Annotated in this window: 111 protein-coding genes and 3 pseudogenes (1 of these 114 only partly in view); 49 read left to right on the top strand and 65 right to left on the bottom strand. The window is 64.5% G+C overall.

Features of this window, described 5'->3' with window-relative positions:
• Both OXQ95_RS10460 and OXQ95_RS10455 read left to right on the top strand, forming a co-directional pair.
• Positions 1 to 918: the 3' portion of an FAD-dependent oxidoreductase gene (locus tag OXQ95_RS10460; protein WP_267381495.1), read on the top strand. It extends 705 nt beyond the left edge of the window; 918 of the gene's 1,623 nt are visible here — the last part of the coding sequence; the start codon falls outside the window, past its left edge; the stop codon is at positions 916 to 918.
• 162 nt (positions 919 to 1,080) lie between these two features.
• On the top strand, positions 1,081 to 1,962 hold the full coding sequence (locus tag OXQ95_RS10455) for a LysR family transcriptional regulator (protein ID WP_267381494.1): 882 nt from the start codon (positions 1,081 to 1,083) through the stop codon (positions 1,960 to 1,962).
• 77 nt (positions 1,963 to 2,039) lie between these two features.
• Here the strand turns inward: OXQ95_RS10455 and ftrA are convergent, their stop codons facing one another.
• Entirely contained in the window at positions 2,040 to 3,104 is a 1,065-nt protein-coding gene (gene ftrA / locus OXQ95_RS10450; protein WP_267381493.1) for a transcriptional regulator FtrA, read from the bottom strand.
• 26 nt (positions 3,105 to 3,130) lie between these two features.
• Between ftrA and OXQ95_RS10445 the strand changes: the two genes are divergently transcribed.
• Together OXQ95_RS10445 and OXQ95_RS10440 are read left to right on the top strand one after the other, a co-directional pair.
• Entirely contained in the window at positions 3,131 to 3,538 is a 408-nt protein-coding gene (locus tag OXQ95_RS10445) for a rhodanese-like domain-containing protein (protein WP_267381492.1), read from the top strand.
• A gap of 73 nt (positions 3,539 to 3,611) precedes the next feature.
• A complete protein-coding gene (locus OXQ95_RS10440) occupies positions 3,612 to 4,064 on the top strand; it encodes a GNAT family N-acetyltransferase (RefSeq protein ID WP_267381491.1) in 453 nt (150 codons plus the stop codon).
• A gap of 36 nt (positions 4,065 to 4,100) precedes the next feature.
• On the opposite strand, the gene OXQ95_RS10435 is transcribed toward OXQ95_RS10440, so the two are convergent.
• The 14 genes from OXQ95_RS10435 to OXQ95_RS10370 form a co-directional block, all read right to left on the bottom strand.
• On the bottom strand, positions 4,101 to 4,406 hold the full coding sequence (locus OXQ95_RS10435) for a hypothetical protein (RefSeq protein WP_267381490.1): 306 nt from the start codon (positions 4,404 to 4,406) through the stop codon (positions 4,101 to 4,103).
• A gap of 16 nt (positions 4,407 to 4,422) precedes the next feature.
• On the bottom strand, positions 4,423 to 5,286 hold the full coding sequence (locus OXQ95_RS10430; RefSeq protein ID WP_267381489.1) for a hypothetical protein: 864 nt from the start codon (positions 5,284 to 5,286) through the stop codon (positions 4,423 to 4,425).
• Between the two features lie 111 nt (positions 5,287 to 5,397).
• Complete coding sequence (locus OXQ95_RS10425) at positions 5,398 to 5,907, bottom strand: hypothetical protein (protein WP_267381488.1); 510 nt, start codon at positions 5,905 to 5,907, stop codon at positions 5,398 to 5,400.
• A 51-nt stretch (positions 5,908 to 5,958) separates the two neighbouring features.
• The gene (locus tag OXQ95_RS10420; RefSeq protein ID WP_267381487.1) at positions 5,959 to 6,279 is read right to left on the bottom strand and encodes a hypothetical protein; all 321 of its coding nucleotides are present in this window, start codon (positions 6,277 to 6,279) and stop codon (positions 5,959 to 5,961) included.
• A 114-nt stretch (positions 6,280 to 6,393) separates the two neighbouring features.
• Positions 6,394 to 7,035 (bottom strand): hypothetical protein, encoded by a 642-nt coding sequence (locus OXQ95_RS10415; protein WP_267381486.1) that lies wholly within the window; start codon positions 7,033 to 7,035, stop codon positions 6,394 to 6,396.
• Positions 7,036 to 7,197: 162 nt separating this feature from the next.
• A complete protein-coding gene (locus OXQ95_RS10410; RefSeq protein ID WP_267381485.1) occupies positions 7,198 to 7,719 on the bottom strand; it encodes a thermonuclease family protein in 522 nt (173 codons plus the stop codon).
• Positions 7,710 to 7,904 (bottom strand): hypothetical protein, encoded by a 195-nt coding sequence (locus tag OXQ95_RS10405; protein WP_267381484.1) that lies wholly within the window; start codon positions 7,902 to 7,904, stop codon positions 7,710 to 7,712. The genes OXQ95_RS10410 and OXQ95_RS10405 overlap by 10 nt, the downstream gene beginning before the upstream one ends.
• 11 nt (positions 7,905 to 7,915) lie before the next feature.
• On the bottom strand, positions 7,916 to 8,548 hold the full coding sequence (locus OXQ95_RS10400; protein ID WP_267381483.1) for a hypothetical protein: 633 nt from the start codon (positions 8,546 to 8,548) through the stop codon (positions 7,916 to 7,918).
• Positions 8,549 to 8,570: 22 nt separating this feature from the next.
• Positions 8,571 to 9,476, bottom strand: coding sequence for a zincin-like metallopeptidase domain-containing protein (locus OXQ95_RS10395; protein WP_267381482.1), 906 nt, complete (start codon positions 9,474 to 9,476; stop codon positions 8,571 to 8,573).
• An 89-nt stretch (positions 9,477 to 9,565) separates the two neighbouring features.
• Positions 9,566 to 11,797, bottom strand: coding sequence for a ParB/RepB/Spo0J family partition protein (locus OXQ95_RS10390; RefSeq protein ID WP_267381481.1), 2,232 nt, complete (start codon positions 11,795 to 11,797; stop codon positions 9,566 to 9,568).
• Positions 11,798 to 11,903: 106 nt separating this feature from the next.
• Complete coding sequence (locus tag OXQ95_RS10385) at positions 11,904 to 12,287, bottom strand: hypothetical protein (protein ID WP_267381480.1); 384 nt, start codon at positions 12,285 to 12,287, stop codon at positions 11,904 to 11,906.
• A gap of 104 nt (positions 12,288 to 12,391) precedes the next feature.
• Positions 12,392 to 16,603, bottom strand: coding sequence for a strawberry notch family protein (locus OXQ95_RS10380; protein WP_267383263.1), 4,212 nt, complete (start codon positions 16,601 to 16,603; stop codon positions 12,392 to 12,394).
• A 37-nt stretch (positions 16,604 to 16,640) separates the two neighbouring features.
• Complete coding sequence (locus OXQ95_RS10375; RefSeq protein WP_267381479.1) at positions 16,641 to 17,498, bottom strand: toprim domain-containing protein; 858 nt, start codon at positions 17,496 to 17,498, stop codon at positions 16,641 to 16,643.
• Entirely contained in the window at positions 17,495 to 17,734 is a 240-nt protein-coding gene (locus OXQ95_RS10370; protein ID WP_267381478.1) for a hypothetical protein, read from the bottom strand. The genes OXQ95_RS10375 and OXQ95_RS10370 overlap by 4 nt, the downstream gene beginning before the upstream one ends.
• 193 nt (positions 17,735 to 17,927) lie before the next feature.
• Here OXQ95_RS10370 and OXQ95_RS10365 point away from each other — a divergent pair, with 193 nt between their 5' ends.
• Positions 17,928 to 18,197 (top strand): hypothetical protein, encoded by a 270-nt coding sequence (locus OXQ95_RS10365; RefSeq protein ID WP_267381477.1) that lies wholly within the window; start codon positions 17,928 to 17,930, stop codon positions 18,195 to 18,197.
• 3 nt (positions 18,198 to 18,200) lie between these two features.
• On the opposite strand, the gene OXQ95_RS10360 is transcribed toward OXQ95_RS10365, so the two are convergent.
• A complete protein-coding gene (locus OXQ95_RS10360) occupies positions 18,201 to 19,493 on the bottom strand; it encodes a hypothetical protein (protein WP_267381476.1) in 1,293 nt (430 codons plus the stop codon).
• A gap of 263 nt (positions 19,494 to 19,756) precedes the next feature.
• Here OXQ95_RS10360 and OXQ95_RS18725 point away from each other — a divergent pair, with 263 nt between their 5' ends.
• A complete protein-coding gene (locus OXQ95_RS18725) occupies positions 19,757 to 20,458 on the top strand; it encodes a lytic transglycosylase domain-containing protein (RefSeq protein ID WP_346731970.1) in 702 nt (233 codons plus the stop codon).
• Between the two features lie 11 nt (positions 20,459 to 20,469).
• Here OXQ95_RS18725 and repC read toward each other — a convergent pair whose 3' ends face one another.
• The 5 genes from repC to OXQ95_RS10330 form a co-directional block, all read right to left on the bottom strand.
• Complete coding sequence (repC, locus tag OXQ95_RS10350) at positions 20,470 to 21,711, bottom strand: plasmid replication protein RepC (RefSeq protein WP_267381475.1); 1,242 nt, start codon at positions 21,709 to 21,711, stop codon at positions 20,470 to 20,472.
• A 441-nt stretch (positions 21,712 to 22,152) separates the two neighbouring features.
• Positions 22,153 to 23,001, bottom strand: coding sequence for a replication initiator protein A (locus OXQ95_RS10345; protein WP_267381474.1), 849 nt, complete (start codon positions 22,999 to 23,001; stop codon positions 22,153 to 22,155).
• Positions 23,002 to 23,116: 115 nt separating this feature from the next.
• A complete protein-coding gene (locus tag OXQ95_RS10340) occupies positions 23,117 to 23,569 on the bottom strand; it encodes a hypothetical protein (RefSeq protein WP_267381473.1) in 453 nt (150 codons plus the stop codon).
• 208 nt (positions 23,570 to 23,777) lie between these two features.
• Complete coding sequence (locus OXQ95_RS10335) at positions 23,778 to 24,281, bottom strand: hypothetical protein (protein WP_267381472.1); 504 nt, start codon at positions 24,279 to 24,281, stop codon at positions 23,778 to 23,780.
• 104 nt (positions 24,282 to 24,385) lie between these two features.
• Positions 24,386 to 24,748, bottom strand: coding sequence for a hypothetical protein (locus OXQ95_RS10330; RefSeq protein ID WP_267381471.1), 363 nt, complete (start codon positions 24,746 to 24,748; stop codon positions 24,386 to 24,388).
• A gap of 471 nt (positions 24,749 to 25,219) precedes the next feature.
• Between OXQ95_RS10330 and OXQ95_RS10325 the strand changes: the two genes are divergently transcribed.
• The 20 genes from OXQ95_RS10325 (at position 25,220) to OXQ95_RS10230 (ending at position 44,575) form a co-directional block, all read left to right on the top strand.
• On the top strand, positions 25,220 to 25,540 hold the full coding sequence (locus OXQ95_RS10325; RefSeq protein WP_267381470.1) for a TrbC/VirB2 family protein: 321 nt from the start codon (positions 25,220 to 25,222) through the stop codon (positions 25,538 to 25,540).
• Positions 25,541 to 25,582: 42 nt separating this feature from the next.
• Entirely contained in the window at positions 25,583 to 25,885 is a 303-nt protein-coding gene (gene traL, locus OXQ95_RS10320; protein ID WP_267381551.1) for a type IV conjugative transfer system protein TraL, read from the top strand.
• 1 nt (position 25,886) lies between these two features.
• Complete coding sequence (locus OXQ95_RS10315; protein WP_267381469.1) at positions 25,887 to 26,462, top strand: type IV conjugative transfer system protein TraE; 576 nt, start codon at positions 25,887 to 25,889, stop codon at positions 26,460 to 26,462.
• Complete coding sequence (locus tag OXQ95_RS10310; RefSeq protein WP_267381468.1) at positions 26,459 to 27,268, top strand: type-F conjugative transfer system secretin TraK; 810 nt, start codon at positions 26,459 to 26,461, stop codon at positions 27,266 to 27,268. The genes OXQ95_RS10315 and OXQ95_RS10310 overlap by 4 nt, the downstream gene beginning before the upstream one ends.
• A 3-nt stretch (positions 27,269 to 27,271) precedes the next feature.
• Positions 27,272 to 28,603 carry a TrbI/VirB10 family protein gene (locus OXQ95_RS10305; RefSeq protein ID WP_267381467.1) on the top strand — a complete coding sequence of 444 codons (1,332 nt, stop codon included), beginning with the start codon at positions 27,272 to 27,274 and terminating at the stop codon, positions 28,601 to 28,603.
• Positions 28,590 to 29,474 carry a DsbC family protein gene (locus OXQ95_RS10300; protein ID WP_267381466.1) on the top strand — a complete coding sequence of 295 codons (885 nt, stop codon included), beginning with the start codon at positions 28,590 to 28,592 and terminating at the stop codon, positions 29,472 to 29,474. Before OXQ95_RS10305 ends, OXQ95_RS10300 begins: the two co-directional genes overlap by 14 nt.
• Positions 29,474 to 30,478 (top strand): conjugal transfer protein TraV, encoded by a 1,005-nt coding sequence (locus OXQ95_RS10295; RefSeq protein WP_267381465.1) that lies wholly within the window; start codon positions 29,474 to 29,476, stop codon positions 30,476 to 30,478. Before OXQ95_RS10300 ends, OXQ95_RS10295 begins: the two co-directional genes overlap by 1 nt.
• Positions 30,475 to 33,051 carry a type IV secretion system protein TraC gene (gene traC / locus OXQ95_RS10290; RefSeq protein WP_267381464.1) on the top strand — a complete coding sequence of 859 codons (2,577 nt, stop codon included), beginning with the start codon at positions 30,475 to 30,477 and terminating at the stop codon, positions 33,049 to 33,051. Before OXQ95_RS10295 ends, traC begins: the two co-directional genes overlap by 4 nt.
• A 5-nt stretch (positions 33,052 to 33,056) precedes the next feature.
• Positions 33,057 to 33,398: a hypothetical protein gene (locus OXQ95_RS10285; RefSeq protein WP_267381463.1), complete on the top strand. Its 342-nt coding sequence runs from the start codon at positions 33,057 to 33,059 to the stop codon at positions 33,396 to 33,398.
• A complete protein-coding gene (locus OXQ95_RS10280; RefSeq protein ID WP_267381462.1) occupies positions 33,391 to 34,020 on the top strand; it encodes a TrbI F-type domain-containing protein in 630 nt (209 codons plus the stop codon). Before OXQ95_RS10285 ends, OXQ95_RS10280 begins: the two co-directional genes overlap by 8 nt.
• Complete coding sequence (locus OXQ95_RS10275; RefSeq protein WP_267381461.1) at positions 34,001 to 34,543, top strand: S26 family signal peptidase; 543 nt, start codon at positions 34,001 to 34,003, stop codon at positions 34,541 to 34,543. Before OXQ95_RS10280 ends, OXQ95_RS10275 begins: the two co-directional genes overlap by 20 nt.
• Before the next feature lie 29 nt (positions 34,544 to 34,572).
• Positions 34,573 to 35,175 (top strand): type-F conjugative transfer system protein TraW, encoded by a 603-nt coding sequence (traW, locus tag OXQ95_RS10270; RefSeq protein WP_267381550.1) that lies wholly within the window; start codon positions 34,573 to 34,575, stop codon positions 35,173 to 35,175.
• Positions 35,175 to 35,447, top strand: a complete 273-nt coding sequence (locus OXQ95_RS10265; RefSeq protein WP_267381460.1) for a hypothetical protein — start codon at positions 35,175 to 35,177, stop codon at positions 35,445 to 35,447. Before traW ends, OXQ95_RS10265 begins: the two co-directional genes overlap by 1 nt.
• Positions 35,448 to 36,464, top strand: a complete 1,017-nt coding sequence (gene traU, locus OXQ95_RS10260) for a conjugal transfer pilus assembly protein TraU (RefSeq protein ID WP_267381459.1) — start codon at positions 35,448 to 35,450, stop codon at positions 36,462 to 36,464.
• Between the two features lie 8 nt (positions 36,465 to 36,472).
• Complete coding sequence (gene trbC / locus OXQ95_RS10255) at positions 36,473 to 37,213, top strand: type-F conjugative transfer system pilin assembly protein TrbC (protein ID WP_267381458.1); 741 nt, start codon at positions 36,473 to 36,475, stop codon at positions 37,211 to 37,213.
• Entirely contained in the window at positions 37,213 to 38,973 is a 1,761-nt protein-coding gene (locus OXQ95_RS10250) for a conjugal transfer protein TraN (protein ID WP_267381457.1), read from the top strand. The genes trbC and OXQ95_RS10250 overlap by 1 nt, the downstream gene beginning before the upstream one ends.
• 40 nt (positions 38,974 to 39,013) lie before the next feature.
• Positions 39,014 to 39,388 (top strand): hypothetical protein, encoded by a 375-nt coding sequence (locus OXQ95_RS10245; protein WP_267381456.1) that lies wholly within the window; start codon positions 39,014 to 39,016, stop codon positions 39,386 to 39,388.
• Entirely contained in the window at positions 39,372 to 40,307 is a 936-nt protein-coding gene (locus tag OXQ95_RS10240) for a conjugal transfer protein TraF (protein WP_267381455.1), read from the top strand. Before OXQ95_RS10245 ends, OXQ95_RS10240 begins: the two co-directional genes overlap by 17 nt.
• 140 nt (positions 40,308 to 40,447) lie before the next feature.
• Positions 40,448 to 41,788, top strand: a complete 1,341-nt coding sequence (locus OXQ95_RS10235; RefSeq protein WP_267381549.1) for a conjugal transfer protein TraH — start codon at positions 40,448 to 40,450, stop codon at positions 41,786 to 41,788.
• A 15-nt stretch (positions 41,789 to 41,803) separates the two neighbouring features.
• Complete coding sequence (locus OXQ95_RS10230; protein ID WP_267381454.1) at positions 41,804 to 44,575, top strand: conjugal transfer protein TraG N-terminal domain-containing protein; 2,772 nt, start codon at positions 41,804 to 41,806, stop codon at positions 44,573 to 44,575.
• Here OXQ95_RS10230 and OXQ95_RS10225 read toward each other — a convergent pair.
• Positions 44,569 to 44,808 (bottom strand): hypothetical protein, encoded by a 240-nt coding sequence (locus OXQ95_RS10225; RefSeq protein WP_267381453.1) that lies wholly within the window; start codon positions 44,806 to 44,808, stop codon positions 44,569 to 44,571. The genes OXQ95_RS10230 and OXQ95_RS10225 overlap by 7 nt on opposite strands.
• 41 nt (positions 44,809 to 44,849) lie before the next feature.
• Here OXQ95_RS10225 and OXQ95_RS10220 point away from each other — a divergent pair, with 41 nt between their 5' ends.
• Positions 44,850 to 45,191 carry a hypothetical protein gene (locus tag OXQ95_RS10220; RefSeq protein WP_267381452.1) on the top strand — a complete coding sequence of 114 codons (342 nt, stop codon included), beginning with the start codon at positions 44,850 to 44,852 and terminating at the stop codon, positions 45,189 to 45,191.
• A complete protein-coding gene (locus tag OXQ95_RS10215) occupies positions 45,188 to 45,694 on the top strand; it encodes a hypothetical protein (protein ID WP_267381451.1) in 507 nt (168 codons plus the stop codon). The genes OXQ95_RS10220 and OXQ95_RS10215 overlap by 4 nt, the downstream gene beginning before the upstream one ends.
• A gap of 26 nt (positions 45,695 to 45,720) precedes the next feature.
• Here OXQ95_RS10215 and OXQ95_RS10210 read toward each other — a convergent pair whose 3' ends face one another.
• From OXQ95_RS10210 to OXQ95_RS10190, 5 genes are all read right to left on the bottom strand, one after another.
• Positions 45,721 to 46,008 (bottom strand): hypothetical protein, encoded by a 288-nt coding sequence (locus tag OXQ95_RS10210; protein WP_267381450.1) that lies wholly within the window; start codon positions 46,006 to 46,008, stop codon positions 45,721 to 45,723.
• Between the two features lie 3 nt (positions 46,009 to 46,011).
• Entirely contained in the window at positions 46,012 to 49,281 is a 3,270-nt protein-coding gene (locus OXQ95_RS10205; protein WP_267381449.1) for an error-prone DNA polymerase, read from the bottom strand.
• Positions 49,278 to 51,071 (bottom strand): DNA polymerase Y family protein, encoded by a 1,794-nt coding sequence (locus OXQ95_RS10200; RefSeq protein WP_267381448.1) that lies wholly within the window; start codon positions 51,069 to 51,071, stop codon positions 49,278 to 49,280. The genes OXQ95_RS10205 and OXQ95_RS10200 overlap by 4 nt, the downstream gene beginning before the upstream one ends.
• Positions 50,986 to 51,747: a protein ImuA gene (locus OXQ95_RS10195; RefSeq protein WP_267381447.1), complete on the bottom strand. Its 762-nt coding sequence runs from the start codon at positions 51,745 to 51,747 to the stop codon at positions 50,986 to 50,988. Before OXQ95_RS10195 ends, OXQ95_RS10200 begins: the two co-directional genes overlap by 86 nt.
• Before the next feature lie 147 nt (positions 51,748 to 51,894).
• A complete protein-coding gene (locus OXQ95_RS10190) occupies positions 51,895 to 52,137 on the bottom strand; it encodes a hypothetical protein (RefSeq protein WP_267381446.1) in 243 nt (80 codons plus the stop codon).
• A 43-nt stretch (positions 52,138 to 52,180) separates the two neighbouring features.
• Here OXQ95_RS10190 and OXQ95_RS10185 point away from each other — a divergent pair, with 43 nt between their 5' ends.
• Positions 52,181 to 52,804 (top strand): hypothetical protein, encoded by a 624-nt coding sequence (locus OXQ95_RS10185; protein WP_267381445.1) that lies wholly within the window; start codon positions 52,181 to 52,183, stop codon positions 52,802 to 52,804.
• Positions 52,805 to 52,965: 161 nt separating this feature from the next.
• Entirely contained in the window at positions 52,966 to 54,582 is a 1,617-nt protein-coding gene (locus tag OXQ95_RS10180) for a GMC family oxidoreductase N-terminal domain-containing protein (protein ID WP_267381444.1), read from the top strand.
• Here OXQ95_RS10180 and OXQ95_RS10175 read toward each other — a convergent pair.
• The 6 genes and pseudogenes from OXQ95_RS10175 to OXQ95_RS10150 form a co-directional block, all read right to left on the bottom strand.
• Positions 54,579 to 54,730 (bottom strand): annotated as a pseudogene (locus OXQ95_RS10175) (acetyl-CoA C-acyltransferase); the annotation flags it as partial. The gene OXQ95_RS10180 and the pseudogene OXQ95_RS10175 overlap by 4 nt on opposite strands.
• Positions 54,731 to 54,825: 95 nt before the next feature.
• Positions 54,826 to 55,227, bottom strand: a complete 402-nt coding sequence (locus OXQ95_RS10170; RefSeq protein WP_267381443.1) for a transposase — start codon at positions 55,225 to 55,227, stop codon at positions 54,826 to 54,828.
• Between the two features lie 97 nt (positions 55,228 to 55,324).
• Positions 55,325 to 55,642 (bottom strand): 2Fe-2S iron-sulfur cluster-binding protein, encoded by a 318-nt coding sequence (locus OXQ95_RS10165; RefSeq protein WP_267381442.1) that lies wholly within the window; start codon positions 55,640 to 55,642, stop codon positions 55,325 to 55,327.
• Positions 55,642 to 56,754: an S-(hydroxymethyl)glutathione dehydrogenase/class III alcohol dehydrogenase gene (locus OXQ95_RS10160; RefSeq protein ID WP_267381441.1), complete on the bottom strand. Its 1,113-nt coding sequence runs from the start codon at positions 56,752 to 56,754 to the stop codon at positions 55,642 to 55,644. Before OXQ95_RS10160 ends, OXQ95_RS10165 begins: the two co-directional genes overlap by 1 nt.
• Before the next feature lie 41 nt (positions 56,755 to 56,795).
• The gene (locus OXQ95_RS10155; RefSeq protein ID WP_267381440.1) at positions 56,796 to 58,034 is read right to left on the bottom strand and encodes an FAD-dependent oxidoreductase; all 1,239 of its coding nucleotides are present in this window, start codon (positions 58,032 to 58,034) and stop codon (positions 56,796 to 56,798) included.
• Between the two features lie 441 nt (positions 58,035 to 58,475).
• Positions 58,476 to 59,579, bottom strand: coding sequence for an aromatic ring-hydroxylating dioxygenase subunit alpha (locus OXQ95_RS10150; protein ID WP_267381439.1), 1,104 nt, complete (start codon positions 59,577 to 59,579; stop codon positions 58,476 to 58,478).
• 871 nt (positions 59,580 to 60,450) lie between these two features.
• Between OXQ95_RS10150 and OXQ95_RS10145 the strand changes: the two genes are divergently transcribed.
• The 3 genes from OXQ95_RS10145 to OXQ95_RS10135 all read left to right on the top strand — a co-directional run bounded on the left by OXQ95_RS10145 (position 60,451) and on the right by OXQ95_RS10135 (position 65,795).
• Positions 60,451 to 61,272 carry an SDR family oxidoreductase gene (locus OXQ95_RS10145; protein WP_267381438.1) on the top strand — a complete coding sequence of 274 codons (822 nt, stop codon included), beginning with the start codon at positions 60,451 to 60,453 and terminating at the stop codon, positions 61,270 to 61,272.
• A gap of 103 nt (positions 61,273 to 61,375) precedes the next feature.
• Complete coding sequence (locus OXQ95_RS10140; protein WP_267381437.1) at positions 61,376 to 63,214, top strand: phosphoenolpyruvate carboxykinase (GTP); 1,839 nt, start codon at positions 61,376 to 61,378, stop codon at positions 63,212 to 63,214.
• A 316-nt stretch (positions 63,215 to 63,530) separates the two neighbouring features.
• Positions 63,531 to 65,795, top strand: coding sequence for an NADP-dependent malic enzyme (locus OXQ95_RS10135; protein ID WP_267381436.1), 2,265 nt, complete (start codon positions 63,531 to 63,533; stop codon positions 65,793 to 65,795).
• Positions 65,796 to 65,865: 70 nt separating this feature from the next.
• Here the strand turns inward: OXQ95_RS10135 and OXQ95_RS10130 are convergent, their stop codons facing one another.
• The 9 genes from OXQ95_RS10130 to OXQ95_RS10090 all read right to left on the bottom strand — a co-directional run bounded on the left by OXQ95_RS10130 (position 65,866) and on the right by OXQ95_RS10090 (position 74,750).
• Entirely contained in the window at positions 65,866 to 66,618 is a 753-nt protein-coding gene (locus OXQ95_RS10130) for a hypothetical protein (RefSeq protein WP_267381435.1), read from the bottom strand.
• A 160-nt stretch (positions 66,619 to 66,778) separates the two neighbouring features.
• Complete coding sequence (locus OXQ95_RS10125) at positions 66,779 to 67,549, bottom strand: SDR family oxidoreductase (protein ID WP_267381434.1); 771 nt, start codon at positions 67,547 to 67,549, stop codon at positions 66,779 to 66,781.
• Entirely contained in the window at positions 67,542 to 68,879 is a 1,338-nt protein-coding gene (gene hisD / locus OXQ95_RS10120) for a histidinol dehydrogenase (protein WP_276589028.1), read from the bottom strand. Before hisD ends, OXQ95_RS10125 begins: the two co-directional genes overlap by 8 nt.
• Positions 68,880 to 68,942: 63 nt before the next feature.
• On the bottom strand, positions 68,943 to 69,971 hold the full coding sequence (locus OXQ95_RS10115) for a VOC family protein (RefSeq protein ID WP_267381432.1): 1,029 nt from the start codon (positions 69,969 to 69,971) through the stop codon (positions 68,943 to 68,945).
• A gap of 237 nt (positions 69,972 to 70,208) precedes the next feature.
• Positions 70,209 to 71,048, bottom strand: coding sequence for an acetoacetate decarboxylase family protein (locus OXQ95_RS10110; protein WP_267381431.1), 840 nt, complete (start codon positions 71,046 to 71,048; stop codon positions 70,209 to 70,211).
• Between the two features lie 10 nt (positions 71,049 to 71,058).
• Complete coding sequence (locus OXQ95_RS10105; RefSeq protein WP_267381430.1) at positions 71,059 to 71,625, bottom strand: cupin domain-containing protein; 567 nt, start codon at positions 71,623 to 71,625, stop codon at positions 71,059 to 71,061.
• A 9-nt stretch (positions 71,626 to 71,634) separates the two neighbouring features.
• Positions 71,635 to 72,504, bottom strand: coding sequence for an amidohydrolase family protein (locus tag OXQ95_RS10100; protein WP_267381429.1), 870 nt, complete (start codon positions 72,502 to 72,504; stop codon positions 71,635 to 71,637).
• A 2-nt stretch (positions 72,505 to 72,506) separates the two neighbouring features.
• Positions 72,507 to 73,280: an SDR family oxidoreductase gene (locus tag OXQ95_RS10095; RefSeq protein ID WP_267381428.1), complete on the bottom strand. Its 774-nt coding sequence runs from the start codon at positions 73,278 to 73,280 to the stop codon at positions 72,507 to 72,509.
• A 24-nt stretch (positions 73,281 to 73,304) separates the two neighbouring features.
• The gene (locus OXQ95_RS10090) at positions 73,305 to 74,750 is read right to left on the bottom strand and encodes an NAD-dependent succinate-semialdehyde dehydrogenase (RefSeq protein ID WP_267381427.1); all 1,446 of its coding nucleotides are present in this window, start codon (positions 74,748 to 74,750) and stop codon (positions 73,305 to 73,307) included.
• 295 nt (positions 74,751 to 75,045) lie between these two features.
• Between OXQ95_RS10090 and OXQ95_RS10085 the strand changes: the two genes are divergently transcribed.
• Positions 75,046 to 75,630 carry a hypothetical protein gene (locus OXQ95_RS10085; protein ID WP_267381426.1) on the top strand — a complete coding sequence of 195 codons (585 nt, stop codon included), beginning with the start codon at positions 75,046 to 75,048 and terminating at the stop codon, positions 75,628 to 75,630.
• Positions 75,631 to 75,680: 50 nt separating this feature from the next.
• Positions 75,681 to 76,226 carry a carboxymuconolactone decarboxylase family protein gene (locus OXQ95_RS10080; protein ID WP_267381425.1) on the top strand — a complete coding sequence of 182 codons (546 nt, stop codon included), beginning with the start codon at positions 75,681 to 75,683 and terminating at the stop codon, positions 76,224 to 76,226.
• On the opposite strand, the gene OXQ95_RS10075 is transcribed toward OXQ95_RS10080, so the two are convergent.
• Both OXQ95_RS10075 and OXQ95_RS10070 read right to left on the bottom strand, forming a co-directional pair.
• Positions 76,214 to 76,648 carry a VOC family protein gene (locus OXQ95_RS10075; RefSeq protein WP_267381424.1) on the bottom strand — a complete coding sequence of 145 codons (435 nt, stop codon included), beginning with the start codon at positions 76,646 to 76,648 and terminating at the stop codon, positions 76,214 to 76,216. The genes OXQ95_RS10080 and OXQ95_RS10075 overlap by 13 nt on opposite strands.
• A 52-nt stretch (positions 76,649 to 76,700) precedes the next feature.
• Positions 76,701 to 77,813: an FAD-dependent monooxygenase gene (locus OXQ95_RS10070; protein ID WP_267381423.1), complete on the bottom strand. Its 1,113-nt coding sequence runs from the start codon at positions 77,811 to 77,813 to the stop codon at positions 76,701 to 76,703.
• A 265-nt stretch (positions 77,814 to 78,078) separates the two neighbouring features.
• Between OXQ95_RS10070 and OXQ95_RS10065 the strand changes: the two genes are divergently transcribed.
• Complete coding sequence (locus OXQ95_RS10065) at positions 78,079 to 79,341, top strand: MFS transporter (protein WP_267381422.1); 1,263 nt, start codon at positions 78,079 to 78,081, stop codon at positions 79,339 to 79,341.
• A gap of 68 nt (positions 79,342 to 79,409) precedes the next feature.
• Positions 79,410 to 80,276: a hypothetical protein gene (locus OXQ95_RS10060; RefSeq protein WP_267381421.1), complete on the top strand. Its 867-nt coding sequence runs from the start codon at positions 79,410 to 79,412 to the stop codon at positions 80,274 to 80,276.
• Between the two features lie 112 nt (positions 80,277 to 80,388).
• Here the strand turns inward: OXQ95_RS10060 and OXQ95_RS10055 are convergent, their stop codons facing one another.
• The 4 genes from OXQ95_RS10055 to OXQ95_RS10040 all read right to left on the bottom strand — a co-directional run bounded on the left by OXQ95_RS10055 (position 80,389) and on the right by OXQ95_RS10040 (position 86,594).
• A complete protein-coding gene (locus OXQ95_RS10055; protein WP_267381420.1) occupies positions 80,389 to 81,852 on the bottom strand; it encodes an NAD-dependent succinate-semialdehyde dehydrogenase in 1,464 nt (487 codons plus the stop codon).
• 97 nt (positions 81,853 to 81,949) lie between these two features.
• A complete protein-coding gene (locus OXQ95_RS10050) occupies positions 81,950 to 84,448 on the bottom strand; it encodes a TonB-dependent receptor (RefSeq protein ID WP_267381419.1) in 2,499 nt (832 codons plus the stop codon).
• Positions 84,449 to 84,561: 113 nt separating this feature from the next.
• Positions 84,562 to 85,572, bottom strand: a complete 1,011-nt coding sequence (locus OXQ95_RS10045; RefSeq protein ID WP_267381418.1) for a dihydrodipicolinate synthase family protein — start codon at positions 85,570 to 85,572, stop codon at positions 84,562 to 84,564.
• Positions 85,573 to 85,580: 8 nt separating this feature from the next.
• The gene (locus OXQ95_RS10040; RefSeq protein ID WP_267381417.1) at positions 85,581 to 86,594 is read right to left on the bottom strand and encodes an ornithine cyclodeaminase family protein; all 1,014 of its coding nucleotides are present in this window, start codon (positions 86,592 to 86,594) and stop codon (positions 85,581 to 85,583) included.
• 125 nt (positions 86,595 to 86,719) lie between these two features.
• On the opposite strand from OXQ95_RS10040, the gene OXQ95_RS10035 reads away from it, so the two are divergent.
• The 5 genes and pseudogenes from OXQ95_RS10035 to OXQ95_RS10015 all read left to right on the top strand — a co-directional run.
• Positions 86,720 to 87,379, top strand: a complete 660-nt coding sequence (locus OXQ95_RS10035; protein ID WP_267381416.1) for an FCD domain-containing protein — start codon at positions 86,720 to 86,722, stop codon at positions 87,377 to 87,379.
• A gap of 147 nt (positions 87,380 to 87,526) precedes the next feature.
• Positions 87,527 to 88,284 (top strand): IS5 family transposase gene (locus tag OXQ95_RS10030; protein ID WP_267381415.1). Its coding sequence is split into 2 segments (ribosomal slippage): positions 87,527 to 87,860 and positions 87,860 to 88,284, totalling 759 coding nucleotides; the frame shifts between segments, so codons are not numbered across the junction.
• Between the two features lie 169 nt (positions 88,285 to 88,453).
• Positions 88,454 to 89,137: a 3-oxoacid CoA-transferase subunit A gene (locus OXQ95_RS10025; protein ID WP_267381414.1), complete on the top strand. Its 684-nt coding sequence runs from the start codon at positions 88,454 to 88,456 to the stop codon at positions 89,135 to 89,137.
• A gap of 14 nt (positions 89,138 to 89,151) precedes the next feature.
• Positions 89,152 to 89,808, top strand: coding sequence for a 3-oxoacid CoA-transferase subunit B (locus OXQ95_RS10020; protein WP_267381413.1), 657 nt, complete (start codon positions 89,152 to 89,154; stop codon positions 89,806 to 89,808).
• A 27-nt stretch (positions 89,809 to 89,835) separates the two neighbouring features.
• Positions 89,836 to 90,063, top strand: a pseudogene (locus tag OXQ95_RS10015) (3-oxoadipyl-CoA thiolase); the annotation flags it as partial.
• A 34-nt stretch (positions 90,064 to 90,097) separates the two neighbouring features.
• On the opposite strand, the gene OXQ95_RS10010 reads toward OXQ95_RS10015, so the two are convergent.
• Positions 90,098 to 91,269, bottom strand: a protein-coding gene (locus OXQ95_RS10010) for an IS3 family transposase (RefSeq protein WP_267381412.1) whose coding sequence is annotated in 2 segments (ribosomal slippage) — positions 90,098 to 91,005 and positions 91,005 to 91,269 — 1,173 coding nt in all. Because the reading frame shifts where the segments join, the coding sequence is not laid out codon by codon here.
• Between OXQ95_RS10010 and OXQ95_RS10005 the strand changes: the two genes are divergently transcribed.
• From OXQ95_RS10005 to OXQ95_RS09990, 4 genes and pseudogenes are all read left to right on the top strand, one after another.
• Positions 91,235 to 92,317, top strand: coding sequence for an acetyl-CoA C-acyltransferase (locus OXQ95_RS10005; RefSeq protein ID WP_267381411.1), 1,083 nt, complete (start codon positions 91,235 to 91,237; stop codon positions 92,315 to 92,317). The genes OXQ95_RS10010 and OXQ95_RS10005 overlap by 35 nt on opposite strands.
• 880 nt (positions 92,318 to 93,197) lie before the next feature.
• Entirely contained in the window at positions 93,198 to 94,421 is a 1,224-nt protein-coding gene (locus OXQ95_RS10000) for a TonB-dependent receptor (RefSeq protein WP_267381410.1), read from the top strand.
• 128 nt (positions 94,422 to 94,549) lie between these two features.
• On the top strand, positions 94,550 to 95,386 hold the full coding sequence (locus OXQ95_RS09995; protein WP_267381409.1) for a TonB-dependent receptor: 837 nt from the start codon (positions 94,550 to 94,552) through the stop codon (positions 95,384 to 95,386).
• Between the two features lie 617 nt (positions 95,387 to 96,003).
• Positions 96,004 to 96,285: pseudogene (locus OXQ95_RS09990) on the top strand (tyrosine-type recombinase/integrase); the annotation flags it as partial.
• Between the two features lie 36 nt (positions 96,286 to 96,321).
• On the opposite strand, the gene OXQ95_RS09985 reads toward OXQ95_RS09990, so the two are convergent.
• Positions 96,322 to 96,936, bottom strand: coding sequence for a recombinase family protein (locus OXQ95_RS09985; protein ID WP_267381408.1), 615 nt, complete (start codon positions 96,934 to 96,936; stop codon positions 96,322 to 96,324).
• A gap of 248 nt (positions 96,937 to 97,184) precedes the next feature.
• Here OXQ95_RS09985 and OXQ95_RS09980 point away from each other — a divergent pair, with 248 nt between their 5' ends.
• Positions 97,185 to 97,463 carry an AbrB/MazE/SpoVT family DNA-binding domain-containing protein gene (locus tag OXQ95_RS09980; RefSeq protein ID WP_267381407.1) on the top strand — a complete coding sequence of 93 codons (279 nt, stop codon included), beginning with the start codon at positions 97,185 to 97,187 and terminating at the stop codon, positions 97,461 to 97,463.
• Positions 97,460 to 97,846 (top strand): type II toxin-antitoxin system VapC family toxin, encoded by a 387-nt coding sequence (locus OXQ95_RS09975; protein ID WP_267381406.1) that lies wholly within the window; start codon positions 97,460 to 97,462, stop codon positions 97,844 to 97,846. Before OXQ95_RS09980 ends, OXQ95_RS09975 begins: the two co-directional genes overlap by 4 nt.
• A 205-nt stretch (positions 97,847 to 98,051) precedes the next feature.
• Here OXQ95_RS09975 and OXQ95_RS09970 read toward each other — a convergent pair whose 3' ends face one another.
• From OXQ95_RS09970 to OXQ95_RS09915, 12 genes are all read right to left on the bottom strand, one after another.
• Complete coding sequence (locus OXQ95_RS09970; RefSeq protein WP_267381405.1) at positions 98,052 to 98,330, bottom strand: hypothetical protein; 279 nt, start codon at positions 98,328 to 98,330, stop codon at positions 98,052 to 98,054.
• Positions 98,327 to 99,016: a ParA family protein gene (locus OXQ95_RS09965; protein WP_267381404.1), complete on the bottom strand. Its 690-nt coding sequence runs from the start codon at positions 99,014 to 99,016 to the stop codon at positions 98,327 to 98,329. Before OXQ95_RS09965 ends, OXQ95_RS09970 begins: the two co-directional genes overlap by 4 nt.
• Before the next feature lie 219 nt (positions 99,017 to 99,235).
• The gene (locus OXQ95_RS09960; protein WP_267381403.1) at positions 99,236 to 99,532 is read right to left on the bottom strand and encodes a hypothetical protein; all 297 of its coding nucleotides are present in this window, start codon (positions 99,530 to 99,532) and stop codon (positions 99,236 to 99,238) included.
• A gap of 71 nt (positions 99,533 to 99,603) precedes the next feature.
• Positions 99,604 to 100,422: a CsgG/HfaB family protein gene (locus OXQ95_RS09955; protein WP_267381402.1), complete on the bottom strand. Its 819-nt coding sequence runs from the start codon at positions 100,420 to 100,422 to the stop codon at positions 99,604 to 99,606.
• 62 nt (positions 100,423 to 100,484) lie between these two features.
• Positions 100,485 to 101,165, bottom strand: a complete 681-nt coding sequence (locus OXQ95_RS09950) for a hypothetical protein (RefSeq protein ID WP_267381401.1) — start codon at positions 101,163 to 101,165, stop codon at positions 100,485 to 100,487.
• Positions 101,152 to 101,430, bottom strand: coding sequence for a hypothetical protein (locus OXQ95_RS09945; RefSeq protein WP_267381400.1), 279 nt, complete (start codon positions 101,428 to 101,430; stop codon positions 101,152 to 101,154). The genes OXQ95_RS09950 and OXQ95_RS09945 overlap by 14 nt, the downstream gene beginning before the upstream one ends.
• Positions 101,431 to 101,690: 260 nt before the next feature.
• Positions 101,691 to 101,942 (bottom strand): hypothetical protein, encoded by a 252-nt coding sequence (locus tag OXQ95_RS09940; RefSeq protein WP_267381399.1) that lies wholly within the window; start codon positions 101,940 to 101,942, stop codon positions 101,691 to 101,693.
• 49 nt (positions 101,943 to 101,991) lie between these two features.
• Positions 101,992 to 102,447, bottom strand: a complete 456-nt coding sequence (locus OXQ95_RS09935) for a hypothetical protein (protein WP_267381398.1) — start codon at positions 102,445 to 102,447, stop codon at positions 101,992 to 101,994.
• 44 nt (positions 102,448 to 102,491) lie between these two features.
• Complete coding sequence (locus tag OXQ95_RS09930) at positions 102,492 to 103,064, bottom strand: DUF2726 domain-containing protein (RefSeq protein WP_267381397.1); 573 nt, start codon at positions 103,062 to 103,064, stop codon at positions 102,492 to 102,494.
• Positions 103,061 to 106,333 carry a MobF family relaxase gene (gene mobF, locus OXQ95_RS09925; protein ID WP_267381396.1) on the bottom strand — a complete coding sequence of 1,091 codons (3,273 nt, stop codon included), beginning with the start codon at positions 106,331 to 106,333 and terminating at the stop codon, positions 103,061 to 103,063. The genes OXQ95_RS09930 and mobF overlap by 4 nt, the downstream gene beginning before the upstream one ends.
• 3 nt (positions 106,334 to 106,336) lie before the next feature.
• Complete coding sequence (locus tag OXQ95_RS09920; RefSeq protein WP_267381395.1) at positions 106,337 to 108,688, bottom strand: type IV secretion system DNA-binding domain-containing protein; 2,352 nt, start codon at positions 108,686 to 108,688, stop codon at positions 106,337 to 106,339.
• Entirely contained in the window at positions 108,675 to 108,962 is a 288-nt protein-coding gene (locus tag OXQ95_RS09915) for a ribbon-helix-helix protein, CopG family (RefSeq protein ID WP_267381394.1), read from the bottom strand. The genes OXQ95_RS09920 and OXQ95_RS09915 overlap by 14 nt, the downstream gene beginning before the upstream one ends.
• A gap of 515 nt (positions 108,963 to 109,477) precedes the next feature.
• Between OXQ95_RS09915 and OXQ95_RS09910 the strand changes: the two genes are divergently transcribed.
• Positions 109,478 to 109,696, top strand: coding sequence for a hypothetical protein (locus OXQ95_RS09910; RefSeq protein WP_267381393.1), 219 nt, complete (start codon positions 109,478 to 109,480; stop codon positions 109,694 to 109,696).
• Between the two features lie 185 nt (positions 109,697 to 109,881).
• Here the strand turns inward: OXQ95_RS09910 and OXQ95_RS09905 are convergent, their stop codons facing one another.
• The 3 genes from OXQ95_RS09905 to OXQ95_RS09895 all read right to left on the bottom strand — a co-directional run bounded on the left by OXQ95_RS09905 (position 109,882) and on the right by OXQ95_RS09895 (position 112,559).
• Entirely contained in the window at positions 109,882 to 110,463 is a 582-nt protein-coding gene (locus OXQ95_RS09905; protein WP_267381392.1) for a hypothetical protein, read from the bottom strand.
• Positions 110,464 to 110,751: 288 nt separating this feature from the next.
• Positions 110,752 to 111,096 (bottom strand): hypothetical protein, encoded by a 345-nt coding sequence (locus tag OXQ95_RS09900; protein WP_267381391.1) that lies wholly within the window; start codon positions 111,094 to 111,096, stop codon positions 110,752 to 110,754.
• A 326-nt stretch (positions 111,097 to 111,422) separates the two neighbouring features.
• Positions 111,423 to 112,559, bottom strand: a complete 1,137-nt coding sequence (locus OXQ95_RS09895; RefSeq protein WP_267381390.1) for a DUF2493 domain-containing protein — start codon at positions 112,557 to 112,559, stop codon at positions 111,423 to 111,425.
• Positions 112,560 to 112,725 lie beyond the last annotated feature (166 nt).

Below are 112,725 nucleotides of genomic sequence, written 5' to 3'. Positions count from 1 at the left end.
GGTGTGTCAGCGACGCGGGGTGGCCACCCGGTCGAGTATCGGGCGCGCCGCGAGGTCATCCTGTGCGCGGGGGCGCTTGCCTCGCCGAAGCTGCTGGAGCTTTCAGGGATCGGCGATGGCGAGGTTCTACGTGCGGCGGGCGTGTCCGTCGTCCACCACAGCCCCAATGTCGGCAAGCAGATGCATGAGCATCTGACGCTGCCGCTCAATTTCCGGCTGAGAGAGTGGCGGGACAGCCAGAACCGCGAGTTCGGCGGCTGGCGCCTGTTCCGCAACATCGCCCGCTACATGGCGAGCGGCACCGGGCCCATGGCGATCGGCGCCGCAGAGGCGATCGCCTTCATCCGCGCCAATCCGGCCTCGAAGCGGGCCGATACGCAGATCATGTTCAACCCCTATACGGTGGAGAAGGGCCCCAAGGGTCAGATCGGCTTTGAGAAGGAGCCAGGCATGCAATGCTATTCCTATCTTCTGCGTCCGACCAGCAAGGGCAGCGTCCACATTACGTCGAACGATCCTGCCGCGCCGCTGTCGATCAATGCCAACTATCTTGGCACTGACGATGACCGGGCCAACGCAATCGCCGGGACCCGAGCAATGCGCGACATCGTGGCGGCGGAGGCGTTCGGTTCCTTGGTTGTAGGAGAGACGGAAGAAACACGCGATGCGAAGAGCGACGATGAGATCCTTGGTCTGTACCGCAAGCACGGACAGTCCGGCTACCACGCAGTCGGCACGGCCGCGATGGGTCCGGGACACGACGCCGTGGTTGATCACCGACTGCGCGTGCGGGGCGTCGAAGGCATGCGTGTGATGGACTGCTCGGTGTTTCCCGAAATTCCATCAGGCAACACCAATGCACCGACCATGGCCGCCTCCTGGCGGGCGTCCGACCTGATCCAGGAAGACAATCGCTGATTGGAGCAGCATCGCTGCCTGCGCAGCGCCGCCGCAGCTCTTTGCATCACCATTCTCGATACGCGGGGGAGGCTGTCTGTTGCGGCCGACTAAGGCGTTTCCTTTGTGTCCATCCCGGCCAAGGCCAGCGTGGTAATGCGTTGACCTGCTACACGGATATGGATGAACGCTAATCCCGACTGGGCGCTATACCGCACGCTGCTCGCGGTGATCGAGGATGGCTCGCTGTCGGGCGCGGCGCGTCGGTTGGGGCTGACCCAGCCGACCGTGGCGCGTCACGTCGATGCACTCGAAGCCGCGCTAGGCGCCGATCTGCTCGTACGCTCGCAACGCGGCCTGGTGCCAACCGACCTCGCTTCCTCGCTGCGCCCGCATGCCGAAACCATGGCGGCCACAGCCGCGGCGCTGCTGCGCACCGCGAGCGGCACAATGGGCGAGGTAGCGGGAACGGTGAGGATCAGCGCCAGCGAGGTGGCGGGCGTCGAGCACCTGCCACCGGTTCTGGCGCGGATGCGACGCGACCACCCCGCGCTCACCATCGAGCTGGCGCTGACCGACCGGGTGGACGACCTGTTGCGCCGCGAGGCCGACATCGCCGTCCGCAACACTGAACCGACACAGGGCGCGCTGGTCGCGCGCCGTCTGCCTCCCATCGACCTCGGCTTCCACGCGCGCCAGGACTATCTAAATCGGCGCGGCACGCCGGCCGATCTGGCCGGGCTTGCCGGGCACGACCTGATCGGGTTTGACACCGAGACGCCGGCCCTGCGCACCATGGTCGCCGCCGTGCCCGGCTTGGAGCGGAGCAGCTTTGCGCTGCGTTCCGACAGCAATCTGACGCAGCTCGCATGCCTGCGCGCGGGGTTCGGTATCGGCTTGTGCCAAGTAGCGGTCGCACAGCGCGATCCGGCGCTGGTGCGGGTGCTGAAGAATGTGACCTTTACGCTACCGCTCTGGATCGCAATGCACGAAGATTTGAGGACGACAGTCCGCTACAAGGTCGTGTTCGACACGCTGGTGAGCGCCCTGCACGCTCCCGTCTGACCAGCAGATTTCGTCAGGCCAGCTTCCTGGCCGAACGGACGGTGAGCATTCTCGAAACTCGATCCTAATCGGAAAAGTCATGACACGCCGCGCAGCGCGAAGTTGGGTGTGGCGTCCGCCCGGCGGAATTGCTTGCGGTAGAGGTTTGGCGGTATGCCGACATTCGCAGTGAAGTGCAGCCGCAGATTGGTCGCGCTTCCCATGCCTGCTTTATCGGCAATATGTTCCATGGGCAGGTTCGTCGTCTCAAGGAGATCACGAGCCAGCGCGATCCGTTGCATAGTCAACCATGCCAAGGGGCTGTCCCCTGTTTCTTCCCGGAAGCGTCGCGCAAGCGTGCGTTCGCTCATGCCCGCAGTGCGGGCCATTCGGTGGATTGTCCACGGCACCGCCGGATCGCTCCGCAGCCGGTCGAGCAAACCCCCGAGCGGGCTATCCGATCGCGCCATCACCGGGCGTTCGATGAACTGAGCTTGCCCCCCGCTGCGATGCGCCGCGACCACCATGCGTCGCGCAACGCTGTTCGCCGCATCCGGGCCGAAGTCCATGCGCACCAAGTGGAGCAGAAGATCGATGCCGGCCGCCGATCCGGCGGAGGTGAAAAGACGATCGTCACCCGCATAGAGGGTGTCGGCATCTACGAGGACCGCTGGGTGAGCAGCTTGCAGGCGTTCGGCGTAGCGCCAGTGCGTTGTTGCGCGACGGCCATCCAGCAGCCCCGTCGCCGCTAGCAGGAAAGCGCCAGAGCAGATCGAGACTAGCCGTGCCCCTCGCGCGTGTGCGGCAAGCAGGGCCTCGCGCAGGCGTCCCGATGGGGGCTCGCCTTCCGATCGCCAGCCGGGAACAACGATCGTCCCGGCTTCGGCCAGCGTATCGAGGCCGTGATCGACCTGGACCGCCAGCCCGGCATTGGTTGCCAATTGGCCGGGGCGTTCAGCGCAGGACACAAACCTGTACCAGTCAGCACCCATCTCCGGGCGCGCAAGACCGAACACCTCCGCCGTGATGCCAAACTCGAACGTGCAAAGCCCGTCATAGGCGAGAGCGACAACGAGGCGGTTAGGAGCTTTGGGGGCCGTTGGCCTAATCCTTTCGATAAACGGCAATCCAGCCGATGGCGAGTGCCGGGAGAGATCGTCCACAAGGCGTCATTAACAGGAGGTGACCCGTGCCCAATGCCGTGATCGACATACCCGCAGCGCCTGCCCCCGAGGCTGAGGCTCATTTCGCTGGCAGCTTCCGGTTTGAGACGGATTGCTGGGACGTGCATGAGGCGCTTTCTCAGCGCGATTCCGGCTTCGTGCTGCTCGACGTGCGTGGTCCCGACCTGTTCGCCAAAGGCCATGTGCCGGGCGCGATCAATCTGCCTCACGGCAAGATCATCGCTTCCAAGTTATCGGCGTGGCCGGCGGACACCATGTTCGTCACTTACTGCGCCGGACCTCATTGCAATGGCGCAGCGCGAGGCGCGCTTCGATTGGCGCGGCTGTCGCGGCCCGTGAAGATCATGACGGGGGGCGTGACGGGTTGGATCGACGAAGGTTTTCCGCTCGAAAGCGGCCAGCCGAGTGCCTGACTCTGTTCCGGCAACCGCTTCCATTAAGCATGGCTTCCATGTCCGTCCCACCAGCGGGGCCGACGCGGAAGCGATGCTCCCGCTGATCCGCAGCCACGCCGCATATGAGCGGGGGGAAACCAGCGTCAGCGTAGCCGCCCTGCGTTCCGCCCTTGAGCCGCCGTTTCTTCTTCTAGGCTGGGTCGCCATGCAGGCAGGCCAGCTTGTCGGCTATGCTACCGCTACGCTGGATTTCTCGACATGGACGGGGCGATCGTTCCTGCACCTCGACTGCCTGTTCGTGCAGGAGGGCTGCCGGGGTGGTGGGATCGGGGCCGCTCTACTGGAAGCTGTACGCGCACATGCGGCGGAACGGGAGATATCCGAAATGCAGTGGCAGACACCCAACTGGAACAAGGACGCGATTCGTTTCTACCTTCGCGAAGGAGCAGTGATGGTGCCGAAAGAGCGCTTCACGCTACGCATCATGCAAGCGCACATTCTCGATCAACGATCCCAATCGAGACCGTTGCCGGCGCTGGCTTGATCTCGTGGAGCAGTCCGGCGATGGCGCAGAGGCCGGCTACCATTCGTAGGCGGGCAACTCCTCGATCTGCGCCTCGTCGCGATCGAACATCACCCAGAAAGCAGCCTTCTCGCGCGCGAGTGCCAGGCAGGCGGTGAGGTCCGGCGGCAGCTCGCTGTCGGCGTCCTCGGGCACGTAGACGAACCAGCCATAGTCGCCCTTGCGCCATGCCGGACCGGCGTAATCGGCCAAGAAAAGGTTGCAGGTCTCCTCGGTGAGGTGAGCCGTGGAAAGAATCAGCATCGGCTCGATCGCGGCAGCTGCGGTGCCGGTCGCAGCCGGTGCGGTGGAGTGAACGTCCATTTGAACCTCCTTCGGGTCAGGCGGCCAGATCGAGGCCTTGGGTGGCAACGGCGAGGCCGGCGTTGAAGCGCTCCAGCCAGTCCGCCATGGTCGGACGCTCCGCGACTGGGATCATGGCGGCGACGTCCTGGAAGCGAATGAGGTCGGCCGGCGCATCGCGCCAGATGCGGTCTACCTCGGCTGATGGCAGCAGCCGGTCGCGGCGGATGAAGTCGGTCATGCGGCCCGGGCGCGCGCGGGTCGTCTTGCGCCATAGGCCTTCGACGGTGTGGAGTCGCGGCGCGGCACGGGCCTCCACCAGCACGATCAGCCGCAGGCACCAGGTCGGCAGTTCGCGGACCTCGTCGGGCGTCATGCCGATGCAGAACCAGCAGCTCGACTTGGGCGGCACCGGCAGGCCCGCGGCCTCGATCCGGCGGGTACAGGCGTCCCGGTCCCATCCCCATCGCCGCAGGGGATAGTCATAGTCGTACAGCGGATCCTCGATCGTGGCGGCATGGGATGCGCGCAGCGTGTCGCGCACGCCGGCGTCGAAGCCGATCAGGCGGGTGACCTTCTGGCCCCTGCCCCACGCCTCGACCGCCGGAGCCCATGTGCGCAGGAAAGCGTCCTGGGGTGCCTTCTTGTATTTGAGGCTGCAGCTGGACCCGTCCATGCTCTTGCTCGGCAGGGTGGCGTTGGTCAGCGCCATCTCCAGCAGCGAGTAGTAGGGCGGCCAATGCTTGAACCGCTTGGGCTGGTAGCGGACCAGTTCGTGGGTGATGCCGCGTTCGTCCAGCGTGTCAAAGCCGGCGGCGAGATCGGCGTCGTCGCCGTTCGTGTCGAGGATGTCGGCCGCTTGCTGCGCGGTGCGGAGTAGGGCGGCATCTTCGCGGCTCATCAGCAGCGTGAACGCCGCCTAGGTGAAGGTGTTGGACATGTGGGTCCCTTCCATGTTCGTGAAGGGCGGTGCCGGGGTCTGCCGATGCACCGTCCCTGTGTGGCTACGGGATCAGGAGGCGGCCGCTGCCGTCATGCGCGCGCGTGCGGTCTCCGCGACCTCGGGAAAGGCGCGCGTGAGGTTCCCGTGGATCACCTCGAAATCGGGCAGAGCGAAGCGGCCATCGGCGTCGGGCCGAGACGTGTGGAGCGCGCCGATCACGAGCTCGACCGGGTCGTTGCGCGGGATGGTCGCGGTCTTGCCCGTGTAGGTCACGGGAGGCGCGAAGCCGGCCTCCAACCAGGTGGCGAGACCCGGTTCGACGGCGTCGGCATAGGCCTGCGCCTCCGGGCCGGCACCGTCGGCGACACGGAGGGTGAGCGTCCGGTAGGTGCCGAAGTCGTGGTCGTTCGCCAGTTCGGCGAGGCGGCATCCCTCGGGCGGGGCGCCGTAACGCGCAATGATAGCGAGGCGATAGATCTCGACCTCGAAGATGTTCACCGCGGCGAAGTTGGCCGTCTGGCCGAGCTGGGCGCATTCGGCTTCAGCGGGCGCACCGCCGAGATCGATGATGTCGGGCATGGGGATCTCCGTCGATCCGGAACGGATCGATCGCCCTCGCCCTCTCCGCTCCTAGCTTCGATTGCCCTCGATCCAGCGCTTGGCCGCGATCTGGGCAACGCCGTCGCCCGTGGCGCTGGTCTTCAGCCGGTCGAGCTCGAGGGTGCGACCGATATCGTCGGGCAAGTCAGCCCATGGGCGTGCGATGTCGATCGCCGCGGCCGGGCTCGGCAGTTCGCCGTTGGTGGTGCCCTGCCAGATGAAGCTCGTCTCCTCGCCCTCGTCGTCGGGGTCGGGGCGGAAAACCTGGACGAAGAATGTGTTGAGGGGCCGGTCCCATCCGAGGGTGACGGAGGTGGCGCCGGTATGGCCTGGAAAGACGTGACGGCTCATTTCAGCTCTCCGAGTTAGACGGTACTGGAGCGTGGCTGGTCCTGTTGATGGGAAGCTACCAGCGAAGGCGGGTCGATGCGATGGTGGACGGCGTTCCCTGGTCGAGCAACCAGTTCAGGCCGTGAGCAGCTTCTGCGCCGGCGTCTCCTCGATCGCAGGCACCATCAGCTCACGCCGTAGGCGGTCGGCGAAGCGTTGCGGGTCGAGCAGGACGCGGACGGCCGCGAAATGGGGTGCTTGCTCCACGCCGCCCTTGATCGCGCGATAGCTCACCTCCCGACCTTCATGGAGACCGCCGACCCGCAGCGTTACCGAAAGCACGCGGCTTACCAGCGTCACGGCACCGGACTGCGAGGCGTCCCCCATCCACGAGGAAACCGTGTGGCTGTCGGGCGCGAGCGTCAGGGCCTGCGCCAACAGGCGCAGTGCCTTGCGGCCATCCTTGTGGAAGCGATCCTTGGCGGCCGCGTCATAGGCGACCCCGCCGATCGCGAGGGCGAGCAGCGCCGGGAAGCGCTCGATGTCGCCCAGGCGGCGCCGGCAGGCGGCCTGCAGCACGGCCTCGCTGGCGCGGTTGCTGGACACCACCGCCAGGTGGCGCGCGAGCAGCACGACGGCCGGATCCGTGTCGGGATCGACCCCGGCGTTGCGGCAGTCGATGATGCCCTGTTCGATCGCGTGCAGCGTCGTGCGGATAGTGGTGAGCGCGCTGGGGTCGAGCGCCTGTTGGTGGCGGTGCGCGGTGTCGAAGTTCATCGGGGGCTCCCGGTCTGTCGAGCGCATCGTCACGCCCGCCAGCCCACTCCCTCTCCCCTCCGCAGCACCGGCTCGGCTCGGAAAGATGTTGCCTGAATCCGGAAAGAAGTTTCCGGTCTCGCGGGCTGCGCCAATCCGTCCGCGAAAGCACGAAGCGAGGCGCTAGTCGTCGGAAGGAGCCCCTTCACAGGCGAGGCGCTTGCCGTGACGCCAGTCGGCCGGGTCGAGAAAGGAGCCGGCATGCGCGCCGGTGTGTGCGGCGACGGCGTGATCGTAGGCGGCCTGGTAGCGCGACGCGCGCGCCGGGTCCGCCTTGAGGAAACTCGGTCGGGGCACGGCGAGGCCGTTCTCGATCAGCGCTTGCCCAAGATCCTCGCCGTCGACGTCGACGGTCGCCACCGGCCGGCCGTAGCTTGCGGTGCCGACCGTCCGAATCGTGATCTCCGAACGCTTGAGCAGACGGGACGTGAAGTCCTGCGCGGCCTTGCCGCAGGGCCAGCACCCGTCGGCACGTCGGCAGAGCTGGTGCTTCTCGAAGGCGTCGGCGCCGAGCAGGCGGTAGTCGACCGCGACCGTGTCGCCATCGATCGCGTGTGCCTTGGCGGTCATCGCGTCGCCGTTTCCGGCCTCGGTGGTCGCGCGGTGGCACGACGAGAGCAGGAGGGCGATGCAGATCAGGCGCATTCGAGGATCCTCGGTTCGGTCGCTTGCTCCACCGGCTCGACGATGCGCCAGGGCTGGAGCGGATCGAGCGTCGACACGATGGCCACGTCCAGGCCGGCGTCCGCCATGGCGCCGGCAACGCGCGCCGCATTGTCGTAGCTGCATAGTTGCCGCCTGAGCGGCGAGAGGGGCAGAATGTCGGGCATGGCGGTTCTCGTCAGGCTGGAGTGGCGGACGACGCGGCGAAGACGGTACGATGTACCTTGAGCTGCGGCACCACCTCATAGGCAAGGGCGCGGAAGTTGCGGATGTGGTAGCGGCCATGACCGCTGGCGGGGCGGAAGCTCAATGAGCCGCCATTCTTCACGACGATAAACTCCGCGCCGACATGGCCGTCGGTGAAGGTCAGTGGCGTTGCAAGCCGGATGTGCATGCCATCCTCGATCTTTCGGGAACGCAAGCGCAGACGATCGCGGCAGCGCTTGCGCCAGTCGAGTGCATGTTCGTTCGTCGTCGGGGTGAGCAGTCCGAGGATACGCTCGGGGCACTCGGCTTCGCACGGCCCCATGGACTCCTCCATGTCCTTGTACGCGAAGACGTAGCCGTCCTTGGCCTGCGGGCTCCAGCGAACCAGGCACACGAGCGCGATGACATAGGGCTCCTGGCCGCTGCGCTCGACGCGGGCGGCCGCGTACCAGACGCGGTTGCCGACGCAGGCGCTGGCGAGGACGCGCATGGCATAGGTGCTGCCGTCCTCACGATCGCGGCTGTAAGTGAATTGCGCATCCAAATAGGCCTTGGGCGTCGCGTGTCCGCCCATGTGGAAGCGTTGCATGCTGAGCCAACCCATGATGGGTCTCCTGGTTGGGGGTTTAGGCCGCGGCCGAAACGGACGCGGCGAAGCTGCGAAGGAAGGTGACCGCCTGCTCGGCCTTGGTGGCGGCGACAAAGATCGCGGACTTGTCGGCCTTCAGGATGCGCAGCCAGTGGTCGATGTAGCTGGCGTGGCTATCGTGGAGTTCGGTCGGTAGGCCGAGCTCGCCGCAGATCATCGCGCTGCCGAGCTCGGCGACCAACTCCTCCATGGCATAGGCCTGGTCACCGAAGCGCTTGCCGAACGTGCGATCGAGCCGGGCGCCGTGCCCCGTCCAGTGAACGGTCTCGTGGCCTCGGGTGGAGGCGTAGGCGTCGGCCGAGCGAAAGGCGCCGGGGCGCGGCAGCTGGATGTGGTCGGTGCCAGGGCAGAAATAGGCCTGGTCGCCTCCGTGGCGGACCACGGCCGGGATCGAGAAAAAGAAGCTGTTGATCGCCTCCTGCCGCTGCGACAGCGCGAGCGGCGTCGGCGGCACGTCTCGGACGTAATAATAGGCGGGCAGGCCTTCGACCTCGTCGGCGTTGAAGACCAGGTATGAGCGCAGGAAGCGGATCAGTGCCGCGGTCGCCTCGCCCGTCAGGGTCGGCCGGCCAGCCTTGCGGAAGGTCGAGGCATAGACCGAGATGGAGGCGCGGGCGGCGCGATGGACCCGGCCGCCGAGCTCCTCGGCCTGCCGGCGCGTCATCCAGTAGCGGCTGCGATATCCGCGCTCTTCGGCGGTCGCCCACAGCCAGAGCGTGTTGATGCCGGTGTAGGGCGTGCCCTCATGGCGGAGCGGTCGCCCGCCCTCGCCGGTCAGCGACCAGCCGCGGCGCCACGGCAGCGTGCCGACATCCAGGCGGGCGATGATGGTGTCGGTGATGGTCGCCGCGATCTCGCGGCTGTTCTGGGGCAGATGGGCCATGGCAGGCATCCCGGCGGGTGACGGAAGAAGGCCGCCGGCGGCCTTGGGAGCGCGCCGGCGGCAACGTGCCCAGCAGATGCGGGGGCGAGTTACTCGGCCGCGAGCAGCTGATGCTCCTCGACGTCCTCGTCGATGCCGGTGCCGGCGCTCTCGTCACCCTCGTCGGGGCTCGGTCGCTCCTCGCCGATCGACAGCTCGCCGTCGTCGTCGGGACCGTCCCCGACCAGCGCAGCGAGGTCGTCGCCGCCCAGGCCGTCCTCGTCGTCAGCGCCGATCAAGCCTTCGAGGTCGCCCCCGTCCTCATCCTTGTCGGCGGACGCGGTGTCGTTGAACCGCATCGCGGCCGGGACCCAGGCTAGCGCCGCGTCCTTAACCTCGGTCTCGACGATCGCGTTGCCGCTGAACAGCTTCTCGCACGAGGCCGAGATCTCGGGCTTCTTGCTGCTGGCGTGGCGGCCGGAGAGCGCGGGACCACCAACATCGTCCAGGAGCGAGAGCAGCGTTCCCTTGGACACGCGGTCGAAGAAGTTCTCCGACGTCGGCCGCCACCAGCTGGCGACGTCGACTTCGAGGATAGTCGCGAGCCGGTTCTGGAGCGGGTTCTGCTTGTGGCTGCCGTAGAGCTCCTTGGCCTCCAGCGACGTCGCCACGATCCAGGCGAGCCAAGCGGCCTTGGCCTCGTCGCCGAGCGCGCGAAACGCCTCGAACCGCTCGACCTTGCCACCGGGCACGCCCCACGAGGCGTCCAGACCGTCATGCACCTCGGCGAGGTAGTCGTGTGCGCGCGAGCCGGGCACGCTGTTCGACATCACCGGGTCCTGCGGCTTGGACGCCGAGATCGTGGTGCCGTCGCCCGAGCCGCCCATGGTGCGGCCGTCAACCATCGCGAACAGCATGTAGTCGAGCGCCAGCGCCGGGTTGGCGATCAGCGCCGCCCCCAGCACGTCGCGCCGCTGGACCGACAACTGGTCGAGCAGCACTTGGCTGAGCGCCTTGCCGCCCGGTGCCGCGGCGTCCGGGTCGACCGGCGCGGTCGCACCGCCACGGGAGGGCGCGCTGCCTTCCTCGATGTAGAAGGTCGGGCTGGCGACCGGCGCCGCCACCTCGCCCTCGCCAGCTTCGCCGTCGGTCTCGCCGCCCTCGATCGTCTCCGGCTCGACCATGGTGATGGTCAGCGGCGTCTCGCTGTAGAAGTTGTCGTCGAGCACCATCTGGCCCTCGCGCGAGAGCGTCAGGAACGTGCCGACGCGCGACGCGATCTCGGGGGGCAGGACCTGCAGGCTCGCCTGCAGCTGGCCGAGCTGCGCCTCGATCGTCTCGACTTCCGCTTCGAGCGCGGCGCCGGCCTCCTCGTCGACGTCGCCCGATTCCATCTCGGTCTCGATCTCGCCGAGCCGCTCCTCGAGGCGCATCTCCGTCGCCTGCTCGTCCTCCGTCATCGGCCTGGTCGGCACGTCGACCTCGTGCAGCGTCCGGGTCGCCTCGTAGCTGCTGGCGCTGGCGATCGGCCGCACCCAGGCCAGGCCGAGTTCCGTGCCGACCCGCTGCGCCTCGGTCTCCATCAGCGCGGCGGCAAGGGCCTGCGCCACCTCCGGCTTCGTCCACTTGTCGCCGGCCTCGGTGAAAAGGTCGCGGTCGATGATGCCGCCCGCGGCCACATAGGCGTCGGCGCCGACCAGGATCGCGACCGGGTCGGACGACTTCATCGACTCGTTCGCGATCAGGCGACGGATGCTGTCGGCGCCGTAGTGGCTCATCCGGCCATAAGCGTTCCAGACGCTGAGCTGGCGATCGTGGCTCTCGGTCGAGGCATAGGCCTTGGCGAGGTCGAGCGTGATCCGGCCTTCGGCCAGCGCCTCGAAAATCGGCTCCGCCAGCTTGGCGAGACGAAGACGACCCTCGACGAAGCGGCGGGTGACGCCGAACTTCTTGGCGACGCCATCGACGTCGCCGCCCTGGGACAGGATCAGGTCGAAGGCGCGGCATTCGTCGGCGGGCGTCATGTCGCGACGCTGGAAGTTTTCGGTCAGCGACACCTCGGAGAGCGACAGGTCGTCGCCGGTCATCAGCTTCACCGGCACGTCGTAGTCGGCAGCGTCGATGTCGCCGCGGGAGGCGAGCAGCATCAGCGCCGCATAGCGGGTGTAGCCGGCAACGATGCCGAACGAGCCGCGAGGCTTCTTGAGCGGGGTGACGATCAGGTTCTGCAGCACGCCCATGGCGAGGATGCTGGCGGCGAACTGCTCGGTATCCTCATCGCGCGTCTTCCGGACATTCAGGTCCGAGGGCACGAGCTTGGCGAGCTTCACGGTCTGGATCATGGGGAAACACCTTCTTGCTGGGATCCGGCATCTTCCGGACACCCCAGCTCCTCCCCCTCCCTCTTGGCCCCGGGTCGCCCCGGCGCTTCGGAACCAATGACCCGGGCTAAGCCGCCAGGTCCGTTGCCGGCAGGGTGGCGAGATCCAAGCCGCGATGGTCGATCCACCATTTGGCGTCCGTTACCGGCGCGAATGCCGCGGTGCGGGCCGGCAGAGTGCGGTGCAGGGCCGCCAGACGCTCCAAACGGATCGTCGCGGCCCAGGCGACCTGCCGGTCGCTACCCGTCAGCGCCGGCAGGTCGACGCCGGAGAGCGTCGTGCGATCGAGGTCGGCTTGGATGTCGGCCTTGGCCTTCTTGCTAGCCTTGAAGCACGGCTTGCATTTCATGCGGGCAAGCTTGCGCGCCTGCGCCTCGGCATCACTGGCGAATGTGCCTCCGACGAAGTGACGCTCGACATGGCCGCAGCTGTGGGTGATCTCGCGTTCCATGGCTGTTCCTTATCCCGGCCGCTAATGACGGCCTAGCGCGGGTGAGTCGGGCCGAGTCCTTTTCGCGCCCGGATGCAGCTGCCGGTTGGGTGACCGGCGACCAGCTATTGCAGCAGCGTCTTGAGGATCGCGTCCGCGGTCGGTGCCGGTACGAAGAGGCGCGTGCGGTAGGCGATGATCTCCGTGAAGCAGCCGATCGACTTCAGCCAAGGCAGCTGGGCCGCCGGGGCTCCGATCAGTTCGAGCCGCTGTGTCCCGTTCACCAGGGACCGCTTGATCGTCAGCGGGAACGGGCGGGTGACGTCGACGACCCGCCCAGCCATCACCGCCTGGGCGATCACGCCCGGGTCAAGCTCGTCGGTCTTGGCGATGCCGAGCCTGGTGTAGAGCTGCGCGACATTGTGGTCGTAGACGATGCGGCCGAGCCAGCTGTTGCCGGCGTCGTCGACGATGCGGTTGACCGCCATCGAGTCCGCCGGCAGCGCCGACCAGATCGGCAGCAGCAACCCGGTCGCGAGCCGCACCGTCTCGGTATCGACTTGGGTTGCGGCCTCGGCCGCCTCCGCGCTCCAGGCGTGCATGAAGTCGTTGCGGTTGATCGGCTCCCAGGCGCTCTCGAAAAGGTCGGTCTCGCCCATATACTCGCGCCGGCAGGGCCGCTGCAGTTCGAGACGCGGGATTGGCTTGCCCTCCTCGTCCATCCACGGCCGCGCCTTGGTGCGGAGCGCTACCTTGCCGGATTTGGCGTTGACGACGAACATCGCATCGTCGTCATAGGCTGCCCGGTCGAGGATACGCTCCAACGAGATGGGCGTCTTGCGACGCGCGATCTCGATGGTGAGCAGGTGCGAGGTCGCGCCCGACAACGGGTCGGTCCGCAGCACGGTGTCGTCGATAAGGGTCGCGGTGTCGGCCGTGATCGTCTCGACGCCCACGTCGAGCGTACCGGCCTGTCGCGCCGCGGCGACGCGGGTCTCGACCAGCGCCAGGAACTCGTCGAAAATCGCGTTCTGGAGCGGGATGCCTAGCGCCAGCAGCCGATTGAGCCAGCGCTGGATGGGCGGCAGCTCGTCCTTGAGCACGCCATCCTTGTCGTGGATCTCCAGGCCGGTGCGCGAGCAGAAATCATCGAGCGTGGTGCTGGTGAGCTTGCCGCTGTTGAGGAGGTGGAACCAGGTGACCAGCGCGTCCTTGGCATACTCGCTTTCGAGGTTGTCGGCGGGATCGAACAGGTTCTGGCCCCCGGTCTGGCGCTGACCGCGGGTGAGCGCGCCCAGACTGTCGAGACGGCGTGCGATGGTGGAGGTGAAGCGCAGCTCGCCCTTGCAGTCGGTGGTTACCGGCCGGAACAGCGGAGTCGACGCCTGATGGGTGCGATGCGTGCGGCCGAGCCCCTGGATCGCGCGATCGGCGCGCCAGCCCGGCTCCAGCAGGAAGTGGACCCGCTGCTCCCGGTTCACCGCATCAAGGCTGGCGTGGTAGGACCGACCGGTGCCACCCGCATCCGAGAACACTAGGATGCGCTTGGTCCCGGCCATGAACGCGGCCGCTTCAGCCTGGCTGGTGCGGCTGCCACGGATTTCGATCTTCTGCCGGCCATCGTCGCCGGCGACGAGCCGCTTCGAGCGGCCCGTCACCTCCGCCACCTGGTCGGTGCCGAAATGCTCGATCAGCGCGTCCAACGCCGACTTGATCGGGGGAAGCGCGCACAGCTGCTCAATCAGCCCGTCGCGGGCGGCGATCGCGTCGGGATTGTGGACCGGCTGACCGCCCTCGTCGACCATCGGACGCGAGTGAACCGCGCCGGTGTCATCGGTGTAGGGCTGCATCTGGCGTGTCGGAAAGGCGCGCATCAGGTAGTCGATCACATACTCGGTCGGGCTGAGGTCGATCACGGGATCGGCGCGCTCTTCGGCTGTCATCTGCGACAGCCGGCGATCGAGGATCGCTTCCGCGGTCGTGACCAGCTGCAGCACCACTGACTGACCGGCGCGGATGTGGCCCTCGACCGCAGGGATGACGGTCGGCAGCTTCATCGCCAGCAACACCTGGCCGAAGAACCGCTGCTTGGTGGACTCCAGACGCGAGCGGGCTGCCGCCTTGGCACCGCTGTTGAGCGTCTCGTTCTTCAGGCGGTCGACCACGCCGGTCATTTCGAGCGCCGCTTCCATGTTCTGGTGGATGATCGCCCATGCCTCGGCGTAGCTGTTGTAGATCTCGATCTGGATCGGGGTCAGGCCGTGGCGCAGCACCTCGTATTCGACACCGGCGAAGCTGAGTGCGCGCGACGTGTAGAGCCCGAGCGCCTTGAGATCCCTTGCGACGAGCTCCATGGCGGCGATGCCGCCCTTGCGGATCTCGGCGATGAAGGCTTCGCGATCGGCGAAGGCGGTTTCCGGCCCCCACAGGCCGAGCCTGACCGCATAGGCCAGATTGTTGACGTCCGAGGCCCCGGTCGCGGAGGCGTACAGCACGCGCGCGTCGGGCAAGTTGTTCTGGAGCAGCACGCCGCAGATGCCCTGCTGCGATCCCTCCTTGGCGCCGAGCGCGCCCTCGCCACCAGCGACGCCGCCCATTTCGTGCGCCTCGTCGAACGCGATCACGCCGTCGAAGTCGGGACCGGCCCAATCGATGATCTGCTGCAGTCGGCTGGCGTCGCCGCGGGCGGAGCGGAGCGTCGGGTAGGTGACGAACAGCACGCCCTCGTCGAGCGCGATCGGCTGGTCGATCTTCCAGTTGGACGCGGGTTGTACGTCGGCCGACAGGCCACCAAGCGCGGTCCAGTCGCGGCGCGCGTCCTCCAGCAGCGGTTCGTTCTTGCTGACCCAGATGTGCCGGCGCCGGCCGGCGAGCCAGCTGTCGAGGATGCAGGCCGCGACCTGACGACCCTTGCCCGCGCCCGTGCCGTCACCCAAAAAGAAGCCCTTCCGGTAGCGGCGCCCGGCGGGATCGATCGTCAGGCCCACCCCTTCTTTGGCGGGCACGAAGCTGCCGGGGATCAGCTGGGTCCAGGCGTGGCCGGCATAGACCACCGTTTCGAGCTGTGAGGAGGACAGCAGCCGCTCGCTGACGGTGCGTTCCGGCAGATGCGGAACATGGGTCGGGATCGGCGCCGGGATCGAACCCATGGCGACCGACTCCACCAGCGCCGTCGGATGGTCGCCTGCGGCATCGAACACGATGCGGCTCGGCCGGTACGGCAGGTAGACGCCGACCTGCTCTGCCAGCGGCGCGGGCGTCGGCAATGTCTGATAGGCAACCGGCAGGACGTTGTTGCGAACGGGCGCATGGAATGGCCGCGGCGCGGCAACCTTGGTCGAGCGTGCCGCACCGAACAGCGCAGGCTTTTGTACCGCAGGTTTGGACCTCGGGGTATCACCCACCAGCGCGGCACGGGCCGGCACCTCCAGCACGTCGAGAAAGGCAGCAACCGAGCTGCGCTGTACGGTGACCGTGGTGTTGGCCCCCGGCAGCTTGTCGATGGCGTAGAGCCGGACGGCGATGTTGGTGCCGTGCTTGCGGTAGCAGTTCTCCAGGCGGAGCGAGGTCCGCACCGTGCAGCCGGTCAGCACCGCGTCATAGGCGGCTTTCACGCGCGCGCTGGGCGTGAACCAGTCGGGCATGATTGCCACGATCCGTCCACCCGTGGCGACACGCCGGATCGCCGCCTGCAGGTGGCGCATCGCGGCGAGGTCGTCGGTGCCGCGCCCCAGGCTGCGCGCGAAAGGCGGGTTCATCAGCACAACAGTCGGCCGAGCCAGGCTGGCATGGAGGCTGACCAGCGCCGCGGCGTCATGCCCGGTGATCGTGGCGATCGGGAAGATGCTGGCGAGACGCGCGCGCCGCTTGGGGTCGAGCTCGTTGAGTTGCAGCGCGGCCGCGCTCGGCGCCTGCGCTACCAGGAGGCCGTTGCCTGCGCTCGGTTCGAGAACAATGTCATCCGCGCCGATCGCCGCGAGCAGGACCGCGATCGCGGCAATGTCGGCCGGCGTCGAGAACTGCTGCAGGTCCAACTGCTCTTCGCTTCGGACGGTCTGCGTCGGCAGGCGCTCCATCAGCGCGCTCGCGGCCGCGACGTCGTCGAAGCCGGTCAGCGGCAGGCCCCCGGATGCGAGATGGAGTGCCAGCGAATGTTCCAGGACCTCGAAGCTGTCGCGCTGCGTCCAGCGGCCGTCCGCGTCTGAGCCGCCATAGGCCGCGATCATCGCGGCGTTCAGGTCCTTGCGGGCGACGGAAGCGCCGGATGCAAGCAGGGTCGCGATGGCGCGGGCGGCGGGCAGCTCGTCGACGGGGACGATGTCGAGCAGGTCGGGCATGATGGCGCTCCTTGGATCTTGCCACCACTGCGGCGGCTCAACCGCCCGCTCCCCCTCCCCTCTCCTGCGCCTCGAGCACTTGAGCCCAATCCTTGTGGCGGTCCGGAACGTCGACCTCGATGGTGCGACCGGGACCGGCATAGGCCTCCAGCGCGCGCGCGATGGCTCGCCGGCCGGCGAGATCATTGTCACCGGCGAGGATCAGGCGCGTGACGCTGGCGGGAACGTCCACGAGGTCGAGTCGTCGGGAGCCGAATGTAGCCCAGCAGGGGTGGCCGCGGATCCGCGACCAGGCGCGGGCGGTCTCGAAGCCCTCGGCGAGACCGATCGTCGACGCGAAGCCTCCGCCCTGCCAAACGGCGTGCCCGAGCGTGCCGAGCGTTGCCTTCTCCGTATATCCGGCCGTCTTCGGATCGAGGAAGATGCGCTGGAACGCGACCAGGTGTCGGCCTTCGCGCGCGCCAACCAGCAGCGCCGGGAGAAACCGCGTGATCGGCCGCGGACCCAACGGACAGCGGGGGTGGAAGCGCACGTCGGTCGGCAACGGAAGAAGATGCCGGTTCGATAGATAGCGCTCGCCGAGCGTGCCCGGGACAGGACGCGCATCGGCCCACAGGCGGTCGATGTTCGCGGTACGGGTGGCCGGCTCGACCGGAGGAGGCACATAGCGGCGGGAGAGCGGGATGCGCCCCAGTTCGCGCAGCACGTCCTCCGCCTCGCATCCGGCAAAGCAAGTGACCAGCAGGCCGCGGTCGCCCTGTCGGATCGAGAGGCTGGCCGTCCGGTCGGAATGTGCCGGACAGCGACACATGGCGGTGTTGCCGTGCCAGGTGCCGCCCAGCGCGCCGACGAGGTCGACCATCTGTTGAGACGGCCGGTTCGCGATCAGGGTCATGAGCTCGGCCCTACCGTTGGCGGGACGGTGACCTTGCCGATGGCATATTTCGCCCGCTGGTCGCCGAACCAAGCTGTGACCGCTTCGCCATCGTCCAGAGGGTGAACGGCGCGACCCCGTGGAGGCTGGCGACGAACATAGGCCGCCAGCTCGGCGCGGGCCTCGGCTTCGTCGTCATGGAAGCTGACATGGTCGGGTGAACCCGGATCTCGGATCGCAAGAATGGTGCGGGGCATGAGAGGTCCTCGCTGACCGGCTGGAACAGCCGGCGGCCGCGGCGTGGACAATCCCACCGCTAATCTCACCCCTCCCCCTCCCCTGTTGAGACCCGTAGACGTTTACGGTCCGCTAAAATCTCATTGTTATCACTAGAACGGAACCGTCACGTCTTCGCGGCGCTTTGCAACCGACGTTAAAATCGAGGTCTCGATGTCGCAGTTCAGCCCGGTCGAAATTGCCAACTGGACCGCGATCTATCTGGCGACCGCCATGTGCTGCGCTATCGCGATGACGCTCTCGGTCAGCGTCACAGTTCATGGCCTTTGGAAAGACCGGGTCTGGAACGAGCTCGGATCTGTTCGTGGCGCCACCCTGTTCCTGCCCAAGGTGTGGTGGCGCTGGCAGAAGCTCTACATCCTCTCGACTCCGGTGACCCTCGGGATCGTTTGCTGGTTCGCGGCCACGCTGCGTTGGAGCTGACGACTAGATATCGAGAGCGGCCAGCACCTTGGCCTGAGCATCGTTTCCGTCGACCTCGGCCGGCGTGAGCGTCAGCAGGTCTCCCAGCAACTGCATTCGCGGATGGGTCACCGCCTTGGCTGCGTGATAATCGTCGGTATCAAAGCCCATCGCCTCGATCACCAGCGTCCGCACCTCGCCGGTCGTGCGTGAGCGGGCCTCCAGCATGAAGTCCGGCCGACACGGGCCTAGCCGCGTCATGGTATCGAACAAGGGCTTGCCGATCGCGACGTCGACGCCGTGGGCATGGAGGATCTTCTGGCAATCCAGCAGGCTGCGGACTGCCTTCCGCTCGAAGTCGCTTTCAACCGGCACGAACAGGCGGCCGTTGAAGATCGGCTGTGCGTAGGCGCGGAGCGGCGCGTAACCCCGGGACTCGGGATATTCGCCGACCACGATGAGCACGAGGTAAGGGCCGGCGATGTGGTTGCCGCGAACCGATGGTGACTGGACGCGGTTGGCGATCGCGATGGTGTCGCCATCCGGCAGCGTGATCTCGTGGCCTTTGAAGTGGGGCACGTAGAGCAGCAGGAAGCCTTGGGGTGCGTGATCCTTCGGCCATTGTACCGCGAGTTCCCTGAGTTGGGCGTAGGCCGCCTTCGATTGCAGCGCTCGGGGATGGGTCCAGAAGGCTCGCGCCAACTCTATGCGCGGCGCGATCTCGATCTTGCCTGCGGCCGCGCCGAGGTTCGCAAAGGCCGTCCTGATCGACCATTCGTCGCCATAACGGAGCGGGGCCACGAGGTTGGAGCCGCCTGCGTCCATCAATCGCCACAGCAGGCGCGCCAGCCGCGGTGTCGACGCATGACGATGGCGATCGTCGTTGGTGTCGTCGTCCGGTGCCTGGGCGAGCCGCTCGGGCGCCGGCCGCAGCACCTCGAAGAAGCCCGAGGGCGGATCCGCTGGCGTCGTCCTGGATCGGGCCTCGGTGATGCGGAGCGTCACCTGGTCACGGAAGAAGGGGCAATCCGCCCGGTGTTCGGGACGCTTGGAACTCGTGAGGCGGCGAAGATAGTAGGTGTCTGCCTCTGACAGGAAAGCCGGAGTGAGAATGGGCGGACGAGCGCCCTGCTCGAGACAATCGCAAGCGATCCATTTGTGGCCGATCCGCGCCTGCTGGACGAGGGTGATCCCAGCCTGCTCGTCATGGTGTGTTCCCTCCCCAACGTACCAGCGCACGAGCGCCTGCTGCAGCGGCGCCGGCAGCGGTATCCGGCTCGCGCCGATCCCGTCAGTGTCACGGTCGATGAGCCACATCGGACAGCTCCTGAGCGACCCTTCCGGCGCTGTTCGAGGCCGGGCCGCCCTATTGACAATGTCGAGCGCGCTGATCTCCAGTCAACCGAAACCAGCATAACAGGGCTGTTCCGATGAAGAAGTCGTCGCTCCTAATCTCAATCGTCGCGGTCGGAGTCTACGCCACAAGCGCCTATGCCCGACCTGTGCGACCGGCCTCACAGCGCTCGGTCGAGCTGATAACGGTCGGGAGCAGTCCGGCGCCAACCGAAGCAGCGCCAAGCGTGCCGGCGAAGGAGCAGCCCTTCGGTGTGAACGAGTTGAGCAGGCGCTCGGTCGAGTTCCGGATGGCGCGAGCTCTTGCCGAAATGGGCACGGAGCCCGCTCTCCCCTCGTCGCCGGTGCCGATTGCGGGACCGGCGAACACGATCGCTCTCACGTCCACGATCGCTGTGCCCGCCTGGATGCGCTCGGTCGCGCCGGTGCCGGCGACGATGACGTTCGTTCCCGGCTGTGGAGCTGCGGCCTATCGTCCGACAGGCTTCCTCACTGGGACAGCCGAGAGGCGGCGCGCTGCCTATTACGGCCTGATGAGCAGCGTCGCCTGCGAGCAGGGCATCCCGGTCGGATTGTTCGACGCTATGATCCTTCGGGAGAGCGGCTACGACCCTGCGGCGGTGTCGTCGAAACAGGCCTTCGGCTTTGCGCAGCTGATGCCCGGTACGGCCAGCGCCCTCGGTGTGAACCGTTACGATCCACTCCAGAATATGCGCGGAGGTGCCCGCTACTTGCGCCAGCAGCTTGATCGGTTCGGACGGGTCGAGCTTGCGCTTGCCGCCTACAACGCCGGTCCAGGGCGCGTCAGGAGCGGCATGGTGCCCGCGATCACCGAGACACAAGCCTATGTCTCTTCGATCATCAGCCACTGGCAGCGGCTCGCCACGCCGGTCGTCCCGCCTCATGCCGAGGTCATAGCCGCCCGGTAACCCGCTGAAGCTCACTGCCGCGTCACCGTTTCGGGGCGAAAGGCCCACAGGCTCTTGGCCAGATCCAGCTCTCCCTTTCGCGCCTTCGACACCATCCCGGCGAAGTAAGCGCCGGCAGTCAGGCGTATCTCGTTCCGGCTTTCGCGTTCCGCGGTCACCATCAGTGCAACCGTAGCGGCATCTGGACCGAGGCAGTCGAGCGCATCGACCCAAGTACCCGTTCTTACACCCAAGGCATGCCGGAGTGTCCCTGCCACGCGGTGGAGGTCCGACCATTTCGGTCGCGGCGCGCTGACGTACATCGCCGTCACCGGAAACATGGCGATCAACTCGTCGGGTCTGGTCTTGAACTGACTGGCCGATGGTGTGGGCCTGATCTCACGCTGGTTGGGCTCAGGAGCGCCCGGCCCCGAACTACAATCTCGCCGAGCATGTACTAAGTTAGAGGAGGGATTGGTTTGTATATGTATATCAGGCCGGTTTTTTGACCCCAACCCGTCTTCATTTTCACAAAACAGGAAAGCATCAACGGTCTCGCCAACCAGACGCTCGAGCCCGGAAAGGGCGCTCAGAGCCTCGCAATAGGCGTCGCTGCTTTTGACGGCGCGCGCTGCTCCCGCGGCGCTCGTGATCGCGGCAAGCTTATCCTGAAGCGCCAACCAGTGATTTCCGGTCAGACGCAGGTCGGCGGCCTGAGCGAGCGCCTGGCCGACCATCCTGCGAACGCGCCCGATCTCAAGCGCGCCCTCTTTGAAAAGGCGCTGCTGAGCCGTGTGGGACTCCGCCATTGCGCTCAGCTCGGCGAACCGGATGCGTAATGGCGTGAGGTCGATGCCGAACGCTGATGTTGCCTCCCCGGCATCGTTGCGGCGGCCTGTGCGGCGCCCATGAGCGCTGTCTCGGGCGCCGATCAACCCGAGCCGGCGTAGCTGGCGCAACCGCTCTTTGATCGCGCCGACAGTGACATCGGCCCGCTCGGCTAGCGTTGCGTTGCTAGGCCACACGCACGGAGACCGAGAGCCCTTCCAGTCATCCGGCCGAGTGTAGCTGATAAGGTGGAGAAGCGTCTCGAGTGCGGCCGTGCCGATCCCTATCGCGCCTTTCGCGGCCGGTAGGACCTCAAACAGCCTTTTGCGCTCGACGTCGGTCGCGGACGCAGCGCGCGCTTCAAGGTCGCGCGCGATCCTGCGAGACCACTCCGTTATAGGGCGTGCGCCGGTACGGCCCGTCGAGGCCGTTTGTACGTGAGTCATCGTTCGTCCCCTCATGCGAGGAGCCGTCAGCAGGCAAAACGGGGGCGTGGCGCGAAGTGCGCTCCCTTGAACCGAGGCTCGGAAACGGCTAGGAGGAAAGTCCACTGTAGGACCGGTCAGCGTTTGGCGACGCTGTCCACTCGAGCGTTTCAGGGTGCCCGGCCTTCGTGCCGGGCATTCGTTTATGTGCTCACGGCTACCCCTTCTTCCTGACCTGCGGGGCCGCTGATCGGCCGCACGGAGCGTTAAGAATTAATGCCATTCGGTCCCGGCTGGCGGAAGCGCCCGCGGCTCGTGCTATTGCGGACGAAATGCGGAAAAATGTCGTGCTCTCGCGGACGGTTTCGCCCTGCTATCGTGCTCTTAAGGACGGTTCTGTCGTGCTTCCGCGGACAGTTTCATTCGCGGCGATTCGGGGAGTGCCCTGAGTCGCCTGTCGGACTATCCCGCGGTTGGCAGCAATGCCTTGGGAGTGATCGTCACCTTCGACGATGCCGCGCCCGGTCCTCGGCGGCCCTTGGGCTTCTCAGCCGGCGTCTCGACCATGTGGATGTAGTAATCGGGGATGGCGTTGCTTTCAGCTATCCCTTTGAGAACATGCCGGAAGTGTCGAAGCGTATTATGGTAGCCGACCTGTAGCCGCAGCTCATCAATATCGACTTCGACCGGACCAGGCCCGCACATCGCGCGTGCTACTTCGTACAGGCGTCGCTCAACGGGACCTATTTGGAAATAGGTCGGCGAGTAGTCGAGGACGGCCTGATCGAGCAGGATCGCGCGGTAAAGCCAATCGCAGAGCCGGACCCGGACGGCCTTGAGGCGCTGCTCGCCGCTCTTGAGCTTGGTGTAGGATAGGCGCGCTTCCGACAGCCACGAGAAATAGCCTCGCTCGCCCTCCCCGCCCGCTTCGATGTTGGTCTTAATCTGAGTACCCTGCAGCCGCTCCAGGGCATCCGCCAAGCGAGCGTATGAGCGGGCTGACGTGTTGGTGCCTGTAATCCTGAATAGATCATAGGCGGTGAAGTAGAAGTCCTGCGATACAGGCTCACCGGCCTCCATTTTCGCCACCAATAGACTGGCAATATAAAGGAGGATTTCCTTGTCGTAGATCGTAGCGACACCGGCTGGTGTTGCTACGATCTCGATCGACACTGACTCCGTCTTGTACGCCAAGGGCTTTTTCCAGACGGTCGACAGCGCGAAGAAGGGATAGGCCATCAACGACCGCTCGCCCCGGACGTCCGCCAGGAGCGGACTGCTGAGGGTGAACAGGTCGCCTTGATCGACCACGGGCTGCTCTGTCACGAGGGCGAACCCCCGCTAACCGTCCGCGAAAGCACGAGGCCACCTATCGTGCTTCCACGGACGGATATGGGCTTGGCCATTCGACAAGGCGCCGGGAGGCTCATGTCGATAGCGCCGGAACTGGCGGATGTTCGCGCTCCACGTCGACAGTCGTGACACGGACCTCGGAGAGGTCTGCGCCGACCCGACCGGCGATCATCTCAAATACTGGCCCGTAGGCCATCCCATGGAAGCGATCTTGGATCAGCCGCACATAGTCCGCCAGCTCCGCCGCCACGATCGGCGATATGCGCCTAATTTCCGTGGGGCGTGTTCTGGCATGCAGGATGAAGGCGTCGGGCGAGGTAGTAGCCATGCACTGCCGGATGACGCGCGCCACCACCGCGTCGCGTGAGCCGAGGCGATAACGCCGCTTCCAGGCATCAATCCGCTCGATCAGGTCGCCGGGCAGCACCATATTCAAGTTTTGGTGGCCGCTGGCATACAGTTCACCGCGCTGCTCGCGAACAAGCTGCTTGACGGTCTTTACGGCGAGGGATCGCGGTCGAGGCATAGCAGCTAGCCTATGGTTCGCGCCCCAGCGCTGTCAACAAACCTGCATCGTCTGCTGTAAATTAACCGGCCCGCGGCGGTTCGACCGGGCCACCTAGGTTGAAGGCTTGGCTTCAAAGCCTATCAATGCCGCGAGGGCGCTGGCTCAAGAAGCCTGGCAATCAAACGCTCAACAGTCTCTCAGCGGTCCGAGCGGCTGCGATGAACTTTCAGAGCATTTCGTTATCCGTAAGCCGCTTCAATCGGCGCACGCCAACGTCACTGTACTCACGCTCAACGAACTTGAGGATTAAGGCTCTCAGCCTGCGTCCGTGTTCGGGGCGGACATCAGTAAAATCGACACCCTCTATCGTCTCGACCAAACGGACGATGTCTCCAGGCAGCCCGTCCAGGAGTTCGCTTAGCATAGTTGCGACTGTACCGGCTGCCGACAGGCTCGCCTCGGGCTTAGACAAGACGTCAGCTGCGAGGCTTGCTTCCAACAATCCGATATCAAGGCACCTGAGGATCGCGCTCTTCTCGTCGAGACGCATCGGGTGTCGTTTGGCGGCGTCTCTATGAAGAATGTTATGTGCGCGACCCCGCTTTATACCTGTCAGCGCTGATATCGACCGGAGGCTGATTTGGCGCTGCGCCATGCGTGCGAGGATCACCTCGATAAGGCCGGCACTCCCATCTGCCGCGTCGTCCGCCTCGGACGTTTCGGCCCGCATCAATGGACTGCTCACCCCAGCCTCCCGATTATGCGTACATTACGTCTTAACCATTCCTCGTTGCAACCAAATCCCAACGGACGCGTTTTCACAACCCCTTTTTGCTAACGTATCGGGACGACGTTGGAGCCCCGGTGCTTGATGAGGTCGCGGTACTGTGCAGCCGCAGCCCCACTGAGACCGAGTTTCTTAGCAACCTGCGAGATCTCCTCCTCCACGATAAAGTCGTAAAGGCAGATAGACACCGCGTCGATGACATCCATGCGCTGCTCCAAAGCATCAGAAAGCATTGCGGCCGCAGTTTCAAAGCTGCTGGCGTTTGTCTCCACTATCTCGATAGATATGGTCCGTGGTCCATCTGTTGGGATTATCCTGAAGTGCTCACGGATCGGGTTTAGTCCGTATTCTTCCACAATGGTCTCAACGCGGCCTGAGCGGCTGTTGATTGTGTCGTTTAAGGAGCTCAACGCCCATATCCTGTTGGAATACAGGCGAACACTCTCCGTCGCGAGACGAAATAGGTAATCCGAGACACCTCGACATATCGTGATCGGCTTCAGTCGCATATTCGAACGCGGCTTTCCTTCAATACTGACCAATTTGGTTACCTGCTCCGAGCCGGGTGACAACTCCGGCGTCCATTAATTCGAATCGTGGCCGTCGCAAAGCGCAGGCGACCCGCCGGTCGGTCAGCCCCGTCCACATATATGGACAGCCGTCCACGGTAGTGGACGGGCGTCCATGAGCGTGGACAGCCGTCCATGCTGGTGGACGCGACTGACTCAATTCCGACATCGCCGACCATTTCAGAGCTTCTTGGCGCAATTATTTCGTCCGTCTGGTGGTCGCGGCGGAACATCGGATTGCGTCGGCGGGGCGTCGCCTCTCACCCTTCACTTGGGCGCATCGAAGCACCCACCTGAAGGAGACCTCGAACCATGAAGAAGCTCATCAAGCTGAGCCGCCGCCATGCCGAGACCGCCGCTCTGGCGGCTGTCGGTATCGGCATCGCGGCGGCCTCGGCCCACCCGGCGTTTGCCGGCGCGGACGGTACGTTCGACACCGCGCTGCAGAAGTTCACCGACTTCCTGCAGGGCTCGGGCGGCAAGATCATCACCGTGCTGTCGCTCGCCGGCGGCGTGGTCGGTCTCGCCTCCGGGCGCTTCAGCCTCGGCCAGGTCGCGATCCCGGTCGGCGTCGGCGTCGGCGCGGGCACGGGCATTCCGATCGTCACCTCCACCGTCACTGCGACGATCTGAGGCCCTGGTGCCGATGGCGTAGCAGCGCCGTCGGCATCGCTTCTGGAAGGTGGCGTAGTGTCGGACAAGTACGTGATCCCGGCTCATCTGGATGATCCCGAGCTGATCGGGTTTTGGACGCTGGATGAGTTCCTCGCGATGGTCATCCCCTTCACCTGGGGGATCCTGTCCCAGCACATCATCATCGGGATCGGTTTTGCGATCCTCGGCTGGTGGGCTTTGAGGAAAGCCAAAGCTGGGCGGGCCGCATCGTGGCTGATCCATCTCGCGTACTGGCACTTGCCGGGCGGGTTCCCGTCGCTCCGCGCCACGCCACCTTCCCACCTCCGGCTGATGGTGGGCTGACATGGAATACGCATACCAGCATACCCAGGGCCAGCGCGTCCTCAAGCAGCGCAACCTCCTCGCCATGGTGTCGCTCGGCCTGGCCGCCGTCATCGTGGTGCTCTTCACCATCTCGGCAAGCCGTGATCGCGAAATCGTGCTGCAGCCGGTGCTTCAGTCGCCGCTCACCATCTCCAGCGCCGGAGTCTCGCGTCAGTATCTTGAGCTGGTCACGCGCGACACGTCGCAGCTGATCCTCAACCGCTCGCCCGACAATCTCGAATATTGGCTGACCTCGATCGTGCAGCTCTGCTCGCCGCAGGCGCGGGGCAAGATCAAGGCCGACATGCTCAAGGTCGTCGACCAGCAGCGCGGCAGCAGCATCAGCCAGTATTTCACCATCGACACGATGGACATCGATCCGAAGCAGCTGCGCTCGACCGTCAGCGGCACGTTGAACACGGTCGCCGGCCAGAAGGTCATCGCCTCCCAGAAGCGAACCTTCCAGTTCGACTGGGAGTATAGCGGGCTCTCCCTGAAGCTCGCCGGCTTCGGGATGCTGCGGCCTGCCGAGAAGAAGATCGGAGCCTCGGAATGATCGCCGCGCCCCTTGCCATCGCCGCGCTGTTCGCCGGCACGCTGCTCGCCAGCCGCATCTCCTGCCTCCTGAGCCGCATGGCCGGGGGCCTGCTCGCCGGGTTCGCGATCTTCGCAATGGCCTCTCCGGCGCATGCGTCCGATCAGAACCTCGTCGCGGCCGATGGTGCGCAGGTCAGCTGCACGGCGTCGGCCAAGGACCTGACCCGGATCAGCCTCGTCGGCGACGAGTTTGCGGCCGTTTCCAAGATCAAGACGGGCAACCCTACCGACGACTTCTCGGTCGTGAGCGAGGCGGTTCGCGGCGACATCTACCTGTCGGTGCCGGACGGGTTCACCCGCACGACGCTGTCGTTCTTCGGCACGAGCAAGCGCGGCTACGTCTACAAGTTCCTGTGCCGCATGGCGGGCAACGACGCCGTCCAGGTGTTCGTGACCAACCCGGCGATCGCCAAGGCCGATCAAGCGGAGAACGCACCCCAGAAGGTGGCTGCGACCCAGGAGGACCAGGCGGTCAGCCTCGTGCAGGCGATGTACGCCAACAAGTCGGTCGACGGCTACGAGCTGACCCAGCACACGTTGCGCCCGGTCTATGTCGGCGACCTCAAGGTCCAGATGATCGCTGAGTATCGCGGCGACGCCATGACCGGCCGCGTGCTGCGCATCGAGAACAAGGGCACGCAACCGCGCACCCTGACCGAGGCTACGGTCGCACCCCCCAACACGCTCGCGGTGTCGATCGCGGACGCGAACCTCGCGCCCGGCAAGGTCACCACCGCCTACCTCGTCTCGAAGAGCGGAAACTGAGCCATGGCCATCAAGGATATCTTCTCGCGCGGCCGGCGGCCGCTGGACGGACCCTCCGCGGGTGACGGCGTTTCCCCGGTCGCGGGCGAACTGGCCGCGAACAATGAGACGCTGAGCCGCCAGAAGCTGATCTTCTACTCGATCTGCGGCGTCATCCTGGCGCTTGCCTGCTTCTGGATCTTCGGCGGCAGTAGCTCGAAAACCGCCGCGACCGACACGGACAAGCCCAACACCGTCAAGGTGTCGGCGGCCGATATGGTCAGCCGCGACATGTCCGAGCAGGAGTGGATGGCGCGCTCGGAGAACCAGCTGCAGAGCCAGGACAACCAGCTCAAGGCGGCGCAGGGCACCGATGCCCGCGTCACTCAACTTGCCGCGCAGGTCGAGCAGCTCAAGACCCAGAACCAGACGATGACCAACGACGGGCAGCGCGTGCTGGCCGCCTATCAGTCCGAAAACGAGACGCTTCGCCGGCAGGTCAACGCCAAGGCGGCCGAGCCGGTGGCCCCTCCCAGCGCGACCGCCATGTACGGCCCCGGTTCGCCCTACGGTGCCGGACCGGGTGCTGCGGGACCGGGCGGCGCGCCCATGGCGCCAATCGGCGTCAAGGAAGTCAGCATGGTGAGCTTCACGGGCGCCGATGCCGGCACCGCGTCCAAGGTCGCCAAGGGCAACACGGTCTACACCGACAGCCCGAACTACCTGCCGCCCAACAGCTTCGCGACCGCCAAGGTCATCGTCGGCGTCGATGCGGCGACCGGCGTCAACAGCCAGACCGATCCGCTCCCGGTTGTCCTCCGCATCACCGGCCCGGCGCGTTCCGTGCTCCAGAACGGCAAGCTCCTCACCACCCGCATCGAGGGCTGCCTCGTCAACGGCGCGGCCCGCGCCGAGCTGTCGAGCGAGAAGGTCTATGTTAAACTGCAGAAGATGACCTGCCCGCAACCGGGCGGTCGCTACGCGGTGTCGGAGGTCAAGGGCTTCATCGCCTTCGGCGGCAAGACCGGCGTGCGTGGTCATGTCGTGAGCCGCGAAGGTGCGCTGGTCAGCCAGGCCTTCATCGCCGGCCTGGTCGGCGGCTTCGGGCGCGGCTTCGCGGCCAACGCGCAGGCCGCGCTCAATCCCTCGTCGGTCGTGCTCGCCAACGGCAAGCGCCAGCAGCTCAGCACCGGTGAGATCGCGCAAGGCGGCTTCGGCGAGGGCATCTCGCAGACCGGCGACATGGTCTCGAAGTACCTGATCGAGCGTGCCGAGCAGTACCAGCCCGTCGTCGAGATGCCGACCGGGGTGGATGTCGAGATCGTCTTCCTGGAGGGCACCTATGTCCGGAATTAACTTCTTGGCGCTCGGGCGTCTGCGCCCCCGCTTCGCCGCCACGCTCGCCGCCATCGCCGGCGTGATCGCCTTCTCGGCTGTCAGCGCGGCCACGGACCTCGCCGGCCCGGCGGCCGACATGAAGGTCGCCTCGCTCCTGAAAGCGCGGCTGCCAAACACCAAGGTCACCAAGATGGACTGCGCCAAGGTGGAGGGCCTGTGCGAGGTCACCGCCGGCACGAACCTCTTCTACATCGACCACTCGGCACGCTACCTCGTGATCGGTCGGGTGTACGACATGCAGACCCGCCAGGACCTGACCGCGACGCGGCTCCTGGAGATGAATCCCGACATGCTGGTCGGCGGTGCGGCCAAGGCGAACGCGTCGGCGGAGAACGATGCCGCGCCGCCTATCTCCCCCAAGCCCGGTGCCGGCGTCCGTACCGTCACCGTCACCAAGCCGGCCCTGCGGCGGCTACCTTTGGAGACGCTGCCGAAGGACGGCGCGATCGTCTGGGGCAATCCGGCCGGCAAGACGGTGACGATCTTCACCGACTTCCACTGCGGCTACTGCAAGGCGCTGTCGGCGACGCTCCGGACCCTGAACGTGCGTGTGGTTGAGCGGCCGATCTCCGTTCTCGGCAGCCGCGACATCGCCAACCAGGTCTATTGCGCGCGCAATCGCGAGGAGGCGCTGCACCGGGCCTACGAGGGTATGCCGCTGAACAGCCCCGGCACCTGCAACACGAGCGGGCTCGATGCCAATGAGCGGTTCGCCCGCAGGTACGGGCTGACCGGCACGCCGGTGATCGTCCGCGCCGACGGTGCGATGATCGAGGGCTACCGCCCCGCCCAGCAGCTTGCCGCATGGCTGGCGGGAGGCAATGCGTGATGCGCCGCCAGCTCCGCATCCTCGCCCCGCTGAGCCTCGCCACCGTGCTCGCCGGGTGCATGACGATGGGCGGCACAGTGAAGGGCAACTTCGCCTGCAAGGCTCCGGAAGGCGTCTGCGCGCCGAGCTCGACCATCGACGATCGCGCGCTCGCCATGATCGTGGACGCGAGCGGCACCACGGGTGACCGGCCGATTGCGCCGGCCGGTCCGTATACGGCGCCTCGCACGGTCGAGCCGCGCTTTCAGCAGACCGCGCTCGATACGACGCGGACCGGCGAGCGCGTACTGCGCATCGTGTTCCCCGCCCAGATCGACGGGGCGGGCCGCCTCCACGAGCAGACCGCGGTCCACGCCGTCGTTGAACAGGGTGACTGGCGCCAAGCCTCGGCCGAGAACCTCGTCGCGACCTCGCGGGAGCAGGTCGCGTCGGTGACGGGCGGCGAGACGCTGTTGGCTGCCGTCGTGCGAGGCGATCCGCCGATCACCGACGACGTCCAGCCGGATGCCAACATGCCGACCCCCGCCGCGGTCGCGGCAGCTCGGGCAAAGGGCACGGCGTCCCGTCAGGCGTCGGCCGATCCGATCGGCGACATCAAGGACCAGGTTGCGCGGCGCGTCTCCGCCCACCCCCGCCCGCAGCGAGTTTCCTATAGCCGGGCGGCGAACCCCGCCCCGACGCAGGTCGCTCCCCCTGCTGCTCTCTCGACCGCCCCGACCGCGGCGTCGGCGACCACTTCCAGCGGCCCCTCCCCCGCCCGCAACACCACCGCGCTCGCCACCCCATCCGCGCCTCCAGCCCGACCCGTCGCGCCCACCGGCGCGGGGACGATCGTGCCGGTTCGTGCGACTGCCGCGGGCCGGGCAGCGATCTCGGCGGTGAACGCCAATCCCGCGATCGCGGCCGGTCTCGCGCGGGCCGAACCCGACGCGCGCCTTGCCGCCAAGGGGGCCGATCCCCTGCCGGTTCTCCACGCCGCCCCTCTCCCGGGAGTTGAGCAATGAGCCGTTTCAAAAGGCTGATGGCCACCCTGCTCGGCGACACGGCCAAGCCCGACGCAGCGCGCCCCAGCACGGCGGTTCCCCGCCTCGTCCATTGGCTTCCCTACCGGAGCTACGACCCCAAAACGCAGATCTTCTTCAACAGCGCGTCACGCGGGTTCGTGCTCGAGGTCACGCCGATGATCGGGGTGAGCGAGAGCCAGTCCGACATCCTGACCCAATTTATCTCGGAGGGCATCCCGACGCCGGGGATGCTCCAGTTCCACGGCTGGATGAGCCCCCGCGTCAGCGAGAAGCTGAGCCAATGGTATCTGCCGCGCTACGCGGCGGCCGGCGTCTACGAGCGCATGGCCAAGCACCGGACCGAGCATCTGCTCGGCGGGGTGTGGGACTCCCTGTCTTCGGCCGCGCCCTTCTGCCTGCGCAACCACCGGCTCGCCATCTCCTACTCGACCCCGGAGTCGAGCCGGGTGTCGAACGACGAGATCAGCGCCGTCATGGAAGGCCTGGTCTCCACGCTGGAGTCGATCGGCGTCCACGCCCGCCCGATGGACCCCAAGGGGCTCATCACCTGGATCGACGATATCACCTCGCCGACGACGGCGCCGGGTGACGATACCATCACCTACAACCCGTTCGATCCGATCGCCGACCAGGCGGTGCGTCACGACCTTGAAATCCAGATCGAGCCCGACCGGCTGCTGCTGCGCACCGAGCGTTTCCGCCCGACCGGCAAGATGGTCCAGGACGCGCCCGAGATCGGCGAGATCTACCCCGACACGTTCGACGTCCGCTCCTTCTCGGTCCGCAACCTGCCGCAGCGCTGGGCGCCGTGGGACATGGCCAAGCTCATCGGTGACATGTTCGCCGACAAGCTGCGCATGCCCTGCCCGGTGTCCACCAACCTGTGCCTGGATTTCCCGGACGCGGAAGCGTCGGGGATGAAGGCTGGCCGCAAGTTCATGCGGACCACCAGCCTGGCCGACAGCAAATCCGCTCGCATGCTCCCGCAGCTGAAGGAGCAGTCGGCCGAGTGGAAGTTCGTCAAGGACCAGCTCAAGCAGGGCCACAAGCTCGTCCAGGCGTTCTACTCGGTGACTGCCTTCAGCCCGAAGGGCAAGGGCGACGCCAACGAGCGCAGCATCAAGTCGGTCTACCGGGCGGCCGGCTGGGACCTGCTCGACGATCGCTACCTGCAGATCCAGGGCCTGCTCGCGGCCATGCCGATGACGATGGCGAACGGCCTGTCCTACGACCTCAAGAACATGAAGCGGCTACGCACCGTCATCACCACGACGGCCGCGAGCCTTGCTCCCATGCAGGGCGAGTATCTCGGCGGCAACAACCCGCACCTGATGCTGATCGGGCGGCGCGGCCAGCCCTTCTTCTGGTCGCCGTTCGAGAACACGGCCGGCAACCACAACGTCGCGGTGTTCGGCAAGTCGGGCTCAGGCAAGTCGGTGGCGTTGCAGGAGCTGTGCGCCGCGCTGTGCGGCGCTGGCGCCAAGGTGGTGGTGATCGACGACGGCCGCTCGTTCGAGCACTCGGCCAAGCTGCAGGGCGGTGCTTTCGTCGAGTTCACGATGGCGTCGGGCTTCTGCCTCAACCCCTTCTCGATGATCGATGCCTCCCAAGCCGAAAGCGATGAGGACTATCTCGTCGACTGTCTCGCCATGCTGAAGTCGATCGTCAGCCAGATGGCGCGCCACATCGACAAGCTCAACGACACCGAGCGTGGCCTGATCGACGGCGCCATCAAGCAGGTCTGGGAGGAGCAGGGCACCGACGGCTCGATCGACGCCGTGATCGCGGCGCTGGATGCGACCGGCAATCCGCTCGGCGTCGATCTCGGCATCGCCATGCGGCCGTTCTCGGCCAGGGGCACCTACGGCAAGTTCTTCGAGGGCCAGGTGTCGTTCGAGCTCACGGCCGACCTGACGGTGTTCGAGCTGTCCGACCTGTCGAGCCGCGAAGAGCTGCGCTCGGTGGTGCTGAGCGCGATCATGTTCATGACCTCGCAGCGCATGCGCCGGGTCGATCGCGCGACACCCAAGGCGCTGCTGCTCGATGAAGCCTGGCAGATGCTCAAGGGCGGCGCGATGGCCGACTTCATCGAGGCCTATGCCCGCACCTGCCGAAAGTACGGCGCCTCGCTGGTGACGGCGACCCAGAGCCTCAACGACTATTACAAGTCGGACGGCAGCCGTGCTGCGCTTGAGAACAGCGACTGGTTCATGATCCTTCAGCAGAAGGCCGAGACCATCGCCGACTTCAAGAAGCACGACCGCTTCGAGATGGACGACTACACCGACGCGCTGCTCCGCTCGTTGAAGCGGCAGGGCATCGAATATTCGGACGTGATGATAAAGGGTCCGGAGACGCTGGCGGTCGGCCGGCTGGTCCTCGACCCCTATTCGGCGACCGTCTTCTCCTCGTCGCCGCGGACCTTCGCATCGATCCAAGAGCTGCTGAACCGCGGCTTGTCGATGGAAGAGGCGATCGAGCGGGTCGCCTTCCCCAACAACCCTGAGAAGTGGAGCGACGCCGAAGACGGCCTCGCCATCGCAGCGGAGTGACGTCCATGGCTACCCTGATCCATTCGCGCCGAGACCCGTCGGCTCCGGACTTTCCGACGATCCTCTATTACGGACTTCGGATCCTCGGATTCACCGTTACCAGCCTGCTAGTCAGCTGGGGCCTGTTCGTGCTCGCCATGTTGATGATCGGCAGCCTGAGCTTCGATCTCATGATGGCGCAGCTCGCCAATCTGTCGAACCGCTACGTGGCGGCCGACGCGCAGCGCGTGGCACAGTTCAAAGGCCTCGTGATCGTCGCTCAGTTCCTGCTGCTGGCGGGGGTCATGTTCTTCCGCCGGCATGCGCTGCTTGGCGCCAAGGTGACCAGGGAGGCCCGCCGTGGTTGAGCCCATGCTTCCGCTCGATCTGCCCGCCGCCTCACCCGCGACCGTAGCGCCGGCACGCCGCACCGTCTTCGCGGGCTTCACGGGGCCACAGCTCGCGCTGGGTGCCGTACTCCTCCTCGCGCTGATCTGGGGCATGTGGGTCACGCGGACGCTGACGACGGCGCCCCAGCAGCACATCGTGAAGGCCAACCTGTCGCGGATCGTGGGCGACTATGTCCAGGCGCAGGCACGCAGTGCCACGCCGCCTGACCAGGTGCGAGCCCAGATGCAGCAGTTCATGGCGTCGCTCGACACCGAGCTGCAGCGCCGCAGTGCGCAGGGGCAGGTGGTGCTGGTGGGCGAGGCGGTGCTCTCCAAGAGCGTGCCCGACATCACCGGCGATGTGGTGACCTCGATCTATGCTGGCGGCGTTGCCCGCCCGCGTCCGGCCGCCCTCCAGGTCGCACCGCCGGCGCTCGTACCGCCCGTCAGCGCTGCGCAGCCGTCCACGGCCATGCCGCCCCGGGGGGTTCTGCCCACGGCGCCCGCGAGCAACCCGTTCGAGGCGAGCGCACCGGCCGCGCAGGCCCCCGTGGCATCCGTCTCCAGCTTCGGAGGGTCCGATGGCAACCCTGGCCAGTAAGCCGGTCGAGGCGCCGGAGCCGTTCCGCTTCCGCAAGCGGCTGTGGGCGATCCTCGGCATCGTCGGGTTGGCGACCATTGTCGGTCAGGGCCTGTCGGACTGGCAGGAGAACCACGCCCTTCTCATCAACGCGACGGAGTCGCTGCCGAACTGGGCGTTCGTGATCCACAAGACCTCGTATCCCGAGCGTGGACAGTACGTGTTCTTCCTGCCGCCGGCCAACCCGCTGGTGATCCGGCACTTCGGCGCCAAGCCGCAGATGTTCGGCAAGATCGTCTACGGCATGCCCGGCGACAGCGTCGTACATCGCGGTCCCTGGGTCATCGTCGCCGGCCATGTGGTGAGCCACATGAAGCCGCTGACTAAGACTGGCGAGGTGCTGCACGCCGGTCCGACCGGCACCGTACCGTCGGGCTGCTACTATGTCGGCACGCCGCACAAGGACGGCTTCGACAGCCGCTATGCCGAGATCGGCTACGCCTGCTCGAAGGACATCGTCGGCGTCGGGACGCCGATCCTGTGAGCCGGTGGGCCGCAATCGGCGCGATCGGCATGTTGTTGGCCGTGGGCTCCTCGGCCGCGATCGCCAAGGACTTCGGCACCGCAGGAGCGGCGTTCCCGGTGATGGAGCCAGATATCCTCGCCACGATCGAGGCGCGGCTGGCCCACCTAGAGGCGACCGGCGGCATCGACCGCGCCAACGCCGCCTTTGCCCGCCGTGCCGAAGCTCGCGTTCGCCGTCCCGAGCCCGTCGCCGGCATCAGTCACGCAACCGAGCCGCGGTCGTGGATCTACGATCCCTCGATCGTGATTGACCACGACGTGCGCGATCCGAAGGGCAACCTGATCGCGCAGCGGGGGCGGTCGGTGAACCCGCTCGACTTCGTGGCGATGCGCCAGGCGCTGGTGTTTGTGGACGGCGACAGCAAGGTCGAGATGGACTGGGCGACCAGCCACTACGATGACCTGCAGGCCAAGATCATCCTCGTCAGCGGCGCGCCGCTCGACGAGATGACCGCGAGGAAGCGGCGCTTCTATTTCGACCAAGAGGGCCGCCTGACGGGACGCCTGGGCGTGCGGCACACGCCGGCGATCGTCGTCCAGCAGGGCCACGTCCTCAAGCTTTCCGAGATCCAGCTGAAGGGAAATGGCTGATGCCGTTGTGGCTTGACCTCCTCAAGACGCCGATGGCAGCGCCCGAAACCCGGGACCTGCGCACGATGCGAAAGACGATGCAGCTGCTCTGCGTCGCCTGCGCGATCGGCGTGCTGGCAATCTCGCCGCTAGTGCGGCTGTTCGGTCCGGCCGCGAGTTTCGTCGTAGCGGTGCTGCTCATCACCACCGCCCTTCATGTCGCGCTCTACGTCTTCCGGAAGAACCGGGCCGACAACGACCACTTGGCGGCGATGACGGGCGGGGAGGGCTGAATGGGCCGCTTCCGCCTGTTCGGCATGGTGCTGGCGATGGTGCTCGGCACGTTCGCCATGAGCGCGCGGGCGGAAGCCGAGACGTCGTGCTCGGGCAAGTTCGTGAACCCGATCACCGATGTGTGCTGGTCCTGCCTGTTCCCGCTCTCGATCGGTTCCATGAAGATTTGGCCGAGCAGCCGCCCCGATCCCAGCAATCCCGGCTCGCCGATCTGCGCCTGCGGCAGCCCTGTGCCCCGCATCGGCATCGCAGCAGGCTTTTGGGAGCCGGCGCGGCTCGCGGACGTATCAACCAAGCCGTGGTGCTTCGTGAACCTGGGCGGCCTCAAGATTTCGCCGGGCTTCGATATCGGTCGCGGACAGATCCAGGGGCCGACCCAGGTGGGAGGGGCCGCGCAGAACACGTCCAAGTGGCACGTCCACTGGTACGTCTATCCCCTGCTCTACTGGATGGAGATCCTGACGGACTTCGTCTGTTTCGAGAACGCCTCGTTCGACATCGCCTACATGACCGAGGTCGATCCACTGTGGCAGGATGACTCGCTGACCGCGATCCTCAACCCGGAAGCGGTCCTGTTCACCAGCCCGATCGCGCAGGCGGCATGCGCGGGCGACTGCGTCGCCGCCACGGCCAAGCTGCCGATCGACGAGGTGTTCTGGTGCGCCGGCTGCCAGGGGCCGATGTACCCCGTCAACGGCAACGTCGACGCGCATATCGGCCATGTCCAGGCGTCGCGGCTGGTGCTGACCCGCTTCGCCTTCAAACTGCACCGGGAAGGCCTCGCCTGGGGCACGATGGGCTCCAAGGGCCTGTGCAACAAGTACCTCATGCCGATGATGCGCAAGCAGCAATATCGGGTGCAGATGGTCAATCCGATCCCGACGGTGAGTGGCAACGCCGCCTGCTCGCCGCTGGGAGCCTCCACCATGCCACCGCAGGCCGGCCGCTCCTATCCCGTGAAGGGGGAGGACATGGGCTACCTCGTCTGGCGCAAACGCAACTGCTGCGTGCTGTGAGACTGCCCATGCGCAAGACACCCCTCATCATCGCCGCGGTCGCCGGGCTCGTCGGCATCCAGGCGATCGCCCAGACCGTCGGCGGTCTCGATCTCGACGCGATCCAGCGGCGCTCGGATGCGATGGCTGACGACGCGAAGACCTTCGCCGACCAGGTGAAGAACCGCGGCGATGCCTTCCGTGAGGACGCTGCGCAGGTCCGCGTGCAGGGCGAGGACAACATGGCGCGGCTGGCCAAGGCGGATCTGCCGGCCAACGGTTCGGGCGCGTTCGATTTCGACGAGATCATCAAGGGTGCCGGCGCCAACGTCGCCGGCAGCAAGAACTCGGCTCCGCAGTTCATCGCGTTCGCCAGCTTGTCGATGCCGCCCGAAGCGCTGCGCCAGCTCATCGCCGACACCACCAAGGCGGGCGGCGTGGTCGTGTTCCGGGGCTTCCCGAACAACTCGATGAAGCAGTTCAGCGAGATGATGACCAAGGTGGTCAAGAGCCAGGACGAGCTCGCCAACGTCGGCATCGACCCCCGCCTCTTCCGGGCCTTCAAAGTCCAGGCGGTGCCGACCTATGTCGCGGTCTCGTCCGACTTCGACCTCTGCTCGGGCTTTTCCTGCCAGAGCCAGGTTCCGCCTTACGACCGCATAGTCGGCAACGTGACCGTGCGTTACGTGCTCGACACCTTCGCGGCCGCCCACGGCCCCGGTGCAGGCGTCGCCTCGGTCGCGCTGCGCAACATGGGCCGGGCTAGCTGATGCGGCGCATCGCCGCCTCGCTGCTGCTGGCGCTGGCGACGATGGGTGTCGGCGGCGTGGTCGCGCAGACCACGGTCGATGAGGCGCGCCAGCAAGGCAAGGACCTCGGCACGCAGATGCGGGCGGACAGCTCGCTCCAGCCGAGCGATGCCAAGGCGGCCGGTGTGCCCGGCTACAATGGCACGAACCTGCCCGAGCAGACCTATTTCGATAACCCGAACGGCCTCACCCCGGCCGGCGCCGCGGCGGCCAGCTCCAATGCTGCCTACGGCGTGGCAACCGACCGCGATCGCACGCGCGCGACCTTCTCCAACAGCGACATCCTCGCCACCACGAACCGGGCGACGACGATCGAGAAGGACCCGGAGAGCTACGTCCAGGGCGAGGCGATGAACGGGTCGAGCGGGAGCTGCAATCCGCTGCCGCCATCGTCGACGGGCACGGACTATTACGAGGCGACCTGCAACTCGGGCACCAAGATCGACCAGGGTACGGCGACCTGCCAGACCCCGCTCATCGTCAATGCGACGGCCGGCACCAGCAAGTACGTCTACACCTGCGAGGACTGGATCGGCCGACCACCCCACTCCTACGACAACAAGGGGCTCGCCTGTCGGCCGGCATTCACCCAGCCGGTCGCGAGCGGCGTCTGCCGCGAACGCTCCCGCCTCGACGTGACCTACCCTGTCTGCCTGCAAGGCACGATGAACAAGTGTTTCGAGCCGGATATCGAGGACGGCGTCGAGATCACGTACGAGTGCGACAGCCCGGCCGTGCCGAACCGGGGCTACACCACCGAGACCACCCCGGCCGTCGTCAACGCCTACCGCGACGAGAGCATGTGCAAGGCCGCTACGGCCGACCAGACCTGCGACATGACCGCTGAGGTCTGCACCGACCCCGATCCGTCGACCCGCACGGTCAACGGCGTCGAGGTGACGCAGGCCTGCTGGAACTGGCAGCGCAGCTACACCTGCTACAAGCAGAGCCAGGCCAGCGACTGCTCGGATCTCGAGGGCAACAAGCAATGCACCTACGTGCGCGACGACTGCCTGGATGACCCCCAGAGTGGTCCCTGCAAGGTGTCGCAGAAGGTCTACAAGTGCCCCACGCCGAGCACCGGCACGGCCCCGCCCAACCAATATGTCTGCGGCGGCGACGTCTACTGCCTCAACGGCGATTGCGAGAAGATCGAGCGGGAGGCCTCGCCCGACTTCAAGGATGCGCTGGTCGCGCTCCACTCGATGGGCGACGCCGGTGCGCAGTTCGACCCCAACAACCTGACCGTCTTCTCGGGCGAGCGCGACACCTGCCACAAGAAGATCTTCGGCGCCTCCAACTGCTGCTCGGGCAAGGGCGTCCCGCTGGTCACGCCGTGGCTATGCGACAGCGCCGAGAAGAAGCTGAAGGAGCGCGAGGACAAGGGGCTGTGCCATAAGGTCGGCAGCTACTGCTCCGACAAGATCCTCGGCATCTGCGTCACCTCGAAGGAGGCCTGGTGTTGCTTCGGGTCGAAGCTCGCCCGCCTCCTTCAGGAGCAGGGCCGGGCGCAGATCAACAAGCCCTGGGCCAGTGCCAAGACGGAAAGCTGCAAGGGCTTCTCCGTCGCCGAGTTCCAGCAGCTCGACCTGTCCAAGATGGATTTCAGCGAGGTCTACGCCGAGTTTCAGGACGCCGCCAAGCTGCCCGACGAGGTCAGCACCATGACCGACATCCAATCCAAGATTCAGGGATATTATGCTCTCCACGGTGGCAAATGACCCCGACGGCGCCGGGGGGCGCCGTCCTTGCACGATCGACATGTCGGTGCTCGATCTGGCCATCTTCCTGCGCGTGCATCGGGCGGGCGGTGGTCAGCAGGCCGGCCCGGTGGCGGCGACCCTGTCGCAATGGTTCGCCTGCGCGATCGACCCGCGAGACGTCGAGCGCGCCTTCCCGCGCATGCAAGAGCTCGGCTGGCTGGCGCCGTCGGGCGTCGGCGTGCGCGCGACGATCGCCGGTCGCAAACACGGGCGCCTTCACCTGCGCGGGATCGTGCGGATGCTCGATCAGGGCACCCGCATGCTCGACGTCGCGGTGATGATGTCGGTGCTGAAGCTCGCGATGACCGAGCTCGATGGCGAACATCCAATCGACGAGAACGAAGACGAGGACAGCGATGATGATGAAGTGTGACCGCCGCGGCCGGGTGGCCGCTTCTCTCCTCGCGCTGGCCGCCACGCTGGCCCCGGCCCTTGTGGTGCCAACGCCGGCGTTTGCGCAGAGCGCTGCGGATCTGCAGGCCCTGGCGACGGCCGACCCGGACGACGCCCCCGACGCTGGAGCGGTGGGCGACACGTCACCGGCGCGTGAGGTGCAGGTCGCGCAAGCGGGCGAGCAGGGCGACGGGTTCTACTGCGGGGAGCGCCGCCTCGGTCAGTGGTTCTATTGCGACAAGCCGAAGCCCGCGCCCAAGGCTGCTCCGGCTCCGGGAGCGCCGGCAACCGGCCAGTCTTACGCGCAGCGGATCGCGGCGATCGGCGAGGCGCTGAAGGAGCTCAAGGCCAAGGCCATCCTCGAACCGTCCGAGGAGAACATCATGGCCTATGTCCGCTTCCAGCGCGAGCAGTTGGACCGGGCCTCGACCTTCTCGGATTATTGGCAGCGCGCCGTCTGGCAGCATCCGGACCTCGACTATACGCTGCAACGGCCGGTCTCGACGGTGGCCAAGCGCGCCTGGTCGGACGGCCGCACGGTCGACCGCGATCGCGTCCTCGACACGATCAGCCAGCGCTACGGTATGTTCTACTTCTTCGCGCAGAGCTGCGCCGCGTGCGAGGTGTTCTCGCCCATCCTGCGCTCGGTCGCTGACAGCCACCACATGGCGGTGATGGCGGTCTCGACCGATGGCGGGCCGAGCAAGACCTTCCCCAACTACGTCGTCGACAGCGGGCAGCGGGCGCGCATGGGCGTGCCGCTGGCGACGCCGGCGCTGGTCCTGTTCGACACCGTCACCCATCGCACCGTTCCGATCGGCTTCGGCATCATGTCGGCCGACGAGGTCATGGACCGGATCTTCACCCTCACCGCCACCAAGGTCGGGAGCGACTACTGATGGGACGCTCAACCCCACCCCCGCGCCAACGCCCCTCCCTCTTCCGCGCAATCGGCCGCTTCGTCGCCCGGGCGATCACGATCGTCGCAGTTGCCAGTCTGGTGCCGCTCAGCCTCGCCGAGGCGGACGTCGGGAGCCAGATGAACAGCTTCTTCCAGGATGCGGGAGGGGCCGCCAACGTCACCGGGCCGACCGCCTATCAGGGCCAGGAGGCGGGCTACTACTCGATGGGCAACGTCTGGTCGCGCTTCCCCCAGAAGAGCATCCAGCCGTTCAACCTTCAGCTTCCGAGCGCCCGCGCCGGCTGCGGCGGCATCGACCTGTTCTCGGGGTCCTTCTCGTTCGTCAACGCCAAGGAGATGGTGGCGATGATGAAGTCGGTCGCCAACAACGCGCTCGGCTTCGCGTTCAAGCTCGCGATCGACAGCGTGAGCCCTGAGATCGGTAAGGTCATGGGCGAGTTCCAGCAGGCCGCCCAGCAGATGAACCAGATGAACATCTCCTCCTGCGAGGCGGCGCAGGGCCTGGTCGGCTCGATCTGGCCCAAGATGGCGGGCGCGCGCTCGACCGTCTGCGCGGCCGTCGGCAACAGCCAGGGCATGTTCTCCGATTGGGCGCGGGCTCGACAGGGCTGCGGTGCGGAGGGCCAGGAGGATTCGACGCTCAACGCCAACAGCGATCCGGCGATGAAGGACAACATCCCCGGCAATCCGCACAACTACACCTGGGAGGCGATCAAGCGGTCGAACAAGTTTGGCGCCTTCGACCAGCAATTCTCCGAGTACCTGATGACGCTGGTGGGTACGATCGTCACCAACCCGCAGGGCACGGACGGCAAGCCCGCGGTGCAGTTCTTTGGCCCGGCCGAAGACGCGGTGGTGACCGCGCTCCTGGACGGCACCGATGGCGGCAACAGCGTCAAGATCCTGCGCTGCGACAACGCCGACACCTGCCTCAGCCCGACCGAGCAGACCCTGACGATCGCGTCGAGCAGCGCGCTACGGCAGCGCGTCCGCACCATGATCGACGACATGAACGACAAGATCCGCACCGACGCGGCGCTGACCAACGATGAGCAAATGTTGCTCAACATGACCTCCGTGCCGGTCTACAAGATGTTGGCGGTCGAGGCGATGGCCCACCAGAGCTTCTCGGCTGGCGAGGTGGACGCCCTCTCCGAGATTGTGTCGGTGAACCTGCTCTCCGCCATGATCCAGAACATGCTCGACCGGCTGGGTCAGGCAGGCTCGACGTTTCAGGCTGCCGACGTCGACATGGCGCAGCATTGGCGCCAGCAGCTGACAGACGCGCGCAGCCGCTACGCGCAGCGCGACGTGAGCCTGAAAGCGGCGCTCAACAACACGATCGCGCTCATCAACCGCTCGGTGCAGCTGGAGTCGACGCTCCAGAACGCGATGTCGCCGGGTATGGCGGCCGCGCTCAACTTCTCCCGTGGGCTCAACGCCCAGGGCCTCAACTGATCGGGGGCGAGTAGGATGGTCGAGGTCTATACGATCGGTGGCGGCGAATACATCGTCAACGTCTTCAACGCGGTGGCGGCATGGACCGGGGGTGGCGGCTACAAGGGCCTCATCCAGGTCGTCATGATCCTCGGCCTGATCTACTCGCTGCTGGTCGTCGCTTTCACGCTCAACGTGCGGGCGTGGCTGAACTGGTTCATCGGCTCGACCGCCATCTATCTCTGCCTGATGGTTCCCACGGTCGACGTGAAGGTCACCGACCGGATAAACCCCTCGCTGGCGCCGGCCACGGTCGCGAACGTGCCGCTCGGGCTCGGCGTCATCGCGAGCTTCACCAGCCAGGTCGGCGACTGGCTGACGCGGACGGCCGAGACCGTGTTCACCATGCCGAGCCAGCTCTCCTACTCCACCAACGGCATGATCTATGGTGCGCGGCTGTTCGACCAGACGCGCAATTTCCAGATCCGCGACGCGGAGTTCGCGACCAACCTTCAGGCCTACCTCAAGAACTGCACGTTCGGGGACATCCTGCTCCACCAGAAGTCGTTGACCGACCTCGCCGCCTCCAAGGACCTCTGGACCGATCTTGGACCGGGCTCACAGGCCCGAGCGCAGCCGTGGGTGCAGCGCGACGGCAGCGGCGTGTCGAGCAGCATCGTCGTATGCCGGAACGCCTACTCGATGTTGTCCGGCCAGTGGTCCTCCATGATCGAGGCCAACACACCCTTCTGGGCGAAGGCTACCTATCCGAAGCTCTCGACGGCCGAAGCGGTGGCCAAGCTGAAGCAGGACCTGCCGATCGCCAACACGGCGTTCACCAGCGCCAGCTCCGAGTATGTCACGACGATGCGTCAGAACACGGCGATCAACGCCTTCATGCAAGCGCGCGACGCCATGGCCGGCAGCGACGGGCAGGCGGCGATCGACACGTTCGCCACGACGCGGGCCGACATCCAATCGCGCAACACCTACAACTCGATCGCGCAGCAGGCGATGAGTTGGGTGCCGATCCTGAACGTGGTGCTGACCGTCGTCTTCTACGCCATGTTCCCGGTGATCTTCCCGCTGTTCCTGATGCCGCAGACAGGCCCGGGAGCGCTGAAGGGCTACATCGCGGGCTTCTTCTACCTGGCTTCGTGGGGGCCGTTGTACGTCATCCTCCACATGATCTGCATGTCGCGGGCTACCGCCGCGGCGCAGGGCGTCGCGTCCGGAGGTGTGACGCTTGGCACGTTCGCCGGCATCGGCGCTGTGAATGCCGAGACCGCGACGATCGCCGGCTTCATGCTCATGAGCGTGCCCTTCATTGCCGGCGGGCTCGCGAAGGGCGCACTGAGCATTTCGGGGCAGGCGACCTCGATCCTGGCACCGGCGCAGAATGCGGCCGAGGCCGCGGCGGTCGAGCAGACAACCGGCAATTATTCCTACGGCAACACGAGCTTCGCCAACTCGACCTCGAATATGCGTCAGAGCAGCCAGTGGTCCGATGCGCCGATCATGACGACCGGCTTCGGTGGCTTGACGCAGTACCAGGACAACGGCGCGGCAGTGTCGAACTTCGGCAACGGGCATAACGTGTTCGACACGTCCCGCGCGATCTCCAACATCCCGTTCAACGCCACCATGTCTCAGGGTGCGATCGCGACTGAGAGCCGGCAGGCTGCCGTCGCGGCGCGGTTGGCCGACGGGTTTGAGGAGGCAAGTCGGCGCGAAGTTTCGAACCTTAATGCGCTCCGGGCAAGCCACGGCTTCAGCAGCGAGGCCTCGCACGGCTCCGATTCCAGCGCGGGTACGCGGGGTGGGTCGAACACTGAGCAGACTGATCGGACGGGCATCGCTGAAACCCGTGGGCTTTTCGATCGCAGCAGCGTCAGTGATGGCACACGGCACGCTGTCGACGGCGGCAAAACCTCAAACTGGTCCGGGCAATTCACTGGCAGTGTTCACGCTGGCGCAGGCGTGGATGGCAGGATTGGGCTTGGTGGCGGGAAGCTGCCTGGGGTTGGAGTCGGCGGAAAGGCGGGTGCGGATGTTGGTTACAACCAGTCACTGACGCATTCCGACGTTACTAGCGATCAGCGGACGCGATCTCAGAGTGGAGATCAATCGATGTCGTCGAGCAACGACATTCACCGCGACCATAGTAACGGGACGGCCACGAGCATCAGTGACGGCACGTACCATCAAGACGGAGCGTTCGCCCGAAATCAGTCGAGCGAGTCCCATAGTCGGGCTGTGGAACAGTCCCAGAGTAGGATTGCCTCCTACAACGAGCAGGCCCGACATTACCGAGAGCTGTCTCGCTCCCTCGAACAGCACGCGAGCTTCGCAGAGAGCCACGGCTTCAGCCTCTCAACTGACCTTCGTCAGGATCTCGCGCGCTGGTATGAGAACGAGGAACGCTCGAAGCCTGGCGCCAACCTCCCCGCGCTTTGGCAGACCGATGTTTCGCAGACGCAAGAGATGGCCAGGAATGTCGCGATCGGGCGCTGGGCGTCGGAGCGGCAGAGCGGGATTGAGCGGGATATCCAGAGCGCCCTCGCGGATCCCGCGCTTGCTGGACTGCAGATCCCCTTGGTTGAGCACCAGGCCTTGGGTGGCGTTAAACGGCCGGCTGTCGGGGGTGAGGCAGCTACGAGTGTTCCGGCGGTTAGCCGCCCGGACGACGGTCCCGCACGGCAACTCGTTGAAGCAGGTGCTGCTGCCCTATCAGGAGAATTACGCGATCACGCACATCGTACTCGGGACGCGCTTCGGCGCGCACCGAAGGGACCTAACGATCAATGATAGCCCATAATCTGGGTGGCGATGCTGCAAATGCCGCCGATCGCCAGTCCGCCCAGGGATCCAGTAAGGATTACCCACTTCGCCACCCGCGCTGCTTTGGTGTTCACCGTTGGAACATCAGTCGCGTAGTCATGACCGCTAAGATGGGGACTGATCTGCCATGTGCCGGCGCCGAGCCCACCATTGGTGTCCCGGTCGAACATGATCGGTTTGGTGACATCGATCGGCATCATCCATCTCAGCCGCAGAACGCTCAGCTAGAGGGTACGTTTCAATGAACCAGAATGCAATGCGCGCGACCTCGGTTCCGAGCTGCGAGCGGCGCACATTGACGTTTCATCCGGGTGGGCCAGGTACGGTCCTGTTTGCCTGCTCGTGGTTCCTGGTCACTGTGTTGGGGCTGATGCCGATCGCGGAGACGAAGCTCCACCGCGTCCCATCGGTGTCGTCGCTGGCGCTTGTCGCTTTCTTCATCGCAGTAGGAAGTGCGGCGGCGCTCCGGCGGCGTTACACATGGCTTGGCCTCGTCCTGCACATCTACAGCCAGATTGCTATTTGGCTTTCGCTCACGTTCTGCTCGATGGCGTTCATCATGTCGGCTATCAGCGGGTCATGATCCCGCTCTGCCTCATCCTGGGCGACAGCACCGGCGTCGGCACCGCCGGCGCACTGGCGGCGCAGGGGATCCGTTGTGAGGTTCATGCCCGCGAGGGCGCTCCGTCGTCGGAAGCGGTCCGTACCTACCAGGGCGGGTCGCCTGTCGAGGTGGCGCTGATCGCGCTCGGCTCCAACGATGCGGACAGCCCTGATCTCGCGCGCAATCTCTTAGCGCTGCGCGAGCGGGTCCCGGCGATGCGCGTTACCTGGCTCGCGCCATACGATGCGTCGGCAGCGGGCGTCGTCGCCCGCATTGCAGGGGCATATGGTGACGCGATCGTCCCCTTGGCTGCCTTCTCGTCCAAAGATGGCGTTCATCCGAAAAGCTATCGTCCGATCGCGAGCGCGCTCCACTGGGGAGCCAACACTACACGGTTCGGACCCATGCCGGCTGCGGTGAGATCGCCGCCTGCTTCTCCGCCTGCACCCGCGTACCGGCAAGCGGTCGTTCTCAGCTTTTAGGCCAGCGGAGGACCTGTCTCGCCTCGCTACAGGGGCGAGACCTCCTCATAGCATCCAGCGCGCCTGAGTTGGCGAATGATGCCGTTAAACGCGGCCGTCACCCCTTGCGACCGGCCGATGTCGTTCGCTTGCGACGCAGCATCCCAGAACTGCTCCAGCGGCCAGCGCTCCGGGCAGTGGTGCAGCAGACACCGGAGTGCGAGGCGTATTTCCACACCGTCGACCCGCATCTCTCCCGAGCGCGCGACACCGGCGCGCAGGATGTGGACCGACAGGGCGATGACAACCCGCTGATGGCGTGGAAGCGATCCCATGCGTCAGCGGAAGTTGCGCGACTGCAGCCGCACCACCGCTTCGGGGTCCATGCCGTCCGCGTGCGGCGGCCAGTAGCAGCTCCGGGGAGAAGGACTCCAACCCTTGTCTCCGCGATCAGGCGAGCCGGCGTGACGAGCGCCGTCGCCCCGCCCCGTCCGGTGAGGGAAGGAGCGATCACCTACGCCTCGCAGCATATCGCCATAGTCGATGATCTTGGCGCAGATGACGTGGATCACCTCGCCTTCCTTCTGGACCTGCCCCTTCATTCCGATCATCGACGCGGACATGACGGTTCGCCGCTGGGCCTCGAAACGGTCGGGCCACAAGATGCCGTTAGCGATTCCAGTCTCGTCCTCGATCGTGATGAACAGCACACCCTTGGCCGAGCCGGGCTTCTGACGGACCAGGATGATGCCCGCGACCTCGACGTTACGGCCGTCGCGGATGCCGGCGAGATCGGCGCAGCGGGTCACGCCCCGCCGGCTGAGATCGTCGCGCAGGAAGGTCAGCGGGTGCGCGCGAAGCGATAGCTGCAGGGTGCGATAGTCTTCGACCACTTCGCGGCCATCTGTGAGCGGGCGCAGCGCGACGTCGGGCTCGATCCCCTCGGCGCTGATCGCCTGTGCCGAGCGATCGGCCGCCACGAACAGGGGCAGCGGAGCCTCGCCGAGCCCCCTCACCTTCCAAAGGCCCTGCCGGCGATCGGCGCCGAAGGCGTGAAAAGCATCGGCGTCCGCCAGCTTTTCGACTGCCGCGCGCTGCACGCCCGACCGGCGCCACACATCTTCGACGGACTCGAACCGGGCCGTCCCGCGGGCTCCGACGATCGCGGCGCCGTCGGCGTTCGACAGCCCGCGCACCTGGCGCAAGCCGAGCCGAACCGCGAGATAGCGTCCCCGGGTCGGCTCCAGCGTGCAGTCCCATCGACTGGCGTTGATGCAAGGCGGGCGGACCTCGACCCCATGATCGCGTGCGTCGCGAACGATCTGCGCGGGCGCATAGAAGCCCATTGGCTGCGCGTTCATCAGGGACGCGCAGAACACGTCGGGATGATGGTGCTTCATCCAGGCCGAGGCGTACGCGATCTTGGCGAACGAGGCGGCGTGGCTCTCGGGAAAGCCGTAGGAGCCGAAGCCCTCAAGCTGGCGGAAGGTGCGCTCGGCGAACTCGCGCGGGTAGCCGCGCTCGACCATGCCCTCGATCAGCTTCTCGCTGAAGTTGCTCACGCTGCCCGTGAACTTGAACGTCGCCATGGCGCGTCGCAGCTGGTCCGCCTCGGCCGCAGTGAAGCCTGCGCCGACGATCGCGACCTTCATCGCCTGCTCTTGGAAGAGCGGCACGCCGAGCGTCTTTTCGAGCACTGCACGCAGCTCGGGGCGGGGGTATTCCGGTTTCTCCAGCCCCTCGCGCCGGCGCAGGTAAGGGTGAACCATGTCGCCCTGGATCGGGCCGGGGCGAACGATCGCGACCTGGATCACGAGATCGTAGAAGCGCTGTGGCTTCATGCGCGGCAGCATCGACATCTGCGCCCGGCTCTCGATCTGAAATGTGCCGAGCGTATCGGCCTTCTGGATCATCCCGAACACAGCCGGGTCGTCGTCCTGCAGGTCGGCTAGACCGACGCGGACGCCCTTGGCTTCCTCCAACAGGTTGAAGGCTCGGTTCATGCAGCCGAGCATGCCAAGCCCCAAAATGTCCACCTTCATGAACTTGAGTGCGTCGATGTCGTCCTTGTCCCACTCGATGATTTGGCGGTCCGTCATGGCCGCTGGCTCGATCGGCACGAGGTCATCGAGGCGATCATGCGTGAGGACGAACCCACCCGGGTGCTGGCTCATGTGCCGGGGCACCCCGATCAGCTTGCGGGCGAGATCGAGTGTCAGGCGCAGCCGGCGATCGGCCATGTCGAGGTTCAGCTCCTCGACCTGCTTCTCGCCGACACCCTCGGCCGACCAGCCCCAGACCACGCCGGCGAGGCTGGACGTGAGGTCTTCGGGCAGCCCTAGCGCCTTGCCGACGTCGCGGACCGCGCCGCGCGCGCGGTAGCGCTGCACGACGGCGGTCAGCGCGGCGCGATCACGGCCGTAGGTCTCGTAGATCCACTGGATGATCTCCTCGCGGCGCTCGTGCTCGAAATCGACGTCGATATCCGGCGGCTCGCGGCGCTCGCCTGACACGAACCGCTCGAACAGCAGCTCGTGCTTGATCGGGTCGATCGAGGTGATTTCCAGCACGAAGCAGACGCAGGAGTTGGCGGCCGACCCCCTGCCCTGACACAGGATGCCGCGCCGGCGTGCTTCGCGAACGATCGAGTGGACGGTCAGGAAGTAGGGCGCGTAGCCAAGCTCGGCGATCAGTCGCAGCTCATGCGCGATCTGGGTCCGGTACGCGGTTGGCACCTCGCCATCGAACATGCGGTCGACGGCGTGCGTAGCGAGCTGCTCCAGCGCCTGTTGCGCGGTCAGGCCCTCGATCACGCGCTCATGCGGATACTGGTAGGCGAGTTCACCGAGGTCGAAGGTGCAGGCTCGCGCGATGTCGACGCTGGCGCGGAGCGCGTCGGGATAGGCCGAGAAGCGCCGCACCATCTCGGCGGGCGCCTTCAGCGCCCGATCGGCATTGACCTCCCGGCGGAGGCCAAGCTCGTCGACGGTGCATTTCTCGCGCACGGCCGTCACCACGTCCTGCAGGAGGCGCGCTTCCGGCGCATGGTAGAGGACATCGCCCGTCACCACGGCACGGATGCCGGCCGAGCCCGCCTGGCGCGCGAGCGCATCGATGCGGACCGCATCGTCCGGCCGGCGCCGCTGCGACAGCGCCATATAGCCGCGGCGACCATAGATGGCCTTCAGGTCGGTTAGCGCCGTGAGGTTCGCCTCATCAGGCTCGCCGGGCACCAGGATGGCGATGACGGCTTCCGACCAAGGCGCGAGATCATGCCAGTGGATCAGGCAACCGCCCTTTCCCGCCCTGCGCTTGCCGACGGTGAGCAGCCGGGTCAGCCGCGACCAGGCGGGCCTGTCCGTCGGGTAGAGGAGCAGCTGGCGACCGCAGCTGGTCTCGATGCGCGTGCCAGCGATCGAGCGCACGCCAGTCGCCTTCTGCGCCTCCCAGGCGCGCACGATGCCCGCGACGGTGCCGAGGTCGGTCACCCCGATCGCGGGATAGCCGAGCAGCGCCGCCGCCGCGAACAGCTCATCCGGGCTAGACGCGCCCCGCAGCAGCGAGAAATGGGTGAGCAGCTGCAGCTCGACATAGGGCACGTCCGTCATGCGAACACGCCGTGCATCCACCAGCTGAGGTCGCCGGTCTCGCTCTCGACGCCATCGCCGCGGCGGAACACCCAATAGCGGCCGCCCGCCTCGTCCTCGACACGGTAATAGTCGCGGACCGCCCACACCTCGGCATCGCGCCGCCACCATTCTCCGTGGATCCGTTCGGGGCCATCGCCGGCGACGATCCTGTGATGGCGTCCTCGCCACTCGAAACGGCGCGGGGGCTGGTCCGGCAGAAGCGCGATGACGCCGGACAGCGGCTCGGGTCGGCCGAGCAGGCGAACCGGCCGCTTCCAAGCTGGCCAGCTGCCGGGCGATGAAACCGGATTGCAGCGAACCACCGCTCGCTCGGGCACATGGCTCGGCACAGGCATTATCCGGTAAACGGAATTATCACCTATCCGGCCGGCGACGACGTCGACCAATCGGGCGGGGTCGCGCACCAGCGTCTCGCCGGCGAGCACGGCGCCAAGATCAGTCGCGTCGAGCTGCTCCGTATGCGGCGCGACCATCCGGAACTGCTCAAGGCCCATGCCGGGGTCGATGCGCTCGATGCGCAGCTTCAGCAGGCGCAGGAGGTGGGAGACCTCCCGCGTCGGTCGCGACGTTCCGATCCCGACGATCTGCTCGGTGCCGTCGACCCGAAGCCCGATCAGGCGAAGCGCGCGCACGCCGAGACGGCGGGCCTGCAGCACCCCGGCGAGATCATCGAGCATGTCGCTCATCACCTGTGCGATCGCCTCGGCGGTGCCGATCGGCTCCAGTAGCCGGCGCTCGACCGCTGGCGCCTCCACGTCCTCGACCCCGGTAATCGGCTCGAAGATGCTCCCCAGCGCCTGGTCGAGCCGCGTGATCGCCGGCAGACCGAGCCGGCGTGCCAAGGGAGCGCGGGCGACGGGCAGCAGGTCGGCGATCGTCTCGAAGCCGAACTTACGGGCAGCGGCGAGTGCGGTCGGCTCCAGCCGTAGCGCCGCGACCGGCAGCGAGGCGATAGCTTGGCCCGTCGCGCCGGTCGGCACGATCGAAAGGGCGGTTCGTCCGAAGCGCGCGAGTGCGTGCGCCCCGCCTGGCGTGTCGGCGATCGCGACCCGGGCCGTGAAGCCGACCCGTTGGCAGAAGGCGTGCAGGCGCCTGCAGAAGCGCTCCTCGCCGCCATGGAGATGGTCGCAGCCCCTCAGGTCCAGCCAAAGACCGTCGGTAGGTGTGACGGCCGCCACGGGCGACCAGCGCCGCACCGCAAACAGGGCGAGGCGGTCCAGCAGGGCGGCGTCGGCGGCCCGGTCCGCAGGCCGGAAATCCAGGTCAGACACCAGTGCGCGCGCATGCGTCGCCGCCATGCCGACATGGATGCCAAGCGCTGCGGCCGCTGCGCACGCGGCAACCACCTCTTCACGCCGGCCGACCTTGTCGATCAGCGCGATCGGCGGGGCGGCGATCGCCGGCGCCAGCGGCGCCGCCGGGGCGGCGCTGGTCCCGTTGTCGGCACGCGTCCGGAATGGATGCTCGACCGCCTCCGATCGCCGGCCGAGCTCACGCATGGGCGGCTGGGCGTGGACGGGCATCGAGGCAATCTGCTTCTCGACTTCGGCGCGCGTCGGCCGGTCCTGTCGTGCCCATCGCGCGCCTGGTCGCCAGCCGCCGCCACGCGGCACCGAGCAGGCGCCGGGATCATCGTCAATCGAAAGCTGGAGTGCGCGCGCATCAGGCCGCGGCGGCGCGTACTGTTCCTGCCGTCTCAGCCGCTCGATGGCCAAGTGCGGCAGGAACAGCGAGACGACCCGTCTCATCGCATCCCTCCACGATCAAGGTGAAGCCCTCGCCTCCACGCTGGCGGGCAAGCTCGACCGACCAGCGCGCCCTCCCCACTCCCGCGACACCCAGCCGCTCGGACGGTGCGCTGGCGATCCGCCAGCGCGTCCAGGCGGCGGACGGCTCGGAGAGTGGATCCTGGTCACGCTGGCGTCGGCGCCGGAGGAGCAGGACGGGGATGTCGGCGTTGGCGGCGACCAGCTGCAGGCGCCGGGTCGCGACCATCGACAGCTTGCCGACCTCACCGACGACGGCCGACGGCGTGCCGTCGCGCACGGCGTCCTCGATCACCGCGAGCAGCGCCGCATCCTCCCGCGCCTGCGCGTAGATGACGTCCGCAGCCGAAAGGCCGGCTTGGGCCAGACCGGGGGCGTAGAGATCCTGCCGCGTGGAGGCCCATAGGACCGGCCCGCCAAGGTGCAGCGCTTCCCGGGCGGCGATGCCGGCAAGGAACAGCGTTGTTGCAGCTTCGTCGACCAGACTGCAGGTGGCAGCCGTTGCTTCGTGGAGCGCGCCGGCTCGCAGCCCCCTGCCACTCAGCCGCGAATCGACCGGGTCGATCCCGAAGGGCGCGACTCGATAATCGCTGGACGTTGTCGCCAAAGAGCGAAGGTGCGTAAGCGAGGAAGGCGCGATAGAAGGGAGGGCAGGCATGATCGTCTAGACTCTACGTGTTCCCTCTATGTTCCGTTAATAGGGCAAGAGCGTCAAGCCGGTTGCGGCCAAGCGAGCGGAGACGAAGTGACAAGCCGCAGGACAGCTTTGCCACCGAAAGCCCCGGAGGCGCCCTCGCCTGACGGTCTACGTGACCTGCTGGCGCATCTTCTCGCCGGCGCTGTGGGTGGATCGGAGGCGAACTGGCGCGGCCTGATCGATGAGGTCGAAGCTCTGCTCATCGTTCTCCACCCGCGATTGAACTGGCGGATCGAGCCTTCGGGGGCCGCGGTCGAGCGCGGGGCGGTCGGAAAGGCGGAGCAACTGGTTCGTGAAGCCCATGCCTATGTAGCGAAACAAAGGCCCGACGAGGCGTGAACGAAGCAGCAATTTACGGCTTCCATTCGGGACCAGGCTGACTCATAGAATCACGATGCCAATCCGCGCTGAAGACCGCTGGCTTTACCCGATCGACTGGCAGCAGATTTCCGAGGCGATCCGCTTCGGCCGAGCCGGCGCCCGTTGCGAGCAGTGCAGCCGTCCTCACATGAGCTACGTCGCGCACCTGGGGGATGGCCGCTGGTGGGACGCCCCTGCCCGCTACTGGCGCAATCACCGTGGCCGACGTGTTGCGGCCAAGGGCTTCACCTTGGCGACCGTGCGAACGACGTACGTCGTGCTCGCCTGTGCCCATCTCAATCATGATCCTAGTGATAGCTCGCCGGGCAACCTTCGCGCGCTGTGCCAGCGATGCCACATCATCCACGACGCGGCCGAGCACCGTTGGCGAAGATGGTGGAACGTGTTCCGTCTATGCGCCCTACGCGATCTCTACGAGGATCCGCGTGACGCTCGCGACCGGCTGCGCCCGGTCTCAAGAGTCAAGATTGCGGGTCGCCATCTGGGCAGCTGCGAGATCGGCAAGCGACCCGAGACCTCCCATCATGTCAAACACCTTGACGACGACCTGGTCGCAAGCCTGTTCGATGATGAGCTGTATGGCATCGAGGCTCGTCTGCTCGAGGAGCATGGTTGTATCCTCGTTCGCCCAGGCTAGGATCCAATCTCCCTTCACGATCTCCCAGAGGACATCGCCGTTGCGCTGGTCGACATCGCGAGGAAGTGGAGCAATGCTCACCCGCAACAATGCGTAACAACCTTCCGCCTCTCAGGAAGCGTTGCCGTGACAAACATCTGCGGAAGCAAGAGTAGAGTACTATGAACGATCGGCAGGGCGACGTGGGCACATTCGATTACATCGTGATTGGCGCGGGCTCGGCCGGGTGCGTGCTGGCGAACCGGCTGTCGGCCTCGGGGCGACATCGGGTCCTGCTGCTCGAAGCGGGCGGCGGCGATCGGCATCCATGGGTTCACATCCCGATCGGCTACGTCCGACTGATTGACGACGCGAAGCGCAACTGGCGCTACCGCACCGAACCTCAGGTGGAGCTCGACGGGCGCCGGCTACCGCAGCCACGCGGCAAGCTCCTGGGCGGATCGAGTTCGATAAACGGACTGCTCTACGTGCGCGGGCAGCATCAGGATTTTGATGATTGGAGCCGCCTCGGAAATATTGGGTGGGGGTGGGAAGACGTGCTTCCATATTTTCGCCGCGCGGAGGATCAGGAGCGAGGTGCCGACCCCTGGCACGGAACAGGCGGCCCGCTGCCGGTCTCGGATGCTGCCGAGCCGAACGTGCTGTGTGACGCCTTCATTGCCGCAGTTGAGGACGCTGGCACGCCACCCAACTCCGACTTCAATGGCGCGCGGCAGGCGGGTGCCGGCTATTTTCAGACTAACACGCGGGCCGGACGGCGGGTCTCGTCGGCGCGCGCCTATCTCGTACCAGCCTTGCGGCGCGCGAACCTTTCGGTTGTCACTGGCGCGCACGTCGAGCGCGTTCTTTTGGCGGGCGGCACAGCCACCGGGGTCGAATGGCGGGGTGGCGGCCGTCGCTTCGCGGCCACGGCGGCGGGCGAGGTAATCCTGTCCGGGGGCGCCATCAACACGCCGCAACTGCTGCAGCTATCGGGGATTGGCCCTGCGGCTCTTCTTGGCGAGCATGGGATCGAGGTGGCGCGGGACCTGCCTGGCGTCGGTGGTGACCTCCAGGACCATCTTCAGGTACGCATGACGTTCCGCGCTCGCCGGCCGGTGACGATGAACGACGCGCTGCGGACCCTTCCAGGTCGTGTCAAAGCCGGCCTGCAATATGCGCTTTACCGGCGCGGGCCACTGATGGTGAGCGCGGGTACCGCCGGCGCCTTCCTCTCGACCGATCGCAGAAGCGACCGGCCCGATGTGCAGTTTCATTTCCTCACCTTCTCCACCGATGCGATGGGACAGGGGCTGCACGAATTCCCGGGCTTCATGATCTCGAGCTGCCAACTCCGGCCGGAGAGTAGGGGAACGGTCCGCATCGCCTCGCCCGACCCGGCGCAATCGCCGGCCATCGACCCTCGTTATCTCTCCTCACCGGTCGATCAGCAGGTGACGGTTGCAGGCCTGGAGCTGCTTCGCCGTGTTGTCGCTCAGCCGGCCATGGTGAGGGAGATCGCGGCTGAGGAGTCGCCCGGCGCGGGGGTAGCCGGGGAGGCGGCGCTGCTGGCCTATGCGCGCGCGAACGCCGGTTCGGTCTATCATCCGACCTCGACGGCGCGGATGGGGAGCGATCCGCTTGCCGTGGTCAATGCGTCGCTACGCGTCCATGGGATCGGGCGGTTGCGCATCGCCGACGCTTCGGTGATGCCGCTCATAGTGTCCGGCAACACGAATGCGGCCGTCGTGATGATCGGCGAGAAGGCGGCTGACTTAATCCTCGCGGACGCGCGCTAGATGCGCTCGAAAATTAGGCCGGTGTCTTGCCTGACGCCGATACACAGGAAGGCGAGCGCGTAGCGCCACTCGTTCGATGGAGCTGCTCGGCAGCGGTCAGCGTGAGCCGCGCGCCCGACATGCCCAGCGGATGGCCGAGCGCGATCGCCGCCGAAGTGTAAGCGTGTCGTCGAGCCGCGTGTTAAGCGGCTTGCGCGATCGGCTGATCTGCTGCGACGAACCAGTTCACGGCATGAGTTCGTTTCAACGGCTGGCAGGCCAGCTGTTGGCGACTTTGGCAATGACGACGGCGATGTAGCCTCCGGCTCGACGCGGTACGCCTTGGGTAGGTCTGGATGACGGTGTAGATCGCGGCGGTACGCTCGCCACCGGCGCTGGAGCCGTCGAACAGCCAATTGCGGCAACCACCGCAATACCGCGTAGCGCGCGTTCGGCGATGTTGCTGTCGATCTCCAGCCGCCCGTCCTCGAGGAAGCGGCACAGCGCCGGCCAGCGCTTCGTGCCATAGGCAATGGCCTTGACCATGTCGGACCTGGACGACAGGCGGCACACCGCGGCGGCGAGCACCTTGCGTAAGCCGTCGACCAACGGCCGACTTCGTGTCCGCCGGGCATGACGTCGCTCATCCGTTGGGCGAGCGCGCACCTCCGCCTCGACGGCCTAGAGGCGCCGATGCTTTAAGGTTGAGACCGCGAGTAAGTAAGAAACCATACCGTTCGTGTAATGCAGTCGTAAAGGGGGATTAGTCTTCTGGTGCGATTACAACCTTGAGCCCGTCTAGCGCCTCTGTAAAAGGTACCTGACAGGACAGGCGAGACTGGCGGGTCCGATGAGACGGGCTATCGAGAAGGTCGTCTTCGTCGGTGCTCATCGACGGTAGAGTGTCTAGCCGTTCGTCATCGATATAGACGTGACACGTGGCACACGAACAACAGCCGCCGCACAGCGCGAGCAGTTCGTCAGAGCCGCTCTTGCGAATTGCCTCCATGAGCGACATTCCGGTTGCACTGGCGACTTGGGTTGTCCGGCCCTCCCGCGTGGTTATGCTTAGCTGCGGCATCAGTATACCACCACAGAGCGGATGCTTTGCCCCGCATGCATCAACGCGAAGCCGCGGTTGATCTCATCAAGGCTGAGTATGTGAGTGATCATCGGGTCGATCTCGATCTTGCCGTTCATGTACCAGTCGACGATTTTGGGCACGTCGGTCCGGCCCTTGGCGCCGCCGAACGCGGTGCCGCGCCAGTTGCGACCGGTGACCAGCTGGAAGGGGCGGGTTCCGATCTCCTTGCCCGCTTCCGCGACTCCGATGACGATGCTGGTGCCCCAGCCGCGGTGGCACGCCTCTAGCGCGGTTCTCATCACCTCGGTGTTGCCGGTGCAATCGAAGCTGTAGTCCGCGCCGCCGTCGGTCAGCTCCAGCACTTTGGCGATCGTCTCCTCGCGCGAAAGGCCGCAGCTGTTGAGGAAGTCGGTCATGCCGAAGCGCCGGCCCCATTCCTCGCGGGTCGCGTTGATGTCCACGCCGATGATCTTCGCCGCACCAGCGAGCCGCGCGCCCTGGATGACGTTCAGCCCGATGCCACCGAGCCCAAAAACCACCACATTCTCACCAACCTGCACCTTGGCGGTGTTCACCACCGCTCCCACACCGGTGGTGACGCCGCAGCCGATGTAGCAGCTCGTCTTGAAGGGTGCGTCCTCGCGGATCTTTGCCACCGCAATCTCCGGCAGCACGGTGAAGTTCGAGAAGGTCGAGCATCCCATATAGTGGAAGATCGGCTGCCCCTTGTGGCTGAAGCGGGTCGTGCCGTCGGGCATGAGCCCCTTGCCCTGCGTCGCACGGATTGCGGTGCACAGGTTAGTCTTGCCGGACAGGCACGACTTACACTGCCGGCACTCGGGGGTGTAGAGCGGGATCACGTGATCGCCGGAGGCGACGGAGGTGACGCCGGCGCCGACCTCGCGCACAATGCCGGCGCCTTCATGGCCGAGCACGCTAGGGAACAGCCCCTCGCTGTCGAGGCCGTCGAGCGTATAGGCGTCGGTGTGGCAGATTCCGGTCGCCATGATCTCCACCAGCACCTCGCCGCGCTTCGGCCCCTCAAGGTCGAGTTCGACGATTTCCAGCGGCTGCTTTGCCGCAAACGCTACAGCGGCACGGGTTTTCATAATCGGCGCTCCTAAGCACGAGCCTAAATGCTATGACCAGCCTAATAAAGCGGACCGGCTAGATCTTTAAGTGGCAAGCTAGCGTTGGCTAATTGTGCCACCTCTATCCGCGCTCCGGCCAGTACAAGCGCTCGACCTTGTACATAGTCCTTCGTCTTATTGACACAGTCCAATGCAATAACCCGCCCCTCTTTGAGGTAAACAATGGAGAAGCTGCGGGTAGCTGTGTCGCCACGCACGACGACTTGGTCGTGCGCCGCTGATAATCCGACAGTCTGCAGCTTAAGGTCATATTGATTAGACCAGAACCACGGTACGGAATGGTAGGCTTCAGCAGCGCCGGTCAGAGCCTTGGCCACAACGGCTGCCTGATCATGAGCATTCTGCACTGATTCAAGCCGGATAGTCGCCCCTGCGGCGAAGTCATTGGCGTGAGCGGCGCAATCTCCAACGGCAAAGATGTCGGGCACAGAGGTGCGGCAAAACTCGTCGACGAGAACGCCGTTGCCGGCGGAGGCGCCCGCAGCAACAAGCGCGTCAACAGAAGGTGCGATACCGATGCCAACGATTACGATTTCACAAGTTACCACCTCGCCCGAAGCCAACCTTACGCCTGAGACGGCTCCATCGGCTTCCTCGATACATTCGACGACAGCGTTTAGCCGCAGATCGACTCCATGTGCACGATGTTCCCGTTCATAAAACCGCGACAAGGGCTCGCCAGCAACGCGAGCTAATACCCGATCCTGCGCCTCCAGTAGTACCACCACCTTTCCAAGCTTGGTCAGCACCGCGGCTGCCTCCAAGCCAATGTAGCCTCCACCGACGACCACGACACGACGACCATCGGCAAGTTCGTCCATCAGCCGGTCCACGTCGGTGCGGGTGCGCACTTCGTGAACGCCTCTTAGGTTGTGTCCAGAGCAGGTCAGACGCCGCGGCTGTCCGCCGGTAGCCCAGACAAGTGAGCCGTAGCCTAGCGATGTACCGCCTTCGAGGAGCACTTCATGGGCAGCCGGGTCTACCGAAGTCACCGCCGTCGCGAGAAGCAGATCAACGTTCCGCTCAGCGTAAAAACTCATCGGGCGGATCAGTATACGTTCGAAAGACTTCTCGCCTGACAGATAGTCCTTAGAGAGCGATGGCCGTTCGTACGGTGCATCCCCTTCGGCGCCAATGAGCCCTATAGAACCCTCAAAACCCCGCTGCCGCAGTGTTATTGCCGTTTGCGCTCCTGCATGCCCGGCACCCGCGATTAGGACGTCGTAATGCTCGATCATACATGTCCTGTAGTTGTTTGCCGACTCTCCCCACTGCGGAGCAACGCAGCATCGCATTGACCTGGTTGAACTTGCGGCGGCTAGGACTTACGCAAGCTGAGGCCGGCGCTACCTGCACGATGACCGATCGTACTGCGCTGACATACGCAGGCGACGAGGCCAGGTGGTTGAGATGCCGTCCCCACCAGCTATGATGATGACGTGCCATCAATGTCCAAGGCGGCATCCCTGACAGATCCGTCCACTCGACTGGAAGCGCAGACCGCAACCTTCCCGATCTCGCCCGACGCCCCGGCCGCGATGCCATTGGACCACGTGCGCAAAAGGTAATTGTTCGATGTCGATTCTCCCGTCGAACTCGGCCTGTCCACCCGCCGAGCGGTAGCGGCGTTCAGGGCCATCATCGGAGAACCGGAGCGGCCGGCTTGGCGCGCCTTACTGTCAAACCGAGGCGTCTCGTAGCGGCCGTTGCCGCTCCTCCTCGATAAGGCCGGCCACTCGGCGACGGGCCTCGATCGCTGCGCGGTCCGCCGACACGCTGAACTCAATCGCCTCGTTCTGATCGGCAGCCCGCTCAACGAGATCCCGCGTCGCCTCGACGACCGCAATATCTTCGCCGAACACGACATTCGCGCGAGCCCTTCGTTCTTCAAGATCGTAGGGCTCGCCATGATCCCGCGCCATCGCCCAATAGTAATGGGTCTTTCCTAGTGAAGCAGGGGTGGTAAGGTGGATGGTCCGCTGTGCAAAGTACTCGAGGCCGCCCGGCTCGGGCGCCGGATCGTGTAGGTCGACGGCCCCGAAATTGACGGCCGGCGACGCGTACATCCCCCATGAATCTCGATTAACGGGTTTACCGACGGCTTTGTTGGCGGGTCCGGCATATGGTGGCGCCAGCGGCGCCATCTCGAAAACTTGCCGGTAGATAACCGTCTTCTCGGTGGTCTCGACCTTGGGTGCCCGGTCCCAGTCGGTGATCCCCAACGAGCTGGCATGAAGAAAAGCGAAGTGGGTCAGGTCGAGCACGTTTTCCTTGAGCTGCATGTAATTGGCGCGCGCATGCTTATAGCCCCAGGCCACATGCCATTCGGGGCGCTCGAGGAAGTACAGGTCAGGAATCTCGGCGGGATCTGCTAGCTCCATCTCGCCGGTCCAGACCCAGACAAACCCATATCGCTCGTGGGTCGGATAAGCGCGGACACGGATCGCCGATGGCGTCTTTGCTTGCGTGGGCACGCTGTTGCACTGGCCGTTCGGCCCAAAGCGCATGCCGTGGTAGATACATACGACATCGTCGCCCTGAACGGTGCCCATTGAGAGAGGGGCCCAGCGGTGCGGGCAGCGATCATGCAGCGCCGCGACCTCGCCATTGGAGGAGCGATAGAAGACCAAAGGATTCCCCAAGATCCACCGTACGGTCGGGGACGGGGTAACCTCGCTTGAATGGGCGGCGACCCACCAGCAGTTATTCGGCCAGTTTCGTTGACGCTCCGCAGCGTCTGATCCCTCGTAAGGATCCGGTCGCAGCAAGGTCGGATCGTCCATTGTTCCTCTCCATCCGACGTCATTCTGTCGCCGGCGGGCGTCGGAGCCGTCCAGCCAAGCGCATTATGGCATCAAGGATGCCCGTCACGCACGCTATCCTAGCGATATTAGCACCGGCGCTAATTGTCAACTGGACAGCTTGGCGCTGACCGAGATCAGAGACGTCTTTCGGCGGCCGTGCCTGGACATCGCTGCATCGTGACGACCGCCCGTTTCTGAGTTCCGCGTTCCGCGCTCGGTTCGCGGGAGGGTTGGACGTTTTGCCCTCTATCGCCGCATGGTCGAAGGTTTGTTTACATCGATCGCGCCTCGAGCGGGGGACTTCATCTATCCCCGCCGGCCCGAACCGTGGTGTGTCTACCCCGCAGCAGCAAGAGATCCTGTAGCTCGTCGGGGGCCGCGACCAGCCATCGTTGACAATTCGCGGTCGCGCTAATATCCATGATCTTGGCAGCGCAAATCCGAGAGGGAGAGGACGACGCGGACCATCGCTATGCAAGCGGCGGATTCCTGCACGGAGCCGCTAGATGGCTCGCCATCATGATGGCCCGTGTGATTCATGGGCAACGCGCTCGAGCAAACGGCGCACTCGGCGGAGCGGAGGCGACTCCTCTCCTCGTCGATCGGGCAGCCGATCAGACCCGGCGCTCGAAGTCGTCGTGTCCGGCCTATCGCGGGGCTGCCAAGTCGCGGCGTTGGTGGGACGCGAAGGCTAATCAGGAGTCGGCACCAGCCTCTGCCGCGCACGATCGCACGTCAGGTCAGCCGATGCTCCGTCCCGTTCGAAGCGGCACCTGTGACACTGACGACATTTTGCCTCCTCCCCTGGGGGTAAGTAGCGGATTGAACCCCCGGATTGGAGACGACGATAATGATCGAAACAGGCGCCGCCCGCAGCATCTCGCTTGCCGGAAAGGTTGCGATCGTCACCGGCGCGGCTGGGGGCATCGGGGCGACAACTGTACGCTTGCTGGTGTCGCGCGGCGCCAGCGTTCTAGCGGCCGATCTGGACCTGCATCGTTGCAGCATGCTTCAGAACGAACATGTCTTTCCCTGGGAGGTGGACCTTAGTTCGGAGCGTTCGGTCGAGGCGATGGTCGATCAAGCCGTCGCACGTTTCGGCCGGCTGGATATCCTGCACAACAATGCTGCAGATCAGTCCGCGGTACAGTCCGCAGGCGATGGCGATATCACTTCGATCACGGGTGATATCTGGGACCGCGCTTTCGCCGTGAACCTTCGTGGTGCGATGTTTGCCTGCCGTGCGGCGATCCCGCACATGCTCCAAAGCGGAGGGGGAGCGATCGTCAACATGGCCTCCAATCGCGGGATGCAAGGCGGACTGCGCGGTGTCGCCTATAGCGCATCCAAAGCCGCCCTGCTCCAACTCACGCGATCCATCGCCGCCAGTCACGGCCATCTCGGAATTCGTGCGAACGCCGTATCCCCAGGCCTCGTCCTGACTCCAGGTGTGGCCGAAAAGGTGCCCGAGGCCGTTCGCACCATCGTCGCGGCTGAAACCCTGGCGCCCGCGCTCGGCACTCCCGACGACATAGCTGAGGTGATTGCCTTCCTGGCATCCGATGCCGCACGATACATGAACGGCACGAACATCGTGGTTGATGGGGGCACTGCATCGCACACCCCTGGCCTTGCCGCGATGCGCGCACTCACCTTGAACGAACAAACCTGAGATCCAGGGCTGCATCTGCCAATGAGATATCGGCCGTGCTGATCATCGAACTTCAGCGGACGCTGCCCGCGCTACGACCCCGAACGCTATCGAGGAATTGATAATGGCGATCAGATCCACTTCCCAGATGAGCGATCCGGCCGAGCTGACGCGGCACCGAGCGCTTCTCGGCTGGGTTGAGGAGATCGCGGCGCTTACCCGCCCCAATGCGATACACTGGTGCTCCGGGTCTGATGCGGAGTGGAGCGCGTTAACCGGGGAACTCGTGGATGCCGGAACGCTGGTAAAGCTCGATCCGGCCAAACGCTCCAACAGTTTCTACGCGCGCTCCGACCCGCGCGATGTTGCCCGCGTCGAGAGCCGCACCTTTATCTGCTCCGCCAGCGAGAAGGATGCAGGCCCGACTAACAACTGGCGCGACCCGGCCGAAACGCGCGCCGCGATGGACGAGCTGTTCGATGGCTGCATGGCCGGCCGCACCATGTACGTGGTGCCATATTGCATGGGGCCGCTCGGCTCCGACAAGAGCGCCATCGGTGTGGAGATCACCGACAGTGCCTATGTGGTGCTGTCCATGCGGCTGATGACGCGCATGGGCACGCCCGCGCTGGCCATGCTGGGCGATGACGGCTTCTTCGTACGCTGCGTCCACTCTGTGGGGATGCCGCTCGGCGACGAGCAGCAGGACGTTCCTTGGCCTTGCAACGAGGAGAAGTGGATCGTCCACTATCCCGAAACGCGCGAGATCTGGTCTTATGGCTCCGGCTATGGCGGCAACGCGCTGCTCGGCAAGAAGTGCTTTGCGCTACGCATCGCCTCGGTAATGGCGCGCGACGAGGGCTGGCTCGCCGAGCACATGCTGATCCTCAAGCTCACCAGCCCGGAAGACCGCGTCCACTTCATCGCCGCCGCCTTCCCCAGCGCGTGTGGCAAGACCAACATGGCGATGCTGGAGCCGACCATTCCGGGCTGGAAGGCGGAGACGATCGGCGACGACATCGCCTGGATGCGCTTCGGCAAGGACGGGAGACTTTACGCGGTGAATCCGGAAGCCGGCTTCTTCGGCGTCGCGCCTGGGACTGGCCCGACCACCAACCGCAATGCAGTGGCAACGCTGCAAGCCAACGCGATCTACACCAACACGGCGCTTACCACCGATGGCGATGTGTGGTGGGAAGGCCTGAGCGAGACGCCGCCCGCGAATCTCCTCGACTGGCAGGGCAATCCCTACGAAGCCACGAGCGGCAAGCCGGCGGCGCATCCCAATGCCCGCTTCACCGTTCCGGCCGAGCAATGCCCGTCGATCGCGCCCGAGTGGGACTCGCCCGATGGCGTGCCGATCTCGGCCTTGCTCTTCGGCGGCCGCCGCGCAAGCGCAGTGCCGCTGGTGACCGAAGCGTATAGCTGGACGCATGGCGTGTACCTCGCCGCCAACATCGCATCCGAAGGCACCGCCGCCGCGGAAGGTAGGATCGGTGCGCTACGTCGCGACCCATTCGCCATGTTGCCTTTTTGCGGCTACGATATTGGCAGCTATATCGAACATTGGCTCCGGCTTGGCGCGGCCGCAGACAGCGACGCGGCTCAACTGCCGCGCATCTACATGGTAAACTGGTTCCGTAAGGGAAGCGATGGGCGCTTCCTGTGGCCTGGCTTCGGGGACAATGCGCGGGTTCTGAAGTGGATTGTGGAACGGTGCGAAGGCACGGCTGACGCCACCGACATGCCGATCGGCCGTTTGCCAGCGGCCGGAGCGTTGGATTTGGTCGGGCTTGATTTGGACGAGCACGCCTCGGGCCGGCTGCTTGCGGTGGATCCAGACGAGTGGCGCGAAGAAGCGCGCGGCAATGCGCAGAACTTGGCGGCCCTCGGGATTGCAGCACCTGCTCTTCTTGCTGAACAGCGCCGACTTGAAGAGCGGCTCAACGCCGCGGCTGCCTGATCGATCCTGATGTCTATTCGATACATCTGCGTGGCTCAGCGACAGACATGACGGCTCGTCGCACCATGCGTTCGCCGTCAATGCGGTCTACCGACGATCACCGAAGCATCAAAATCGGGAGCGGCTTGCGTACGTTGATCAGACGTCGGGCAGCCCACTGACATGGCTCACCTCTACACCGCCCCCCAAATCACTCGGCGGCATAGAGAACGACTTAAGGTGCCGGGGCGGCACGACTAACAAGATCTACTCACTCATCGACCGCATACGTCAGCAATGCTCTGAGTAGCGCTTCTATAGAAAGAACGAGGGCTCAATGTCTGACGTGGATCAAAGGCAGTTCGAAGAACGCGAAGCGCTTCTTTACCATTCAGAGGGCCGCCCTGGTAAACTGGAGGTAATCGCATCGAAGCCGATGGCCACACAACGTGACCTTTCGCTTGCTTACTCACCCGGCGTTGCCGCACCGGTTAAAGCCATCGCCGCGGACCCGGCTGCTGCCTACGACTACACGGCAAAAGGAAACCTGGTCGCCGTTATCTCGAACGGAACTGCCATTCTCGGGCTTGGCAATCTAGGCGCTCTTGCCTCGAAGCCCGTAATGGAGGGGAAAGCGGTCTTGTTCAAGCGCTTCGCCGATATCGACTCAATCGACATCGAGTTAGCAACGGAAGAGATAGACCAGTTCGTCGCCGCGGTCGGGCTTATGGAGCCGAGCTTTGGCGGCATCAACCTTGAGGATATTAAGGCGCCCGAGTGCTTCGTGATCGAACAGGCTCTGCGTGAACGCATGAACATTCCTGTGTTTCATGACGATCAGCACGGCACGGCGATCATTTCGGCCGCAGGTCTGATCAACGCCGCATTTCTCACGGGTCGAAACCTAAGCGACTTGAAGATCGTCGTGAATGGCGCCGGTGCCGCGTCCATTTCCTGCACGGAACTGGTCAAAGCACTCGGCGTCCGCTCGGACAACGTTACCCTCTGCGACTCTAAAGGTGTGATCTACCAGGGCCGCACTGAAGGGATGAACCAATGGAAATCTGCCCACGCCGTCGATACCGACGCTCGAACCCTTGCAGAAGCGCTACACGGGGCCGACGTGTTCCTTGGTCTGTCGGTCGCAGGAGCACTGACCCAAGACATGGTGAAAACCATGGCGGCCCAGCCGATCATCTTCGCGATGGCGAACCCCGACCCGGAAATCACGCCTCATGCAGCACGTGCGGTCGCCCCAGACGCGATCGTGGCTACCGGTCGATCCGACTATGCCAATCAGGTGAACAATGTCCTGGGGTTCCCGTTCATCTTCCGTGGTGCGCTAGATGTCCGAGCTACTACAATCAACGAACCAATGAAAATCGCAGCGGCCCAAGCGCTCGCCGAGCTTGCGCGTAGCAAGGTCCCGAAGGAGGTTGCGGATGCATACGGCGTCTCGCACCAATTTGGCCCCGATTACATCATCCCCGCACCGTTCGACCCACGCCTGATCGAAGTAGTTCCGGCGGCCGTCGCCGTTGCAGCCATGGCATCGGGCGTTGCGCGTAAGCCGATCGCAGACATGACTGCGTATCGTCGCCAACTAAGGGAACGCATGAATAGAACTGTGACAGTTCTTTCGTCAGTCTACGATACTGCGCGTGAGACGCCCAAACGGGTGATCTTTGCGGGAGCGGAAGACGTATCGGTGCTTCGCGCGGCAGTGGCCTTTTGTGAAGGCGGGTATGGCACGCCGGTGCTGGTTGGCCGCTCAAACGTGGTAGTAGAGCATCTGCGGTCTCTCGGGATAGTCGACACTACAGGACTAGAGATACACGACAGAGAGAACTCGCCGTTGATGGGGGAGATGAGGGAATACCAGCACGCACGCGCGCAAACTCGAGCCTGGCTCCAAGACGATAACGGAGCCTCGGTCGCTCAGGACAGCAACATCTTTGCAGCTTTGCTGCTTGCTTTAGGCAAAGGCGATGGGATTGTTTTCGGTCCCACTACCGACACCGATTCAATTTTGGGCCAAATACGTGATGTACTCGACTCCGCAGGAGACAAGGAACCGTTCGGGGTACACATGATTATCCATGGCACCCGCACAACTTTCCTCGCTGACACGCTGGTGTCGGCGAAACCGGACGCCGAAAGGCTGGCCACCATCGCCGAGCAGGCCGCAACCTTTGCCCGGCAAATGGGACATGAACCTCGGGCTGCTTTCCTCTCTCAATCGATGACGGGCAGCATGGCGGATCGACAGCTCGCGACGATCCGCGGTGCAGTCAGCCTGCTTCGAATGCGTCACGCCGATTTCGAGTTCGAAGGAGAGCTGACCTTGAACGCTGCACTTAATCCGAGTTCCTCAAGAGGCAAAGAAGTCACCGGGCTGACTGAGCCCGCCAATATCTTGGTGATCCCTGATCTGCACTCGGCGCAATTGGCGGCGGAGCTGTACCGAGAATTCAACCCCGAGACAGTTTTCGGGCCGATGCTGATCGGCATGCAGAAGCCAGTCCAGATCGCCACAGCGGCGACCACTACGTCAGAGCTGCTGACGCTGGCCATCTTGGCAGGGTCGACCATCGAGACCTGACATCGCGAGTGCTTGTGCTTTAGGTTCCGCGAACATCGAGTGGTGGTTAGCCAAAGGCTTCAAAAGTTCATCAGTTTGCGTTTCCGCACCCATTGGCTCTTTCGGTGCCTGGCGTTGCTTCGCGATTCGCGGGCCTGACGGCGAGACCGCCGAGAACTAGCTCACACACGAAGTTCGTGTAGGTCTCTCGGAGCTGTTGTTTGCTCTCCGTTCGCCCGTAGGCCAGTTCAAGCTGGCGTCTCACGGCAGGGAGGAATTCAGCCATGCCGATTACGGCTGCGTAGAGCATCGAAGGATCAACCTCTCGGAAACTGCCGTCCTCGACGCCCTCAGCGAGAATTTCGCTATACGCACTGGTCCCAGACCTGGTCGCCTGCGCGATCAGCGCCTGAGCGAGCGGATCCTTGGATCCGGCGATTTCAGACACCATCAGCTGGTGAAAGTTCGGAAAGCTGTCGTTCAGCTCTATGATGGCGGCAATGCGCGCCAGCAGGCGGTCCCTGGGGCTACCGTTGCTTGTTCCAGCTGCCTTCTCCACGCGCGCAGCAACCTTGCTCATCATGCGCTCCGCGACGGCCACCAGAAGCCCTGCGCGGGTGCCAAAATAATAGCGCATCAGGGAGGGATGGACGCTTGTCGCCCTTGCCACTGCCATTGGCGTTATGTCTTTAGGCTCGATGGTTCTCAGCAGCTTGATCGTGGTGTCAATCAGGGCGTCACGGCCGACGGCCTGGCCGTTTCCTGCACTTTCGCCCCGCGGGCGTCCGCGATTGCGCGCGCCCACGCGTTCGCTTGATGCGTCATCTGAGGCCGCCTTGTCCATCTTGCCGGACCCTTACGCGGTCCTCGCGCTCCTGCAACGACTATCCAGCTCTACGGACCTGTCGGCCTCTGCCGAAACGCGCCGTGTCGCCGGACAGCATCAAGGCGCAACACGCGTACAAGCATTGCTATTCAGGGTCCGCCCCGATCCAGCTCAGAGGTCAGTCCGCTGTCCAGCCGCCGTCAATCACGATGCTGGTCCCCGTGACCAGAGCAGACGCATCGGATGCCAGGAACAACGCCGCTCCCATCAGGTCCTCGACTTGTCCGATTCGGCCTAGCTTGATTTTAGCAAGGACGTTGGCCTTGAATGCCTGATCAGCGAAGAACGGCGCTGTCATGGGCGTTTCGACAAAGGTTGGTGCGATCGTATTGGATCGGATGCCGTGCGCCGCCAGATCGAGCGCGAACGCCTTGTTCATCCCCTCCAACGCCCATTTCGACGCGCAGTAGAGCGACCGGCTCGGCCCGCCGACGTGCCCCATCTGGGAGCCGATATGGATCAGGCTTCCTACCTTGCGCTCGGTCATCATGCGCCGCACACATGCTTGTGCGACAAAGAAGGCGGAGCGGACGTTGAGGTCGAGAACAGCGTCGTAGTCGGCCTCGTCCACCTCCCACATGGGCTTCGGACGATTGGTGCCGGCGTTGTTGATCAGAACGTCGAACGGCGGTCGATCGGAAAAGAACGCAGCAACCGCGTAGATATCCGACACATCGAGCACTTCCGCCTCTGCCGCCCCGCCCGCCGCCTTTATGGCCTGTGCTCCGGCCTCGATCTCCGCCGCGGTCCGGGCGACGAGTGTAACGGCGGCACCGGCGTCGGCCAACCCGGCAGCCAAAGCCAGACCGATGCCGCGCCCTGCCCCTGTCACGATGGCGCGGCGGCCATCGAGCCGGAAGCTGGGCGTTTTCGGGAGTGGTTCAGGCATCGACGCGAGTACGCTCCGACGCTTCCGCCACACCAGCATAGGGCACGTTGCGCCCGCCGAATCGCCGAACGCGGACGTTGGCCTGCTCGCCGTGTCCGGCAAAGCCCTCCAGAGCGCACAGGCGAGAACAGTATTCACCGATCAGCGCCGATGCCTCGTCAGTCAGCACCTTCTGGTACGTACAGGTTTTGATGAACTTGCCGACCCAGAGCCCACCAGTATACCGCGCCGCCTTTTTGGTGGGCAGCGTGTGATTGGTGCCGATCACCTTGTCACCATAAGCCACGTTGGTGCGCTTACCCAGGAACAGCGCACCATAGTTGGTCATGTTCTTGAGAAAATAATCGGGATCAGCGGTCATCACCTGGACGTGCTCGGACGCGATTTCGTCAGCGACGCGAACCATCTCCTCATCACTGTCTGCAACAATAATTTCTCCAAACGCATCCCAGCTCTTTCTCGCGATCTCGCGGGTCGGCAGGATTTGGAGCAGGCGTTCGATCTCCGCCAGCGTCTCGCGCGCAAGCTTCTCCGACGTGGTAAGCATTACTGCGGGGCTGTCGGGCCCATGTTCCGCTTGGCCGAGCAGGTCGGTTGCAACCAACTCGGCATCGCTGCCGACCTCGTCGCAGATCACCAGCGTCTCAGTCGGGCCGGCGAAGAGGTCGATCCCCACCCTGCCGAAAAGCTGGCGCTTGGCTTCTGCGACAAAGGCATTTCCCGGTCCAACGAGAATGTCCACCGGCGCAATCGACTTGGTGCCGAGCCCCATTGCGGCCACAGCCTGGATGCCGCCGAGGCAATAGATCTCGTCCGCCCCCGCCATCGCCTGCGCTGCGACGATGGCGGGGGCGGGCTTGCCTTGGAAGGGGGGAGCACAGGTAATCACCCGCGGAACGCCCGCCACCTTCGCGGTAATCACGCTCATGTGAGCCGACGCGAGCAGGGGGTACTTGCCGCCAGGAACGTAACATCCCGCCGCGTTGAGGGGAATGTTCTTGTGGCCTAGGATAACCCCGGGCAACGTTTCGACCTCGACGTCCTTCATGCTGTCTCGCTGGATTTTAGCGAAATTGCGCACCTGGGTCTGCGCGAACTCGATATCCTTGATGTCCTGCGCGCTCAGCGTGTCGATGCAGGCCTGGATCTCGCTGCTGGTCAGTCGGTAACTGTCGCGATCCCACTGGTCGAACTTGATCGACAGCTCTCGCACTGCGTCGTCGCCACGCACCTCGATGTCCGCGAGGATGCCCTCCACGGTGTCACGGACCTGACGATCCCGGTCCGCTTTTGCTTCGGCGGTCGCACCGCGCTTCACATATATTGCCATGAACAGGTTCCCAATCAGAGCAGTGCGCGCCGCACCGCGATGCGTTCGTGCATTGCAGCGGTTTTACCGAGTGCTGTCGGCCGGTTGGTCGGCCTTGCCGTAATGACGGAACTCCTCGAGCGAGGTTTCGTCGGGATCGAGCTTCACGTCGTAGGTGATGCCCTTGCTGCCGAAGAAGCCGGGAGAGCTCGATCCCCACATCGTTGCGCCGAAGGCCATCTCCCAAACTCGCGGAACCCATCCGTCATCAAGATAGTCAGAATCCGCGTGGTATTCGGCATCCCCGCCAGCTGGGCAGGGGAAGTAGTAGTAGAGAGCCGACGAAATGCGGTGGCGATTGAGCGCGGCAGCATAGGGGCGCACGTTCGACCACCCCTTGTCCTGCATGTAGTTGGCGCCGACCATGATCTCGTCGAGGTCCTCGACGCCGAACGCGATGTGGGCATAACCACGCTTGTTGCGCGTACCAGGATGCTGCGTCGTCAGCCAGAACAGGGTGTGGTGCTCGTAGGTGCCATCGGGGCGGGCGAAGATGCCGTTCGCTTTGGAATGGTCGCTCATGCGGAAGCCGAGCCGATCCCTGTAGAACTCGTAGGCCGCCACATAATCGTCCGAGAAATAGACGATGTGGTTGATCGTTTTGGGACACGCCCGCAGACGCCATTTGCGTTGCTGGTTCAGCCTCACGATGGCATCCGGTGCGTTCACCGCATCTGGCCGGCAAAGCACCGGACGTTTGTTCCACACGCGCAACCCGAAGCAATTACCGTCGGGATCCAAGAAGTGCGCAGTCCCGTCAGCATCGCGCCGCACCTCGCGATCCGCGGCCACTTTGAGAACCAGCTGCTCGAGGTTCTCCCGGGTATCGACGCCCAAGATACATTCGCGAACGCCGGAGCCCGGGAAATGCGCTGGGGCAAGAGTGGGATCGTCGATCGCACGCATGATGAGGCGCGATCCGCTCTCGACCTCCCAGATACTTCCGTCGTCCGCGTCATCGATACGCGTCAGACCGTAGTCATTCCAGAAACGATTACAGAGATCGAGATCCTCGACACCGTAGATAACGCTCTCGATACCCAGGATTGCCATTGCCATCTCCTCAGCGGCCGCGTTGCGGGGCTTGTGCCCGCGCCAACAATGAATGAATTAACCCCGCGCCCGCGACAAGCGAGAAATTGTTGTCCGTGCGAATTACCTTGGTGCGATGGAGACTCGGCTCTCCAACGCTCGACGAGCCGGCAGAGAAACGGCGGCTCCGGCGACGGGAGCCGCGAACCAACACCGCACAAACGTTGCTCCGAAACGAGCGCCCATGTCCACGGATGGTCAGTCGAGACGGTAGGTGTCGTCGCCGGAAGCCCCGCCGACCATGTCGAAAAGGTAAGTACCCCGCGACTCCACCATCGGGAAGGACGCGAACCCGTTCACAATCGTGTACTGGGTGGGCAGCTGTTCGAAGGTTGGGCGCGCCCACTCGATCCCGCCCGTGCCAGCAAGATAGCGCGTGGTGCGCACGCCGCTCCACGCCGGGGGCGTCAGCGTCGCGTAGTTCGCATCCGCCTCTTCACCCCACTTCTTTCCTGGACGAGGCGTGGCGGGAATATACTTCCACGACAACAGGCCGCGATTTTGTGAGTTACCCTGCGGTGGCTGCGCTTCGCCCAGGTCTTCGGCCCAAAGCTTGGCAAATGGGAAGCCGCGCCAGCTCATGCTGGTATGATGGCGCCCGTTGAAGTTGCTGATCTCCGGGATCTCGCAAAACAGCTTATTGTGCCCCAACTCTTCGCGACCGGTCGTGATCGGGTCGGACAGGTTTTCCCACCGAGCCATGAGCAGCGTGCCATGCACGTCACCCTCGGTCTTGGACGCGTAGACTGCCGGAATCTTCACGTCGAACATGTTGTAACCGCCGCCGGCCAGCCACGAGAAGCCGGTCATGTAGATCGCCTCGACTGTGACGACCGGCTCCCCCCACACGGAAAAGCCGTCGGGCAGCACCGCTTCCAATGCCGCCCGGTCGCTGAGGTAACGGGTGCCGATTGTGGTGCGCACCGGCTCCCGCGCGAAGTCCTGGGACACGCCATCGGGTGTCCAACGCGGACACGGGTTCGGACCGAAGAAGATCGGCATGCGATAGAATTTACCGGGCTCGCGCGGGAAGGACATGGTGATCTCCTCAGATCTGCTGGGGCGGTGGTGTGTCGTTGAAGACCGCGCCGGTTCGAAGCTCGAGCTGGTCCGGCAACGTGCTCCGCAGCTCCGGCGAAAAGTCGCCGGAGATGAGGATGAAGGCCATGCGGCAGACCTGGTCCGAGCGGTTTTCCCACGCATGGTCCGTGCCGCGCTGGACAACGATCGTCCCAGGGGTCAGCAGCACCTCGCTGTCGTCGAGGATCAGGTAAATCTCACCGGTTAGCACGATGCCATAGTCGACCGATCGCGTACGATGCATCATCTTGTGCCGGCCGTCTAAACGCGGCGGCAGCTTGTCGATATGATCAGGATAAAAGTCGTTGAAGCGAACCTTGGTGCCGCCCGGTGGAGGCGGAGTGACGAGTGGCCCTTCGGTCGGCTCGGCCTCGGTCGCGGTGATCGTGACAGGAACGGCAGGCGTATTCCAGAGCTCGAAGAAATCGACGCCGGTTCCGCGATTGTGGATGTTCGGCGGTGATCCATCGGACAAGACGATGGAGTTGCCGCTCGCGTCGTGACCGGTCACCACTCGACGTGCAGGTAAAGGCATCGGGATCTCCTAGCGGAACGCGTAGAGGCGGGCGGGATTGTCCGTCAGGATGGCATCGCGGGCTCCGGAGTCGGGAATAGCGTCGGCAAGAAGGTCGACCAGATCGCCATCGTCCGGCATCCATCTCACATTAGGATGCGGCCAGTCCGTGCCCCATAGGATACGATCTGGCGCGGTGCGTACGAGTGCTGCCATGAACGGCACCGCCTGATTTAGTTGGCCCGCCCCTACCAACCGATCGGACGCCGAGATCTTCACCCAGATATTTTTCCGTCCAAGCAAATCGAGCAGCGCGCGAAATCCCGGCTGGTCGAGGCCTTCGTTCGCGTCGATCCGCGCCATGTGGTCGATCACGATGGGGAGACCTAGTTCTGCTATTGCGACAGCCTCGTCCAGCAGGGCGGCGGTGTCGACATGGAGCACCAGGTGCCAGCCAAGCGGTCTGATGCGCTCCACCACGGAACGGATCGCTGTGCGGCTCGGACGCGCCCCGAGATGACCGACATAATTCAAGCGGGCGCCGCGCATGCCGACCTCGTGCAAGCCGCGCAACTCGAGGTCTGACACCGTGTCGTCGATGATCCCGACCGCCGCATACCGCCCGCGGCCGCGCAGCAGCGCATGAATAATCGCGGCGTGATCCGTCCCGTACACCGCCGGTTGAACAAAGACGGCGCGGCTCAGCCCAAGCGTCCCGGCGAGCTGCTGGTACAGCTCCAGCGGCGCCTCCGATGGCTGGTAGCTGCGATCTGCTCGATAGGGGAAGCGATCAGACGGACCGAAGATGTGACAGTGCGCATCGCAGGCGGAGGGTGGCGGCGTAACCCGCCGCGGGGGATGCGCACCGGGATGAGGCGGCGGCAGCGGTTCGAGCTTCACGCTCAACAAGCCAGCACGCCGCCGTCGACCGAAAGGTTTGTCCCGGTCACCCACGTCGATTCATCGGAGGCGAGATAAACCGCCGCGTAGGCGATATCGTCCGGAACCCCGAGACGCTTGATGATCAATCGTTGCATAATCCGCTCGGCGACGGCTCCGCTACTCGTCCCGGCCGAGGCAGTCATCGCGGTCTGCGTCATGCCGGGCGAAATCGTGTTGCAGCGCACGCCGTGGGGACCGCCCTCGATCGCGATCTGCCGGCTCATCGCGAGCACCGCCGCCTTGCCCGCACAATGCGCGATCATCCCGGTGTTCGTCGAACCCCGAAATGCGTTCACGCTTGCATAGTTGATGATCGAACCGCCGCCTTGTTTGATCATCCACGGCCACGCAGCCTTCACCGCGAGGAACACCAAGTCCACTTCACCGACCATGGTGGGCGTCCACTCGTTGTCGTAATCCATCTCGGCCGCCGGAGCCATGTGCGGCGGAATCGCGGCCGCGTTGACAAGAATGTCGATGCGGCCATGCTTTTCGCCGGCGTGATCAATGAAACGACGAACGTCGCTTGGCTTGGTGAGGTCGACCGGATGAACGCTTTCGAGGTCAAGCCCGTTCTCCTGCGCGACCGCAACGGTCGCTTTGGCCGACGCGCTGGAGATGTCGCATCCGATCACGGCTGCGCCTTCGCGCGCGAACATCAAAGCCGTGCCTTTGCCGATCCCGGCACCGACCCCGGTTACCAGCGCGATCTTGCCCTGTAGCCGTCCTGCCATCGCTCGCTCCCTGACCCTTGCCGCTTAGAGATCGGCCATCGTCATGAAGCGGGTTTGCAGATAGGGTTCGATCGCCTCCGATCCGCCCTCGAACCCGTAGCCCGAGTCCTTCATCCCGCCGAACGGCGTCTCGGGATGACCGAGGCCGAAATGGTTGAACGAGATCATCGCGCTCTCGACGTTATCGATGACGCTCCTGGCCGTCTGCGAGGAGGTGGTGAACGCATACGCCGAGAGCCCGTACGGCAGTCGGTTCGCTTCTCCGAAGGCGGCAGCGCGATCATCGAAGCGGTTGATCATGGCGATCGGGCCGAACGGCTCCTCGTTCATCAGGGCAGCGCTGGTCGGAACGTTGGCAAACACCGTCGGCTCGAAGAAGAAGCCCTGATTGCCGATCCGCCTGCCTCCCGTGCGCAGCTCAGCCCCTTTCGCGAGAGCATCGGCGGTCAACCGCTCCATTGCCTCGACCCGGCGGATGTTGGCGAGCGGGCCCGTGGTCGTCGCGGCGTCTAGACCGGGGCCGGGTTTCAGGGCCGCTGCGGCGGCGACGAACGTCTCCACGAACGGCTCGAAGCTGTCGCCCTCTACAAGAAAGCGCGTCGGATTGACGCAGCTCTGACCTGCATTACGGAATTTGTTGCCGGCCAACGCCTTGGCGGCGGCGACCGGATCGGCATCGCGGAAGACGAGCACCGGCGCGTGGCCGCCGAGTTCCATAGTCGTCAGCTTCATGTGCTGACCCGCAAGGCTGGCGAGATGCTTGCCGACCGTGGTCGAGCCGGTGAAGCTGATCTTCCGCACAAGCGGATGCGGCACCAGATATTCCGAGATTTCCGCCGGCGTTCCGTAAACGAGGTTAACCGACCCGGCGGGGGCGCCGGCATCAACGAAGGCGCGGACGAGTTCGGCACACGAGCCCGGCGCTTCCTCCGGTCCCTTCACGATCAGGGAGCAGCCGGCCGCCAACGCGCCAGCCACCTTGCGGACGATCTGGTTGACGGGGAAGTTCCAAGGCGTGAACGCGGCCACAATGCCGACCGGCTCACGCAGCACCAGATTGGTGATGTTGGCGGCCCGCCCCGGGATGACGCGCCCGTAGATGCGCTGCGTCTCGCCTGCCATCCAGTCGCACGCCTCGGCGGCACGCTCGACTTCGCCGCGCGCCTCGCCGATCATCTTGCCCTGCTCGAGCACCATCTGCGTGGCGATGTCCTCGGCGCGCTCGCGCAATAGGCGGGCGGCGCCATTGAGAACCTTGGCACGCTCGAGTGGCGCAACCTTGCGCCACGCCGCGAATCCTTTCTGGGCAGCCGCGAGCGCGCGATCGAGATCGGCAATCGAGGCGTGCGCAACGGTGCCGATCGGCTGCCCCGTCCCTGGGTTGAGCACATCGAGCGTACGACCATCTGCGGCCCCGCCCCACTGCCCGTCGATAAGTAGATCAACACTGCGGTAGGTGGGCAGCGACATCAGCAGGGTCCTCTCGGGTTGACGCTCAACGGCGTCAGCTTCGATCTTTCGATACGAATATTAGCGCATCAGCGAATAGTCAACAGAAGCCGAATTGCCGCCGCGCCGAATTTCGCATATCGCACAATCATCTTTCCGGAGGACGGGTGCTGATGCCGAAGCTCGGGTACAGGCGGAGCGCCGAAGACCTGTGGCCGAGCGCGGCCGCGAACCTCCAGCTTAAGCAGGGCAACAAAGCCCTGCCGCGACAAAGCGCGCGAGAGCTGGCGCTGGAGAACACAGGATGGAGAAGGGCATGACAGCAGGTTTCCTCCGCTGGCCGCTCGCCTTCCCGCCAGACGACGCCGGCGCACGGCAAGCGATCGGCGAATGCTCGGTCGACGGTGCCTTCGAGATGGTGTCGGTATCGGACGCAGCTGAAGCGATCGTCTACTCCCCGGAGGCGCCCCTCACTCCGCTTGCGGGCGCCATGCATTATTCAATGGAGCTCGTGAGCGACTCCGGGCCGGCCGTCGAGCGTGCGGGCATCGTGATGCTAGTCGCCTTCGACGTTCCCCCCAGCCTCACAGGCGAGGTCGACCGGTGGTATGAGGAAGAACATATTGGCCTGTTGATGCGGGCGGACGGCTGGCTGCGAGCGCGTCGTTTTCGGGTGGTTTCGTGCGCGGGCGGACCTCGATGGACGAGCCTCGCCTTTCACGAACTCAGGGACATATCGGTGATGGCATCGCCGGAACGGGCCGTTGCTCGCTCTACTGCTTGGCGCGCAGAACTCGAACGTGGCGCGTGGTTTCGGGCTGCAGGCCGCGGCGTCTTCCGACCGCTAACGGTGCAGCTCTCAGGGAGCAGGATCGTTGACGACCCGCCGGTGCAACTGTGATGGCGATGGAGCCTCTCCCTCCCCTCGTTCCGGCATCGGGGGAGCCTCGCATGCCGGCATCGGATCCGACCGGCTGGACCGAGGACGAGCGGGTCGCTGCGGCCGCGCTCGTCGCAACGCCCAGGGGCGAAGTCCGCGGGCCGTTCGTGGCTCTGCTGCGAAGCCCCCCTTTGCTTGATCGATCCCAGAAGCTGGGCGAGTTCCTGCGCTATCGGTGCAGCGTGCCCGAGCGGCTTCGCGAGTTCGCGATCTGCGTCGTCGCACGCCTCTGGAGCCAAGCTTATGAATGGCACGCGCACGCCAGACTCGCCATGGCTGCCGGCGTCTTACCCGATACGCTTGAAGCGTTGCGCAACGGGTTTCCGCATCCGGCCATGGCCGACGACGAACTGCTGATCTTCCGCTTCTGCGTCACCCTGGACCGGGAACGGCGGATCGACGACCCATTATACGGCGCAGCGCTGGAACTGCTCGGCGAGCGCGGCCTGATCGAACTGATCGGCTTGTGCGGTTATTACGCGATGCTGGCCATGGTGATGAACGTGGCGCGCACCCCCGTGGACGGTCAGCCTTTCGCCATGCCTCAGCCGATATAGGCAACGCCCGGCTCGACTTTCGGCCATTGCACAAACTCGATCAGATTTCCTTCGCCATCGCGGATGTAGCTGGCTGCTCGGCCGTTGGGAAAATCCTTGATCCAGACAACGTCGGCACCACGCTCGGCGAGCCGCTCCACCGTCGCACGGACGTCCGCCACCGAGAAGGCGACATGCTTATTGCCGAGCGTCAAAACGTCGAGATCAGGCTCGCTGCGCTCCACGGGCTTCGGCCGGGCATTGTCGGGAGCGAACAGTTCTACGTGGACGCCTCCGTTGCTCAAAACCGCGATCTCCGCTGGAATGGCCTCCAGCCTGTATCGGCGCTCCACCTTGAAGCCTAGCATGCGATTCCACCAGCTTATGGCGGCATCAAGATCGGCGACGCTAACGCCGACGTGGTGGAACCAGAATTCGTTCATGCTGCTCACTCTCTTCCTAAGCTATTGCCCGCTTCGAGACCTCGGCCCATCTTCAAACGGGTTCGCGAATGACGGCCCCGAGCCGTGCTGAAAGTTCCCGTTGCTGCAGAAACGGCGCTGCCGCCATTTCCAAATCGCCGATCGCGACCGATCCTTCGAGGATCGTCTTGCATCGTTGAAAACGCCGTTCCGTGAAGGCCCGAAACAGCCCCGAAACGTCGTCTGCTTCCGCCACCATGGCGCCGAGAACGACCGCGTCCTCGATCGCGAGCCCCGCGCCATAGCCGACGTGCGGGGTCGTGGCATGCGCTGCGTCGCCCACCAGCAGGACATGTCCACGATGCCACGGCGGCGGAACGAGTACGACCTCGAGTGGGCGATAGTTGATGAGAGACGTCTCATTGAGATCGCGGACGATCTGACGAAAGTGGCCGCCGAAGCGCGACAAGCGCTTCCGCAGGAGCTCAAGCCACTGGTCCTCCGGGATGCGCGGGTTTCCCTCGGCAGTCTCGATCAGGTAAACGTACATCGCCTCCTGACTGATGGGATTGAAGCCTGCCTTGGCTCCCGTTCCGGAATAGATCCAAGTCGCCGTCACCTCCTCGGGACGTGGCACGACGGCACGCCAGCATCCCTGCCCCGTAAAGCTGGGCTTCGGCGCGTCCGGAAACAGCAACCCGCGCGTCTTGGAAAAGAGGCCATCGGCCGCGACCACCCAGCCGAACATCCGGCTTTCTCCGTCTGAGGTCGTGACCCAGATTCCTTCGTCGGTATCTCCAAAGGCTTGCGCTGCCGCCCCGCGGCGAACAGGTATCCTTGCTGCCGTGATCGCCTCGCGCATCACCTCGTGCAGGCGCGGCCTCAGGATGCCGCCCATATTGGGTATTCCTTCGCCGAAGATCGGCTCCGATGGTCCCTCCCCCACGATGTGGCCCTGAACATCACACGCACGCACTGGACCCACCGATCCAAAACCGGCCGCCTTGACCTGCTCGAGAACCCCGAGATCGGCCAAGGCCCGCATCGCTCCTCCGTTCAAGGTCAAGCCAGCTCCCAGTGCGTTCCATTCGGGATCGGCTTCGATCAGCTCTACCGGCTGCCCGGCCCGGGAAAGCGCGAGCGCCGCGGCCATTCCCCCGATGCCACCGCCAATCACGAGAGCCACGCCATCGCTCGGCCGCCTAACTGACTTCATCGTAGAGGCTCGTGCTGCTGGTGCAGAGGTCGTGGCCACGCCGCGCTGTCGCGTGATGGCAGTGCGCTGCTCTCGACGGGGTTCACGCGGACACGGCGACGTGCAACCAAAGTCTGACCCCCTCGACAGCTGCTACTTATTAGCACATAGCATAATTATAAGGCGGCACCAGCGCCATAAAGGTTGGCTCAGCGACGAGCACAAGCTCGCGTCGTCCGCGTGAGAGAGGATTTCAATGTCGCGCAGTGAGTTTTCCCGGCCGGCCGTCCTTGCAGCCATCGGCGCCTGGTTCGGTTTCCTGACGGGACCGAACGTCATGTTGGCTGCAACCAACAGCAATTTTCTGCGCGTCCTACCTGATGCGCTACATACCTCCCGAACCACCATCTCCACCGCCCTCGCAGTGTCGCTGTGGATCAGCGCGATCTTAGTCCCGATCGGCGGGCGATTGGTCGACAGGCTAGGGCTTCGCAGGATCGTACTGCCCGGCATCGTGCTCTTCAGCCTCGTATTCCTGCTGCTAAGCCAGATCACGGCCGGCTGGCACTTCGTAGTGCTCCAGATTCTCATGGCCGTACCAATCTCGATGCACGCCTCGCCGGCTTATGCGAAACTCATTTCGTTGTGGTTCGACCGCAATCGGGGGCTGGTGCTCGGGCTCTGCGTGGCGTTGGGCGCAGGCCTTGGCCAGACGATCATGCCCAAGCTCATCCAGGCTTTGATCGACACTCATGGCTGGCGCGGAGGCTATCTCGGCATCGCCGCGATCGTCCTGGTAGTCGGGTTGCCGTCAGTGGCCCTGCTCGCTCGGACGCCCAAGAACCTCGCTATCGCCTCACAGGCAGAGACGACGGCGGCCGACAGCGTGTCCCAAGCCAGTTTGCGCCTCGAGCGCGTAGGGCTGAGCCGGGCGGAAGCGCTCCACCGTCGGGAATTCTACCAACTTTTCATCGCGATCATGCTGGGGTCGTTCGCCCTGCTCGGCACACTGCAACACGCGATGCCGCTACTGACCGAGCGCGGGCTAAGTGTCGGCACCGCTACGAGCGTGATCAGCACCGCCTTCGCCGGCGTAATCGCTGGCCAGTCAACCTCGGGTTTCTTTGTCGACCGGATCAACTCGCCCCGGGTCGTACTGCCCTATTTCGTTGCCGCGCTACTGGGAGTGACAGCGATCTATACGGCGCGGAGCCCGTCATTCCTGATCCCCGGAGCGCTTCTCATGGGCTTGGGCCTCGGCGGCGAGATCAGCCAGAATGCTTACCTCGTGTCGCGCTACTTCGGGCTGAAGGCATTTGGCGCGATCTATGGGCTGACCTTTGCTGCGAGTGCGATCGGAAGTGGATCAGGCCTTATCGTGCTCGGCTTCGTTCGAGATCATTTCGGCAGTTATATGCCGGGTCGCCTCCTCATGAGCGGCGCAATGCTGGGGTCCGTCCTCTGTATCGCCTTGCTGCCTTCCTTCACGTTCGACAGCCAACGTGCCCAGGCTCGATGATCAGCAAGGGTCGGTCGATGGCAAACGCATCGAGAGTTGAGAATCAAACGTTTTACGGGAGAAAATCGATGAAGGTCCTGCGATGCTGCATTTCCCTGATCGGCACTATCGCCTGCTGGCTGGTTCCCGTTGAGGCACAGACGACGATACCTCCGGACCTGCCTGCAGCGAACGGGACAGCCATCGACGGCGCTAGGTCTCCTGCCGGACAGCAGACCTACTACTTTCTTGTTTTCAGCGATCCGGCTCAAGGACAGGAAGCCGAGTACAACCGGTTCTACGACCAGGAACATGGTCCCGACGTTGCCGCGATCCCCGGCTTCGTTAGCGCTCAGCGCTATATTATGGCAGATCGGCAATTGCGCGCGGTGCCGCTGAAGAAGCCGCGTTATCTCGTAATCTATACGGTCGTCACCGACGATCCGGTCGCTTTGCGCGCAGAGATCGAACGTCGTCTGCGCAGCGGGGAGACGCGGCAGAGCAAAACGCTAACCAACGTGCAGATGTTCACCTATCGCCAGTTTCGCGCGCCTCAAAAAGGGGTGGGTGCCGACAAGGGGGCGGCGGGGGCCGGCGTCCCTGCCGTCTACGAACAGGTCGTTTTCGGCGACGCGACGCCCGGCAACGATGCGGCGTTCAACACGTGGTACGACGACGTGCACGAGCCGAGTATGCTGTCCAACCACGGCTTTGTGGAAGCGGATCGTGCGGTTCTGAGCGAAGTTCAGCTGGCGCCGGCGTCCGGCCGTTCGCGCTACTTGAGCCTGTTCCGTATCGTCACTCCGGATCTTGCAGCGACGCTACGGGGCATCAAGAGCGAGGACCCGCCGGCCGCCTTTGATCGCACCCGCACCTTTGGCTACACCTACCGGGCAATCGGACGTCCGATCTCGGGTGACGAGGAGCGCGCCAGGCGGGCGCTCGGTCGGCACTAGGCCTGAGACGGCGGGACAATGATACCGGCGTCTGTCGCTAACGCGTTCGCGTCAGTGACAGGCGCCGGTATCGGTCGCTGCCGTCAAAGAGCAGGAAATTGATTCAACGGCTTTATCCCGGCCCGGCGCCGTTCCACGCCAGGTATTTCAATTCCAGATATTCATCGATGCCATAGATCGAGCCTTCGCGGCCGAGGCCTGACTGCTTGATCCCTCCGAAAGGAGCAACTTCGTTTGAAATCAAGCCGGTGTTGATGCCGACCATGCCGGCCTCGAGCGCGGCCGACACCCGCCAGATCCGCGCCGCATCGCGTGCGAACAGATAGGCGGCGAGGCCAAATTCGGTGTCGTTGGCGAGCCGGATCGCATCCGCCTCGTCTGTAAACCGGACCAACGGCGCGACCGGGCCGAACGTCTCCTCCCTGCACACCAGCATGCCGGGCATCACTCCGGTCAGCACGGTGGGCTCGAAGAACAGCCCTCCCCGCTCGTGGCGCTTGCCGCCCTGAGTGATAACGGCTCCGTTTGCAATCGCGTCGGCGATGTGCGCCTCCACCTTGCTGATCGCGTCTGCATCGATCAACGGTCCCTGTTGGACGTCTGCCTCAAAGCCGTCGCCGACCCGCAGGGTGGACACCTTGGCCTTCAGAGCGTCGGCAAAGGCGTCGTAGATGCCGTCCTGAACATAAACGCGGTTGGCGCTGATGCAGGCCTGGCCGGTGTTGCGGTACTTGGTGGCGATCAGGCCGGCAACGGCCTCCTCAATATCGGCATCGTCAAACACCAGGAACGGCGCGTTGCCGCCCAGTTCCATCGACAACTTCTTCACCGTCGCCGCGGACTGCGCGATCAGGATCCGGCCTACTTCGGTCGATCCCGTGAAGGTGATCTTGCGCACGAGCGGGTTGCTGGTGAGCTCGGCCCCGACGACACGCGCCTTCCCTGTTACCACGTTCAAAACGCCAGCCGGCACGCCGGCACGCGCGGCGAGATCGGCAAGCGCGAAGGCAGTTAGCGGAGTCTGCTCGGCCGGCTTGACCACCATGGTACAGCCAGCCGCAAGCGCGGGTGCCGCCTTGCGCGTGATCATCGCGGCCGGGAAGTTCCACGGCGTGATCGCCGCGCACACGCCAACCGGCTCCTTCAACGTAACGATCCGGCGTCCGCGTTCAGTCGCCGCCATCACGTCGCCTTTCACGCGCTTCGCTTCCTCAGCGAACCATTCCACGAAAGACGCGGCATAGGCGACCTCGCCCTTGGCCTCGGCAAACGGCTTGCCTTCCTCCATGACGATGAGCCGGGCCAGATCGTCCCCGTTCTCGACAATGAGGTCGAACCAGCGGCGTAGGATGATCGACCGCTCCTTCGCGGGCCGGGCCTTCCACGCTGGCAGGGCGCCGTCCGCCGCTTCGATCGCCGCTCGCACCTGCAACGTGTCGAGCTGCGGTATGTCGCCAAGCGCCGCGCCCGTCGAGGGATTACAAAGCGACCATGCGCCCGCTGCACCAGACGTCACCCACTCGCCGCCGACAAACGCCGCCGTGCGAAAAAGACTGCTATCCTGAAGCTTGGACATGCAAGCGAATTCCTGTGTCTAAGATTGCGTGGCTGCCGCCGGAGTGGCGATCGCGATGGTAGATCTCCGGCGGCTACACCCTTAAATCGTCTGGCGATCAGAACTTGGCCGAGAAGACAGCACCAAACGTGCGCGGAGGATCGAGTACCGCCGAACGTACGTTCGCCGGATCAGTCACCGGCCTGAAGAAGGTGGGCAACGAGGCCTGACCGTTCGAAGTGGCCTCCACCACGGCCTTGTCCGTCACATTGCGGACAAACAGCTGCACGGACCATGCGTCACCCGGCGCGCGATAGGTCAGATCCAGGTCAACTTTCGCGTAGCTGCCGCGGTAGTCTCCCGGCGTCAGCAGTGCCGGATCGATTATGCGCAGCGGCGTCTTACTCTCGAAGTGAGTATGCGCGCCGGCTATCACAGTCGCGCCCGAATCCAGGTGCACCGTATGTTCGTATCCGCCGGTGATCGCCAGATGCGGGAGGTTAATGCGCCTTAAATTGTATTGCGGCGTCAATGCGGTCGTGGTCAGCGTCGCCACAGGCGGTGTCGTGTCGTACTTTCCGCCCGCGTACAGAATATCGGCCGAGAACCTGTCGTTCGGCGTAGCCAGCGCCTGGATGTCCGCTTCTGCTCCATAAATGTTACCGTCGAAGTTCGCCGGGTAACCGGACTGACCAATTAGAATATTGTTCACATAAACCAACTGCACCAAGCTGATCTGCTGGTCCTTGTAATCCCAGTAGAAGCCGGAGATGTTGGCCTGCAGCTTGCCTCCGAAAAACCGGTTCTTCGAGCCTATCTCGTAGGCTGTAAGCTTCTCGGGTTTATAAGTGTTATTGGTGCCGATGGTGAACCCACCAGCGCGGAAGCCCGTCTTTACCGTCGCGTATAGCAGCGAGCCCGGACGTGGATCAAACTCGACGCCCGCCTTGAAGCTCAGGTTGTTCTGGCGGTAGTGGCCACCGTTCTCGAAGGTACAGAAGTTCGTCGGGAAATAGTATATTCCCTGGTACAGCGTCGGGTTTGCAGGTGTGCCGCCAGTATAGCAGGTTCCGCCGGCGGTCTGGAGCGTCGTCACGTCGGTGGCGCTGAGGCCGACTGCCGTGGTGCTGCCGTCCTGAGACTTGGTTTCATGCGTGTATCGCAAACCGCCGGTTAGGCGGAACGAAGGCGTCAAGGAGTAAGTGGCATCGACGAAGCCGGCAATGTTGTTGTCCACCAGGTCCGGCGTGTGATTCAGCTGATATCCGGTGCTCTGAAGCGTGTTCTGAAAAGCGTTTTGATGTTCGTGGAAAAGAAAGCCACCAAGTACCCAATGAAGAGGACCGGATCCATTTGAAGACAGTCGTGCTTCGAGTGAAAGCTGATCCGCCTTTGTGTAGTTCGTGAAAACAAGGCCATTGGAATAAGTTAGATAATCGATCTTGGTGTGGACGTACGACGGCTGAACCGTTAGTGTTCCGATAGGCGTTTTCCAGTTCACCTCCGTTGTCAGTAGATACTGGTCCGCATTGTCGTAGCCGTCGCTCCCGACGAGCGAATAGCGTCCGTAGCCAGTTGGTCCGGTATTGGTGAAGCCCGACGGATTAGAGACCGAATTGACGCCGCCAACGCTGGTCGCCGCATAGGAAGGGCACAGGATCTGGTTGGCGCAGCTGCCCGCCGGGCCGAGGCCGAACCACGGGTTTGACGGATCGATATACCTCTGGCTGCTGCTCAGGTAGTAAGTGAAGGTCGAATACGGACCTTTGGAGCGGTTCCAGAACCCGTCGCCCATGACAAGAATGCTGAGATTCGATGTCGGCTCGTACATCACACTCAGCCGCGCCCCGAAGTTGTTCGCATCGTCATAGCCGTTGGTGAAGTAGCCGTCATGTCGCGTGGTCTGAAAGGCCAAGCGCGCGTTGAGGTTCTCAGCAAGCGGGGTATTGAGAAAGCCTTGAGTGTTTACGGTCGCATAATTGCCCAGGGTCAGCGTGGCCCCACCTGCGAATGTGTCGGTCGGACGTGCCGGTATGACATTGATCGCGCCTACGGTCGCGTTACGGCCGTACAGCGTGCCCTGAGGACCTTTCAAAACTTCCACACGTTGCAGGTCATAGTAAGAACTGCTGGCTGACGTCTGGCGCGCCAGAGGCACGCCGCCGTAGTTGAACGCCATGATCGCGTCGGAATATTGGTTGCCGGCTCCGCTCGCCAGCCCATACAGGCCGACATAGGCATTGGGATTGGAGCTGGTCAGCTTCAGCCCCGGGATGCTGTCTGTCAGCGTGCGGCTATCGACTATGCCCGCCTTCTGAAGATCGGCGCCGCTGATTGCGGTAATGGTGAGCGCGGTTTTCTGAGTGGAAGCGGATCGCCGTTCGGCCGTCACCACGATGTCTTGGATCTGCCCGCCGCTTGCATCGGCTTGGACCGGCGTGCCGGGAGACGCGGCCGTGCTCGTCTGCATGTCCGGCACCTTGTCGATGGACGGAGTCGCCGGCTGCTGTGACTGCGTGGTCGTGGTGGGCTGGGCGATCTGGGCTGCAACCGGCGTGGTGAGAACCGCCCCGAAGCTCAGCATCGTCGTAGACAGCAGAATCCTTGCCCGCTTCATTGCTCACTCTCCTGGTTTGCCGCCTTCATCAGCATTGATGAGCGGCTTTCGTCGATTGTCGGACGCGATCACGTCGACGCCGACATTTCGGCCGTCCGCGTGATCGATTCAGATCATTGCGGATTGCGGCCGACGAAAAAGGCTGTGTCGGGATCGCCCGTGGGCTCGATGCCAGCTGCCTCCTGCCCCTTGCGCAGCAGCATCATGTCACGCTGATATACCCGCCCTGTTGGGTGTCGCAGCGGGCCGCCGTTGTAGCCTTGAAGCCAGGACTGGTACTTCCACATCATGCGATTGATGAGGCCGCCACCGGCATTCGCGACGCCGTAGAAAGCCTTGCGAGCGGGGTCGAGCTTGTAAAAGATCTCGGTCGCCTTGGCGTAGTCCCCGTCTTGCACCAAGCGATGCACTCTAGGCAGCCAAGGGCCGAAGTATGCCGAAAAGTTTGTGCCGCAGAACGGCAGCGGAATTATTTGCGATAGCGCGACATATTCGTGCTCGATGGGCGAGCTGATGACGACTTCCTCGTGAAACGCGCGATGCACCTCAATGGCCGCCATGATGTGCGGGGCGCCGCCTTCCGCCTTGATTGCCACTACGTTGGGACATTCGTCGATCAGCCGCCGCAGCAACGGGATGGGCAGGTCCGATGGGTGAAGCCGCGAAAAGCCCCACGTCGGGATGGGGAAAAGCATCACGGCCATGTTCGTCGCGTCGCACAAGGCCTTGGTGTAGGCGTACACGTCTTCCAACGACTGAGGATAGAAATACGGCGGATAGCCGAGAAGCATGAGCTCCGCGCCCGCGCGCTCGGCGACGCGCGCAGCTTCGATGTTGTCCTCCAGCGTATTGAAAACCGCATGGTGGACGATGAACAGCCGCCCCGCTGCCTGGTCCACCGCAACCTCGCAGAACTGCTGGTATTCCTGCAGCGTGATCGCAACTTCCGAACAGCTCAGGCTGCCGACAAAGCCGTGCTTGATGGATTGCTCCACGTCGTGGCGGACCGCCTTCTCGTTGAGGCGCTTGAAGTCCGACGTCATAGTTGGAATTAGAACGTTGGCGACGCCGTTCAGCCGCTCACGGGCCCAGTCGCGCGCCTCCGATCGGGTAAAGTTGACCATGACCAGTCCTATCTTTTCTGGGGTGTCTTTTTGTTGAACTCGATCGGCAGCCGGGTCGCGGCGTCCGTCGCCAGCGCCCGTTCGAGAATCATCCCGGCGACCACGACATCCTGAAGGCCAGCGCCTACCGACTTGAACATTCGGATCGACGCGACCTCCAGCCTGTCCGCCAGATCGCCCGTCATCAGCGCGCCCATCGAATGGACTTTGGCGGCGACGTCGATGCCGGCGTTGGCCGCCGCGATCATATCGCCGGTTTCGTGGAGCACTTCCTCAGGCGTATCACACACAATCAGATCGCTTCGGTCCACCACGCTGGCGTCGATCTCGCGCTGCTCGGGAACCGTTGAACCGATGGAAACCACCGTGGCACCGGCCTTGAGCCAGTCACCAAACAGGATCGGCTGCTCCCCGCGCGAGCGCGCGGCCGTAAGAACGATATCGGCGCCACGAACGGCACTTTCCGGCGAAGTTGCCGGACGGACCGGGAGCGCAAGTTCCTGAGACATGGAGGCGGCAAATGCCTCCCTCTTGTGATCGGTGGGACTGAACACCGTTACCCCGGAAATCGGGCGCACCGAGGCGAAGGCGCGCAAATGCATGGACGCTTCAAGCCCGCTTCCGAGGATTGCCAGGCTTGCCGGGCCAGCGGGCGCAAGTCGATCCAGCGCCGCCGCCGATGTTGCCGCCGTGCGGAAGCCGGTCACGAGATTGCCGTCGACGAACGCCTTTAAGCGGCTCGTCTCCCGGTCGAACAGGACGATAACGTAATCCGTCCCAGGCGTGCTGCTGGTTCGCGCCATGCCCATGAGCTTCGCGCCGAAGTAACGTGACCCGGCGGGGATGGCCGGCAGAGTACGCAACCAAACGCCGTCCACCTCGGCCACCGTACGCGGCGGCAAGCCACCTGGTCCGCCGGCTTGGCCGTAGGCGTGTTGCAACGCCGAGATGGCGTCGCTCCAACGGAACACCGCCTGAGCAACATCCCCCGACACGAAATATGGATTGCTGTCGTCCGCCACCAAAATCCTCGCCGCAATCTTATTATCACCCTCTGGTGATACCTGGATCGCGCCATGTCAATCCCGGCATTACGCGGGAGGTTATCGTGTGGACCTTGCGCGCATCGCCCCCTAATCTCCTTCGCATGCGCGACCTAGCCGATGATCTGAGCCGCTTCCGTCTATTTATCGGGCGTGAGGCTACGCAGGAGGGAGACAAGCTTCCCCCCGAAAACGAGCTCGCAGAAAAGATGGGGGTGAGCCGAAGCCGAATTCGACGACTCTTGAAAGAAGTCGAACAGGAAGGGCTGATCTGGCGGCACGTCGGTAAGGGCACATTTGTTGGCAGTCGCAGCTTCGTTGACGCGCTGCCCGAACTATCGGAGCGCATAACGCCGTCAGAGGCGTTCGAGGCAAGATTGCTTATCGAGCCGCGGCTGGCCGCCCTAGCCGCGATTAATGCCCTGCCGACCGAAATTGACAAAATGAACAACTGCCTCGCCCAGATGCGGGCAACCGACAATCACGAGGTCTGGGGAGCCCTAGATGCTAGGCTGCATCGTCTCGTCGCGGGAGCGGCAAGAAACACCCTGTTGCTTGTTATATACGATGCGGTCCGGCAGTGCGTGCCGTCCGGGCTGAAGTTTCGCATTAAGGGCCTGTATCAGGGGGGATCGACAACCTCGACGGACGACGAGCACGCTGCCTGGATTGAAGCCATCGCGGACCATGATCCTCCGCGCGCCGAACGCCTCATGCGAGAGCATATCGAGTCCGTCCGCGAGCGACTGTTCGGCGGACAATAGCGCCGGTAAAGTCGCCGCCTCACAGCGTACCGAATGTTGCCTCACTAGAATATCGAATGGCGGCCGCCTGCGCCGCACTCGGACCTAGGCTCAGGACCCATTGATGTGAGCATCGCGATCTGATTCAGGCTCTGCGAGGAGACCGGGATGAGCAACCTGTACTGGCTGACCGAGGAGCAGATGGCGCGTCTGCGGCCGTACTTTCCCAAGAGCCATGGCAAGCCGCGGGTGGATGACCGTCGGGTGCTCAGCGGCATCGTTTTTGTCAATCGCAACGGGCTGCGCTGGTGCGATGCGCCAAAGGACTACGGCCCGCACAAGACGCTCTACAACCGGTGGAAGCGGTGGGGTGAGAAGGGCATCTTCCTCCAGATGATGGAAGGGTTGGCTGCCGCGAGCGCCGAGCCGAAGACCGTCATGATCGACGCTACCTACCTCAAGGCGCACCGTACGGCATCGAGCCTGCGGGTTAAAAAGGGGATCTTGGGCGCCTCATTGGCCGCACCAAAGGGGGCATGAACACGAAGCTGCATGCCGTCAGCGATGCCAACGGCCGCCCCTTGAGCTTCTTCATGACCGCAGGCCAGGTCAGCGACTACACGGGCGCAGCCGCCCTGCTGGACGACCTGCCCAAGGCGCAGTGGCTGCTCGGCGACCGCGGCTACGACGCCGACTGGTTCAGGGACGCCCTTCAGGAGAAGGGCATCAAAGCGTGCATACCGGGACGGAAATCCCGCAGCAAGCCGATCAAATACGACAAGCGCCGGTATCGAGGCCGCAGCCGTATCGAGATCATGTTCGGCCGCCTGAAGGACTGGCGCCGCGTCGCCACCCGCTACGACCGCTGCCCAACCGTCTTCATGGCCGCAGTCTACCTCGCTGCCACCGTCATCTTCTGGCTATGACCAATGAGTCCTGAGCCTAGGCGAGTAACGGGTCGTGAGGCAATCGACCTGAACCGTAGCCTCCGCCATCGCAGACGAGGTGGCGCAGGCAGCAACGAAGTTTAACGGTTGACGTGGGCGACGAGATGTTCTGATCTAATTACGCGCTAAGCGAATTATGGGGAACGCGGTGATCGACAAAGGCTGGGTCAGTGCGGAGGCAGCAGTGGCCGATATCTTCGACGGCGCAGCGGTGATGGTTGGTGGTTTCGGGACTGCGGGAATGCCGGATCAGCTGATCGATGCGCTACTCGCGCGAAAGGCGCGCGATCTCACGGTGATCAACAACAACGCCGGCAACGGCGAGCATGGCGTGGCGGCGCTGATCCGGGAAGGGCGCGTCGCCAAAATAATCTGCTCCTTCCCGCGCCAACCTGATTCGCACCACTTCGACGCCGCCTATCGCGCTGGTCGTATCGACCTGGAGCTTGTACCACAGGGCAACTTGGCTGCGCGCATCCATGCTGCCGGCGCAGGCTTGGGCGCCATCTTCACGCCCACCGGCTACGGCACGCTGCTCGCGCAGGGCAAGGAGACGCGCGAGATCAACGGCAGGCCGTACGTTCTCGAACACCCGATTCACGCTGACTTCGCGCTGATCAAGGCTCAAAAGGGCGATCGTTGGGGCAATCTCGTGTACCGCAAGACGGCCCGCAACTTCGGCCCGATCATGGCCATGGCAGCCAAGACGACGATCGCCCAGGTCGCGGAGATCGTGGCGCTGGGCGAAATTGACCCTGAAACGGTGGTGACGCCCGGCATTTTCGTTCAGCGCGTCGTTGAAGTCGCGCATCCCGTCGCGCTCGCGGCTTGACCAGGAGAGAGTCGGTGAACCGCCTGAACCGCGACCAGATAGCCGCACGGGTCGCCCGCGATATTCCCGAGGGCGCTTATGTCAATCTGGGTATTGGCTTGCCGACCAAAGTTGCCGATTACCTGCCTCCCGACCGCGAAATCTTCTTGCAAAGCGAGAACGGCCTGCTCGGAATGGGTCCCGCTCCCTCGCCCGGCGAGGAGGATTGGGAGTTGATCAACGCCGGCAAGGAGCCCGTGACACTCCTAACCGGCGGCTGCTATTTCCACCACGCCGACAGCTTCGCCATGATGCGCGCCGGCCATATCGACATCTGCGTTCTCGGCGCGTTCCAGGTGTCGATGCACGGCGATCTTGCCAACTGGCACACCGGCGAGCCGGGTGCGATCCCGGCCGTGGGAGGCGCCATGGACCTAGCGATCGGTGCTAAACGCACCTTCGTTATGATGGAACTGCTCACCAAGGGTGGCGAGAGCAAACTCGTGGAGGCCTGCACCTATCCGCTGACCGGGTTGGGCTGCGTGTCGCGCGCCTACACCGATCTCGCGGTGTTCGAGTTCGGGCCGAACGGTGCAAGCGTAATCGAAATGGTCGACGATCTAGGGATTGAGAAGTTGCGCAAGCTGACCGGCGTGCCGCTCGCGCTCGGTCCCGAAGCTCAGGCCACCTAACCTCACTATGTAGAGAGAAGCAATCGTATGACCGAGGCCTTCATCTGCGACGCCGTTCGGACGCCGATCGGGCGCTATGGTGGCATCCTTGCCAAAGTTCGACCCGATGATTTGGGCGGGCTGCCGATGAAGGCCCTCATCAGGCGCAATCCCGGCTTGGATCCCGCATCGATCGACGAAGTTTTCTATGGCTGCGCCAATCAGGCCGGCGAGGATAACCGTAACGTCGCGCGAATGAGCCTGCTGCTCGCCGGTTGACCTGCCCCCGTCGAGTGGACCGTGTTGATTGTTAGTGGATTATGCTCGCCGCCGCCATATTCGGGCGGAGGTGGAGCGAAGCGGAACCGGAGGCCGGATATGGCGGTGAGGCCGTTTCCGGGGCCGGTGGTCGGTAGCCAAGGCTGCTGTGCGGGCGGACGGTGTTGTAATGCCGCCGCCAGGCTTCGATCAGCACCTTCGCCTCGGCGAGGCTGTAGAAGATCTCGCCATTGAGCAGTTCGTCGCGCAGCGACCCGTTGAAGCTCTCATTATAGCCATTCTCCCATGGTGATCCCGGTGCGATGTAGAGCGTCTTCACGCCGATCTGGCCGAGCCATTGCTGCACCGCGTTGGCGATAAATTCGGCGCCATTGTCCGACCGGATATGTGCCGGCGGGCCTCGTGTGATGAACAGGTCCGCCAGTGCGGCAAGCACATCTTCATGTTTGAGCTGACGAGCAACAACCAGCGCCAGGCATTCTCGACTGGCCTCGTCGATGATGGTCAGGATGCGGAACTTGCGGCCATCATGCGTGCGGCCTTCGACAAAATCGTACGCCCATACATGCCCCGGATATTCCGGGCGCAGTCGGATGCACGAGCCGTCGTTCAACCACAGCCGCCCACGTTTCGGTTGCTTTTGCGGCACCTTGAGCCCTTCACGCCGCCAGATCCGCTCGACCCGTTTATGGTTCACCGTCCAGCCCGCATGGCACAGCAATGCCGTCATCCGGCGATAGCCGTAGCGACCATATTGCTTCGCTAGCGCGATGATGTCTTCCGACAACGCCTGTTCGTCATCCGCCCCACGCGGCACCTTGCGCTGCGTCGATCGATGCTGACCCAGCACCCGGCAGATCCGTCGCTCGGACACCGGAAGCTCTCGTCGCACATGATCGATGCAGCGCCGTCGTCGCGCAGGGCTCAGAAGTTTCCCCGGGCTGCCTCCTGCAAGATCAGCTTGTCCAGCGTCAGATCCGAGATCGCCCGGCGCAGCCGCAGATTCTCCTTCTCCAGATCCTTCATCCGCCGCGCCTGGTCGGTCTTCAGCCCACCATATTCCTTGCGCCATCGGTAGTACGTCTGCTCGCTGACAGCGATCCGCCGGCACGCGTCGGCAGTCGATGCCCCCTGTGCCAGCACGATCTCAACTTCACGCAGCTTGCCGATGATCTCTTCCGGCTTGTGCTTCTTGAATGGCATCCGTCGTCCCTTTCGTGGTCCAGACTATCATAGTCTTTGGGCCACTCAGCGGGGGGCAGATCACGGTCTGCCGCACACTGTTCCAGGAGTGACGCTCAACCGGCTCTGTGGTTCGGGTCTCGAGGCGGTAGGCGCGGCGGCACGGGCCATCCGTGCCGACGAAATTGCGCTCGCGCTGTCCGGTGGCGTCGAGAGCATGACCCGCGCGCCCTTTGTGATGGGCAAAGCGGAAGCCTCCTTTGATCGGAGGCAGGAGCTTGAGGATACGACCATGGGCTGGCGCTTCGTCAATCCTGCTTTCGACGCAGCTTATGGCACCGAGACTATGCCACGCACGGGCGAAAACGTGGCCGAACACTATGGGATTAGCCGCGCCGACCAAGACGCCTTCGCGCTGCGCAGTCAGCAGCGTGCGGCTGCGGCCCAGCGAAACGGCTTTTTCGCGGAGGAGATCGTACCGGTCACCGTTCCGGGAACAAGGAAAGGCGAGACCACCGAGGTGTCGGTTGATGAGCACCCGCGGGCCGACACAACTATCGAAGCGTTGGGGGGGCTCAAACCCTTGTTCGGTCCGGGTGGCACCGTCACAGCTGGCAATGCGTCCGGCATCAATGATGGTGCCGCCGCAATGATCGTAGCGAGCGAGGGTGCGGCCAAAGAGCACGGCTTGACGCCGCGCGCGCGGATCCTCGGCCTTGCCTGTGTCGGTGTGGAGCCACGTGTGATGGGTATCGGCCCAGCACCGGCAACACAGAAGCTGATCGCGCGCCTCCGATTACGTATCGAAGACTTCGATGCGATTGAAATTAACGAGGCCTTCGCGAGTCAAGGATTGGCAGTAATGCGTGAGTTGGGGCTTCCGGAGGACGCGCCCTTCGTGAACGCTAATGGCGGTGCGATAGCGCTTGGGCATCCGCTCGGTATGTCGGGTGCCCGCATCGCTATGACGCTGGTCCATCAGCTCGAAAAGGTGCGCGGTAGGCGCGGTCTGGCGACGCTATGCATTGGAGTCGGCATGGGCCTCGCCTTAGCAGTGGAGCGAATCTGAGTGTGCCGTGCAGCGCCTGTTCGCCTCCCGTTGCCTCGCTCGAGGTGACTGCACCTGCCATATGGCGGCCGGCGAAAAGGTGCGCTGCGGCTATCCAGCAGTCCCCTAATGCTGGGCCGGTGGTGGCGCTCGGTTCCGTCGCGAGTGGTCGAAGTCGGGTTGTCCAAAGCCTCGTTGGCTGGTCCTCAAGGGTTCTAAGCCTTCAAGACGCAAGACAGTGATGTTCAGAACTGCAACCCCTGATCGCGAGACTCTCCAAGCTCTTCATAACGTTGTTCTTTTAACCAACGTTGACCCCGAGACGGCCCTTTTGCTCTCCTGTGATCCACGGCCTTAACAAGACGGAAGATCGTGCGCGCGGGGAGTTTTCGCTATTAGCAGCGCCCGAGAGGCGAAATGTGTGCGTACCAAGCGAGATACCTGAGCAACGACGCAAGATCCCGACGACTCGCAATGCGAGCAAAACCGCAGCTACCCGCCCTGACAGGAGCGTTGTTGACAATTCTATCAGACGCTAATATTCGAGTCGTCGATACGACGGACCTGCGCGATGCGCTGGCGCCGGCGCGGTGCTGATTAAGGCCTAACGACAAGGTCGATATCGACTTAAGTCTTTGATAACTGATCTACGCCGCGATTAAGTAGCCTCTGCCGAGAAAGCATCAATCCGCGGCGTTCGTTGGGAATTGGTTGCCAAGAGCGTCCGGCTTCTACTCCGACGAAACTCACGGGCCTTATCTTAGTGCTGCGATCCTATTCCTCGCGTTGAGTAACACGGTATTCGTTTGCGGTTCACCAACACTGCAGGACTACAACTTATTGGTGTTTCGTCGACGCTCCAGAAAACAATAGAAACTAAACAAGGAAAATGGGGGGGGATATGAGAGTCTATCGAGGCTTGCTGACGTCTGCTGGCGTCGCATCGATCGTTGCCGCTGCGCCGCTGTATGCGCAGGTTACATCGCAGTCGGGACAAGCCGAATCGACGGCCGATTCTTCTAAAGGTGGCTTGCAGGACATCGTGGTAACTGCCCAGCGCCGGGCGGAGAACACCCAAAAGGTGCCGATAGCGATAGATACAGTATCTGGCGAAGCGTTAATGAAGCGTAACATCGTCGATCCGACGCAGTTGACGCAGCTCGTGCCCTCGGCTCAGATCGGTCAGTCAGCTGGTGCGTACCCAGTGTTCTTTCTTCGCGGTGGCGGATCCTTCTCCACCAACTCATTCAATGATAGCGCAGTCGTGGTGTCGCTGGACGGCGTGCCGATGGCGCGCCAGTACAACATCAACGGCCAGTTCTTCGATTTGACCAGGGTGGAGGTGCTTGAGGGCCCGCAGGGTACTCTCTATGGCCGCAATGCCACGGGTGGTGCGATAAACCTTATTCCGCAGCGACCGGGACATACTTTCCGATTCGACGGAGTTTTGAGCGTCGGAAACTACGGCGCGGTGATCACGCATGCAGCAGCCGACGTGCCGCTTAACTCGGCGTTAGCGGCTCGACTCTCCTTCCACAGTTCCAACCACAAAGGGTATACTTCGGACGGCTTGAGCGACGACGATACTCAAGCCGGCCGGGTTCAACTCGCATACGACGGCGGCGGCCCAGTGACCGCTTTGCTTAGTGGCGACATTGTACACCAGGGCGGGAAAGGTGCGGGCTTCGTGCTCGTTGACCACGGTTACGAAGCGGATCAGCGCGTTGGTCTCACCGACCCGCGCGCAATACCTGTCTATACGTCATTAGGGCTTGCGCCGATCCCGGCAGGCAGCCTGACGCAGAACAACCGTTACGAGGGCACAAAACTCGAGGTCAATTGGAAATCCGATTTGGGTACCCTGACGGTCTTGCCCGCTTACCGGCACGCGGACGTTTCATTCAAATCGGCCTATGGCGGCGGCGAAAATGATAACGAAACCGATAATCAAGAGTCGGTCGAGGTACGCTTCGCCTCGAATGACCGCGGAGCACTACGCTGGATCGTCGGCGGCTTCTACTTACGCGATCAGGCGAAGGCTTGCCACGTTAATCGACTTCCGCAGCAATTCGGGCGACTTGGAAGTCTCCAATTCGATCACCGACTCGAAAGCGGCCTTTGCTGACCTTACACTGAAGCTTTCGAACAGATTGCGGTTGATCGGCGGAGCGCGCTATACCAGCGAAAGCAAGTCGATTGATGGAACATCGCACGATCCGTTTGCGACCAGCCCGACATACATACGGCTGAACGGTGACACTTAAAGTCGACAAGGTCACTTGGCGAGCGGGGGCTCAATTTGATCTGACTCCGGCCTCGATGCTGTACGGAACCGTCGCGACAAGCTTCCGCTCCGGGGGCTTCTTCTTCACGTCGGACAATCCGTCCTACGGACCGGAGGACGTCATCGCCTATACGCTCGGATCGAAGAATCGGCTGTTCGAAAATAAGGTTCAGCTGAATATAGAACTTTTCGACTGGTCGTTCCAGAAGCAACAGATCGCCTACCTCACGCGGGACAGCCGCGGAGATTACGTCTTTGCAACGGTGAACGCGGGCAAAACGCGGGAGCGCGGCGTCGAGCTAAGTCTGAAATTCCAGGTCGACCAGGCAACACAGCTAGGCGTCGACGTTCAGTATCTCGACGCTCGCTTCCAGGAATTCAAGATTACGCAGGCGGCTCCGCCAACTGCTGGCAGCCTGTGCTCGGGCACCCAGGTTGCCACTGGCTTTATCCTCAACTGCGAAGGAAGGCGACCTACCAACGCGCCCGAATGGGTGGTCGGCCCGACAGTGTCTCATAATTTCCTGATCGGAAACGGCGGCAGTGTAGATGTGGAAGGTGGCGCGCATTACCAATCCTCATCCTTTACGGCTATTCAGCTTGTCCCCAGTGATCTCCAGCCGGCGTACATCACTGGTAACGCTTCGCTGACGTACAACGTACCAGGTAGACGGTTGACCGTGGGCGTGTTCGTCGAGAATGTGGCCGATGTTGCGATCAAGCAATACTCGGCGCACTCGTCCTTTACCGCTGCGGTCTTGGGCCCTCCAAGGACGTTTGGCGTCCGGGCACAGGTGCACCTTTGATGGCAGCCTTGTCCGCAGCGTTTTTATACCGTAGAAAACGGGGGGAGCTGAGCGCTCCCGCCGCCTCTCGTGAACGTATCATTCTGATTTTCAGCAGCGGCCCGGCCATCACCGATAGCCCTTGCGCCCGCTGGCCGTGAAACCGGTGCGTAAGCTCGCGAAGGAGTACAAATATACGCAGCGGCCCGGCCCTCGCCCTATCTCAACGAATGCTCGGTTGCCGGACCAGTGCGATTAATCAAGTCGCATCCTGACGCCGCCATCGATGGGTTAGTCACAGCTCGAACCAACGGCGGTCATCTGCTTGGGAACCTGTACCCGCCGTGCGATGACGTTCGTCCATCAACTTGAAAAGGTAGGCGAGCGTCGCTGATCGCCCCGCGTGGGGCCCCCCGCTCGCCAGGGCGAGGTTGCGACATGGGTCACTTTTCGGTGGATACTTTGCGCCTCCTCCGGTCAGATTTTAACGGGCAAAGCGGTGGTCGGCAGCGAAGTGCCGCAGGAAGGCATCGCGGACGATGCTCTCGGGTTGGACGGGGAGGAAACGCTGGAGGAGGCCGCTTGATGGAACACTGGGGTCAGTATCGATCCCGATTACGGCCCACCGCACGAAGCCACTGCGATGCCTGTTCGGGGTGACGCTCGAGCGACCGGACCTGTCCCGCAAGCTCGTCCTGGCGCCTCGTCCCAGAAAGCTGCCTGCCGTGCTGAGCGTCGAGGAGGTTGGACGGCTGCTTGAGGCGGCCCCAGGCATCAAGTACCGGGCGGCGCTCGGCGTGGCATACGGCGCCGGCCTGCGCGTGTCGGAGGTCGCACACCTCAAGACCGACGATATCGACAGCAAGCGCTTGCTGATCCGCATCGAGGAGGGCAAGGGCCGCAAGGACCGCTACGCCATGCCTGCGGGAGGGTTGGAGAGCCGTCCACGTCATCACTTACGGGTCGTCCAACGTGATTGCGCTATCGGCGGTCGTATTCGCAGCAATCGGATCCGCCCTGCCGGGAGCGGCAAGTGGCATATGCCGGTAAACTGTGCCGCGCGAGATGCCGAGCTGCCGCGCCACGTGCGCCGGCTTTACGCCATCTTCCAGCATTCGACGTACCGTGTCTGGGTTGATGCGAGCCTTGCCGCCTTTGTAGACCCCCCTCGCCTTTGCCGCGACAATCCCCTCGGCCTGCCGCTCCTTACGTAGGTTCGTCTCGAACTCGGCAAACACGCCGAGCATATCAAGGAACGCCTTGCCGGCCGCGGTGCCTGTGTCGATCGGCTGCTCGGTCGCTTTCAGCAGGACCCCCCTGCCCTTCAGCTCATGAACAATGTCCTGGAGGTCCTTCATCGAGCGTGCGAGCCGGTCGATGCGCGTGACGACCAGTGTGTCGCCTTCGCGCAAGAAATCGAGCAAAATCTGCAGTTCGGTGCGCTGGGTCCGCTCGGTGCCCGACTTCTTCTCCGAGCGAATGGTCTGACACCCTGCCGCTTTCAGCGCCGAAACCTGGATGGCGAGGTCCTGATCGGTAGTAGACACGCGCGCATAGCCGAAAAGCGACATGGAAGCCTCATTCTGTTCGATCAGCTTCTAGACCGCGCGCGGCACCTGTCCAATATGGCTGCGAACTACCCTGATCGAACGCCGGCGGTGTTCCAGCGTCCGTGTGCAACCACGGTATACCCAGGTGGGCGCTCGACCCATACCATTCCTCCACGACTGTCACGCGCTCGCTTGTGTCATGCTGCTGACGATGGCACTTGGCGGCAATGGCCGGAAGTGTAGGACGTTTAACAATGGCAACTCAAACCATGGACATCAGGGTGGCCGGTAACGGCCGCATGATCCTTCCTGCCTCGGTGCGGAAGGCGATGGGCCTGCATGGAGATGCCAAGGTCATCCTGACGATCGAGGACGACCAGGTGCGTCTGTCTCCGATCGGGCACGGTGTGTCACGTGCGCAGGCGCTCTACCGCGAACATGCCAAGCAGGCGCGCACGACCAAGGACTTCCTGAGTGACCGAAAGGCCGAAGCTGCCGCCGACCTTGGTGAGGCCGCATCCGATGACGGGGATCGGGACGCACAATGACTTCGGTCGTCCTCGACGCATCCGCGGTGCTGGCGCTGGTTCGGGACGAACCCGGTGCCGACAAGGTCGCGCCCCATGTCGGGCGTGCTGCCATTTCGGCGGTCAACCTCCAGGAGGTTATCAAGGAGCTGCTGCTCAGCGGGCTTGACGAGGCCACCACTCGCGAATTGCTGGACGAACTTCGCCTAGACGTCCGCGCGCACGACGTCGGTACGGCTTATGCCGCTGCGGGTCTGCACGTCCAGACGCGCCAGTACGGTCGCGGGCTCGGTGATCGGTCCTGCTTGGCACTGGCCATGCAACTCGGCGTCCCTGCCCTCACCGCCGATAGCGAGTGGAAGAAGGTTCGGGTCAAGGACTTGAAGGTTGAGCACATTCGGTAGTCGGAGCCAGGCACAGGTGCGACCAAGCTGAGCGTAATGAAGTCGGCAGCGTCCATTATTTCAGGTGAACGTCCACCAATTTTAGCTCTGCGTCAGCTCGGCAGACGCGTCCACTGTTTCAGGAAAGCCGATACCCCTACCCTGCTCACTTAGCCGTGGTAGTGGGAAAGAGACTTATCGCTAGTACGGAAGTGGCCGATCGCCGCTAGCCTCGACCCTCGTAGCTATTCAGAATTATCTCGAGGAACGCGCCGTAGGTGTAGCGGTCCTTCTTCGCCGCTTCCTTGAAACGAGCCAGAACGTCGGCCGACGCGCGAATGTTGAGCTGTCCCTCCCCGTCCGCCTCTCGGCTCGGGAAGCTGGACACTCGGTCGACGACGCGGCGCTGTTCCTCGCTCGCGACCTCAGTCCGTTCCGGGGGCCTAGTGGGTGCGAAGTCGTCGAGGCTTCCAAAGTCGATGGCTCGGCGTGCGGACTCGGTCATGCTACCCTCTTCTGATTAGCACCATGGGATCGCAGGAGCGTCACCACCTCGGCTGCAAACTCTGCTGCGTTCTTAATCGCGGCTTCGAGGTTGTTGACGTCGCGACTTTGCAAGCTGCGGGGTCCGCCCCCTACCGAGAACAGCGCGGAATACGCATCCCGATCGTGGATCTCGGTCGCGAACACGGGCGTCGCGTCATTCAGACGAAACTGGTTCGACACGAACCTCGCGGTTCTCGACTTGGCGACGACCCGGGTTTGCGTGAAGAGCACGGCAAACGGGATCGTTCTGCGGACTGCCTTCATGTCACGCTTCAATTCCTGAATGACGTCAACAGCGGCCAAGGCGTCCTGCTGCTGCTCTTTCATTGGGATAACCACGAGGTCGGACTGGCTGATCGCGTAGCTTGTGAGGCGTGATGCAGTGCCTTCAAGGTCCACGATCACGAACTGGTTGGTCGCACTTGCGGCATCGATCTCGTCGAGGATCGTCTTCTCGGAAGCGTTCGTGACGACAGTCAGGCGGTCCGGCTTTCCGGGAAGAGTGGCCCATGTCGTCAGCGGCCGCCTTGGATCGGCGTCGATCAAGCAGACGCTCGCGTGCTCCGCCAGCTCACATGCCAGGATCAGCGCCGACGTGGTCTTGCCGGACCCTCCCTTCGAGTTCGCGAATGTTACGACAGCCACGCGTCTTCCCCCGTATAGCATCAGCTAGCAGCGGCTAGGAGCCGCTATCACGTCCTACTGTGCCGTAGGATAGCGTATCATACAATACCGTACCACATCATAGGCTAGCCTACGCTTCCATACCGTAGGCTATCCTATGCCGTCGTAGCGTACGCTATGCTACGCTACGTTAGCGTGTGGGATCATATGATAGCGCTCGCTAGCTCGTGATAGCATCGGCTACACCTCGGGCCGTTCCCACTGAATGTCGTTTTCGTCATAGGGGTTAGCGGGGATGGCATCCGTGCGGAAGCAGTCCGGTTCGCAATGTACCATTGAGACGTTACGGCACACCAACGGCGACCCGTCGAGCATGACGGCTCTGCTACCGGGCCTGCGGCAAGGCTTGTTTTTGTTGTTCATGAACCCGCAGGGCATGGCGAGCGTCCGCAGCGCTGCGCTGTCCGGGGCAGGGTTATCGGCCGGCGGCACGATTGCCGCGATTGGCTCGCCGAACAAATCCGATTGGAGGTTCATGGGCTTGGCTCCGGGAGGGGGGAGGGGGCCTGAAACACGCAGGCACACCCTCGAACCTTCCTCCTCTCTTCCTAGCGATGCGGGACCGACGTGCTCGCAGAGGCAGCAGGAGCAGTCGCAGGCGCGACACCCAGTCGCGGTGGCACGGGCGGGGCGCCCTCATTCATGGGGACGGGATGTTCCATGCGGCCCTTCACATCGGCTGTGAGCTTGCGGAAGGCGTCCAGGAGGGCGAGCGAGGTGATTTTGCCCATGTCGGTGCTCGTATAAGCGCCGCCGAGCGCGCCGATACCGGCGCTGGTCAGCGCGCCACCGCCGACGAACGCGAGATCCTTCTTCCGCGCGGATCCGGTCGCGATCGCCTGCTGGATGCCTGTGCGAACCTCCACCAGCGTCAGCATGGTCTGGCTCTCGAGCGTCTTCTGCTTGAGCCCGAAGGCGCCCGGCAGGAGGCTACCGGCTCCGAACCCGCGACCGCCGGCGTTGCCGTCCGAGTAGATCACCTTGGCTGTCAGGAGGTAGTCCGCTCCTCGTAATGTCGCCTGGTTGGACGCACCGGCGACCGAGCCGCCAGCGGCGAGCTCCCGTTCCCGCTGAAGCGCATCGAACCCACGGCCGCGGTCGAGGGCCTGGAAGCAGCCGGATTGGGCTTCGAGGAGCTTCAGCAGGGGCAGGGGATCGATACGCTCCGATCCGCCGCCATTCTGTGCCTCGGCAAGCCGGACAAGCGCGCGCATGCCCGGTGGGAGCTCATCGCTGGGCGTCGCTGCACTCTGCTCCTCCACGAGGGCAAGCGTGCCGATCGGCTTGTCGCATCGTGGCACCTCGGTGGTCTCGTCGACGCCGACACCGCCCTTTCCCAGGCGTTGCGCCGTGGCGGGCGGTGTCACGGTGGCCAGAACGATGCCGGCCAGTAGCAGGGGCGATGTGCCGCATTCGAGCGACTCCCTTGTCAGCGAAGTGGGGCTGGGTTGAACAGGTTCGGGCGGGTCGGCAAATTGCCGTTAGGTCGCCGATGCAGGTCGATGCCGTTTCCGACGTGACGCTCGAACGTCATCGTCGCAACGACAGTGTCTGTGGTTGTGCTTGAGCCGAAGTATTTCACTTTGCCATGCCACTTGTCCCCTTCCACGACTTGGACGCGGTAGGTTCCAGGCGGCACTGGTATCTGCACATCATCATCTTTGCCCACGTAGACCGAGATGACGTGGACGCCGGTCGTAGGGTCGTAAAGCTGCACTACGGCGTTGGCCGCAGCTGTGGCGATCCGTAGCCTGGAGGTCGCGCTGCGTGGGTCGATCTCTCGGTTGACGGTCACGCTCCCCGACGACGGGAAGGGGACAGTTGCCTGCCAGTCCGGAAGCCACCCGGCCCGCTTGAACTCGCGGTAGGCGGGAAACAGGAAACTTACTGCCGAAAGAAGGAAGATCCATTTCTGTGCTGGATGGGGCCTAAGGATCGGCGTCGGTCGCCAGCGCTGCTTCTGAAAATCGAAACCACGGTCCTTCGGCTCGAACCATGTGGCATCGCGCTCGGCTCGACCCTTCAGGTCATTCCAGCGAGTCTGGTCGAAGCTCGCGTTTTGCCGTTGGCGGTAACGCTCCCGCATGTAGTCGCGATCATCGAGCCCCATCGCGACGCCTCCTTGACGGTCGCTTCTCCGGCGCTGTGCGTCGTCGGTGAAGGCTGGCGAGCTGCTGGGTCAGCGGCGCGGTCAAGTCGGCATAGTGCTCTGCCACCAGCTGCTCGTGAGGACAGGTCGGCGCGATCGACGCTGCTGCGAGGACCAGGTGCGTGGCAGCGGCCGGGTGGGTCCGCATGAGCTCGCCCGCCCGGCTGCGCAGCTTGTCGGCGAACTCGCTCAAGCTCGGCTGCTCCAGATCATCACCGGGAAGCATGGGACGGTCCTGATGGAGCCAGCGGCGAAACGGACGGCCTGAACGCCGGCCGTCCGGCGTCGGCCCTTTCGGAAGCCTTCTCTGAACTCGCCGTCATCGCGTCGACGGCCGCAAGGCGTCGCTCTGCCTGCTCCATCCAGTGCAGCTCGGCCGCTGACGGCTTCTCGTCAGGACGGGTGGCGCCGCCGGCGAACCCTAGACCGACCAGTAGCAGGCTAACGGCAACATCGCGGACGAGACCACGATCAGGGCGCAGGTTGCTACCGGGAGACATGGCGAGGTCCTGCATCGACCGATGATGATGCGGGGGGCACAAACACCGGCCCCTTGCCGGCCCATTCCGCCCCGACGATCGCGCACGCGATCGCCCAAATGAAGGTGAAGACACCTAGCGCGAGCGCTGCCCAGGCGGCCCGCCGCAGGATCCGCTGGTTCGTCACCGGCCTGTGCGAGGTGACGAACTCGTTGCGGCGTCCATCCCAGCGGAGGCCGTCAACGGTCGAACCGTCCATCCTGCGAACCTTCGCGGTCCGCCTGGACGGTCCCTTCATGTAATCACGATCAGCCAAGCCCATGGCGTTTGTCTCCCCTGTTGTCGGTGGCTGGTGCTCTGTTTGGTTGAGCCGCACCGGACGGCTCGGGCGTCTTCGAGCGGTCGCGCTCAACGAACGGCGTCGGGCTCAGGCGTGGCGGCGCGATCTGATCGATGGCCCAGAACAGGGCCATGAGCGTGAACGGCGCGATCGTGATCCCGACCGCGAAGCTGAGCCCCAGGCGGAGGACGAATTGCCACAATGTGAGCCGGGGCGGTCGAAGTCTGGACTCGCGGGCGAGCCGCTGGAGGTGGTCTGCGGCTTCCTCCATCGAGCGCCGGTTGGCGCCGACGGTGTCGCGCACGAGGTTGTTCATGGGCGAGCCGTCGCCCACCAGCATGAGCGTGAGGTGTTGGCTGGCCATGTCGGACGCGAGCTTTCGCACGACGTTGGCGTGTTCGAGCAGAATCTCGGCTTCCGACATCGGCGCCGGATATGCAGGAGGAGGGGGCGGGGGCCTGCGGAACATCATCGCGCCGCGCTCCAGTCGACCTGAGCAGGGGAGGGGAGCAGCACGGCCACTGCCGCTCGGACATCCGCGAACGTGGGACGCGCATGCGACGGAATCCGGACGGTACGGTAACCGGCCCGGCCGGTCATGGCGTCGCGGGCCATGTCGCGCGACAGGACGTGGCTCCAGTCATCCACCTCGATCAGGGCGAGGATGGCACCGCTCGCCCGGTCCTGGGCGACGAAGTCGACGATCTTCTGCGAGAAGGCGTTGCGATCCGAGAGGCGTCGGCGCCGGAACGGGCTGTCCGGTGCGGCGAGCAGCGCGCCCATCGCCACCTGAGCGTGGATCCGGCAATGCGGCAGGACACGCTCCAGCGTGACCAGCATGGCCTGCTCCCGTTTGGTCAGGAAGCGCTTGGCGACCGGGCGGGGGGCGCCCAACGAGAAGCCGGCGCCTTTGAGCATCGCCGACAGGACGAACACGGCTACGATTGTCGCATAGGGATGGGCGGCAAGGTGCGCGATGATCCACCCGAGCCAGGTGTCGTGGCGTCCGGAGAGGACCAGCTGAGGCGTAGGGCTGTTCATAGGTCCAGGCTCAGGTTCTTTTCGGGAAGACCCGGCGTCTGCCGGTCCTGCCCAGGCACAGGTGTCCGGATGCCGAGGTTCTGCCTGCTGATCGGCGCGATCGTCAGATCATCGCCCCGATCCCGTGCTGGGATCGTCAGATCGTCACCTCGCGCACGAGCCGCGATTTCCTGAGGATCGTCGCGCCATTCGTCCCAGCGCTTGCTGTCGCGATCGCCGTCGAGGTCGACGTGCATGTCGTGGCTCGACCAGTCGATCTCTGACGGTCCCATCGGCGGTAGCTCGTCCGCCAGATCGAGGTCGGGCAGGATGATCCGCTCGCTCTCGGCATGCTCGGCCATGGCGACCGCGGCCGAGAGCGCGTCGTCGGCCGCGCCGGTGCGCGAGGCCGGGCTGTCGATGTCGAGCTTCCCGAGGCTTTCGAGCGACGAGGTCTTGTCGCCGGCGTTGCGCTCCAGCTGCGAGGACAGCTTCTTGATGTTGTCGGTGATGACCTGGATGCTGTCGCGCACGCGCGTGACGCCGACGTTGAAGAGGCGCTGGTTCGACAGGTTGCGCTCGTAGCTGAGCAGCACCTCGATCGCGCGATCGGCGGTGACGCCCTGCGCCTGGTGCATGTTGAGGGCGTAGGCGAGGTCCAGGCGGGCGAGCATCGGGTCGGACGCGCCGAGGGTCAGCGTGTCGCCCGACGCGAGCCGGACCGACACGGCGCCGTCCTCGATCCCGGTGACGGTCGCCCGTGCAGAGTTATAAATCCCGCGAGCCTTGTCGTTCTCGGTCCAGCGGATGGTGTCGCCGGCACTGATCTCGATATCCTTGGTGGTGCTGAGTTCCAGCCGATCGCGCTTGGCCAGTGGATCGATGCGACGCGGATCGAAGCGGACACGGCCGCTGGGTCCCTGCAGCTCGACCTTGCCGTTTTTGAGGACGCCGCTGACCTTGTAGAGCCCGCGCTTGAGTCCGACTTCCTGGACCTGGCCGGTGACCCGCAGCCACAGCTTGCCGTCACCGCCGTCCCGCGCCGCCTCGGTTATCGCCGTCGCGTAGGTCGCGGCATAGCGCATCGCCTCGCGCGTGATATGCGTCCCCTCATGCACGGTGACCGTTAGCGCATCGCCGGTCAGGACGCCTTCGGCCGACAGACCATCCTGCACGAGACTGTTGATCTCGGCTCGGGTGGTTCGGCCAGAAGCGAAAATGGCGGTTGAGGACCGTTCGTCGGCCGGCAGCGCCAGCCAGCGTTCGGCGGCTTCTTGCACGGGGTTCTCGTGCTCGACCACGTCGTCGCCCAGCACCCGCAGCGCTTGCGCCGCTTGGCCGAGGTTCGCGAGCGCGGCGACGGTTCGGAGCTGGTCGGTCCGCTGGCGGATGTTCTGGTCCATGCGGACGGTGGTGGCGCCGGCGGCCTGCACCATCGCGAGGCCCTTGCCCCAGTCCACCGGAAGCAGCTGCTGCTTGTCGCCGATCCAGGCGGTCTTCTCGGCGCCGAGCGCGGCCGCGATCGTCAGCACCTTCATCATGTCGTCGTTCGACACCATCGACGCCTCGTCGACGACGATCGTGGTGTTGCTGAGCTCGGCACGCTTGGCTTGCGCCTCCGGCGTCCGCGGGTTTGCGACGTGGCGCTCGTTCTCCCAGATGAAGGAGGCGACGGTCTGCGCCTCGAGCCCGATCTCCTCCCGAAGCGCGTTGACCATCCTGTTGGCGGGCGAGAGGCCCAGGATGCGCTTGCCCTCGTCGGCCGCGAGCGGCGCAACCGCCTGCAGCATGGTGGTTTTGCCGGCGCCGGCGACGCCCTGGACGACAACGCTGCGGTCGGGGCTCGACACGATCAACGCCGCGGCGGCGAGCTGGCCGGCGTTCAGCTCCTTGGGCGAGACCGCCTGCAGACGCGCCGGCGCGTCGGCCGCGGACACCATCGGCGTGGCACGGCCTTTTTCACTTTCCATGTGCGCGATGATGCGCTGCTCGGTCGCCAGCGCGTCGGGCGTGGTGATCGCGTTGACCAGGGCACCGTTGACTCTGATTTGGCCGGGCAGCAGCTTGCCCTGCTCGACCAGCCGCTCGATGCGGGCGGTGACGTGATCGACCGTCACGCCTTTCAGCCCGAGATCCAACGCCGTCTTTGCGACCTGATCGATCTCGAAAGCGGCTTCTCGCTGGCCATGGACGCGGACTGCCGACGCCACGGCAAACTGCGCGTTGGCCGCGCCGACCGACTGCGCAAGCCGAACGATGCCTTTGTCGACCAGGGGATCGGGCGAGCGTAGGAGGCCCGACAGGGTTTCCCGCGCCGTGCGAACCGCGTCACCGATCGCCTGGGCGCCTCGCTCGAACGCGCTCATGTCCTCACGCGGACGGGAGGACAGCAGGGCGGCTTCGAGCAGCTCCTTGCCGTCGAAGCCGAGCGCGGCCGCCTTGTCGACCCATTGCTGGAGCAGACCTTCGCGGTCCTCGATGTTCAGCTTGGGATCGCGGGTGTTGACGGTGACGCCGTCCCGCCCCTTTGGCGATACGATCCCAAGCTCCTCTGCCTTCTTGAGGATCGCTTCCCGGCGCTGGCTGTTGGCGTCGATGACGTTCTTCGGCACGCCGACGATCTCGAACGTGCCGTGCTTGCCGGTCAGCTCGGTTTGGTAGCCAAGCTCTCCCAGTTCGGCGCGGAGGTAGGCGTGGTAGATCGCGCCGATGACGCTGTTGCTCGACCAGATGCGATCGGCGTGGAGCGCCTGCCACTCGCCATCCGGCCCCTTGGTCATGTTGGCGATGATGGCGTGGATGTGCGCCTGAGGATCGAGCGCGCGCGAGGTGTCGTGCTGAAAGAGGGCGTAGACCAGGTTCCCGGTGTTGACGGCGGTGGTCTTGCCGTCGACCGTCTTGCGTGCCTGGGCGAGGTTCTTCTCGACCCATGCCATGGTCTTCTGGACTGCTGCGGTATGCGCGCCATCGGGTCCGAGGATGCGCTTGTCGCCGGCGATATAGGCCATGACGGAAACCGACTTCGGCGCGGAGAAGGTTAGGTCGACGCCGGCACGTCGATTGACGCGATCGTCGACTGACATGCCTTCAGGCAGCTTGCCCTCCAGCACGTCCCGAAGCGCCTCCTGGGTGACCGCGCCGGTCAGCCCTGCTGAGGCCGCTCCGGTGCCGCCCCACAGGCTGACGTCGCCAGCCTTCTCGTCGGTGTAATATTCCCCGCTGATGAAATCGTCCTTTGTGAAATACTTAGCGGCGCCGGAGGCGGAGCGGACGGAGGCGACGGACAGCATGGGCTACATCCCCATGCCGTCATCGCCCGCACTGAAGTCGTCTCGCGCTTCCCGGATCGAGAGGTCCTCCGACCGTGCCGTCATGGCCATGTCGGAGCGCGAGAGGTCGACGGTACGGCCGGGTCGATCCGTCTGACTGTCCATCCCCCGCGAGCGGTCATCGCGTTCGTCGTCATTCGATCGCGACGGCGCCGACAAGCCTAGTGACGCATGATGGTGGGGCAGGGGGTCGGTGCGAACCGTCGCCTCGAGCGGCATGCCCTCGGCGTCCTTGGACTGACCCTCGCTGGGCGCTGACAGGATGTTGGCTGCAAGCAGTCGGTTCGCATCCGCGGCTGGCTGTAGCTCCATGTCGTTTTGCGCCAGCGCCTGCGCCCGACCGGCATCCTCGCCCTCCCCCTTCTTCGCTGAACCACCACCTCCGCGCACAGGTGGGTTATCGGCGTCCGGCTCGGCCGGCGGGCGGCGAACAAATCCTTCGGCGACCTTGGGGTAGCGCTGCCATTCGAGGCGGATCGGAGCGGCCGGAAAGCCTTCCGGAAACTTCACGAAGCCGTGGAGCTTCGGAAGGTTGGTGATGTCGTCCGCAATGACCAGCGGCTCGACCTGCTTCCGGGGTGTCAGGGTCGAGGCGTCGCGGGTGTTGTTGTACCCGTAGCTGTAGCCCTCATCCATCTGCCGGATCTCGCGGTTGCCGATGAACTGCGAGCAGACTTCCGCCGTGTCGTGGTTGGCGGCGGCGAGGATCAGTTTCGTGCGCGCGAGCGACGACAGGTTGCGCGCATTTTCCTCGCCGTAGACCTGGATCAGCTTGTCGAACGAGTGGAGCCCCAGCACCATCGCGCCGCCGAAGTTACGGGCGGTCTGAAGGCCGTTCTCGATCGCCGGGAGCCGGTGGAGCGCGCCGAGCTCGTCGAACATGAACCAGGTCCGCAGATCGCGCGTGCGGGACATGGTCATCAGCGAGTGGATGGCGAGGTTGGACCAGAGCGTAAGCAGTGCCCGGTTGAGCTCCAGGTCGGTGTAGGTTGAGGTGATGAAGAGGATCGATCCGGGCTTCTTCTCGCCCGTCATCCAGTCCTTGATCGAGTAGCGGGTGCCCGTATCGGGGAGGAAGCGCAGAGCCTGCGCGTTGGTGTTGAAGACGGCGCGGATCGATTCCGCCATGCGGGCTGCTTCAGGTGCCGTCAGCGGGTCGGCGATGGTGTCCTTGAGGTACTTATGGACCTGCTTGAGGTCGGCGGTCATGAGGTGGTCGGCGAGCGCCTGGTTGGACATCTCGCCGCGCTCGATCAGCTTCACGCACATCTCGACGAAGAGGGTCCGGGCGGCGAGTGCCCAGAACGGCTCGGACGAGCCTCCATCGGAAGGGATCAGGGCGGACGCGGCGGAGGTGAGCTCGCTGTAGGTCCGGCAGTCGTTGAAGATGCTCCACGCCGGGCAGCGGGCATCCATCGGGTTCAGGATCGTGTCCCGCTCGGCGTCGTAGAACGCCTCGACATAGGCACCCGTCAGGTCGAACACGACGGCGCTGTCCTCGCGCTGGCGCATCTGTGCGAGGCAGGCGGAAAGCGCGGTCGTCTTACCGGCGCCGGTGGTGCCCATCAGCATGGTGTGGGACTGCTCCAGCCGGTGAGGGTAGGGGATGCCGGCGAGGGTGTAGGGATGATGGATGCCACCCGCCTTGCGTGCCCCGAAGGGCAGATTCAGGACCTCGTCCGCGGTCTTGTCGGGGAAGAGCGTTTTCGCCTCCGCGACGAACTCGGCTTTGTTGTGTTCGGCAATTTCGCGGAATAGCGTGTCGCGGTCCGTCAGGGTGGCGCCGCGCTCGTGCCGCTCCTGGACCATCGCCTTGCCGCGGCGGGCTGAGAAATCGACATACCAGACCGAGACGGGGACGGTCAGGATCGTGGCCAGCAGCATCGACGACAGGATGTCGTGAATGCCTTTGGACCAGGCAGCGGCGACCGCTGGTACATAGGGCACGTAGCCGATTGCAGTGCTGCGGGTGTAACCGCCGGGCATCTTCAGGTTGATGTGGTGGAGAGGGTCCGCGCCGACCCACGTCCAGACGCTCGACAGCGCTCGCATGCAGATCAGCTGGAAGTGGATCTCGGTGAGGCTGAGCGAGACGATCGCGAAGTAGGCAACGCCGAACAGAATGAGCCAGAGAAGCACGGGCATCTTGGCGCCCTGCAGCCACATTAGAACCTGAGTGTTGAGGAGCTGGCTGCCACGGACGAAATTGCCCGAATTGCGGGGCACCTCGCCGCGGGCAGACTGGTGCTTTAGCGGAAGCGGACGGCCGTCGTCGCGGATGTCCTTCCGGGGCTTTTTGGGGTCATCGCGCGCCATGATAGCGCTCCATCCGACGGTTCGTCTCGGAGACGATCGCCTCGATCATCTCGGGATGCTGCTCGCGGATGATCGTGTCTAGCGCGACCTGCGAAAACTCGCTGATGCGATGGTGGCGAAGGTCGCTATCCGTCCCCCGGGAAGTTTGCCCGAGGAAGTCGTCCACAGCGCGCCGGATGATCTCGGCTGCTGTGCGACCTTCGCGTATGGCAATAGCCTCGACGCGCGCATGCTGCTCGGGCGACAACCGGACCGTACTATGACGGTAAGACATTTGCTCCAACCTCCATGCAGGGAGGCTGGTGGGCTTGAGGAAAGCATTGTGAAATTAGGCTGGTACGGCGCTGGTAGCAAGGGCTATATCGACCGGACCGTGTTCGCGCCGAATACCGCTAAGGTGTTGATAGTACACCAGTGTTCTCTGCGAATACGCATCTCACTCTCGGCGAACACGGTGCTCACCTGTCTCTAAGACACTGTAATCGCCCGGGAAACACAAGCGAAGCTTGCGTAGGGTGTGCTAACTGTAGTCCCGATCCCCCGTCGTTGCCCTGATCGCCTCCGTGCCTCGGATTCGCCTTCGTGGGTGGCGTGATCCGGCTGGGTGCCGCTCCGTCGTGAGACGGAATGAAGCGATCCGCAAGGCGCAGATTGGTCGGCCGTAGGATTTGCCATGATCGTCTCCAAAGGGGTGAGGTCAGGGGGTCCGTAGCCATCTTCCGGGGCGTCCGATCCGTGGCTATAAGGGCCATGTTCAGAGCCCGATCAGCCTGACCGGAAGGTAAGGAAATGGCGAAGTCACTGGACGCTGAAATGGCCGCGATCGAGGCCGAGGAACGTAGGCTCGCGGAGCGTCGCAAGGCGCATGGGTCGAGGGTGCGGGACGCGGCGATCGAGCAGGTCGAGAAGGTGGGGCTGCTGAAGCTCCCACTGGAACGGCTGGAAGCGCTCATGAAGGCGGTGAAGACGCTCGGCGTGGACGAGGTGGAGAAGCGGCTCACGGCGTAAGCCGGAGCCGGGTCGATAGCATCGGAAACGCCATGGCCGGGCGGGGAGCGAAGCCCCGCTCGGCCATTCCTTTTCGATGGCTGACCGACGCGCAGCGGGCTCGGAATCCCCAAGCAAAAAAGGGGAGGCGAAGGCCGTCAGGCCAACGCCTCCCGAATGGGGCAGGGCAGGGCGCTAGAGGCTGGTCACGCCCATGCCAGACTGAGTTCGCTGATGGTCGGCTTGGCCGCCACCATGGCGAGCAGGGTAGGCACGTAGCGGCCGAGCTGGGCGTCGGCGTCGAGCCGTCGCCGGATGCGCGGGTCGGAGAGGCGCTGGCGCAGCTCCGCAACCGGCAGCTCGCCCACGCTCTCCGGATCGAGCCCGAGCGTTTCGAGGAGGGCATAAGCGTTGCCGTTGGCGACCTCCAGTTCGGGCACGTCGTCGAGGCCGGAGGCGAGACCGATGCGGATGTCACCGGCCCATCCCATGCGCCAGACGCGCACGCGGCGGCCGAGGAATTGCGCCTCGTCGAGGACGGCGATGACGCTGGGATCGTGGTCGAAGGAACGCGAGACCATGGCCAGCGCCAAGGGGCAGACACGAGCCTCGAACGCGAAGGCCGCCTCGCTCACCTCGCCATGCTCGGGGAAGAGGAGGCAGAACCCCAGCCGCTCGCCTTGTTCGGCGAGGAGGTCGCGCAGCGACCCGAGCTTGTCGGTGGTGATGACGGCGGGCGTTGGCAGCTGCGTATCAAGCCCATCGTCGATGCGGAATGTGATGGTCATCGCGACCTCCCAAGTTGAACCGCATTCCTCCCTCCCTCTCTCCTCCATGGACCGTTCGGCCAGACGCGATCCCGGAAGGTAGTCTATCGCTCGGCGCAGGCTGGCGGCAGCGGCGCGGTGCCGGGCTCGATGCCCGGCAGCGCGCCTCCCCGGCCGATAGTCGGGAGGACGGCGGCAGCAGCGCCGGCGGGGGTTCGATGCCCCCGACGGCGCTACCCGGCCGATGCGTAGCCAGGGGAGGCCCGCAGGGGCCGGACCGTAGCGAGCGAACTGGCCGGGCCTACCCGGTTACGTGCCCGCCAGCTGGTGGTCCGCGAGGGCATGCCAGCGGCGACGTGGCGGGAGGAACCGCAAGGTCGACGCTTCGAGCCGATTGCCTTCGCACGCGAGCCGCATTTCGAGGTGATCCATGTAGAGCCAAGCGTCGGCGAGATCGCCTTCGACGCGATCGTCATCCATGCTGGTCTCGCGTGCGAAGGCGTCGTCGAGAAGCTCCCAGTTGAGGCCGTCGAGGGAGCGCTCGCGGCGATCGGCAAACCGGGCCAATCTGGCATAGTCGGAGCGGGCGAGGGCGAGGCGATCGGCGAGGGTCATGGCGGTGCTTTTCGACAAGATCAGGGGCAGCCCGCTCACCCCCTCTCTCCTCCCGGCCGGACCGGCTCTTCCCCGGCTCCGGTCCCGCTCGGCGACGTTGAGCGCCGGCCGCCAATCCACGGGAGCGGCAGCGCCTTACAGGAGGGGGGAAGGCGATCGGGCGCGCCGGTGCCAGGTCCGACCCGGCAGGGGCGGGGCTGGTGCCGGCGCGCCCGATCGCCTGGCTGGGGGGGAACCAGTATGGTTCCACCCAAGCGCGACCGCACGACAAAGGGCCAGCGCCGGGGGGTCGCCCCGTCGCTGGCCTAGTCGCTTCCTGCCAAGGAAAAGGGAGGGCGGCGCGATGGGTGCGCCGCCCGGTTAGGTCATGCTCGGCGCTGCTCGCTGGCGGTGGCGGGGGCCTGTCCAGCGAACGGGAAAGCATGGGTCGGCACCCGCGCTTCCTTCAGCTTCTCAAGCAAGTTCGATTGCAGGCCGGAGCCTTGGCAAACGATGGCTTCCACCGGGGCCAGCTTGATAAGCTGCTCGTTCCGAACGAACCCGGCGCGGTTGCCATAGCGGCCCGTTTGCGGAGTGAAGGCGACCAACGGAACGCCCCGCTTGCTGGCCCATGCGGCGGCGATGGCGTCGCAACCTTTCCGCTGCGCGGTGGTGCAAAGCGTCATGTGCGGGATACGGGCGTGGATGGCGTCTAGCCGGTCCCAAAGCTGCTGGAAGTCGTGCCATTCCTGCCCGCCCGAAAAGACGACAAGCGGGCCGGTCGGGTTGCGCTTCTCGCGCATCGCCTCGGCGCGGGCTTTGAGGAAGTCCAGCCCGGCAATCTGGCTGGCGGTGGTGGCGCTCGAAACCTTCGATCCGCGCGCCGCGCTCCACGGGTGGCCGCTCTGCGCCCGGTAACAGTCAGCGGCATAATCGCGCATACATTCGATGGCGGCGCGCTGCTCCATCTTGGTTTGGGTGCGAAGCTGCAATTCCTCCACCTCTACGGCGTAGATTTCGGACGGATCGGGGCGGCGGACCAATTCGCCAAGGTCGCGGGAAAGCGTGTCTTCCTCGCGCGCCAGCTTCTGCGCCTCGTAGTGAAACGAATTGACGAAGCCCCATGCGATGGCCTGCGCGCTCGTCTCTAGGCGGGTGTCGCGGAACAGGTTGAAAAGCGTTACCATGATCGCCGCGCAATCGTGCTGCGCCTCGATCGGCTCGGGCATGTCGAGTTCTTCGCGCTCGCCGCCAAGCTCGACGATGGAAAGCGCGCCGACGTCGCCGAACGCTTCCTGAAAAGCGGGGGCGGCGGTTTCCTCCGCGATGTGGTCCGCGATCTCCTGCGCCCGGTCCTGCTGCGCGGCGTCGTCGTCGCTGGCGGGCTGCTGGCTGGCGGCGTTGGCGCGGCGGGTTTCCCATCCCTTGCGGGCGGCGGCGGCGCGGTCGGTGTCGTTGGGGGTGAGGGCTTCGCCCATGTCTTCGAAGCTGCTAAAGCGGCGTCCGGTCGTTCCGTTGGTCATGGCTGCTAGTCCTTGGCAGATGGTTTCGGCTAGGGCCGGGGGAGGGCTCCACCCCTCTCCCCGCCCGTTACGGGTTGGTCTTAGAACGCGGGCACCTCGTCCACGCCGACAAGCTGGCCGCCCTCGGTGGCGTTGCCTGCGCCGAACCCGTCATCGGCGTTGCGCT

The sequence above is a fragment of the Sphingomonas sp. GC_Shp_6 genome, assembly GCF_026540835.1.
Classification (GTDB): Bacteria; Pseudomonadota; Alphaproteobacteria; order Sphingomonadales; family Sphingomonadaceae; genus Sphingomonas.
Note: the sequence above shows the minus strand (reverse complement) of the source record. Positions and strands in the feature narration are given on the sequence as shown.

Coding starts and splice junctions, on each gene's coding strand:
- OXQ95_RS09930 (WP_267381397.1), bottom strand. CDS start 103,064: ATGAACAGCCCTACGCCTCAGCTGGTCCTCTCCGGACGCCACGACACC.
- OXQ95_RS10115 (WP_267381432.1), bottom strand. CDS start 69,971: ATGGCAATCCTGGGTATCGAGAGCGTTATCTACGGTGTCGAGGATCTC.
- OXQ95_RS10075 (WP_267381424.1), bottom strand. CDS start 76,648: ATGAACGAATTCTGGTTCCACCACGTCGGCGTTAGCGTCGCCGATCTT.
- OXQ95_RS10200 (WP_267381448.1), bottom strand. CDS start 51,071: ATGAGACGGGTCGTCTCGCTGTTCCTGCCGCACTTGGCCATCGAGCGG.
- OXQ95_RS10410 (WP_267381485.1), bottom strand. CDS start 7,719: ATGCGCCTGATCTGCATCGCCCTCCTGCTCTCGTCGTGCCACCGCGCG.
- OXQ95_RS10370 (WP_267381478.1), bottom strand. CDS start 17,734: ATGCCCCGCACCATTCTTGCGATCCGAGATCCGGGTTCACCCGACCAT.
- OXQ95_RS10360 (WP_267381476.1), bottom strand. CDS start 19,493: ATGTGGCTCATCGACCGTGACACTGACGGGATCGGCGCGAGCCGGATA.
- OXQ95_RS10210 (WP_267381450.1), bottom strand. CDS start 46,008: ATGGGATCGCTTCCACGCCATCAGCGGGTTGTCATCGCCCTGTCGGTC.
- OXQ95_RS10440 (WP_267381491.1), top strand. CDS start 3,612: ATGCTCCCGCTGATCCGCAGCCACGCCGCATATGAGCGGGGGGAAACC.
- OXQ95_RS10340 (WP_267381473.1), bottom strand. CDS start 23,569: ATGCCTCGACCGCGATCCCTCGCCGTAAAGACCGTCAAGCAGCTTGTT.
- OXQ95_RS09985 (WP_267381408.1), bottom strand. CDS start 96,936: ATGTCGCTTTTCGGCTATGCGCGCGTGTCTACTACCGATCAGGACCTC.
- OXQ95_RS09975 (WP_267381406.1), top strand. CDS start 97,460: ATGACTTCGGTCGTCCTCGACGCATCCGCGGTGCTGGCGCTGGTTCGG.
- OXQ95_RS10285 (WP_267381463.1), top strand. CDS start 33,057: ATGGCTACCCTGATCCATTCGCGCCGAGACCCGTCGGCTCCGGACTTT.
- OXQ95_RS10305 (WP_267381467.1), top strand. CDS start 27,272: ATGGCCATCAAGGATATCTTCTCGCGCGGCCGGCGGCCGCTGGACGGA.
- OXQ95_RS10310 (WP_267381468.1), top strand. CDS start 26,459: ATGATCGCCGCGCCCCTTGCCATCGCCGCGCTGTTCGCCGGCACGCTG.
- OXQ95_RS10405 (WP_267381484.1), bottom strand. CDS start 7,904: ATGCCCGACATTCTGCCCCTCTCGCCGCTCAGGCGGCAACTATGCAGC.
- hisD (WP_276589028.1), bottom strand. CDS start 68,879: ATGGCAATATATGTGAAGCGCGGTGCGACCGCCGAAGCAAAAGCGGAC.
- OXQ95_RS10130 (WP_267381435.1), bottom strand. CDS start 66,618: ATGGACAAGGCGGCCTCAGATGACGCATCAAGCGAACGCGTGGGCGCG.
- OXQ95_RS10035 (WP_267381416.1), top strand. CDS start 86,720: ATGCGCGACCTAGCCGATGATCTGAGCCGCTTCCGTCTATTTATCGGG.
- OXQ95_RS10435 (WP_267381490.1), bottom strand. CDS start 4,406: ATGGACGTTCACTCCACCGCACCGGCTGCGACCGGCACCGCAGCTGCC.
- trbC (WP_267381458.1), top strand. CDS start 36,473: ATGCGCAAGACACCCCTCATCATCGCCGCGGTCGCCGGGCTCGTCGGC.
- OXQ95_RS10215 (WP_267381451.1), top strand. CDS start 45,188: ATGATCCCGCTCTGCCTCATCCTGGGCGACAGCACCGGCGTCGGCACC.
- OXQ95_RS09910 (WP_267381393.1), top strand. CDS start 109,478: ATGGCGAAGTCACTGGACGCTGAAATGGCCGCGATCGAGGCCGAGGAA.
- OXQ95_RS10135 (WP_267381436.1), top strand. CDS start 63,531: ATGTCTGACGTGGATCAAAGGCAGTTCGAAGAACGCGAAGCGCTTCTT.
- OXQ95_RS10295 (WP_267381465.1), top strand. CDS start 29,474: ATGCGCCGCCAGCTCCGCATCCTCGCCCCGCTGAGCCTCGCCACCGTG.
- OXQ95_RS10390 (WP_267381481.1), bottom strand. CDS start 11,797: ATGATCCAGACCGTGAAGCTCGCCAAGCTCGTGCCCTCGGACCTGAAT.
- OXQ95_RS10235 (WP_267381549.1), top strand. CDS start 40,448: ATGAACAGCTTCTTCCAGGATGCGGGAGGGGCCGCCAACGTCACCGGG.
- OXQ95_RS10375 (WP_267381479.1), bottom strand. CDS start 17,498: ATGACCCTGATCGCGAACCGGCCGTCTCAACAGATGGTCGACCTCGTC.
- OXQ95_RS10125 (WP_267381434.1), bottom strand. CDS start 67,549: ATGCCTGAACCACTCCCGAAAACGCCCAGCTTCCGGCTCGATGGCCGC.
- OXQ95_RS09940 (WP_267381399.1), bottom strand. CDS start 101,942: ATGGACGGTTCGACCGTTGACGGCCTCCGCTGGGATGGACGCCGCAAC.
- OXQ95_RS10325 (WP_267381470.1), top strand. CDS start 25,220: ATGAAGAAGCTCATCAAGCTGAGCCGCCGCCATGCCGAGACCGCCGCT.
- OXQ95_RS09950 (WP_267381401.1), bottom strand. CDS start 101,165: ATGGGGCTCGATGATCGCGACTACATGCGGGAGCGTTACCGCCAACGG.
- OXQ95_RS10090 (WP_267381427.1), bottom strand. CDS start 74,750: ATGTCGCTGCCCACCTACCGCAGTGTTGATCTACTTATCGACGGGCAG.
- OXQ95_RS10000 (WP_267381410.1), top strand. CDS start 93,198: ATGAGAGTCTATCGAGGCTTGCTGACGTCTGCTGGCGTCGCATCGATC.
- OXQ95_RS10220 (WP_267381452.1), top strand. CDS start 44,850: ATGAACCAGAATGCAATGCGCGCGACCTCGGTTCCGAGCTGCGAGCGG.
- OXQ95_RS10420 (WP_267381487.1), bottom strand. CDS start 6,279: ATGAGCCGTCACGTCTTTCCAGGCCATACCGGCGCCACCTCCGTCACC.
- traC (WP_267381464.1), top strand. CDS start 30,475: ATGAGCCGTTTCAAAAGGCTGATGGCCACCCTGCTCGGCGACACGGCC.
- OXQ95_RS10160 (WP_267381441.1), bottom strand. CDS start 56,754: ATGAAAACCCGTGCCGCTGTAGCGTTTGCGGCAAAGCAGCCGCTGGAA.
- OXQ95_RS10365 (WP_267381477.1), top strand. CDS start 17,928: ATGTCGCAGTTCAGCCCGGTCGAAATTGCCAACTGGACCGCGATCTAT.
- OXQ95_RS10245 (WP_267381456.1), top strand. CDS start 39,014: ATGTCGGTGCTCGATCTGGCCATCTTCCTGCGCGTGCATCGGGCGGGC.
- OXQ95_RS10315 (WP_267381469.1), top strand. CDS start 25,887: ATGGAATACGCATACCAGCATACCCAGGGCCAGCGCGTCCTCAAGCAG.
- OXQ95_RS10385 (WP_267381480.1), bottom strand. CDS start 12,287: ATGGAACGCGAGATCACCCACAGCTGCGGCCATGTCGAGCGTCACTTC.
- OXQ95_RS10180 (WP_267381444.1), top strand. CDS start 52,966: ATGAACGATCGGCAGGGCGACGTGGGCACATTCGATTACATCGTGATT.
- OXQ95_RS10150 (WP_267381439.1), bottom strand. CDS start 59,579: ATGGACGATCCGACCTTGCTGCGACCGGATCCTTACGAGGGATCAGAC.
- OXQ95_RS10240 (WP_267381455.1), top strand. CDS start 39,372: ATGATGATGAAGTGTGACCGCCGCGGCCGGGTGGCCGCTTCTCTCCTC.
- OXQ95_RS10110 (WP_267381431.1), bottom strand. CDS start 71,048: ATGTCCTTCCCGCGCGAGCCCGGTAAATTCTATCGCATGCCGATCTTC.
- traU (WP_267381459.1), top strand. CDS start 35,448: ATGGGCCGCTTCCGCCTGTTCGGCATGGTGCTGGCGATGGTGCTCGGC.
- OXQ95_RS09970 (WP_267381405.1), bottom strand. CDS start 98,330: ATGACCGAGTCCGCACGCCGAGCCATCGACTTTGGAAGCCTCGACGAC.
- OXQ95_RS10060 (WP_267381421.1), top strand. CDS start 79,410: ATGAAGGTCCTGCGATGCTGCATTTCCCTGATCGGCACTATCGCCTGC.
- OXQ95_RS10335 (WP_267381472.1), bottom strand. CDS start 24,281: ATGCGGGCCGAAACGTCCGAGGCGGACGACGCGGCAGATGGGAGTGCC.
- OXQ95_RS10400 (WP_267381483.1), bottom strand. CDS start 8,548: ATGGGTTGGCTCAGCATGCAACGCTTCCACATGGGCGGACACGCGACG.
- OXQ95_RS10050 (WP_267381419.1), bottom strand. CDS start 84,448: ATGAAGCGGGCAAGGATTCTGCTGTCTACGACGATGCTGAGCTTCGGG.
- OXQ95_RS10095 (WP_267381428.1), bottom strand. CDS start 73,280: ATGGCAGGACGGCTACAGGGCAAGATCGCGCTGGTAACCGGGGTCGGT.
- OXQ95_RS10055 (WP_267381420.1), bottom strand. CDS start 81,852: ATGTCCAAGCTTCAGGATAGCAGTCTTTTTCGCACGGCGGCGTTTGTC.
- OXQ95_RS09905 (WP_267381392.1), bottom strand. CDS start 110,463: ATGACCATCACATTCCGCATCGACGATGGGCTTGATACGCAGCTGCCA.
- OXQ95_RS10225 (WP_267381453.1), bottom strand. CDS start 44,808: ATGATGCCGATCGATGTCACCAAACCGATCATGTTCGACCGGGACACC.
- OXQ95_RS10195 (WP_267381447.1), bottom strand. CDS start 51,747: ATGCCTGCCCTCCCTTCTATCGCGCCTTCCTCGCTTACGCACCTTCGC.
- OXQ95_RS10140 (WP_267381437.1), top strand. CDS start 61,376: ATGGCGATCAGATCCACTTCCCAGATGAGCGATCCGGCCGAGCTGACG.
- OXQ95_RS10425 (WP_267381488.1), bottom strand. CDS start 5,907: ATGCCCGACATCATCGATCTCGGCGGTGCGCCCGCTGAAGCCGAATGC.
- OXQ95_RS10155 (WP_267381440.1), bottom strand. CDS start 58,034: ATGATCGAGCATTACGACGTCCTAATCGCGGGTGCCGGGCATGCAGGA.
- mobF (WP_267381396.1), bottom strand. CDS start 106,333: ATGCTGTCCGTCGCCTCCGTCCGCTCCGCCTCCGGCGCCGCTAAGTAT.
- OXQ95_RS10300 (WP_267381466.1), top strand. CDS start 28,590: ATGTCCGGAATTAACTTCTTGGCGCTCGGGCGTCTGCGCCCCCGCTTC.
- OXQ95_RS10230 (WP_267381454.1), top strand. CDS start 41,804: ATGGTCGAGGTCTATACGATCGGTGGCGGCGAATACATCGTCAACGTC.
- OXQ95_RS09915 (WP_267381394.1), bottom strand. CDS start 108,962: ATGTCTTACCGTCATAGTACGGTCCGGTTGTCGCCCGAGCAGCATGCG.
- OXQ95_RS10275 (WP_267381461.1), top strand. CDS start 34,001: ATGGCAACCCTGGCCAGTAAGCCGGTCGAGGCGCCGGAGCCGTTCCGC.
- OXQ95_RS09895 (WP_267381390.1), bottom strand. CDS start 112,559: ATGACCAACGGAACGACCGGACGCCGCTTTAGCAGCTTCGAAGACATG.
- OXQ95_RS10250 (WP_267381457.1), top strand. CDS start 37,213: ATGCGGCGCATCGCCGCCTCGCTGCTGCTGGCGCTGGCGACGATGGGT.
- OXQ95_RS10005 (WP_267381411.1), top strand. CDS start 91,235: ATGATCTCTTCCGGCTTGTGCTTCTTGAATGGCATCCGTCGTCCCTTT.
- OXQ95_RS09920 (WP_267381395.1), bottom strand. CDS start 108,688: ATGGCGCGCGATGACCCCAAAAAGCCCCGGAAGGACATCCGCGACGAC.
- OXQ95_RS10045 (WP_267381418.1), bottom strand. CDS start 85,572: ATGGTCAACTTTACCCGATCGGAGGCGCGCGACTGGGCCCGTGAGCGG.
- OXQ95_RS09960 (WP_267381403.1), bottom strand. CDS start 99,532: ATGAACCTCCAATCGGATTTGTTCGGCGAGCCAATCGCGGCAATCGTG.
- traW (WP_267381550.1), top strand. CDS start 34,573: ATGTTGTTGGCCGTGGGCTCCTCGGCCGCGATCGCCAAGGACTTCGGC.
- OXQ95_RS10430 (WP_267381489.1), bottom strand. CDS start 5,286: ATGAGCCGCGAAGATGCCGCCCTACTCCGCACCGCGCAGCAAGCGGCC.
- repC (WP_267381475.1), bottom strand. CDS start 21,711: ATGACTCACGTACAAACGGCCTCGACGGGCCGTACCGGCGCACGCCCT.
- OXQ95_RS10380 (WP_267383263.1), bottom strand. CDS start 16,603: ATGCCCGACCTGCTCGACATCGTCCCCGTCGACGAGCTGCCCGCCGCC.
- OXQ95_RS10395 (WP_267381482.1), bottom strand. CDS start 9,476: ATGGCCCATCTGCCCCAGAACAGCCGCGAGATCGCGGCGACCATCACC.
- OXQ95_RS10065 (WP_267381422.1), top strand. CDS start 78,079: ATGTCGCGCAGTGAGTTTTCCCGGCCGGCCGTCCTTGCAGCCATCGGC.
- OXQ95_RS10205 (WP_267381449.1), bottom strand. CDS start 49,281: ATGACGGACGTGCCCTATGTCGAGCTGCAGCTGCTCACCCATTTCTCG.
- OXQ95_RS09980 (WP_267381407.1), top strand. CDS start 97,185: ATGGACATCAGGGTGGCCGGTAACGGCCGCATGATCCTTCCTGCCTCG.
- OXQ95_RS10080 (WP_267381425.1), top strand. CDS start 75,681: ATGCCGGCATCGGATCCGACCGGCTGGACCGAGGACGAGCGGGTCGCT.
- OXQ95_RS10185 (WP_267381445.1), top strand. CDS start 52,181: ATGCCAATCCGCGCTGAAGACCGCTGGCTTTACCCGATCGACTGGCAG.
- OXQ95_RS10265 (WP_267381460.1), top strand. CDS start 35,175: ATGCCGTTGTGGCTTGACCTCCTCAAGACGCCGATGGCAGCGCCCGAA.
- OXQ95_RS10085 (WP_267381426.1), top strand. CDS start 75,046: ATGACAGCAGGTTTCCTCCGCTGGCCGCTCGCCTTCCCGCCAGACGAC.
- OXQ95_RS10105 (WP_267381430.1), bottom strand. CDS start 71,625: ATGCCTTTACCTGCACGTCGAGTGGTGACCGGTCACGACGCGAGCGGC.
- OXQ95_RS10455 (WP_267381494.1), top strand. CDS start 1,081: ATGAACGCTAATCCCGACTGGGCGCTATACCGCACGCTGCTCGCGGTG.
- OXQ95_RS10145 (WP_267381438.1), top strand. CDS start 60,451: ATGATCGAAACAGGCGCCGCCCGCAGCATCTCGCTTGCCGGAAAGGTT.
- OXQ95_RS10165 (WP_267381442.1), bottom strand. CDS start 55,642: ATGCCGCAGCTAAGCATAACCACGCGGGAGGGCCGGACAACCCAAGTC.
- OXQ95_RS09935 (WP_267381398.1), bottom strand. CDS start 102,447: ATGTCGGAAGCCGAGATTCTGCTCGAACACGCCAACGTCGTGCGAAAG.
- OXQ95_RS09945 (WP_267381400.1), bottom strand. CDS start 101,430: ATGCTTCCCGGTGATGATCTGGAGCAGCCGAGCTTGAGCGAGTTCGCC.
- OXQ95_RS10415 (WP_267381486.1), bottom strand. CDS start 7,035: ATGAACTTCGACACCGCGCACCGCCACCAACAGGCGCTCGACCCCAGC.